The organism is Mycobacterium sp. NPDC004974 (assembly GCF_053600815.1).
In genome coordinates this window covers 57,672-171,837 of record NZ_JBSGAQ010000005.1, presented here as the reverse complement: position 1 = coordinate 171,837, position 114,166 = coordinate 57,672, and the positions used below count along the sequence as shown (strand labels likewise).

Sequence of the window (114,166 nt, the reverse complement as noted above, 5' to 3'; positions counted from 1 at the left end):
TCCTCAACAACCATGACCGCCACCGCGTTACGTGCGACGAGCAGCTCCGGATGCTGTGCGTGTTCAACCCCCCGGTGACGGGGCGGGAGGTGCACGACGAGAACGGCGTATACCCGGCGCCGCAGTCGGTCGCATGACGGCACAGCGGACCGCCGAAGGCGTATCGCGTGGGAGCACGGTTGTCGAGGATCGCTACCCGACACGGCTCGAGCACGCGATCGAGCCGATACCGCGCCACGAGCCGGTGGTGTGGGGCACAGCGGCCGATGGGCCGCTGAGCCAGCATCATCTCGACGGCTTCTCCGAGTACGGCTACCTGGTCGCGCCCGAGACGGTGTCCGACGATTGGCTGCCGCTGCTGCGGCACGAAATCGACCGGGTGGCAGCGGATCTGGACAAGGACGACCCGCGGGTGATCCGTGAGCCGGGCGGCACGATCCGGTCGATCTTCGAACCGCATCTGCTGAGCGATCTGGTGGCCCAGGTGGTCCGGCTGGACACCGTGCTGCCGGTCGCTCAGCAGTTGCTCGGCGGCGACGTGTACATCCACCAGGCCAGGATCAACCTCATGCCCGGGTTCACCGGGACGGGGTTCTACTGGCATTCGGACTTCGAGACCTGGCACGCCGAGGACGGCATGCCGGCGATCCGCGCCGTCTCGTGTTCGATCGCCCTGACCGAGAATTTCCCCTACAACGGGTCGCTGATGGTGATCCCCGGATCGCATCAGACGTTCTATCCGTGCGTCGGCGCCACGCCCGAGGACAACCACGACACCTCACTGGTGGCGCAGAACGTCGGTGTGCCCGATCAGACGACGTTGACCAAGGCTGTCGACGCCCATGACATCCACCAGTTCACCGGCCCGCCCGGTACCGCACTGTGGTTCGACGCGAATCTGCTGCACGGCTCGGGATCCAACATCACCCCACTGCCGCGCTCGAACGTCTTCCTGGTGTTCAACTCGGTCGACAACGCGCTGACCGACCCGTTCGCCGCCCCGCGGCCGCGGCCCGAATACCTGGCGGCCCGCGGCACACAGGCCGTCACCTAGGCTGGCCACATGCAACGGATCATCGGAACAGAGGTCGAATACGGCATCTCATCGCCGTCCGATCCGACCGCCAATCCGATCCTGACCTCGACACAGGCGGTGCTGGCATACGCGGCTGCCGCCGGCATCCAGCGCGGGAAGCGCACCAGGTGGGATTACGAGGTCGAAAGCCCGCTGCGCGACGCCCGCGGGTTCGATCTGTCCCGGGCCTCCGGGCCGGCTCCGATCGTCGATGCCGACGAGGTCGGCGCGGCCAACATGATCCTCACCAACGGTGCCCGGCTGTATGTGGACCACGCCCACCCGGAGTACTCGGCGCCTGAGTGCACCGATCCGATGGACGCGGTGATCTGGGACAAGGCCGGTGAACGTGTGATGGAGGCCGCGGCCCGCCACGTGGCGAGCGTGCCCGGGGCGGTCAAGCTGCAGCTCTACAAGAACAACGTGGACGGCAAGGGCGCGTCCTACGGGTCGCACGAGAACTACCTGATGAGCCGTCAGACACCGTTCTCCGCGGTGATCGCAGGGTTCACGCCGTTCCTGGTGTCCCGGCAGGTGGTGACCGGCTCGGGCCGGGTCGGCATCGGTCCGTCGGGTGACGATCCCGGCTTCCAGCTGTCCCAGCGGGCCGACTACATCGAGGTCGAGGTCGGCCTGGAGACCACGCTCAAGCGCGGCATCATCAACACCCGCGACGAGCCGCACGCCGACGCCGACAAGTACCGGCGGCTGCACGTCATCATCGGCGATGCCAACCTGGCCGAGACGTCGACCTACCTCAAGGTCGGGACGAGCTCGCTGGTGCTCGATCTGATCGAGGAGGGCCCGCAGTACGGGCTGGACCTGTCCGATCTCGCGCTGGCCCGACCGGTGCACGCGGTGCACGTGATCAGCCGCGATCCGTCGCTGCGGGCCACCGTTGCGCTGGCCGACGGCCGTGAGATGACCGCCCTGGCGATGCAACGGGTCTATCTGGACCGGGTGGCCAAACTGGTCGACATCAGGGACCCCGACCCACGAGCCTCCCACGTCGTCGAGACCTGGGCCCATGTGTTGGACCTGCTGGAACGCGATCCGATGGAATGCGCCGAGATCCTGGACTGGCCGGCCAAGCTGCGGTTGCTGGAGGGGTTCCGTCAGCGCGAGAACCTCAGCTGGCAGGCGCCGCGGCTTCACCTGGTCGACCTGCAGTACTCCGACGTCCGGCTGGACAAGGGCCTGTACAACCGGCTGGTGGCACGCGGTTCGATGAAGCGCCTGGTCACCGAACAGCAGGTGATCGACGCGGTCGACAACCCGCCGACCGACACCCGCGCGTACTTCCGTGGCGAATGCCTTCGCCGGTTCGGTTCCGACATCGCCGCGGCCAGCTGGGACTCGGTGATCTTCGATCTCGGCGGCGATTCGCTCGTCCGGATTCCGACGCTGGAGCCGTTGCGCGGCAGCAAAGCGCACGTCGGCGCCCTGCTGGACTCTGTGGACAGCGCCGCCGAACTCGTCGAGCAACTCACGAACTGACCGTTTCCGGCGGTGAGCTATCCCGGGCAATCCGGGTGCCGACCGGTACTGTGGAAGGACCGGTTGGGCGGTTAGCCCAGCCGATGACAATTGCAGGAGGCAGCGATGGCTCAAGAGCAGACCAAGCGTGGCGGTGGCGGCGGCGAGGATGACGACCTCCCGGGTGCATCTGCCGCCGGCCAGGAGCGTCGCGAGAAGCTGGCCGAGGAGACCGACGATCTGCTCGATGAGATCGACGACGTGCTGGAAGAGAACGCAGAAGACTTCGTGCGCGCGTACGTCCAAAAGGGCGGCCAGTGACCTGGCACGAAAATCTGTCTTCGTCTTTGCCCAAGCCCCATACCGGTATCCCTTCTGTAGCCATGGACCTGTCGTCGTTCTCTGAACTGCTGCGTCGTCAGGCTCCCGAACTGTTGCCGGTCAACCGTGTCGCCGATGGCGCCATCAACCCGACCAACGCGGTGCCGCACGGGACGACCATCGTCGCGATCAAGTACCCCGGCGGGGTGCTGATCGCGGGTGACCGCCGCTCCACCCAGGGCAACATGATTGCCGGGCGCGACGTGCAGAAGGTGTACATCACCGACGACTACACGGCGACCGGCATCGCGGGTACCGCGGCCATCGCCGTCGAGTTCGCCCGCCTCTATGCCGTGGAACTGGAGCACTACGAGAAGCTCGAAGGCGTCGCCCTGACCTTCCGCGGGAAGGTCAACCGGCTGGCCATCATGGTGCGTGGCAATCTCGGTGCGGCACTGCAGGGTTTCGTGGCGCTCCCACTCCTGGTGGGTTACGACGTCGATGCCGCCGATGCCGAGAAAGCGGGCCGCATCGTGTCCTTTGATGCCGCGGGCGGCTGGAACATCGAGGAAGAGGGCTACCAGTCGGTGGGCTCCGGCTCGATCTTCGCCAAGTCGTCGATCAAGAAGCTCTACCCGCACGTGGTGGATGCGGATTCGGCACTGCAGGTGGCCATCGAGTCGCTCTACGACGCGGCCGACGACGACTCCGCCACCGGTGGGCCCGACCTGGTTCGTGGCATCTATCCGACCGCGGTGACCATCGGTGCCGAGGGGGCGGCGGAGATCGCCGAGGAACGCATCGCCGAGCTGGCTCGCGAGGTCATCGCGCGCCGGACCCGGACGGGCGGTGAGGGGTAAATGAGTTTCCCGTATTTCATCTCGCCTGAGCAGGCGATGCGTGAGCGCTCCGAACTGGCGCGCAAGGGCATCGCCCGAGGTCGCAGCGTTGTGACGCTGGCCTACGACAGCGGCGTGCTGTTCGTGGCGGAGAACCCGTCGCGGTCGCTGCAGAAGGTCAGCGAGCTCTACGACCGGGTCGGTTTCGCCGCCGTGGGCCGGTTCAACGAGTTCGACAACCTGCGGCGCGGCGGTATCCAGTTCGCAGACACCCGCGGCTACGCCTACGACCGTCGAGACGTGACCGGCCGGCAGCTGGCCAATGTCTACGCGCAGACACTCGGCACGATCTTCACCGAGCAGGCCAAGCCGTACGAGGTCGAGCTGTGCGTCGCCGAGGTGGCGCACTACGGCGAGACGAAGTCGCCTGAGCTGTACCGCATCACCTATGACGGGTCGATCGCCGACGAGCCGCACTTCGTCGTGATGGGCGGTACCACCGAGCCGATCATCACCGCGCTGAACAACTCGTACGCGGAGAACGCCGATCTGGCCGCAGCGGTCAAGATCGCCGTCGAAGCGCTGAGCGCGAGCGGCAACGGTTCCGAGCCGCGCGCGCTGGGCCCGGCCACCCTCGAGGTGGCGGTCCTGGACGCCAACCGTCCTCGCCGGGCGTTCCGCCGGATCACCGGGGCAGCGCTGGAAGCCCTTCTGCCCGAAGCGAAGCCGGCCGAAGAGTCGTCGGAAAAGCCGAAGAAGTCAGCAAAGTAGGTGTGCGGGCCGTCATCCCAGGGCGAACCGTAGTTTCGCGACTGCGGTCTGGTTCCACACGCCGGCGGTGATCTCGTGAGGCCTTACGGCATAGGTTTCACCGCGGTGGTCGAGGACCGTCACTGCGATGCGGGACAGCACGTCGTAGCCGGCGTCGTCGTACTGCAGAGCTCCGGTGCCGGACTCGATCCGGCCGAGCACGTCGACGGTGAAGTTGTACACGAGCGTGTCCACCGCCCCGGCCGCCGCGGCGCGGGCGATGTCGCCCAGGTCGGTGGCCACCAGCCCCTTGCTGACGTCGTTGCCGAGCTCCTCGACCCACGCGTTGGCCTGTTCGGCATTCAGGGCGGGCAGCGACTCGCGGATGGCACCGTCGATCTGATCGGGCCGCAGCTCGTCGGCAGCACCGGGCACCGCCACGATCCGGCGTTTGTGGTCGAGCCCGCGGTACATATCGAGCAGCGGGTCGGTCGCGAACAGGTACAGCGGCCGGTTCGATGACGGATCGAGCTGACCCAGTTCGGCGTCCACCGCCTCGGCGACCCGCTTGGCGTACTTCTCGAGCAACACCTTCTTGCCTTCGTCGCCGACCAGGCGGCGTACATGGCCCCGGTCCCGCACGGTGGCGCGATGGGTCGCGTCGGCAACGTCGGCCGCGTACTCGCCGGTGAGCTCCAACTCGTTGGCCCGCGTGCTCGCGGTGGCCTGCCACAGGTTCCAGCCGTCGGCCGACAGGGTCAGGGCGTAGGCCTCCTGCGGCGTGGTGACTGCCCGCACCAGCTGGCCGATGTCGAAATAACTGCCCACCTGCGATTGGCTCTCCAGAGCGTTGGGCAGCACGTAGACCTCGTGGAAGTCGTCGGCGATGAAGATGGCCACCGATCCGGAAAGGCTCAGCCACAGGTCCGATTCGGCGATCTCGGTCCAGCGCGACCGCAACTGTTCCTCGACGGCATGCCGTGCCCCGGACTCGCGGATCGTGCGCAGGGCCCGGTCGACTGCGCTCTTCGCGGTCAGCAGGCTCTTTTCCCGCTCGTCGGGTCCCGGTGCGGTTTCCGCGTACACCGTGATGGCGTGCTCATGAGGCTCGCCAAGGCGGATCAGGTCGGCAACATCGGGCAGTTCGTAGCGGGTCATCACCACTCCTTCGTGCGGACTGTGCTGCCAACCTTATGCCGGTGATCGCTGCTGACCAGGGTAAAAAGTCCCAGAAGGTGGCATCGCGCAGCGCGTCGACCGCGGCCTCAATCCCGGTCGGCGTCTGCTTTCACAACCGTCAGTCCGCTCAGCAGTACCGCGATGCCGAATTCGAAGGCGTCGTCGGCGCGGGCGGGCTTGGCGCTGCCGCTGGCCAGGGCGGCGGTCAGTTCCGGGCCCACCTCGGCGCCGGTGCTCCAGGGTTCGTCGGGAGCGGCGACATCCAGGGCCGAGCCCAGCACGAATGAGTCGATCAGGGTGATGGCGCGCAGCGTGTCGGCCGGGTCGAACCCGGCGCGGCTGAAGGTGAGGGCCAGGGTGTTGTACATGGTCAGGGCATGTTCGCTGTTCACCGCGTGTGCGGTGAGCAGCGGGATGAGTCGCGGATAGCGGGCGTAGCTCTGCCGGTAGGACCGCATGATGTCGGCGACCACCTCGGTCCAGGGGCGGGCCGGGTCGTCGTCGGGGAGGGTGACTTCGGACATGGCCCGCTCACGTAGCAGTTCGACGATCTGTTCGCGTCCGGCGACGTGGTTGTAGAGCGAGGACGGCCGGACCTTCAGCGCCCGGGCGAGTCGGGGGACGCTGAATCCGCCGGTTGAGTTCACCAAATCCATTGCCGCACTGGTGATGCGGTCGGGGGAGAGCAGCGGTACCGGCGGGCGTCCCATGGCACATTTCTACTACCTCTTTACAACCGCTGTAAGCGGGGTCACAATAAAACGAACACCATTCGTTTTAGGAGTCGACCGATGATCACCCTGACCGCCACCGCGCCCGAGTCGCTGTCCCGAAGCGCCGAGTCGACGCGCCCTCCGCTGCGGGTGGGGCTGGTGCAGCATCGGTGGCGGCCCGACGCGACGGAGCTGGTCAGGGTGCTACGGGACGGTATCGATCGGGCGGCCGGCGCCGGTGCCGCGCTGGTCTGCCTGCCGGAGATCACCCTGCTGCGATACCCCGCGGACACCCCGGCCGGACAGAATCCCGGCGAGTCCGCCGAGGATCTCACCGGAGGCCCGACCTTTGCCCTCGCCGCCGAGGCCGCCCGCGCGAACGGCGTCTTCGTGCATGCTTCGCTGTACCAAAAAGCACCGGCCGAAGACGGATTGGGCTTCAATACGGCGATCCTGGTGACCCCGTCGGGGGAGTTGGCCGGATATACCCGCAAGCTGCACATCCCGATCTCGGCCGGCTACTACGAAGACACCTATTTCCGTCCGGGTCCGGGGCCGTCCGCCGACGGTGACCCCTATCCCGTGTACAACCCAGAGGGCCTGGGTGCCCGTGTCGGCCTGCCGACCTGCTGGGACGAGTGGTTCCCCGAAGTGGCGCGCAGCTACTCACTCGGCGGCGCCGAGATCGTGGTCTACCCGACGGCGATCGGTTCGGAGCCGGTGTTCCCGGCCTTCGACACCCAGCCGCTGTGGCAGCACGTGATCGTCGCCAACGGCATCAGCAGCGGGCTGTTCATGGTGGTGCCCAACCGGATCGGTGACGAGGGCAAGGTCACCTTCTACGGTTCGTCGTTCATCTCCGACCCGTTCGGCCGGGTGCTGGTGCAGGCACCTCGCGACGAAGAAGCCGTGCTGGTCGCCGACCTGGATCTGGATCAGCGCCGGGACTGGCTGGAGCTGTTCCCGTTTCTGCTCACCCGGCGGCCCGACACCTATGCCGCGCTGACCGCGCCGGTCGATGTGGCGCACCCGTACGGAGCCGGCCACGCAGCCACGGCAGTGGTGAAATGACCACTCACCGGATGCCGGCGGAGAGTGCACCTCAGGATCGCGTGTGGATGGCCTTCCCGTCCGCCGGCTATTCGCTGGGCGACTCCGAAGCCGAACACCACGAAGCGCGCACCACCTGGGCGGCGGTGGCGCACGCGGTGTTGGAGTTCGAGCCCGTGACAATGGTGGTGGATCCCGCCGAAATGGCCGCGGCCCGACGCTATCTATCCGCAGCTGTCGACATCGTCGAGGCTCCGTTGAACGACGCGTGGATGCGCGACATCGGCCCCACCTTCGTGCACGCCGAGGACGGTTCGGTGGCCGCGGTGGACTGGGTGTTCAACGGCTGGGGCGCACAGGATTGGGCACGCTGGGATCGTGACTCGAAAATCGCTGCGGCCGTGGCTGATTGGTCCGGAGTGCCGGTGGTCGACTCGAATCTGGTGAACGAAGGGGGCGGCATCCAGGTCGACGGGCTGGGAACCGTCCTGGTCACCGAGACCGTGCAACTGGACCCCGGTCGCAACCCCGGCGCCACCAAGGCGGACGTCGAGGCCGAGCTGGCCCGAACCATCGGTGCCGATCACGCGGTGTGGCTGCCGCGCGGGTTGACCCGTGACTCGCAGCGCTTCGGCACTCGCGGCCATGTCGACATCGTGGCCGCGATAACGTCGCCCGGCCGGCTGCTGCTGCATGCGCAGGGCGCCGAGGAGCATCCGGATCACGTGGTGTGCAAGGAAATCCGCGCATCGATCGAGCAGTCCCACGACAGCACAGGACGGCCGTGGGAGATCGTGGAGCTACCGGCGCCGGACCAGTTGACCGACGCCGACGGCTTCGTCGACTACAGCTACATCAACCACCTGGTGGTCAACGGCGGGGTGATCGCCTGTGCCTTCGGTGATCCGCGGGACGCCGACGCGGCGGCGATCCTCGCCGAACAGTATCCGGGCCGCCGTGTGCTCAGCGTCGATGCCCGCCCGCTATTCGAGCGCGGCGGCGGCATTCATTGCATCACCCAACATCAGCCTGCCGCTCTCCAGCGGTGATCAGCCGGCCGATCGCCGCGCTCACCCGGGCGCGGTTGCCGGTCCCGTTGCGCAGCACCCAGGACGTCAGGTGCTCGACCAGCTCGCGTACCTGCAGCAACGCCTGGATGCGCTGCCCCTCATCGCTGCTGCCGGCCAGTTCCGCCGCCCACAGCGCGTCCAGATCGAGGATGTCGCGCACCGTGGCGTAGGCCTGCGCCACCTGCGGCGTGGTCACCGCCAACCGCTCCTGCATGCGGTAGATGGTGCCGGGGCCGACCCGGTTGATCAGCTCGCCGGCCACCGAGGTCGCGACGATCTCACGGCGCAACGGATGGCGGCTGATCTCGGCGCGGGCATGCTGGGCGATCCCAGCGGGGAAGTAGTCCCCGAGGCGGTGCGCGAACACCTCCTGGTCCGGAATGTCGGAGGCAAGCAACTCCTGTGCCACCAGATTCTTGGATTGGGCCAGCAGCACCGCGATCTCAGGTCGGGTGAGTCCCAGTCCCATGGTGCGACGGCGTGCCAGTTCCGGCCCGGCAGGCAGCCCCTCGACTTGGGGGTCGACGCCCGCTTCGTCCCGCAGATTGCCGATCAACCTGATGTGCCGGTCCAGCAGCGAATCGGCTTCGGCGGCGGCCATGCTGATTGCCAGGATCGCCTCGGCGTTGTCGGCCAGCACCCGCGCGGCGACGTCCTCGGTGGCGTCGGAGAGCAGCGTATTGCGTTGTGCAGTATCGATGTTGCCGGAATCCAGGGCGATTTTGATGTTGACCTCGAGGTCTGAGGTCGCGACACCGGCCGCGTTGTCGATGAAGTCGGCGTTGACCCGGCCACCGTTCAGGGCGAATCCGATCCGCGCCTGCTGGGTGAGTCCGAGGTTGCCGCCTTCGCCGATCACCTTGCAGCGCAGCTGCGATGCCGTCACCCGAACGCGGTCGTTTGCCTTGTCCCGGGCGTCGGAGTCGGATTCCCCGTCGGACCTGACGTATGTGCCGACGCCGCCGTTCCACAGCAGGTCGACTGGGGCGCGCAGCACCGCCGAGATCAAGTCGTCCGGGGTGCACTCGGCCGCTTCGATGCCCAGCGCGGTCCGTGCCTGCGGTGACAGCGGTATCGACTTGGCAGTGCGGGGCCACACCCCACCACCGGCCGAGATCAGCGTCGAGTCGTAGTCCTGCCAGCTCGATGCGGGCAGACCGAACAGCCGTGTGCGCTCGTTGAAGGACACCTTGGGGTCCGGGTCGGGATCGACGAAGATGTGCCGATGGTCGAACGCCGCGACGAGTTTGATGTTGTGGGACAGCAACATTCCGTTGCCGAACACGTCACCGGACATGTCGCCGATACCGGCGACTGTGAACGGATCGACATCGAGGTCGTGGCCGGCTTCGGCGAAATGCCGCCGTACCGAGAGCCACGCACCGCGTGCGGTGATGCCCATCGCTTTGTGGTCGTAGCCGGCCGAACCGCCCGAGGCGAAAGCATCTCCGAGCCAGAAGCCGTACTCGGCGGCAATGGAATTGGCCAGGTCGGAGAACTTCGCGGTGCCCTTGTCGGCAGCGACGACCAGGTAGGCGTCCGTGCCGTCGGGGCACACCGTCCGGTCCGGATGACGGACCGCACCATCGACGATGTTGTCGGTGACGTCGAGCAGCCCGCGGATGAATGTGCGGTAGCCGTCGGCGGGGGCGATATCGGCGTTGCGGAGCACGAACGCGCCTTTGGCGCCGGCCGGCACGATGGGGGCGTTCTTCACGGCCTGCGTCTTCATCAGGCCGAGCACCTCGGTGCGGAAGTCCTCAGGGCGATTCGACCAGCGCAGCCCACCTCGGGCGATGGCGCCGCTGCGCAGGTGTATGCCCTCGACGGTGTCGGAGCACACGTAGATTTCGCGGTAGGGGACCACCGGGCCGGTGTCGGCCAGCTGGGCCGAATCGATCTTGAAGGACAGGTAGTCCTTGGCCTGGCCATCTGGTCCGAGCTGGAACCAGTTGGTACGCAAGGTCGCCCGCACGAAGCTGTGCAGCGTGCGGCGAATACGCTCGTCGTCGAGCGAGGTCGCGGCGTCCACCAGGGCCGCCACGTCGAGATCTGCTTGGGCGGCGTCGGCGCGGTCGGTGCGGTCGGTGCGGTCGGGGTTGAAGCGGGCATCGAACAGCACCAGCAGCGCGTTGACGAAATCCGGTGCGGCGACCAGCGAGTCGATGATGTAGTCGGACGAGAAACCCAACCCGGTCTGCCGGATGAATCGGGTGGCCGCCCGGATCAGAACTACCCGGCGCCAATCGATTCCGGCTGACGGAATGAGCGCGGCGTATCGGTCGACCTGCCAGCGTCCGGCGATCGCGGCTTCGTAGGCCCGTGCGATCAGATCGAGCGTGGATGTCGGCAGGTCGAGACCGCCGAATTCGTAGTGGTGTCCGGCGTCGCTGGCCCGATAGGAGGCGACACGCAAGCCGAAGTGTTCGAACATGGCGCAGACCTCGGCGAGCAGCGGCGGGGATCCGGTCCACTGCACCTCGGCGTGGGTGCCGGCTTCGTCGGCGGCAAAAGACACTCGGGCAGAAGGGTTTTCCACAGGCCGAGTCTCGGCCATGGCGGGCCGAACGGCCATCGACATACTGGCGATGATGGTGACGTTCGCGGCGCCATATTGTCTAGTGATTTGTGCACGATTTTCCGCGCCTGGCGCGGAAAATCGTGCACAAATCACTCAGGCAGAGTGTCGAAGCCGCAAGGCATTCCGGATCTCGGCCAGGACCCGATCGGGATATTCCGTCAGATCGAGCCAGGTGAACCGCAAGATCTGATATCCGTGCAGCGAGATGATGTTCTGCCGGTTCCGGTCGTTCACGAAGTCGTCAGCGTTGCTGTGGAAAGCCCAGCCGTCGACTTCGATGGCAAGCCTCGCCGCCGGAAAGACAACGTCGACCTGGTATCCCGCGACCGGACAGTTGGCCTTCCATCCGGTGATCTTGTTGCGACGCAATAGTTTCACCAGCAGGCGTTCGGCTTCGGAGCGGGCGCCGTCTGCTGCGGAGAGCAGTAGTATCCGGGCGGCGGGCGACCCGTGCCGGCCCTTGTTGCGCAGATGCGCATCCCATAGTTGTTTCAGCTCGACGTGCCGCTGCAATGCCGCATCCATCAGCTTGGCGCCACCCCCGCGGCGGGTCGCGGCTTCGACGACCGAAAGTGGAAGTGCGGTTACGCGGAGTCCATTGCGTTCGATGATGTCGGAGCCGGGCAGATCGCGGCGTCGGACGCGGATCCCGTCGCGCTTGCGGTGATTGCTCACCCTGGGCACGGTCACTTCGACGCTCTTCGGCGGGTAGCGCGTGACGCCGTGCCACCATGCGGCGGCCAGTCCGCTGGCGGTGGCAGATGGCCCGTACGACCACACCGCGCTGCGCACCCGTGCTGAATCGGTGAATGGACGATCGTCGACGAAGAACACCCCGGGTGCGCAACGCAGCCAGTGGCCCGAACGAACGCGACGGCTGATGGCGTCGTCGCTGAGGCCGGCGGACAGGGCTTGTGCCCGGGTGATCACGCCATCGTGATTGCGAAGGTAGTCATCGAGCACACTGAATCGGACGTCCGCGCCGCCGCTTCGGTTCCACCGACTGTGATTTGTGCACGATTGTCCGCGGCAGGCGCGGAAAATCGTGCACAAATCACCCCAGGCTCAGGGGATCGGGGGCGTGTCCATGGTCAGGGTTTCGCCCCGGAAGAATGCCGGCTGGACGAAACGCAGGACGAGCATCAGGACGGCACCGAGCAGCAGAATGCCGAAGCCGAGGTAGAACACCAGGCCGACGCCGCCGATCGACGCGCCGCTGCCGCTGGCCTCCGGGTCCATGCTCACCAGAACCGACTTGACGAAAACCGACAGCAGCATGATGCCGCCGACCGCCGGGAAAACCAGCTTGTAGATGATGTTCCTCGGGCTGAGGAACAGTTCTTTGCGGAAGAACCACACGCAGGCGAACGCGGTGATGCCGTAGTACCAGCAGATCATGATGCCAAGGGCGGCAATGGTATCCAGCAGTGTCCGCTCGGAAAGCAGTGTCACGACCGTGTAGAAGCAGGCGGTCACCACACCGGCGACCACGGTGCTGAACACCGGTGACAGGGATCGTGGGTTGACGCTGGCGAACCGCTTGGGGAAGGCGCCGTAGGCGCCCATCGCCAGCATGGTGCGGGCGGCCGGGAGAACGGTCGTCTGCAGGCTGGCGATCGACGATGCGAACACCGCCAGCAGCAGCAGTGGCCCGCCCCAGTCACCCAGCACCGGATAGGCCAGCGCCCCGAACACGTTCTCCGCGATCTCCTCGTTGCCCAGTCCCAGCCCGGTGTCGCCGACCCCGGCGTACATCATCACCGCGACCGCCACCAGAAGGTAGGTCAGCAGGATGGACAGGACACACAGCAATCCGGCGCGGCCGGGCACCTTGGTGGGGTCCTTGCTCTCCTCGCCCAGCGTCAGGCAGGTGTCCCAGCCCCAGAAGGCGAAGATCGAGCCGATCAGCCCAATGACGAAGGCACTCATCGTGAGTCCGGTGAACGGGTCGAACCATTGGATGTCGAAACTCAAATGCCCCTCGGCGCCGCCGGACCGCACGATGGCGACGACCGCGAACGTCAGGAGGACCGTCATCTGGAATCCGACCAGCACATACTGCACCTTCTCGCTGGTGGTGATGCCGCGGCAGGAGATGAAGGTGGCGATGGCGAGTAGCGCGACCGTCGAAACGATGTTGACGCCGACATTGTCGGCAGGGAGCATCGCGAGCGTGTCGTTGTGCAGCACCTTGCCCAGGAACTCGTAGCCGAAGAGGACGCCGATCGAGGCCAGGTTGGACAGCACGATGATGGTGGCGATCACCATGCCCCACCCGCACATCCAGCCGACGTACGGCCCGAATGCTTTGGTGGACCAGGTGAACGACGCGCCGCAGTCGGGAGCCCGGGAGTTCAGTTCACGGTAGGCGTAGGCGGTCAGGAACATCGGGATGAAGCCGGCGATCAGGATGGCGGGCATCTTGAGCCCGACCGCCGCGACGATGAGCCCGATGCTGGCGGTCAGGGTGTAGCCCGGCGCCACCGTCGAGATGCCGAGGATCGCGCCGGTGAAGGTGCCGATCCGCCCCGGCGCCAGGCCTTTGGCGACCAGGCCCTCCTCGCGCTCGGCCCGTTCCAGTTCGGTGCTGGCCAGTTGCTCAGACATGCTCTGCCCCTTCATCTTTAGGTACCACAAACATCGGGACCCGCAGAACACGCAGCATCTTCGCCGCAGTCGACCCGAGGAACAGCCGGCGCGGCTGGGCCAGCCGGCTCGAACCAACCATGATCACGTCGTCGTCACGCCAGCCCAGTTTGTCGACCGCCTCCTCGACGGTCGGGCCGGTGGCCACCTGTGAGGAGACCGGAACATCGTCCGGAAGAAAGTCCTTCGCTTGGTCCAGGGCGCGCTGAGCGTGCTGCTGGGCGGCGTCCAGCCGGCGGGCGTCATCCACGGCGACCAGCGAGACCAGGCGAAGGGGCGTCTCGGTGGCCCGGCAGAACCGCAAGGCGGTGTTGAGCAACTGGGTGGCTCCGGGCCGGGTGCCGATGGCGCAGGTGACCTCCCGAATCCGCTCGTTGCGCTGCAATCGGGCGCCGCGCGGTGCGATCACCACCGGTACGGGGGAGGCATGCACCAGGTCGTTGACCACCGAGCCGAGTGACAGAGGACCGGCCATCCCGCCGCCGGCTCCACCGACCACCAGCGCATCGGCGCCCAGGTTCTCGGCCACCGCGATCAGGCCCATGGTGCTGGACTCGTCGTAGCTCAGGTGGGTGGTCACCGGCACGTCGTTGCGCACCCGCGCCGCGGCCGCAGCCAGCCAGCCGTCGGCTTCCCGGTGCAGCACGTCGCCGGGGGTGGGGGCCAGCGCCGAGCGGTCACTGGGCAGGACCATGCACAGGTCAAGGGCCGCGCTCAGGGTGCGGGCGATCTGTTCCCCGACTGCGACGGCGTCGTCGCCTCCCGGTGTGGCGATGTAGGCGACGGCGATTCGTGGGCTACTCATCGACTAGTCCTCCGCAGCTGTCCAGCCGACATCCCGCACCGTCCATCTCTTGTGAATTTCATCAGGTCTCTGGCGGGCCAAGTGTGTCGCGTAACACATCGCAGATCATCCGACAATATGGAGATTCTCAGTGCAGGTTTTCGACACTCTGTACATTCCTGTGGGTGGCGGTCCCGGTGTCGTGGGTGATCGAGCAGTCGGATCTGCATCTGCGTCTGCTCGCGGGCGCGGCCGGTGTCGGGCGCGAGGTGAACCTGGTGCTGACCACCGAACTGGCGAATCCGGCCGAATGGCTCTCTGGTGGCGAGTTGGTGCTGACCACCGGCATCAGCCTGCCCGCAAGCGCTCGAGGTCGCCGACGTTACCTGCAGCTGCTCGCCGAAAGTGGCGTCACTGCAGTGGGTTTCGGAATCGGCTTGACGTTCGATGCGGTTCCGGAAGAAGTGGTGGCAGCCGCCGATGAGCTCGGGTTGGCGCTGATCGAGGTCCCGCTTCGGACGCCGTTCGCGGCAGTCGTGCAGCGGGTCGGTTCGCGCATTGCCGCGCTCGAGTATGACGCCGTGCTGCGTGCTTCCCGGGCGCAGCCGCGGATCACCCGGGCGGTGGTGAGCGACGGTCCGCGCGGTGTCGCGGCCGAACTGGGCCGCGCGTTGAAGGCCGCCGTGGTGGTGCTGGATCCGACCGGGACGGTGATCGCATCGCACCCGAGCAACCTCAGCGTCACGACGGTCAACCTGGTACGCGACTCGATCGAACCGGGAGCCGCGTCAGGCGTCCGCGTGCTGTCCGATGGCACCACCGTGGCCCAACAGGACATCCGGGTCGGCGGCCGTTCGCACGGTGTACTCGCGGTGGTCGGCCCCGGTGCCCTTAGTCCGGTCGACCAGGTTCTGTTCGGGCACGCAACATCGTTGCTGGCCTTGGATTTTGAGAAGCCGGCCCGGTTGCAGGAGGTGCAGCGGCTGCTCAATGAACAGGCGCTGGGGCTGTTGTTGGCCGGCGAACACGACCTGGATCCGGTGTATGCGCAGCTGGCGCCGGTCGCCGATGTCGAGGGCCGGATTCGGGTCCTGATCGTCGACTTCGACGGAGAAACGAAGTCCGCGAGTCACCGGAGCCGGGCGCGGGCCGCGGTGGTGCGCGAGCTGGAGGCGGCCGGACATCCGGTGTTCGTGCACGGTGCCGATCGCCGGCTGACCGTGTTGCTGCCGGGCACGGCGACGGTTGAGAGCGCGGCCGGTCTGCTGAGCGGGCTGGACCGTTCGGTGCGCAAGTCGAGCCGCAGCGGGCTCAGCGGGATGCGGCCGTTGGCGCGGTTGATACAGGCCGTCGACGATGCCCGGCTGGCCGCATCGGTGGCCGAACGCGGCTGTTATCCATTGGAATTCGCCGATCTGGCGGGCAGCGCACTGTTGTCCTCCGGGCCCAGCCGGGAGGTACTGATGGCGCTCGGGGCGGCGGTACTGACTCCGGTGGCGGACCACGACGCGCAGCACGGATCCGGGTTGATGGCGGCACTGCGGGCGTTCCTGGAGGCCAACGGCCAGTGGGAGGCCGCCGCGGCGGCCATCGGCGTGCACCGGCACACGATGCGCAAGCGGATCGAGATCGCCGAGGGGCTGCTGGGCTGTGATCTCGGGGTGGCGCGGGTGCGGGCCGAGCTGCTGTTGGCGATCTTGGCGCGCGGCTGACCGCGCCACTGCGGCCGCGTGCTCAGACGGTGACCGCCGCTTCGTCCGGCGCCGGCTCGCGACGCCAGCCGACGTAGGTCAAACACAAGCCCATCGCGGTCAGGAGCAGGAAGAAGATCCGCGCGACCAATTGCAGACCCGGGCTGGTGACCGTCGCGTTCGCCCCGGAGTCGATCGCCGACGGAATCGCCATCATCGCCAGTCCGCGCAGCGCCACGAACCAGCCGAACAGCGAGATGAGCGCCGCCGTCACGCTGTACCAGTACTGGTGGAACGCGATCACGATCAGGCCCATCATCAACATCGCCGCACCGAGGATCCAGGGCAGGACCGCGTTGTCGAACAGTCCGCCTAGCAGCCCGGTGAGGTCGGGCAGGCGAATCGCGATGATCGCGGTCGCGGCCGCGACGAACGGGCCCAGGACGCGGGCGAACGCCCGGGTGCGGCGTCGGGCTTCGGGGGTGGCCTGTGACATCACTACTCCAATCGATAAACCGACGGACGGTCTATTTTTAGGTTAGGCTCGACCCGAGCAGTCGTCAATGGGAGGTGTTCGTGGCCCGTCGGGTCAAACCGGAGGAGTACGCAGCCCGGCGGCGCGAGATCCTCGATGCCGCTCTGGAGCTCATGCATGACAAGGGCTATGAACGCATGACCATCGAGGACGTGCTGTCCAAGGTGCAGATGTCCAAGGGCGCGCTCTATCACTACTTCGGTTCGAAACAGGCGCTCCTGGAAGGAATCGTCGACGCGATGGCGGAAAGTGCGTCGCTGCCCTTGCAAGCCGTGATCGCCGACGACAGCCTCGACGCCGTCGCCAAGCTCCACGCCTACTTCGGTGCGTCGTCAGCCTGGAAGGCCGAAAACCCGGAGGTCGTGACAACCCTCATGAACCTGTGGCGGGACGAGAACGCGCTGTTCCGTCAAAAGCTGGCCAAGCAGTCGATGCGCACCTCGGTGCCCATGCTCGAAGCCGTCATCCGCCAGGGCTGCGACGAAGGCGTGTTCCACGTCGGGTTCCCGCACGAGGCCGCGATGTTCATCGCGGGCCTGGACGGCGTGCTCGCCGATGCCTTCGCCGTCGCGGTCGAGCAGCACGAATCACCCGGGATCGACGTCAGCGGACCCCGCGCACAACGTGTGATCGGCGCGTACCTACAGGCGATCGAGCGCATCCTCGGATTGCCCGACGGCTCGCTGGCGTCCGGTGCCTAGGGGCTTTCGGAACCTCACACCACGCTGGCGCGCCCGAGATCGGTGATGTCGCTACCGATCAGCTCGAGCATCTGCCCGGCGGTGTACCGCTTGTCGACGATCGCGCGCAGCTCGGCGTCGGTGGCGCCGACGAGCTGAACGAACGTGACCCGGCCATGCGGGGTATCGATCTCACCGGCCGCGTCGAGGGTGGTCAGGAAGCCGGTGAGCGCCGACCGGTGCCCGGTGTCGATGCCGGCCTCCTGGCCCGTGTAGACGTACTCGCCCGGCTGGAAGACCTTGCCCGACTCGAACACGTAGCGTGCCAAGCCCTGCAGGTTGACGCAGGCGGTCCGCATCTCCTCGTCCTCGTTGGCCCCGGGTGCGAGCTTCAGCTTCAGCGTCAGCTCGATGCCGAAGCCGCTGTACGCCGGATCGGTGGATTCCTTGGCGTAGAGGTCGGAGAACCCGTACGTGACGAAGTGCAGGGCCTCCGGGCTCCGGTAGATGCTGATGCCGTCGAGCGGGTCCGGGCCCCCGAAGCACCACTTGATGAGGGCGGCCATGTGCAGCGGCTCGGGCTGATCCGGATAGAGCGTGTCGAACGCCGCGGTGATCGCGTCCCAGCCAGGTGCGCTGTCGTCGTCGCCCGCGGCGACGTCAGCCGCCGGCTGCTCCGCGGCGCTGTCCTTGTGCTTCCGGCCGAACAGGCCCATGGCTCTCCCAACTCTCCGGGTCCGCCCGATCCGGGACCGACGGGCGTCGTGCCGACGAGTGTGACGGCCACGATGTCCAGATTTTGCCGCACCGTCAGCGCGCGCTTGTCCACCGTTGCGGTGAACCACCCCGTAAGCTCGTTAGCGTGCAGCGACGAATCATGGGCATCGAGACGGAATTCGGTGTGACCTGCACCTTCCATGGCCATCGTCGGCTCAGCCCCGACGAGGTTGCCCGCTATCTGTTCCGGCGGGTGGTGTCGTGGGGCCGCAGTTCCAACGTGTTCCTTCGTAATGGCGCGCGGTTGTATCTCGACGTCGGCAGCCACCCCGAGTACGCGACCGCCGAATGCGACAACCTGACCCAGCTGGTCACCCACGACCGCGCCGGTGAGCGCGTCCTGGAGGACCTGCTGATCGATGCCGAGCAACGGCTGGCCGACGAGGGCATCGGCGGTGACATCTACCTGTTCAAAAACAACACCGACTCGGCGGGCAACTCCTACGGCTGCCACGAGAACTATCTGATCGTGCGGGCCGGGGAGTTCTCCCGGATCTCCGACGTGCTGCTGCCGTTCCTCGTCACCCGCCAGCTCATCTGCGGTGCGGGCAAGGTGCTGCAGACGCCGAAGGCCGCCACCTTCTGCCTGAGCCAGCGCGCCGAGCACATCTGGGAGGGCGTCTCCAGCGCCACGACGCGGTCACGTCCGATCATCAACACCCGCGACGAGCCGCACGCCGACGCCGAGAAGTACCGCCGTTTGCACGTCATCGTCGGTGACTCCAACATGTGTGAGGCCACCACGATGCTCAAGGTGGGCACCGCCTCGCTGGTGCTGGAGATGATCGAGGCCGGCGTCCCGTTCCGTGATTTCTCCTTGGACAACCCGATCCGCGCCATCCGCGAGGTCAGCCACGACCTCACCGGGCGGCGTCCGGTGCGGCTGGCCGGCGGCCGGCAGGCCAGCGCCCTGGACATCCAGCGCGAGTACTACAGCCGGGCCGTCGAGTACCTGCAGACCCGCGAACCGAGCACCCAGATCGAGCAGGTGGTCGACCTGTGGGGCCGCCAGCTTGACGCGGTCGAGAGCCAGGATTTCGCGAAGGTCGACACCGAGATCGACTGGGTGATCAAGCGCAAGCTGTTCCAGCGCTACCAGGACCGCTACAGCATGGAGCTGTCCGACCCGAAGATCAGCCAGCTCGACCTCGCCTACCACGACATCAAGCGTGGTCGCGGGGTGTTCGACCTGTTGCAGCGCAAGGGTCTGGCCGCCCGGATCACCACCGACGAGGAGATCGACGCCGCGGTCAACACCCCGCCGCAGACCACCCGGGCCAAGCTGCGCGGCGAGTTCATCAGCGCGGCACAGGAAGCGGGGCGGGACTTCACCGTCGACTGGGTGCACCTCAAGCTCAATGACCAGGCCCAGCGCACCGTGCTGTGCAAGGACCCGTTCCGGTCGGTTGATGAGCGAGTCAAGCGCCTGATCGCCAGCATGTGAGCTCTAAGCTTTCATCTCGTGGCGGTATCCAAAGTCGAGCGGTTGATGAACCTTGTCATCGCACTGCTGTCAACCGATCGTTTTCTGCCGGCAGAAAAGATCCGCAAAATCGTCCAGGGCTACGACGACAGCTCCAGTGACGAGGCGTTCTCGCGAATGTTCGAGCGCGATAAGAACGAATTGCGCGATCTTGGAATCCCGCTGGAGACCGGCCGGGTGTCGAAGTTCGACCCCACCGAGGGCTATCGGATCAACCGTGAGGCCTATGCACTGCCGGCCGTCGCGTTGACCACCGACGAAGCCACCGCCGTCGCGGTGGCCACCCAGCTGTGGCAATCCCCGGAGTTGATCACCGCGACCCAGGGTGCGTTGCTCAAGCTGCGGGCGGCAGGGGTGGACGTCGAAGGCGGCGATTCGTCCGTCGCGATCACCTCCACGACTGTGCTGCCGGGTATCAGGGGTTCGGAGAAGGTCCTGGGAACCCTGTTGTCGGCGATCGACACCGGACGGGTGGTGCAGTTCGAACACCGGTACTCGCGCAGCGATCCGTACACCACCCGCACCGTCGAACCGTGGGGCGTGGTGACGCACCGGGGCCGCTGGTACCTCGTCGGTCATGACCGGCTCCGCGACGACACCCGCACGTTCCGGCTGTCCCGCCTCGGTGACACGGTCACCGCCATCGGAGAAGCCGGCACCGTGCAGAAACCCGACGGCGTCAACTTGCGTGAGGTGGTGCAGCGCGTCGTCGCCGAAGCGCCGACCGGGGAACAGGCCCGGGTCTGGGTGGCCGACGGCCGGGCAACTGCCCTGCGACGGCAGGCCGTCGGGACCGTACCGCGCACGCTGGGCGGCCGCGCAGGTGAGGAGATCACCGTCGACGTCGGCGGATACGACAGATTGGCCAGGGAGATCGCGAGTTACGGGGCCGACGCCGTGGCGTTGGCGCCACAATCGCTGCGCGACGACGTGCTGGCGCGGTTGCGGGCGCAGGCGGACCGCGGCATGAGGGTCAGCGAGGATCGCGCATGAGTCAGGTTTCCACCCGGCTGGTCCGGATGCTGAACATGGTTCCGTACTTCCAGGCCAACCCGAAGGTCACGCGGGCCGAGGCGGCCGGGGCGCTGGGCGTCACCCGCAAGCAGCTTGACGATGACCTGCGGCAGTTGTGGATGTGCGGGCTGCCCGGGTACAGCCCCGGCGACCTCATCGACTTCGATTTCGAAGGCGACACAGTCGAAGTCACGTTCAGTGCGGGTGTGGACCGCCCGCTGCGGCTGACCTCCACCGAAGCAACCGGGATCCTGGTCGCGCTGCGGGCACTGGTCGACGTGCCCGGCATGGTCGATCCGGAAGCCGCGCGCAGCGCGATCGCCAAGATCGAATCTGCCGCGGGCAGCAAGCTGGCGGCCGTCGACGAGCCGGCGCAGACCGAAAGCGTCGCTGCCGCGGCCGTGCGGGCCGCGGTGCGCGACGGCCGGGCGGTGACGCTGGAGTACTACTCGGCGTCGCGGGATTCGCTGAGCCGACGCACGGTCGATCCGATCCGGGTCGCGCTGGTCGGTGACAACAGCTATCTGGAGGCGTGGTGCCGCACCGCCGAGGCGGTGCGGCTGTTCCGCTTCGACCGCATCGTCGACGCGCAGGTGCTCGACGAGACATCGGCACCGCCGCCACCGGCGGTACAGGCGGGCCCCGACATGTCACTGTTCGACGCGGATCCGGCCCTCCCGTCGGCCACCCTGTTGGTCGACGCGACTGCCGCGTGGGCCTTCGACTACTACCCGTTGCGGGTGGTCAACGAGCTGCCCGGCGGGGCCTGCGAAGCTGCGATGACCTACGCCTCCGACGAATGGATGGCCAGGTTCGTACTCGGTTTCGGCTCGGCGGTCACCGTGTTGGCCCCGGAGTCGTTGGCGCAGCGGGTGCGGGACGCGGCCGCCGAGGCCCTGCGTGTCTACGACGCCGACGACGCACGCGGGTAGACTCGGCACCGACGTCTGGAGGTAACCAAATTGGGTGGTCTACAACCCTGGCACTGGATCATTGTCATCGCGGTGTTCGTGCTGCTTTTCGGCGCCAAGAAGCTGCCGGACGCCGCGCGGTCGCTCGGTAAGTCGATGCGGATCTTCAAGTCTGAGATCAAGGAGATGCAGTCGGATTCTGCGGCCTCCCCGGCGGAGGCCCCGCCAGCCAAGCCGATTGCTTCCGAGCGGGTCGACGCTCCGGCTCCCGAGCAGTCCCCGGACCGCCACACGGCCTGACCGGTCCGGCATCCGATCGCGGTCATCGCCCCGCGATGCCGTGCCACGTCTACGACCAGGCCTCTAGAACACGCCAGTGACCTCCGGATTCATCAAGAAGCTCGATCCCCGCCGCCGCCGCTCGCGGGTCAACCCCGACGGCACGATGTCGTTGGTCGACCACCTGCACGAGCTGCGTAACCGTCTGCTGATCAGCGTGCTCGCTGTTCTCGTGACGACGATCTTCGGCTTCCTCTGGTACACCAACGGCTTCTTCGGTCTGCACAGCCTGGGGGAATGGCTGCGTGGCCCGTATTGCTCACTGCCTGCCTCGGCCCGCGCGACCATCGCCCCGGACGGCGAGTGCCGGCTGCTGGCCACCGGCCCGTTCGACCAGTTCATGCTGCGCCTCAAGGTGGCGCTGGCAGCCGGGCTGGTGCTGGCCTGCCCGGTGTGGCTCTATCAGCTGTGGGCGTTCATCACGCCAGGTCTGTACAAGAAGGAACGCCGCTTCGCGATGGCGTTCGTCGGCGTCGGCGCCGTGCTGTTCATCACCGGCGCGATCCTGGCCTACGTGGTCCTGGCCACCGCCCTGGGCTTCCTGCTCACCGTCGGCAGCGACGTGCAGGTCACCGCGCTGTCGGGCGAGCAGTACTTCGGGTTCCTGATCAATCTGCTGCTGGTGTTCGGCATCAGCTTCGAGTTCCCACTCCTGATCATCATGCTCAACCTGATCGGCATGCTCAGCTACGAGCGGCTCAAGGTCTGGCGCCGCGGCCTGATCTTCGGCCTGTTCGTCTTCGCGGCATTCGCCACGCCGGGCTCTGACCCGTTCACGATGCTGGCGCTGGCCTCTGCGCTCAGCCTGCTGCTGGAGTTCGCGATCCAGATCGCGCGGGTCAACGACAGGCGCAAGGCGCGGCGCGAGGCACTGGAGGTGCCCGAGGACGAGGCCGCGCCGATCCCGACAGCGGAACCGATCCAGACGCCGGAACCGGTGAGCGGACCGTCGCGAATCGACATCGACGACGATGCCACCTGATCCTGGTGAGCAACCCGGCGGTGAACTGATCAGGTTCACCGCCGAATATCCGTTCGCCCTCGACGATTTCCAGCTGCGTGCCTGCCGTGCGCTGGAAAGCGGTCACGGCGTCCTGGTGTGTGCACCGACCGGGGCGGGCAAGACCGTGGTCGGCGAATTCGCCGTGCACCTGGCGCTGGCGGCGGGCGGCAAGTGCTTCTACACCACACCGATCAAGGCGCTGAGCAACCAGAAACACAACGATCTGGTGGCCCGCTACGGCGCCGACAAGATCGGGTTGCTCACCGGAGACCAGTCCATCAACGGTGACGCCGACATCGTGGTGATGACCACAGAAGTGCTTCGCAACATGCTGTACGCGAATTCGCCTGCGTTGCATGGGCTTTCCTATGTCGTAATGGACGAGGTGCACTTCCTGGCCGACCGGATGCGCGGTGCGGTGTGGGAGGAGGTCATCCTTCATCTGCCCGAGGACGTGCTGTTGGTCAGCCTGTCGGCGACGGTCAGCAATGCCGAGGAGTTCGGCGGCTGGATCCAGACCGTTCGCGGCGACACCACCGTCGTCGTCGACGAACACCGGCCGGTGCCGCTCTCGCAGCACATGCTCGTCGGCCGGCGGCTGTTCGATCTGTTCGAGGGCACGAACAGCACGCTCGTCGACCCGGATCTGTTACGCCACATCAGCCATCGGCGCGAGGCCGATCGGCTGGCCGACTGGCAACCACGCGGAAGAGGGCGCGGAGGCGGGCGCCCGCAGCTGTACCGGCCGCCCAGCCGGCCCGACGTGATCGCCACCCTGGACGCCGAGGGGCTGCTGCCCGCCATCACCTTCGTGTTCTCGCGGGCCGGATGCGACGCGGCTGTCCAGCAGTGCCTGCGGGCGCCACTGCGGCTGACCACCGACGAGGAACGCAGCCGGATCGCCGAGATCATCGACCGGCGCTGCGCCGACCTGGCCGAATCCGACCTGATCGTCCTCGATTACCACCAATGGCGCGAAGGACTGCTGCGCGGGCTGGCCGCCCACCACGCCGGCATGCTGCCGGTGTTCCGGCACACCGTGGAGGAGCTGTTCACCGCGGGCCTGGTCAAGGCAGTGTTCGCCACCGAGACCCTGGCTCTGGGCATCAACATGCCGGCCCGCACCGTGGTGCTCGAGCGGCTGGTGAAGTTCAACGGCGAGCAGCATGTTCCGTTGACGCCGGGGGAGTACACCCAGCTGACCGGGCGGGCCGGGCGCCGCGGTATCGACGTCGAAGGCCATGCCGTGGTGCTGTGGCGGCCCGACGACAGCAACGCCGAACCCGCGGAGGTCGCCGGCCTGGCCTCGACCCGGACCTTCCCGCTGCGCAGCTCGTTCGCGCCGAGCTACAACATGACCATCAACCTGGTGCAGCAGATGGGGCCCGAACAGGCGCACAAACTGCTGGAACGCTCCTTCGCCCAGTATCAGGCCGACCGGTCGGTGGTCGGGTTGGTGCGCGGGATCGCGCGCGGCGAACGGATGATGAGCGAGCTGGCGGCCGAGTTCGGCGGCAAAGACGCGCCCATCCTCGACTACGTCCGGCTGCGGACCAAGATCGGCGAACGCGAACGCGCGCAGTCGCGGGCATCGCGACTGCAACGGCGCAGGGCCGCCACCGACGCACTGGCCGAGTTGCGCCGCGGCGACATCATCACCATCACCCACGGCCGCCGCGGCGGACTGGCGGTGGTGCTCGAGCCCGCGCAGCGCGACAGCGACGACCCGAGACCGCTGGTGCTCACCGAACACCGTTGGGCAGGCCGGATTTCGTCGGCCGACTACTCGGGTGCGTCGGCCCCGCTGGGTGCGATGACGCTACCCAAGCGGGTCGAACACCGGCAGCCACGGGTGCGTCGGGACCTGGCGTCGGCGTTGCGCTCGGCGGCCGCCGACCTCTCGGTGCCCTCGAAGCGCGCGAGCAGGGGCGCCGCGGCCCCCGAACGCGACGTCGATCCCGAACTGGCCGGCCTGCGTGACGAACTGCGTCATCACCCGGCGCATCAACTACCGGACCGCGAGGCCCAGGCCCGGATCGCCGAACGCTATCTGCGCATCGAACGTGACAACGCCCAGATCCAGCAGAAGGTGAACGCGGCGACGAACTCGCTGGCCCGCACCTTCGACCGAATCGTGGCGCTGCTCAGTGAACGCGGCTTCATCGAAGCCGACTCTGGTGAACCCAGGGTGACCGACGCCGGTCGCCTGCTGGCCCGGATCTACAGCGAGAGCGATCTGCTGGTGGCCGAATGTCTGCGCGCCGGCCTGTGGGACGGTTTGCAGCCCGCGGAACTGGCCGGCGTGCTCTCGGCAGTGCTGTTCGAATCGCGCGGGGACTCCGCGGGCGGGGTCCTGGGAGTCGACATTCCCACCGAGAGCCTGCGCCGCGCGCTGGCCAAGACCCGGCGCGTCTCGGCGGACCTGCGCGGCGACGAGCAGCGGCACCGGCTCGCGCCGAGCCGTGAACCCGACGAAGGCTTCGTGACCGCCGTCTACCGGTGGGCGACCACCGGCGATCTGGCCGCCGCACTCGCGGCCTCAGATGTCGCTGGTTCGGGTTCTGCGCTGTCGGCGGGGGATTTCGTGCGGTGGTGCCGTCAGGTGCTCGACTTGCTCGACCAGGTGCGCAATGCCGCACCCGCAACTGCCCTGCGCAATACCGCGAAACGCGCTGTCAACGATGTTCGGCGCGGTGTTGTTGCTGTTGATGCGGGGTAATGTGTGGCAGGCGATACCGAACAGGATCAAGGAGAACCATGAGCGGACCGCAGGGATCTGACCAGGGACAGCAGTGGCCCGGTCAGCAGCCTGAGCCCACGGGGGACCAGGCGCAGGGTGCCGAGGCGTGGCAGCCACCCACCCCCGCTTCCGAGGACCCGACGCCTCACGCTCCGGCCTGGCAGCCGCCGGCGTACACGCCGCAGCAGTATCCGTCGTACCAGCCGCCTGCCCAAGGCGTGCAGCAGCCGGATTATTCGCAGCCGCAGCAGCCACAACAGCCGCAGTACCCCGGGGCCGAGCAGTACGGCCAGCCGGCGTACCCCGGCGGCCAGCCGCAGTACGGCCAGGTGCCGGGCTATGGGCAGCAACCGCAGTACGGGCAGCCCGGGCAGCCGCCGCAGTACGGCCAGCCGGGTCAATACCCTCAGCCGGGCCAGTACGGCGCTCCCGGTCAGTTCGGGCCTTACGGTGTGCCGGGCGCTTCGGGGGAATCCAAGCGTTCGCTGGCCGTGATCGGCGGCGTCGTCGGCGGCCTGCTGGCCCTGTTGCTGATCATCCTCGCGGTCACCGCGTTCTGGCTTCCGGGATGGGCGGTGACGACCAAGCTCGACATCAACAAGGCCCAGACCGGCGTCGAGCAGATCCTGACCGACAAGACCAACGGTTACGGTGCCACCAAGGTCACCGGCGTCAAGTGCAACGACGGTGAGAATCCGACGGTCAAAAAGGATTCGACCTTCGACTGCGAGGTCACCATCGACGGCACCAAGCGCAAGGTGACGGTGACCTTCAAGGACGACAAGGGCACCTACGAGGTCGGTCGACCCAAGTAAGTCAGCCCGCCGATATCTACATCAGGGTCGCTTCGCCGCGCGCGAGCGACCCTGATGTAGCAAATGGCGCGGACGGAGTCAGCCGGGCAGTCGGTCGAGGGCTGACTGCAACCGGCTGATCGACGAGGTCACCCCGTACGCCGCGGCCAGCTCGGCGACCCGCGCCGAGTCGCCGGCGGCCAACGGTAGATCGTCGGTCGCAGCAGACAACGTCACCGGGGCATCCGTGGCCACCCGGACCACCGGTTCAGCCGCGGCCATATAGTCGGCGGCGGCCAGCAGCTTGGCCCGATGTGCTTTGGACAGTGAGGATTTCGGGTCTTCGGCGGCCGCCTGGATACCCAGCAGCGAGCCGTGCCGGGCCAGCAGCGTCGCCGCCGTCTTCTCGCCGATCCCGGCGACCCCGGGCAGCCCGTCGGACGGGTCACCCCGCAGCAGGGCCAACTCCGCGTACGCCGGTCCGGCCCGGTCGATGGGAACCCCGTACTGCTCGGCGACCTCCTCCGGACCGAATTTCGTGGCCTTGGCCAGTCCCCGGCCGATGTAGAGCACGCGGACGGCGGGGGCCGGCTCGTCGCGTACCAGTTGCAACAGGTCACGGTCTCCGCTGACCACCACGACCGGATCGTGCTGTTCGCGCGTCGCCAGCGTGCCGAGCACGTCGTCGGCTTCGAACCCGGGCGCCCCGGCCGTCGCGATGCCGAATGCATCGAGCAATTCCATGATCATGTCGACCTGCGGGGTGAGGTCGTCGGGAACCTCCTCGACATCGGGGATGCCGTCAGGTTGCGGCTGTTCCACCCGGTGCGCCTTGTACGACGGCACCAGATCGACGCGCCACTGCGGCCGCCAGTCGTCGTCGCGGCACACCACCAGCCGGCGCGGTCGCTCCCGGGTGACCAGCGTGGCAACCGAGTCCAGGAATCCGCGTACCGCGTTCACCGGCCTGCCGTCGGGTGCCTTGATCGACGACGGCACGCCGAAGTAGGACCGGAACCACATGCTGGCGCCGTCGAGCAGCAGAACTGGGTCGCTCATCGGGTTTCCTCCATTCGACCGAATACATAGGACGCAGCCGTGACGGCTTTTCCGCCGGCACCCTCGTCATACAGCGTGGCCCGCACCGCGACGGTGCCACCCGCGCCGGGCAGTACCCGGGTGTCGACCCGGAACGGGCCGGCCTTACCGCGGGCCAGGAACATCACATGCGACGAAAGACCTTGCAGCGTATCGGTTTCTGCGGCACGGGCAGCGGCGTCCGCCGCGGCCGTCTCCAGGATCACGAACTGTGGGCCGATGTGCAGCGCGGCGTCTGGTGAGGCCACCTCGACCGCGAGCTCGGGTAGAGCCCAATGTCCGTTGTCGCGTTTGTGGCCGCCGAACACCTGCCACAGTGGCGGTAGATCCGGACCGTCGACGATGTCGATCGGGTCGACGGGCATTTTCTCCAGGCCCTCGGGGGGCGTACCGATGGAGATGCCCTGCCCCTCGGTGAGCGCGATGACCCGGTCCGGATTGTCGGCATCGACGATCACCGACCGGCTGTACGCGAGTTGCCTGCCCTGCTTGAGCACCTCGGTATCCACCCGGATGCGGGCCACATCGACGGCCGGGTCCAGCACCTGGCACGAGTGGATGACCGGGTTGGGTACGGCTTCCAGATCGCTCACGCCACCGCTGTCCGGGGAGGAGATGCCCAGCACCGCAAGCAGCAACCCGCCCGCCGGATTTCGCATGTCGCGCCGCAACGTCACCGTGTCGTCGACCGGACCGAGGTCCATCGAGGAATACGAGCGCCCGAGGTACCGGTAACTCAACAGGCCGCCCCAGCGCCTGCGCAGCTCAGCGGCATACGCCTCGGGATCGCCGGTGAGATCGCGGATATCACGCAACATTCCAGCGACAGTAGCGTGAGGTATGACCTTCACCGTCAACCGTATTGACCATGTCGTGGTGAACTGCCGGGACAGCGACGCCACCGTCTCGTTTTACGTGCGGGTGCTGGGCATGCGCAGGGAGGTGTTCGGTGACGGCCGTATCGCGTTGGTGTTCGGCGATCAGAAGCTCAACGTGCGGCCGACCGGTTCGGCCAACTGGGTGACCGGCGCCGTCGACGCACCGGGTTCCTTGGATCTGTGCTTCATCGCAGATGTCGAACCGGAGGCCGTTGGTGAGCATCTGAGAGCCTGTGGTGTCGAGATCACCGAGGGCCCGGTTCCCAAGACCGGCGCATTGGGCCCGATGACCTCACACTATTGCCGCGACCCCGACGGCAACCTGATCGAGATCGCCAGTTATCTACCGCACCACTAGCCTCGATGCCATGACGGTCAGCCGATTCAGCACCGATGTGTACGCCCACCGCCTTTCCGCGGCAGCATCAGCTGCAGCAGAAGCCGGTCTGGCCGGACTGGTCATCACCCCCGGCTATGACCTGCGGTACCTGGTCGGCTCACGCGCGCAGACCTTCGAACGGCTCACCGCGCTGGTGCTGCCCGCCACCGGGGACCCGACCATCGTGGTGCCGCGCCTGGAACTGGCCGCGTTGCGTGAGTCGGCGGTCACCGAACTCGGTGTGGCGGTGCGTGATTGGGTGGACGGGCAGAACCCGTACCAGATGGTCGCCGACGCCCTCGGCGGGCCGGGGAGTGCCGTCGCGGTGACGGATTCCATGCCCGCCCTGCACCTCTTGCCGCTCGCCGACCTGCTCGGTGTGGTCCCGGTACTGGCCACCGATGTACTCCGGCGCCTTCGGATGATCAAGGATCCCGCCGAGATCGACGCGCTGCGTAAGGCCGGAGCGGCGATCGACCGGGTGCACTCCCGGGTGCCCGAGTTCCTGGTGCCCGGCCGCACCGAAGCCGACGTGGCCGCTGACATCGCCGAAGCTATTGTCGCCGAAGGACACTCAGAGGTGGCGTTCATCATTGTCGGCTCCGGTCCCAACGGTGCCGACCCGCACCATGAATGCTCAGAGCGTGAGCTGAGCGCCGGTGACATCGTCGTGGTCGACATCGGCGGGCCGTACGAGCCCGGCTACAACTCCGACTCGACCCGCACCTACAGCATCGGCGAACCGGATCCCGAGGTGGCGCGGCGCTACGCGGTGTTGCAGCGCGCCCAGCAGGCGGCCGTCGCGGCCGTGCGCCCCGGCGTGACCGCCGAGCAGATCGATGCGGCCGCCCGCGACGTGCTGGCGGCCGAAGGGCTGGCCGAGGCATTCGTACACCGCACCGGGCACGGCATCGGGCTGTCGGTCCACGAGGAGCCCTACATCGTGGCCGGCAACGACCTGCCGCTGGAGGCCGGGATGGCATTCAGCGTGGAACCTGGCGTGTATTTCCCGGGGCAGTGGGGCGCCCGCATCGAGGACATCGTCGTCGTCACCGAGGACGGCGCGTTGTCGGTCAACAACCAGCCACACGATCTCGTCGTAGTGCCGGTGAACTAAGGCCCGCCGCTCTGCCGCGTTCGTAGCGTGGTGGCGGTTTTGGACTCGTTTTCCCGCCACTGCGCTACGCACGTGAAGCGGGGCCGGGCCGCCGACCCCGGAATTTAGGCCTCGCTGCGGTCCAGCAGCTCCGAGGAGCCCAGCACGCGCTCGATTCGTACCTCGATCACCACGCGACGGGGGTTCAGCCGCGGGGTGCGGTAGCGCTGGGCGTAACGCAGCTCGGCGTCACGGACGGCGTCCGGCTCGCTGCTCACCGTGGACTTGCCCTCCAACGACAACCAGCGGGCGCCGTCGACCTGGCTGAGCACAGCGATCCCGCGCTCGTGCGCGTTCACCGCCTTCTGCGAGCCGCCGTTGGTGATGACCCGCGCGATGTGCGTCTTGGGATCGAAGGTGAAACCGACCGCCACGACGTGCGGGGAATTGTCCGAGCGCAACGTCGTGAGCATCGCCAGGTGGCGTTCGGTGAGAAACGCCAGCGCCTCGCTGGTGAGCTTGGTGGTTGCCTTGCCACGAGATGTAGCCATCGGGGTCCACGCTAGCGCAGGACATAATCGCTGCCATGGATGACACGGCTGGCACGGATCCCCGTGTCGTGGTGATTTTCGGGGGCCGCAGCGAGATCGGGATCGAACTCGCGGTTCGGCTCGCGGCCGGGGCGGTCGTCGTGCTGGCCGCACGCCGTGCCGATCAACTCGACGAGCAGGTCGCCGCGGTGCGGGCGGCCGGTGCCGCCGCGGTGCACACCTGCGAGTTCGATGCCGACGACGTCGCCGGCCACACCCGCGTGGTCGAGGCGATCGAAACCGCCCACGGGCGGATCGACACGGCAGTGCTGGCATTCGGGGTGCTGGGGGATCAGGATCGGGCCGAGGCCGATCCGGCCCACGCCGTGGCCGTCGTGCACACCGACTACGTGGCCCAGGTCAGCTTGCTCACGGTGCTGGCGCAGCGTCTGCGCGCAGCGGGCCGGGGCCGGCTGGTGGTGTTCTCCTCGATCGCCGGAGCCCGGGCCCGCCGCGCCAACTACGTCTACGGTTCGGCCAAGGCCGGCCTCGACTCGTTCGCCTCCGGCCTGACCGACGCCCTGCACGGGACCGGTGTGCAACTGCTGATCGTCCGGCCCGGGTTCGTGATCGGCCGGATGACCGAGGGCATGGAACCGGCGCCGTTCTCCAGCACACCGGCTCAGGTGGCCGAGGCTACGGCCAAGGCGCTGGCCCGCGGTAAGCGTGCGGTCTGGGTGCCGTGGGTGATCCGCCCCATGATCTTCGTGACGAGATTCGTGCCGCGGCCGATCTGGCGAAAGATGCCCCGGTGACAGGGACGATCACCGTGGTCGGCATCGGGGCCGACGGGATGGCGGGGTTGTCGCAAGCCTCGCGTGACGAGTTGGCGCGTGCCACCGTGGTGTACGGCTCGCCGCGGCAACTGGAACTGCTCGACGACAGCGTGACGTCGGACCGCCGAGATTGGCCGTCGCCGATGCTGCCGGCCCTGCCGACGCTTTTCGCCGACGGCGATGTGCACGTGGTGGCGAGCGGCGATCCGCTGTTGCACGGCATCGGCGCGACGCTGATCCGGTTGTTCGGCGCGCACCGGGTGCGGGTGCTGCCCCATGTGTCGAGCGTGACGCTGGCCTGCGCGCGGATGGGCTGGACGGTGCCCGACACCGAGGTGATCAGCCTGGTGACCGCCGCGCCGCATACCGCGGTGCGCCGTGGCGGGCGCGCGATCGTGCTGTCTCGCGATGCGCAGACCCCGGCCACGCTGGCGCGGCTGCTGAACGAATCCGGCCGCGGCGATTCGGAATTGACCGTGCTGCAGCAGCTGGGCGGGCCGGGGGAGCGCCGCCACGACGGCACCGCCCGGGACTGGGCGGCGGCCGCCCCGGTCGATATAGACGACCTCAACGTGGTGGCGGTGGCCTACCGTCCCGACGAGCGCCGGGCCCAGGCGCTGCCCGACGAGGCGTTCGCCCACGACGGGCAGCTCACCAAGCAGTCCATCCGGGCGGTCACGCTGGCGGCACTGGGGCCACGGCCCGGCGAGTTGTTGTGGGATGTCGGCTCGGGGTCGGGCAGTATCGCGATCGAATGGTCGCGCAGCGTACCGGGTTGCGCCGCGGTGGCATTCGAACGCGACGAGCAGCGACGCGCGCGGATCTTGAGCAACGTCGCGGCTTTCGGGGTCCGGGTGGACGTCCGCGGCGGCGCTCCCGAGTCCCTTGACGGTGCGCCCGAGCCCGCGGTGATCTTCGTCGGCGGTGGCGTCACCCAGCCCGGATTGCTGCAGGCCTGCTTCGATCGCCTGCCCTCAGGTGGGCGGCTGGTGGTCAACGCGGTGACGTTGGAATCAGAAGTCGTTGTAGCACAATGGTATTCGAAGGAAGGCGGCGAGTTGCGGCGTTATCAGCACTACCAGGGTGGTGCGATCGGCGGATTCACCGGTTGGCGGCCGGCGCTGCCGGTGACCCAGTGGGCGGTGGTCAAGCGATGACGGTGTACTTCATCGGGGCGGGCCCGGGTGCGGCCGACCTCATCACCGTGCGCGGTGCGCGACTGCTCGGCAGCTGCCCGGTGTGTCTGTACGCCGGGTCGATCATGCCCGAAGACCTGTTGGCACTGTGTCCCCCCGACGCCAGGGTCGTCGACACCGGGCCGCTGAACCTCGACCAGATCATCGACCAGTTGGTCGCCGCGGATCGTGCGGGTGTCGATGTGGCACGGCTGCATTCCGGTGATCCGTCGATCTACAGTGCGCTCGCCGAGCAGTGCCGTCGGCTCGATGAACTGGGGATCGGCTACGAGATCGTGCCCGGTGTACCGGCATTCGCCGCGGTGGCCGCCGCACTGGGCCGCGAGCTGACCGTCCCCGGCGTCGCTCAGACCGTCACCTTGTCCCGGGTGGCGACGCTGTCCACGGCGATGCCGGACGGCGAGGACCTGCGTACGCTGTCGGCCCCCGGGGCGACGCTGGTGCTGCACCTGGCCGCGGCCCAGATCGACAACATCGTCCCGCAGCTCATCGACGGCGGATACCGCCCCGAAACCCCCTGTGCCGTCGTGGCATTCGCCAGCTGGCCGCAGGAGATCGTGTTGCGTGGCACGCTCGCCGACATCGCCGAGAAGATGCATGCCGCCGCGGTTACCAAGACCGCGGTCATCGTGGTCGGCGATGTGCTCGCCGCCGAGGGATTCTCCGACAGCTACCTGTACTCCTCAGGCCGCCGTCGCGGGGCCACCCACTGATGAAGCTCCTGCTGCTCGGTGGCACGGGTGAGGCCCGCGCCCTGGCCGCGGCTCTACACCCGCAGGTCGACGTGATCAGCTCGCTGGCCGGGCGGGTACCGGACCCGGCGCTGCCCGTCGGTCCCGTGCGCATCGGGGGGTTCGGCGGCGTGGAGGGGATGAGGCAATGGCTGGTCGATGAGCGGGTCGACGCGGTCGTTGACGCCACCCACCCCTTCGCCGCCACCATCACCGAGCACGCAGCCCGGGTGTGCGCTGAGCTCGGCGTGCCGCATCTGGTGCTGGCCCGGCCGGCCTGGGCGCCGGGCGCCGCGATCATGGTGGCATCCGACCGGGAGGCGGCCGAAGCCGTGGCGGGGAACGGTTATTCGCGGGTCTTTCTCACCACCGGGCGGTCCGGCACCCGGGTCTTCAAAGACGTCGACGCCTGGTTCTTGATCCGGGCCGTCACTCCGCCGGATCCCGACACCCTGCCTGCCGATCACCAACTGCTGCTGTCGCGCGGCCCGTACGACTACGACGGGGAGCTGGCCCTGCTGCGCGAGCACCGCATCGACGCGTTGGTGACCAAGAACAGTGGTGGTGCGATGACCGAACCCAAGCTGCGGGCCGCCGAAGCTGCGGGCGTGCCGGTGGTGATGGTGGACCGTCCGCCGCTGCCGCCCGGAGTACACACGGTGGCCACGGTTGAGGAGGCGGCGGATTGGGTTCGGGCCGAAACCGCAGGCTGAAACCCCCGGCAGCAGTAGGCTCCACACCGTGGCGGAGACGTCATACGCACCGTGCGGCGGTCTGAGTCTCGCCTACCAGGTATTCGGCGACGGACCCGTCGAGCTCGTCTACGCCGGGTCATTCGTCAGCCACCTCGAAGTCTTCTGGACCATGCCCGAGTTCGAGGCCTTCATGGAGCGACTTTCGACGTTCTGCCGCGTCCTGCTGTTCGACAAGGCCGGGGTCGGGTTGTCGGATCCGGTGCCCCAGGTGCGCACGCTCGAGGAACGGGCGGCCGAGCTCGAGGCCGTGATGGATGCCGCAGGATTCGGGCGTGCCGTTCTGTTCGGGTTGAGCGAGGGCGGACCCGCCGCGATGTTGTTCGCGGCGACCCGGCCCGAACGCACGAGGGCATTGATCCTGAGCGGCACGTTCGCGTACTTCGGCATCACCGAGTGGGCTGACTTCGACCGTGACCCGGCCGAGCTGCAAGCGCGGATCCTGGCCGAGATCGGCCAGCGCTACACACCGTCGACCGAGCAGGTCGCGCAGTTCCAGGAGTTCGGCCGGGCCAGCGGCTCGGTGTGGGGCACCGGTGCCGCACTCAAGCGTTTGTTCCCGGCGGCCGGGTCGGTGCGCCAACTCGGGATGTTCGAGAGAATGAGCGCCAGTCCCGGAATGGCCCGGGCCACCCTCGAAGCTCTGTTCCGGATCGACGCGCGACCCATTCTGTCGACCATCACGGCGCCGACCCTCATCATCCATGCCACCGGAGACCTGGTTCCGATCCAGGGCGGGCGGTATCTCGCCGACCACATCCCGGGTGCGCAGCTGCTCGAGGTCGACGGCACCGACCACGCACCCTGGATCGCCAATCCCGACGAGATCACCAGCGAGATCGAGGAATTCCTCACCGGCAGCCATGCCGCACCGTCGCAGTCCCACCGGGCCCTGCGCACGGTGCTGTTCACTGACATGGTCGCCTCCACGCAGCACGCCGCGGCCACCGGAGACGAGCGGTGGCGTGCGGTGCTCCATCGGATGGGGGAGATCACCGCAGACCTGACCGGGCGGTTCGGCGGCGTCGTGGTGAAGAGCACCGGAGACGGACACCTGGCCACCTTCGACGGGCCGACCCAGGCGATTCGCTGCGCGGAGGCCCTGCGTGATCAAACCGAGAGCTTGGGCATCGAGATCCGGGCCGGGATCCACACTGGCGAATGTGAACTGATGGACGGCGATATCGGGGGAATAGCGGTCCATATCGCGGCGCGCATCCTCGGCCTGGCCGGTGCGGGGGAAATCCTGGTGTCCAGCACCGTTCGCGATCTGGTGGTGGGCTCGGGAACCGGCTTCGAGGACCGCGGCGACGTCGAGTTGCGTGGAGTGCCGGGTACCTGGCGGCTCCTCGCGGTGGATCGCCACGGCGCGCGGGCGGGAACACCCGAGGCGGAACTGGCATCGGTGCCGACGCCGGGGCCCGGGCCTACGATGCGCCGGTCGGATCACGCCATGGCGGTGATGGCGCGGCGGATGCCGCGGATCGTGCGGGGGATCGCCCGCGTCACCCCGGGCACCCGCGTCACGGGACCGCCGGTCAGGCGCTGATCAGATCGAGTGTTCCGAGTTCCCGGATCGCCCGGCAGCCCCGCTGCGCCATCACCACCATCATGTCGTCGCCGCGCTCGGTGGAGCTGGCGAAAGCGGTGCCGAGCACCGTGATCAGCGGCGCCTGCAGCATGCCCAAACGGTAATCCTGCCAACAGGTTTCGCGATCGTATCCGGTGACGCCGTGCGACAGCAGTCGGTCATGATAGGCAGTGACCAGCCCGGCTTCGGCGGCGGCGCGGACAGTCGGATCCAGGCTGGTCGCGGTGAAGTACGACAGGTCGCGCGCGGGCAGGCCTGAGCCGAGAGTCTGCCAGTCCACCACGGTGATCCGGGTGCGGTCCGGGTCGAACAGCATGTTGTCCAGGCGGTAGTCGCCGTGCAGAACGGCGAACCGGTCCGGTTCGGCCAGCAGCCACGGGGTGACGACTGACATGGCCGTGCGCATGGTGTCCTGGTCCTCGGTATCCAGGCGCGCGCCGATCTTGTCCAGGGTGATATCGGCTGCCATCTTGGCGACGTCGCCGAATCCCTTGGCGGAGTCCGGTTCCGGCTTGGGCATCGCGATACCGGGGAAGTTCGCCCACCGTGGGTCGGCCCAGGTCGGCCCGTGTAGATCGGCGAGCGCCCGGACCGCCAGGGTGGCCTCGGCCGGTGTGCACCCGGCGATCTGATCGCCTTGTTCGGCCGGCGCCATGTCCGCCAGGAGCAAGACGAAATCTGCTCCCTCACCGGCGATTTCACAGTGATGGCAGCGGGGGACCGGAATTTGCACGTGGTCGGCCACATTGGTGTAGAAGGCGTGCTCTGAGCGGTAGCCGATGGTGACGCGGTCACGCACGGTGTCGTCCTGCGATGGCAGCTTGACCGCGAACGTGCCCGGCAGGCCGGCGTCGTCGCGGTAAGTGACGGTGACGCGGTAGGTGGCACCGGTCTGGCCCGTGCCGATCGGCGCGGTCTGCACCGAATCCACCTCGGCGCCAAGGACCTGCGACAGCCATGCGGCGGTCACCTCGGCGGGCTTGCCCGGTATGGACTTGGGGATCGACCCTGCGGCGGTCATTGCACTGTCCCGTAGATCGAACCCATCCACATTGCCTCCGCGCCTTCCAATAGTTGTTGTCGCGACAGCGGTCCACCCAGGATGAACCGTTCCAGCAAGCGATCGTTGAATTCCATGAGCAGGCTCGCGAGCACCACCGGGTCGGCACCGTCGGGGGCGCGGCCTGCGGTTCGCTCGGCGGCGATCACCGTCGAGACAGTGGGGACGAAGGACTCTCGCGCGCCGTCCCACAGATCGCGCACGGCGCCGCTGGACCCGCGGGCCTCCAACATGGCCTGCACCAGATAGCGGTGATCCTCGGCGGTCCGTAGTACCGCCTCGATGGTGTCGTGCACACGGTCGCGGGGTGGCCGGGTGGTGTCGGCCAGGATGTTGTTGGCGGCGAACAATGCGTCGTACATCGGCTCGACCAGAGCTGCGACGGCCGCCGCCTTGTTCTCGAAATAGAAGTAGAACGCCGAACGGCCCACCCCGGCCTGCCGCGCCACCTCGGCGATGTTCAGCGCGTCGAAGCCGGTCTTCTGCAGGTGCTCGTTGAGCGCCGCCAGAATCGCGGTGCGCCGCTGATCACTGCGTTGCGGTTGACGTCGGTCGACCGGGGACCGTGCGGGTGCGCCCTGTGGTGCCGTCGGCATGCTGGCCGGCCCTCCCATTTTCAACGGGTGTGACGCCGGACACTATCGATCATTCTGACAGCAGTCAATGAAACTCGACGCGAGTCAGTCTGTTGGTTCAGCCGGGGTAGTGGCGGGGGGTGAACACCCGGTCCTCGGTGGTGTCGCCGGCGGCCGAACCGGTGTACCACTGCGTCTGCGACGAGCCGATGATCAGCATGGTGCGCATGTCCACCTGGGCCGGGTCCAGATCAGCCAGTCGCACCACGGTCACCCGCTCACCAGGGCCGGGCTGCGCACCGGAGACCGCACGCGCGACGATCACCGGGGTGCTCGGATCGCGGTACTCCAACAGCAGTTCGCGCATGGCGCCCACCTGCCAGGTCCGGGTCTTGGAGGCCGGGTTGTAGATGGCCAGCGCCAGATCGGCCTTGGCCGCGGCGGTGAGACGCGCCGCGATCACATCCCACGGCTTGAGCCGGTCGGACAGAGAGATCACCGCGTAGTCGTGGCCGAGCGGGGCGCCCACCCGGCTGGCGACCGCCTGCGCCGCCGTCATCGCCGGAATCACCCGGACCTCGACGCCGGGCCACTGCTTGGCCTCTTCGAGCACCGCCGTGGCCATCGCGAACACCCCAGGATCACCGGAGGACACGACGGCGACTGTCCGGCCTTCCTGGGCCAGCTTGCAGGCCAGCTGCGCGCGGGCCGGCTCGTCTGTGTTGTCGCTGGGGTGGTGGTGCTGCCCGGCGCGGGCCCCGACGCGATCGAGATACGGTCCGTAGCCGATCAGATCCGTGGCGGCGGAGAGTTCGCGGCGGCTCTGCGGGGTCATCCAGTCCGAGTCGCCCGGCCCGAGGCCCACGACCACGACGCTGCCCTGTGGTGCGGTGGACCGGGACCGGCCGGGAACCATCGCCAGTGAGAAGTACGGCACCTTGGCATCCGCGCTGCCCTTGCCGCCCACCTCGCGGGCCGGTGACACCCGCTGCCGGTCCGTGCTGGCCCGCTCGACGTAGTACGCCTCATCCAGCCGTCCGGTCGCCTCGAGGGCGTCACGCACCCGGGTGTAGGACCGGCCCAGCTTGAGTACGACGGCGGCGTCGGTGTCGGCCAGGCGGCGTTCCAGCTCCGCTGTGGGCAGGGTGCCCGGCAGGATCGTCAGCACGTCGTCGCCCTGCACCAGCGGGGTGCCGGTAGCGGCCGAGGCCGCGCTCACCGAGGTGACGCCGGGAACGATGACGGCGTCGAACCGCTCGGTGAGCCGGGTGTGCATGTGCATGTAGGAGCTGTAGAACAGCGGATCGCCCTCGGCCAGCAGGGCCACGTCGCGGCCGGCCTCCAGATGGATGGCGATCCGGTCGGCGGCGGTGGCGTAGAAATCTTCCATCGCACCGACGTAGCCGCCGGGATGCTCGGTGGTTTCCGTGGTGACGGGGTAGACCAGGTGCTCCTCGAGCTGGCCGTCTCGAAGATAGGGCTCGGCGATGCCCCTGGCGATGCTGTGGCCGTGCTTGGCGCTGTGATACGCCACCACGTCAGCCGCACCGATCAGCCGGGCCGCCTTGACCGTCACGAGCTCGGGATCGCCCGGGCCCAGCCCGACGCCATAAAGGGTTCCGCGTTTGGACGTCTCGGTGCTCACTCGCGCTCACTCGCAATCGAATTGACGGCGGCCGCGGCCATGGCGCTGCCACCGCGCCGGCCCGTCACCACCAGATAGGACATGCCACGCGGGCGTTCGATCAGTTCGTCTTTGGACTGCGCCGAGCCGACGAACCCGACCGGGCCGCCCAACACCGCGGCCGGGACGGGCGCGCCCTCGTCGAGCAGTTCCAGCAGCCGGAACAGCGCCGTCGGCGCGTTGCCGATCGCGACCACCGCGCCGCCGAGGCGGTCGGCCCACAGATCGACCGCGGCCGCCGAGCGGGTGAATCCCAACTTCGCGGCCAACTCCGGGGCCCGCGGATCGGCCACCAACGAGACGACCTCGTTGTCGGCGGGCAGTCGCGAGCGGGTGATCCCGGCCGCGACCATCGACGAGTCGCACAGCACCGGGGCGCCCGCGACGAGTGCGGCATGCGCCCTGGTCACGACGTCGTCGGTGTAGGAGACATGATCGGCGACATCCACCTGGCCGCAGGTATGGATCAGCCTGACCACCACCCGCGACACATCGTCGGGGAAGCGAGACAGGTTCGCCTCGGCGCGGATCGTCGCGAACGACTGCCGGTAGATCTCGGCGGCGTCACGGATGTAGTCGAGCACGCGAACACCCTACGGGGGCGGGATACGCAGCCGGTATCCGTCCTCGGCGGCGATCAGGACCTCTCCGACGGGCGGGCTGCCGCAGGCCCGATCGCAGCCCACGAAATGCCGGTGCGTCTCCGCGGGCGTGTCGACCGCCTCGGCGGCGTCGGCACGCACATCGGCGGCGGACTTGGCGCATCCGGGACGGCCGGTGCAGGCGCTGATCCGCAGCCACGGCGAATTGGCGTCGAACACCAGTCCCAGTGGTGCCAGCACACGCAGGGAGGCGTCCGCGACGCCCTCGGGGACGTCGCACACCAGCACCGAACGCCACGGGGTGATCACCAGTGGGGCCTCGATCGCGGCCAGGAAGTGGGCGACCCGAGCCTGCAGGACCCCCAGCGGCACGGCGGCCCCCACCGCCACCCGGGCGTCCCGCTGTTCTATCCAGCCGACCGGCGGTGTCATCGTCGGCGGCCAGGTGGCGCCGGCCGGAGCGTCGGCGGTCAGACCGTCCAACAGTGCCGAATGATCATCGAGTTCGGTTATCCGCCAGGCCTTTCCGCGGATCTCTACGAACCGTCTGGCCACCTCGATCAAGGTGGCGACCGCATCGCCGGTATCCAGTCGCACCCCGGTGTCGCGCCCGGCCAGCAGCAACGCGCAGGTGCCGTCATCGCGGGCGTGTACACCGGCGTCGGCGTCGATCCCGGACACGTCGCCGCGGCCGTCGTCCAGGCTGAACCAGAACCTGCCGGGCAACCCGGCCAGAGCCGGGTCGGCCTGGATGGCGCGGTCGAGGTCGGACACCTTGGGGCGGATGTCGATGACGCCGCCAGAGCGTCCGGACAACGGCGAGGCCACGATGTTGCGGGCCCGCTCATGTGTCGGTGACGGCAGCAACCCGGCGTCGGCCAGCACCGTGGCGGTTGCGTCGGTATCCGTCACCGCCCGGATCTGGATGTTGCCGCGAGAGGTCAGCTCCATTGCGGGAGAACCGAACTGCTCGGCCGCCTCGGCCAGTGCCGTCAACTGGGCCGAGGTGATCATCCCGCCGGGTAGCCGGATCCGCACCAGGGCGCCGTCGGCGGCCTGGTGCACCGTCAATGCGCCGGGGCAGGCGTCCTGGTCGCGGGTTCGGGCCACGGGGTTCATTCTAGAAACCTTGGATTCTCGTCTCGCCGGCCACGTGACGTGCGACGATTGATCGGGCGATGTCCGGTATCGACAAGCCGACACGGCGCGTGGCGATTGTGCTCGCGCTGCTGGTGACAACTGTCCTGGCACTGCGCGGCTACCTGCCCGGGGCCCGGCCCGCACCCCGACGGGCGCCGACCGATCCCACTCTGAGCCTGATCGCCGTCGTCGCGCTGGTGGCGGTGGCGCTGGCGGTGCTCGCGTTCGCGGTGCTGACCCGCCGCCCGTCCGTACCGAGCAGCGCGGAGTACCGGCCGACCGCCCGGCGCGGGGTGCCGGGGGAGCTACGCGCGAAATGGGTGTTGATCGCGCTCGGCGTACTGCTCGGGTGGCTGGTGGTCATCGTGGTGATCTCGCGGCTGGGTGTGCAGACGAGCCAACCGCCGGCAGCGAAGCCGTCGCCGGCCCGCCCGCCGCCTGGCGCGGTCGAGCCCGAACCGCCCGACTCGTTCGGCGTCGACGACCGGCTCCTGCCGTATTTCGTCGCTACGACGTTGGTCCTGCTGCTGATACTCGCAGTCGGGGCCATCGCCCAGGTCAAACGCAGGCAGCCGGCCATCCGCGTCGATGCAGGAAGCGAGCCGCCACAGCGGACCGGACCCCAAACCCTCGTGCGGGCAGCAGAACTCGGGTTGGCCGAAATGGGAGATGCCGGCCGGGACCCCAGGGCTGCGATCATCGCCTGCTACGCGGCGATGGAACGCGGACTCGCGCATGCCCCGGGTGCGGTCCCGCTCGAATCGGACACCCCGTCGGAGGTGCTGGCTCGCGCGGTGGACCATCACGCGGTATCTACCTCGGGTGCAACGGAATTGGTGCAGTTGTTCACCGAGGCGCGCTTCAGCCCCCATGTGATGACCGAGGTCCACCGCGACAGCGCCGTGGCCGCGTTGCAGGACGTTCTCGCTGAACTCCGGGGTGTGTCGTGAAAGCAACCGCCCTGGTGGGATTTCTGGTGATCCTCGTGGTGCAGGGATATGCCGCGCTGGTGGTGCCCGACCGCGCGATGGTGGGCTGGGTTGCGGGCGTGGCGGCGGCCATCGTGTTGGGATCGATGCGTTGGATGCTGCGGGAGGATCGGCAGCAACCAGCGGTGGACTCGGACGACGCCGCGGAGTTGTTGGCGCAGTGGATGACTCAAACCGGGACCCTGGTGCGGCGGGCCGACTCCACCCGGCGGGAGTGGGACCGGCATCTACGTCCCCGGTTGGCCAGGGAGTTCTCGGCAGCCACCGGCCATCGGCAGACCGGTGATCCGGCCGCATTCGCCGCGACCGGCCGCATGTTGTTCGGCCCGCAGCTGTGGCAGTGGGTGGATCCGAACAACGTGAGTGCCGAGCGGGCCGACGAGCCCGGCCCGGGCCGCGAGGTGCTCGCGGAGATCCTGCAACGATTGGAGCGGCTATGACCGGCCACGTGTCGGAGTTGGCGTCGGCGGCCGCCACAGCGCAGGTCGTGCTCGACGAGATCGAACGGGCCGTGGTCGGCAAGCGGGACGCGCTGACCCTCATCCTCACCACCCTGCTGGCCCGCGGGCACGTGCTGATCGAAGACCTTCCCGGACTGGGGAAGACGCTGATCGCACGATCGTTCGCGGCGGCCCTCGGGTTGAAATTCACCCGCGTGCAATTCACCCCGGACCTGCTGCCCGCCGATCTGCTCGGTTCGACCGTGTACGACATGCAGTCGGGCCGTTTCGAATTCCGGCCCGGACCGATCTTCACCAACCTGCTGCTGGCCGACGAGATCAACCGCACGCCACCCAAGACCCAGGCCGCACTGCTGGAAGCGATGGCCGAACAACAGGTCAGCATCGACGGTCAGACCCATCCGCTGCCCGCCCCGTTCATCGTGCTGGCCACCGACAATCCGATCGAATACGAGGGCACCTACCCGCTGCCCGAAGCCCAACTGGACCGTTTCGCCGTGCGCCTTGAGCTCAGATACCTGTCCGAACAGGACGAGACCGCGATGCTGCGCCGCCGGCTGGATCGGGGATCGGCCGCGGTGGTGGTGCACCAGGTCGTCGACCGGTCGCAGTTTCTGGCGATGCGCGAAGCCGTCGAACAGGTCACGGTGCATGATGACGTGCTGCACTACGTCGTCGCACTGGCGGCCGCGACCCGCCACCATCCTCAGGTCGCGGTGGGTGCCAGCCCGCGCGCCGAACTGGATCTGGTGCAGCTGGCCCGAGCCCGGGCAGTGCTTCTCGGGCGCGACTACGTCATCCCCGAGGATGTCAAGACCCTGGCCGTCGCGGCCATGGCGCACCGCATCAGTCTGCGGCCCGAGATGTGGGTGCGCAGCATCCACGGATCCGACGTCATGGCCGAACTGTTGCGCCGCCTACCGGTCCCGCGAGCCACCCAGGCGTGACCGTCATGAGTGGCTACGAAGTCCAATATCATTGGCGCCCATCCTCATTGACGAGGGCGCTGGCCACCGTGGTGGCCGTGGCGCTGGCGGCCGCGGCGATCGGTGCACGGTGGCAGCTCATCGTGTTCGTGGCGCCGCTGCTCGGCGTGCTGTGCTCGGTCCACTGGCAGCGGCCGGTGGCGAACGTGCGGGTCAGCTGCGAACCCCACACGGTGCGCTGCTTCGAAGGGGAGACCACCCAGATCACGCTCACCGCGACCGTCGACGGTGCCGGAACCGATTGCCTGCTCACCGTGGACACCGTCGAGGGGCTGAAACTCGACGTTGCCGACGCGGGCCGCACCCGCCTGCACGCGACCGTGTCGGGTGTGGCGCAGCGCTGGGGCCGGTATCCGGCGCGGGCTCGAGTCGACGTCCTGGCACCCGGCGGACTACGCGCGGGCTACGGCGTCTTCGATGCCGCGCAGTTCTATGTCTTCCCGCTCGCCGCCCCTCAAGACACGGCGATCCCGTACACCGAACTGCCCGACCGGCTCGGCGCGCACCTGACCCGGCACACCGGGCCGGGGGTGGAGTACGCCGACGTGCGTCCCTATGTGCCGGGCGACCACCTCCGCACCGTGAACTGGCCGGTGAGCGCCCGGCGCGGTCGCCTGCACGTCACGGAGCGGTTGACCGATCGTGGCGCCGACGTGGTGGTGCTGATCGACACGCACGATCAAGCGCCCGGTCCGGCCACCGAGGCTGGAGAACGCATTGCGAGGGGCGCCGCCCAGGTGGTGCAGAGTGCGCTACGCAACTCCGACCGCGCGGGTGTCGTCGCGCTCGGTGGCCGACAGCCGCGTTGGCTCGGTGTCGACATCGGACGACGGCAGTTCTACCGCGTGCTCGATGCGGTGCTGGCGGCCGGCGGTGGAACCGAGAGTGTCACCGGCACTTTGGCGCCCCGGGCGGCGGTTCCGCCGGGCGCGGTCGTGGTGGCGTTCTCGACACTGTTGAACACCGAGTTCGCCTTGGCGTTGATCGAGCTGTGCAAACGGGGACATCCGGTGGTGGCCGTCGACGTGCTCGACGGCGCTCCGTTCATCGGCGAGCTGGATCCGCTGATCGCGCGCATGTGGGCGCTGGGACGCTCCACGATGTACCGCGACCTCGGGACCGTCGGGATCGACGTGGTGCGGTGGCGCCCCGATACCGGGCTGGCTGACGCGATGCGGCTGATCCCCGATCGGCACCGGAGTCGAGCGTGACGGCCCAACCCGCGCCCCGGATCTTCTCGACCGCGTTCGGGCTGTTGATGGTGGCGTCATCGGCCGCTCCCGCCGACGGACCCGCACTGCTGGCCGCCGCGGTCGGGGCAGTCGCGGTGTTGGGCGCAGTGGCGGTGCGCCCCGCAGCGACCGTCGCCGTGCTCGCCACCGTGGTCGCGCTGGCTTTGTCGGAACCGGCGCCGCTGTACGCGGCCCTGTCGGGATTGTCGGCAGCGGCCTATCTGGTGATCCGGCATGCTGTCGGCGCACCCGGCGTCGTGACGACAACGCGGGCCACCGTGCTGGCCGCGATCGGGTTCACCGTCATCGGATTGGGGGCGGCTTCGGTGCCTGCCCAGGTGCGGTGGCTGCCGTTGCTGGCACCTCTCGCCGTCGCCGGGATCTACCTGTCGGTCATCCGGCCCTTCATGGAAAGCAGCAGGTGGGAAGTCGGACACCCCGGTCGATTGTGACATTCGTCACTGGTCGGGAAAGCTGTTCGCTCTCTTACACATTGACGACTTTCTCGGTGATCCGAAGTACCGTCGGACGCATACCCGGGACCGCTGGTACCGGGTTGATAACGATCGAGGAAGGGGAAGCCCATGGTTGCATTCGGTGCATTCGCTGCGCTCATTCTGGTGCTCGTCGGCGTCACCGGACGGCCCTACCGCCAGACCTGGCACAACCGGTTCGGCGAGATCCGGCCCTGACGCACTTCTGACCCGTACCGCACCGCGCTCACCGCTCAGGTAGCCGGTGCGGTACGAATGGTGCGTGGTCACCTCCAGTCCGACATCCGATCCCGCCCAGCCCCGTCCCACCATTCTTCTGCTGTCGACATCCGACACCGATCTGATCACCGCGCGCGCCAGCGGAGCGGGGTTCCGGTGGGCGAACCCGTCGCGGCTGGTCACCGGTGAACTCGAGGAGCTGCTCGACGGTGCCGACATCGCGGTGATCCGGATCCTGGGCGGCTACCGGGCCTGGCAGGACGGCATCGACACCGTGGTGGCCAGTGGCCTGCCGACGGTCGTGGTCAGCGGCGAGCAGTCGCCTGACGCCGAATTGATGGGTCACTCGACCGCCCCGCAGGGGGCTGCCCTGCAAACCCACATCTATCTGGCGCAGGGTGGTCTGGAAAACCTGGGGAATCTGCATTCCTTCCTGTCCGACACGCTGCTGATGACCGGGTTCGGCTTCGCCGCTCCGGTGGCCACCCCGAGTTGGGGTGTCCTGGAGCGGGCGGCCACCGTCACGGGTGCCGAGGGTCCGACCGTCGCCGTGCTGTACTACCGCGCCCAGCAACTGGCCGGGAACACCGCCTATGTCGAGGCGCTGTGCGACGCCGTCGAGCAGGCCGGCGGCCGCGCGTTGCCGGTGTTCTGCGCATCCCTGCGCACGGCCGAACCTGAACTTCTCGAGCTGCTGGGCACCGCGGACGCGCTGGTCACCACCGTGCTCGCGGCCGGAGGTGCCACCCCGGCAGCGGTCGGCGCGGGAGGGAACGACGATTCCTGGAACGTCGCTCACCTTGCCGCACTGGATATTCCGATCCTGCAGGGGCTCTGCCTGACCAGTTCGCGCGACCAGTGGTCCGACAATGACGACGGGATGTCGCCGTTGGACGTCGCCACCCAGGTAGCCGTTCCCGAGTTCGACGGCCGGATCATCACGGTGCCGTTCTCCTTCAAGGAGATCGACTCCGAAGGGCTGATCTCCTACGTGGCCGACCCCGAGCGCTGCGCGCGGGTGGCCGGCCTGGCGGTCCGCCACGCCCGGTTGCGCGCCATCCCCGCTGCGGAAAAGCGGGTGGCCGTGGTGTTCTCGGCTTATCCCACCAAGCATGCCCGCATCGGCAACGCCGTCGGCCTGGACACTCCGGCCAGCGCGGTCGCGCTGCTGCGCGCCATGCGCGATGCGGGGTACGACATCGGTGAGGCCACCGCCCCCAGCGACCTCGCCAAGATCGGCGGATCCGGCGACCTCGCCACAATTGTCGCCTCCGGCGACGGCGACGCACTGATCCACTCCCTGATCGAGCGCGGCGGGCAGGACCCGGACTGGCTGACCGACGAGGCGCTGGCCGCCAATCCGCTTCGGGTTCCGGCCAAGGACTACCGGGTCTGGTTCGCCACACTGCCCGCCGAGCTGGCCGACGCCGTCGTCGAGCACTGGGGTCCGCCGCCGGGTGAGCTGTTCGTCGACCGCAGCCGCGATCCCGACGGCGAGATCGTCATCGCGGCCATCCAGGCCGGCAACGTGGTGCTGATCGTGCAGCCGCCGCGCGGGTTCGGGGAGAACCCCGTGGCCATCTATCACGACCCCGACCTGCCGCCCAGCCACCACTACCTGGCCGCGTACCGCTGGCTGGACTCGTCGTTCCCCGGCTCGTTCGGCGCACACGCGGTGGTGCACCTCGGCAAGCACGGCAACCTGGAATGGCTGCCCGGCAAGACGCTCGGCATGAGCGCGGCCTGCGGCACCGACGCCGCCCTCGGCGACCTGCCGCTGATCTATCCGTTCCTGGTCAACGATCCGGGGGAAGGCACCCAGGCCAAGCGCCGGGCGCACGCCACCCTGATCGATCACCTCATCCCACCGATGGCGCGCGCCGAAACCTACGGCGACATCGCCAAACTCGAGCAGCTGCTCGACGAGCACTCCACGGTCTCGGCGCTGGATCCCGGCAAGCTGCCGGCGATCCGGCAGCAGATCTGGACGCTGATGCGCGCCGCCAAGATGGACCACGATCTTGGCCTGGAGGATCGCCCCGACGAGGAGTCGTTCGACGACATGCTGCTGCACGTCGACGGCTGGCTGTGCGAGATCAAGGATGTCCAGATTCGCGACGGCCTTCATGTGTTGGGTCAGAAGCCCACCGGCGCAGGCGAACTCGACCTGGTGCTGGCAATCCTGCGGGCCCGGCAGCTGTTCGGTGGCGAGCAGACCGTGCCCGGGCTGCGCCAGGCGCTGGGCCTGATCGAGGACGGCAGTGACGACCGCGCGGCTGTCGACGCCGCCGAGGCCGGTGCCCGCGAGCTGGTGGCCGCGTTGCAGGAATCCGGTTGGGACACAGGTGCCGTCGAGAAGATCACCGACAACCCCGAGGTGGCCCGCATCCTGCGGTTCGCCGCCTCCGAGGTGGTGCCCCGGCTGGCCGGCACCGCCGGCGAGATCGACCAGGTGCTGCGTGCCCTGGCCGGGGGCTTCATCGCCTCGGGGCCGTCCGGATCGCCGCTGCGCGGCCTGGTCAACGTGCTGCCCACCGGGCGCAACTTCTACTCGGTGGATCCCAAGGCGGTTCCGTCCCGGCTGGCCTGGGAAACCGGTGTGGCGATGGCCGATTCACTGTTGGACCGCTACCGGACCGACTACGGACGCTGGCCGCAGTCGGTCGGCCTGTCGGTGTGGGGCACGTCGGCCATGCGTACCGCCGGTGACGACATCGCCGAAGTGCTCGCCCTGCTGGGTGTGCGCCCGGTCTGGGATGACGCCTCGCGGCGGGTGGTGAACCTGGAGCCGATCGGCCTCGCCGAGCTCGGCCGGCCGCGCATCGACGTCACCGTGCGGATCTCCGGGTTCTTCCGCGATGCCTTCCCGCACGTGGTCACCATGCTCGATGACGCGGTGGCACTGGTGGCCGGCCTCGACGAGTCGGCCGAGGACAATTACGTACGCGCCCACTCCCAGGCCGACCTGGCCGAGCACGGTGACCAAAGACGGTCCACCACGAGGATTTTCGGCTCCAAGCCGGGAACCTACGGTGCGGGCCTGTTGCAGCTGATCGACAGCCGCAACTGGCGTGACGACGCCGACCTGGCCGAGGTGTACACCGCCTGGGGCGGATTCGCCTACGGGCGGGGTCTGGATGGCGCACCTGCCAGTGACGACATGAACCGGGCGTACCGGCGAATCGCGGTGGCGGCCAAGAACACCGACACCCGTGAACATGACATCGCCGACTCCGACGACTATTTCCAGTACCACGGCGGCATGGTCGCCACCGTGCGGGCGTTGACCGGACAGGCCCCGGCCGCTTACATCGGCGACAACACCCGCCCCGACGCGGTCCGCACCCGCACGCTGTCGGAGGAGACGAACCGTGTCTTCCGGGCCCGGGTGGTGAACCCGCGCTGGATCACCGCGATGCGCAGGCACGGCTACAAGGGCGCCTTCGAGATGGCGGCCACCGTCGACTACCTGTTCGGATACGACGCCACCGCACATGTGATGGCCGACTGGATGTACGAACGGCTCTCGGCTGAATACGTGCTCGACGACGAGAACCGCAAGTTCATGTCGGAATCCAACCCGTGGGCGTTGCACGGCATGGCAGAACGGCTGCTGGAGGCCGCCGGCCGGGGGATGTGGGCCGAGCCCGAGCAGGCGACCCTCGACGGGCTGCGGCAGGTGCTGCTGGAAACCGAAGGTGAGCTGGAAGGCTAGGCAGACAGTTGATTTCCGGTGGGCAGGAGCGCAGCGACCCGGGGCAGTAGATTTGACCCATGGCTCCCACCTTCGCCGATGTCGCCAAGGCCAACTACGTTCTGCTGACCACGTTCACCAAGGACGGCAGGCCCAAGCCGACCGCGATCTGGGCGGTGCCCTCCGGTGACCGGCTGCTGGTCATCACCGAGGCCGATTCGTGGAAGGTCAAGCGGATCCGCAACACCCCGCGGGTGACGGTGGCGATCTGCGATGTGCGGGGCAACCCCAAGAGCGAGCCGGTCGAGGCGCAGGCCGTGGTGCTGGAGCAGTCCCGCAACGGCGAGATCTACGACGGCATCGGAAAGCGCTACGGCCTGATGGGTAAGGGCTTCAATCTGTTCAGCAAGCTGAGGGGCGGCATGCACCGCAATGTCGGCCTGGAGTTGCGGGCCGCGGACTGAAACGGACCGCGGCGGAACCTGACGGGCATCAGCCACGTTGTACTGAACATGGCAAAGCGGCTGTTTCTGATCTACCTCCTGGTAGAGATGGCGGTGATGGTCGCCCTGGTGGCGACCATCGGGTTCGGCTACACCGTGCTGTTGCTGTTGGCCTCGTTCGTGATCGGGCTGGCGCTGGCAGGTTCACAGCTCAATCGGCACATCCGCCGGTTGCGCACGGGCTTGTCCGGTGGGCTGTCCGATCCCCAGGGCGCGGTGTCCGACAGCGTGTTGGTGGCGCTGGGCACCGTGCTGGTGGTGATTCCCGGTCTGGCCAGCTCGATCGTGGGCGCGCTGTTGCTGCTGCCAACCACCCGAGCCGCCGCGCGACCGGTTCTCACCGGGCTGGTCGTCCGGCGGATGCCGCTCATCGCCGCGGCGCCTGCCGGTTTCGGTGCACCGACCGGTACCGCCGGTTATCGGCACGGGGCGGGCGACTACATTGACGGCGAAGTAATCGACGTCAATGAGTTCATCGACGTGACCGAAGTCGATCCACACCGCCTGCCTCCCAAGGCCTAACAGCCAGCAGAAACAGCTTGACCACACTTCTGATCAACGGGCGCATCCACAGCCCCAGCTATCCCGACGCGACCGCATTCGCCGTGCGCGACGGCGTAGTGGCGTGGCTCGGTACCGACGAGGTCGGCCGGTCGCAGTTTCCCGAAGCCGAGATCGTCGACCTGGCCGGCGGCTTCGTCGCACCCGCATTTGTCGACAGTCACGTCCACCTGACCGCCACCGGGCTCAACCTGGACGGTCTGGACCTCCGTGCGGCCACCTCACTGCAACACTGCCTGCGTCTGGTGGACGAGTACGCGCGCCGGCATCCGGACGGGCCGGTGTGGGGACACGGCTGGGACGAGTCGGGCTGGCCGGAGCACACCGGCCCGAGCACCGGGGACCTCGACGGGGTCTTGGGGGATCGGCCCGCCTATCTGGCCCGGGTGGACGTGCATTCGGCCGCTGCAACTTCCGCACTGCGCCGGTTGGTGCCCGCACTGGCCGAGGTCGCCGGGTTCGACCCGCAGCGCCCGCTGACCGCCGAGGCACATCACCTGGTGCGCGCTTCGGCGCGTGAACAGCTGACCCCGCAGCAGCGGCACGACGCCCGCGTCGCGGCGCTCGATCATGCCGCCGCGATGGGCATCGCCGCGGTCCATGAATGTGCCGGCCCGCAGATCGGCGGTCTGCTCGACTGGCAGGAGCTGCGCGCCCTGGAGCACGGCGTGGAGGTCGTCGGCTATTGGGGCGAGCCGGCCCGTGACGCCGAGCATGCCCGCCACCTGATTGCCGAGACCGGCGCCCGCGGCCTGGCCGGAGACCTGTTCGTCGACGGTGCCCTCGGCTCGCACACCGCATGGCTGAACGCGCCCTACCACGACGCTCCCGATACGTGCGGCAACTGCTATCTCGACGTCGAGGCCATCACCAGGCATGTGCAGGCCTGCACCGAGGCCGGCATCGCCGCCGGGTTCCATGTGATCGGCGACGCTGCCGTCTCCGCTGTCGTCGAGGGATTCGCCAGCGCGGCACAGCGGCTGGGCGGCCCGGCGGTGGCCCGCTGCGGCCACCGTCTGGAGCATCTGGAGATGGTCACCCCCGAACAAGCCGCCCAATTGGGGACCTGGGGCGTGATGGCCAGCATGCAGCCCAACTTCGACGCCCTGTGGGGCGGCGCAGAGGGTATGTACGCCCAACGTCTCGGGCTTGATCGAGTTCACCAGCTCAACCCGTTCGCGCTGTTAGCATCCGAAGGCGTGCCCCTCGCCTTCGGCTCCGATACGCCGGTCACCAGCATGAACCCCTGGCAGACCGTGCGCGCCGCGGTCTTGCACCGGAGCCCGGGCAGTGCCATCTCGGCCCGTGCCGCGTTCGCTGCGGCCACCCGCGGCGGCTGGCGCGCCGGTGGGGTGCGCGACGGCGCCAGCGGGACACTCACACCTGGGGCCCCGGCCAGCTATGCGGTCTGGGAGGCCGACCACCTGGAGGTCAGCGCGCCGGCCAACGCCGTTCAGCGATGGTCCACGGATCCGCGCTCACGGGTGCCCGCACTGCCGCGGTTGACCGCTGATGCGGAGCTGCCGCGTTGCCGTCAGACCGTTCACCGGGGTGTCGTCATCCATGGGCAGTGACCGTCCCAGAGAGCGTTTCGGCCGCCCGCGGCCGGGGCCCAACGAGACCACCGACGTGATCCCGGCCATCGAGGACGACGAACTCGCCGAGCTGGACGAGCTCGACGACGAGTCCTACGACGAACTGGACGAGGACGTCACCGGCGATCCGGTGGCCGACATCGATCCCGACGAGGAACCCGAGGAGCGTGGGTATCGCCTGACCGCGGCGGGCACCCCCGACCGCTGGTCTGTGGTGGCTGCCTGGGCGTCACGATTCGGCCGGGCCGCGGCTGTGCGGTGGGCGCAGTTGAGCGCATCGGTCGGCGGCGGGCTCGCGTTGTGCCTGAGCTATCCGCCGACCGGCTGGTGGTGGGCGGCGTTCATCGGGCTGGCGTTGATCGGCTGGGTGCTGACCCTTCGCTCCACCACCCGCGCCGGCGGCTTCGGATACGGATTCCTGTTCGGCCTGGCGTTCTATGTCCCGTTGCTGCCATGGATCAGCGGACTGGTCGGGGCGGCGCCGTGGCTGGCCCTGGCCGCCATGGAAGCACTGTTCTGCGGGATCTTCGGCCTGGCGGCGGTTGCGGTCAGGCGATTGCCCGGGTGGCCGCTGTGGTTCGCCGCGCTGTGGAGCACCCAGGAGTGGCTCAGATCGACCGTGCCCTTCGGCGGATTCCCTTGGGGTGTCCTCGGATTCGGTCAGACCAACGGACCGCTCCTGGCCCTCGCGCGATGGGGTGGCGCGCCGCTGTTGTCGTTCGCGGTGGCGCTGGTCGGCTTCAGCGCCACGCTGTTGGTCCTGGAGATCGTGCAGTGGTGGCATCACGGACACAAGCCGGGTTTCCCGGCGCCCGCGGTCATGCTGCCGGGTCTGAGCATCACGGTGGTGCTGCTGGCCACCGCCGTGCTGTGGCCCCAGGTCCGTTCCTCCGGCACCGGCGCGGGGGATGAGCAGACCGTCACCGTGGCCGCCGTGCAGGGCAACGTGCCCCGGCTCGGCCTGGAGTTCAACGCCCAGCGCCGTGCGGTGCTCGACAACCACGTGAAGCAGACGCAGCGGCTGGCCGACGACGTGCGCGCCGGAAGGGCTCCGCAGCCCATGTTCGTGGTCTGGCCCGAGAACGCCTCTGACATCGATCCACTGACCAACGCCGACGCGGCCGCACAGATCACCGCGGCGGCCGATGCCATCGGCGCGCCGATCCTGGTGGGCACCGTTGTCAAGGCCGACGGCTACACCCCGGACAATCCGGTGGCCAACAACACCGTGATCGTCTGGGATCCTGACCACGGTCCCGGTGAGCGCCACGACAAGAAGATCGTGCAGCCGTTCGGCGAGTACCTGCCGTGGCGCAGTTTCTTCAAACACCTGTCGTCGTATGCGGACCGGGCCGGCTACTTCGTGCCTGGTGAGGGCAACGGCGTCGTGCACGCGGCCGGTGTTCCGATCGGGGTGACCACCTGCTGGGAGGTCATCTTCGACCGGGCTGCGCGGGAATCGGTGCTCAATGGCGCCCAGGTGCTGACGGTGCCCACCAACAACGCGACGTTCGACGAGAACATGAGCGCCCAGCAGTTGGCGTTCGGCAAACTGCGGGCCGTCGAGCACGACCGTTACCTCGTGGTCGCCGGGACCACGGGCATCAGCGCGGTGATCGCCCCGGACGGGCGCGAGATGGCCCGCACCGAGTTCTTCCAGCCCGCCTACCTGGACAGCCAGATCAGGCTGAAGTCAGATGTGACGCCGGCCACCGAGTGGGGGCCGGCCCTGCAGGTGGCGCTGGTCACGCTTGGTATTGGGGCACTGGTTGCCGCGATACTGCACAATGGAGGGTTCGTGCAAAGAATGTTGAGGCGTCGCACCGGCGAAGGCCCGCGACGATGAAGGAGCCACATGACAGTCCCTGGTGACGGAGCGCAGCGGCAGGGGGAATCCAGCCCTCGCCAGGACGGTGAACGCCCGAGTCAGCGCACTCTGGTGATCATTCCCACCTACAACGAGCGGGAGAACCTGCCGCTGATCGTCGGACGTGTGCACCACGCCAGCCCCGAGGTGCACATCCTGGTGGTCGACGACGGCAGTCCCGACGGCACCGGCCAGTTGGCCGATGAGCTGGCCCTGGCCGACCCGGATCGGGTGCACGTGATGCATCGGACCAGCAAAGCGGGCCTCGGTGCGGCCTATCTGGCCGGCTTCGCGTGGGGGCTGGGCCGCGGGTACTCGGTCCTGGTCGAGATGGACGCCGACGGCAGTCACGCACCGGAGGAGCTGAACCGGCTCCTCGATGCGGTCGACGCCGGGGCGGATCTGGCCATCGGTTCGCGGTATGTCTCCGGCGGCACGGTGCGCAACTGGCCGGTTCGACGGCTGGTGCTGTCGAAGACCGCCAACACCTACTCCCGGCTCCTGCTGGGTGTCGGCATCCACGACATCACCGCCGGGTACCGCGCCTACCGTCGCGAGGTGCTGGAGAAGATCGACCTGTCCGCGGTCGATTCGAAGGGCTACTGCTTCCAGATCGACCTGACCTGGCGTGCGATCAACAACGGGTTCAAGGTCGTCGAGGTGCCCATCACGTTCACCGAACGTGAACTCGGGGTCTCCAAGATGAGTGGCTCCAACATCCGCGAGGCGATGTTCAAGGTCGCGGAGTGGGGTATCCGCGGGCGCTTGGACCGCGCCCGGGGTGTGGTCCGCTAACCGGCAGACGAAAAAACCGCGATACGCCCACGGAGGGCGTATCGCGGTTTTTTGTACGGTTCAGCTGCCGCGACGCTTGGTCTTGATCAGGTCGAGGCGCTCCTTGAGCAGCTCCTCGAGTTCCTCGACGGAGCGACGCTCGAGCAGCATGTCCCAGTGGGTGCGCGGCGGCTTGACCTTCTTGGGCTCGGGCACGTCACCGTCGATCAGGGTGCCCTCGAGCCCGTTCTTGCACGGCCAGGTGCCGGGGATCTCGGCGTCGTCGGCGAACGGAACGTCGAACACCTCGCCGTTATCGGTGCGGTAGCGCGCGACCTGACGCGGCGCCAGGTCATGGTTGCGGTCGGTCTCGTAGCTCACGGCTCCGAGGCGACTGCCTCTCAGGACACGATCAGCCATCGTCAACACTCCTTATTTGGCGTTTTGGTCCGGATGTATCAACGCTGCACGGCGTTGCCAAGTTCCCGACTCGACCATTGATGATACGCGGGTCGAGGCGTCGGGCAGTCTACAGTCGTGACCCATGGCGCACCACCGCAGACAAAGCCGTCCCCAGCCGTGTCGGTGGTGCGGTCGTGAGGTCGCCGATGCGCAGATGGGCCGCCGTCGCCAGTACTGCAGGCAGTCCTGCCGGCAGCGGGCCTACGAACAACGCGCCATGGTCAAGGGCACCTCGCTGGCCCCGGATTCGGTGGTACTCAGCGCCGACGAGGCGGCCCAGCTGTCCGACCGGGTGTACCAGGTCAGGTGTGCGGCCGAGGATGTCGCGATCGCGGTCGACGAGGGCGCCGGAATAGACGAACTGCGGCAGTTGTGCGATGCGTTGATAGAGGCCGCGAAGGCGGCCGACGGCTGGCGCTAGCTGCCGGTATCAGGGGTGCGTGGCTCCTGGCCGCGTTCGGCGAAGACCGCCATGACCTCACCCCTGGCCTCTTCGATGTGCGCGGCCATTGCCGCCGCCGCGGCATCCGCATCGCGATTCTTGATGGCGGCGATGACGTCGGCGTGGCCCCGGTTCGACGATTCGTAGATCACTGGGAAGTTGCTGCGGTCCAGTCGGGAGAACACTGACGCCCGAGTGTCCTCGATGACCTGACTCAGCATGGTGTTACCGCTCATCCTGGCGACGGCCAGGTGAAAGTTGGAGTCTGCCCGGCGGAACGCGTGGATGTCGGTGCTCGATTCCAGTGCTTCCTGGCAGGAATCCAGCCATTGCAGATCGGCTGGTGTGCCGCGTTCGGCGGCCAGCCGGGCGGCCATGGTCTCCACCGCCAGGCGGACTTCGAATACTTCAGCGGTCTTGCGGTCGTAGTCGTCGGTGAGGTCAGCCGCCATCACTCCGGGCGACACGGTTGTGCCACTGCTGCCGCGTTTGGTCAGCAGCAGGCCCTCGCCCTGCAGAACTCGCAGGGCCTCCCGCACCGTGACGCGCGAGACCTGCATTCCCTCGGCCAGTGAGCGTTCAGACGGCAGGCGGTCGCCGGGCAGGAGCACCCCGAGGGTGACGGCCCGGCGGATGCGGTCGACGACCGCGGCATAGGCCGGCGGGGCGTCGAGCGGGCGAAGTAAAAAGTCGTCTGACATCCCTTGCAGAGTACTCCGCGTGGCCCTATTGTCCTAAGGTATGAAATCCATACCATGGTGCACCGAATGCGCCCACTGATAGGGATCTGCGGCGTCTCGACCACGGCGACGTGGGGATTCTGGCGCCAGGATGCGGTGCTGGCGGCCCAGACCTACCTCGATGCGGTGGAGTGCTCCGGCGGGCAGTCGCTGGTGCTGGTGCCCTCGCTCAACGCCGATGCCGGACGAGTGCTCGACGTGCTGGACGGTGTGCTGCTGGCCGGCGGTACCGACATCGAGCCCGAGTACTACGGCGCAGGAGCCACCGAGCGGATGGAAGAGACCAACTCGATCCGCGATGAATTCGAATTGCGGATCGCCGCAGCGGCTTTGGAGCGTGACATCCCTGTTCTGGGGATCTGTCGGGGCCTGCAGATCCTCAATGTGGCCACCGGGGGCACGCTGCATCAGCACCTGCTGGACGTCGGGTTCGCCGAGCACCGTCCGGCGCCGGGCCGATTGGACCAGGCGACCCATCACGCGATCGAGGTGGCCGTCGACTCCCTGCTCGGTCACGCCGGGCTGGCCGGTGTGTCGGAAGTGAATTCGCATCACCATCAGGGTGTGGCCGAGGTGGGTGGCGGAGGGCGCATCACCGCCCGGTCGATACCCGACGGGGTGATCGAGTCGATCGAATGGCCGGATCGGCACTTCGCGCTCGGCGTGCAGTGGCATCCCGAATATCAGCCCATGAAGCAAATTTTCGATTCGTTCGTCGGGGCGGCAGCCCACGCGAACTCGTCACGTACGGAGAGGTTGTGATGAAGGGTCAGGTTCTGGAACCGGCAACCGGTGGGGTGCTCGCAGAGGTACCGTGGGCCACCGCCGCTGAAGTCGACGAGGCAGTGCGCAGAGCCGCACGTGCCCAGCGTGATTGGAGTCGCGCCGATCCCGCCCACCGGGCCGAGGTGTTGCTCGCGATCGCCGACGCGGTACGCGCGGAGGCCGAGGACCTGGCTCGGTTGGAGGCCCGCAATGTCGGGATGCCGATCGCCGACGCGCGCGGTGCGATGGCCGGGGTGGCCGGCACCTTCCGCTATTACTCGGCGACCCCGGAACGTCTGTTGGGCCACACGATCCCGGTCTCGGGCGGGCTGGACATGACCTTCCACGAGCCGTTCGGTGTGGTCGGTTTGATCACTCCCTGGAACTACCCGTTGTCCATCGCGGCGTGGAAGGTCGCTCCGGCGCTCGCGGCCGGGAACGCGGTCGTACTCAAGCCCTCTGAACTCACCCCGCTCACCGCCCTGGAATTGCAGCGCATCGCCGTGGCGGCCGGGCTGCCCGAGGGGTTGCTCAACGTGGTGGTCGGGCCGGGCGACCCGGTCGGCCGGATGCTGGTCGACCACCCTGACATCCGCAAGGTCGGATTCACCGGATCCACTGCGGTCGGCCGCGATATCGCCAGGCGGGCCGGGGACCGGCTCAAGCGGGTGACGCTGGAACTCGGCGGCAAATCGGCCGCCCTGGTGTTCGCCGACGCCGATTTGCAGGCTGCCGCAGCCGGATTGGCCGGAGGTGTCTTCGGCAACTCCGGTCAGGACTGCTGCGCGCGATCTCGAGTGTTCGTCGAACGCCCGGCCATGGAGGAGTTCCTGACCCACCTCAAGGACACCACGACCGCGTTGCGGGTCGGTGATCCACTCGACGAGAACACCCAGATGGGCCCGTTGATCTCGCAGCGCCAACGTGAGCGGGTCGCATCGTATGTCAGTCAGGCGCCGGTGCTGTTCGAGGGAAGCGCCCCGGACGGGCCGGGCTTCTGGTACCCGCCCACGGTGCTGCACCCGGTCGGCGACGAGCACCCGGCGGCCCGTGACGAGATCTTCGGGCCGGTGGTCTGTGTGCTGCCGTTCGATTCCGAGGACGAGGCGGTCCGGCGAGCCAACGACACCCGCTACGGACTGGCCGGATCGGTCTGGTCGCTGGACGGGGCGCGTGCGTTGAGGGTGGCCAGGGCCATGGAAGCCGGTGCGCTGGCGGTCAATTCGTACAGCTCGGTGCGGGTGAACACGCCGTTCGGCGGGTTCAAGGATTCCGGATTGGGCCGCGAACTGGGTCCCGACGCGCCACTGGCCTACACGGAACTGAAGAACATCTTCGTCAAGACCTAATTGCACACCGACCGTTGCCACAGACAAACCACCCCTGGAGCGCCGTGATCAATCAGCCCATCGCCCCCTTCAACAACCACCTCCCCGTCCGGATCTCGTTCGGAGAGGGTAAGTCCCACGAACTACCCGATCTACTGCGGGCATCCGGCGCCGGCCGGGTACTCGTGCTGACCGACGAGGACATCGATGCCCACAACCCCGCGGTGGCGGACCTGCTTGCCACTTTGGAGGGCTCGGGACTCGACATCACCCGGATCGACAAGCCCGCCGGTGAACCGACCATCGACATGATCGACGCGGCCACCGCCGCGATGACACGCGCGGGGGCCGAGGCCGTGGTGGCCCTCGGCGGCGGGTCGGTGATCGATACCGCAAAAGCGGCGCGGCTGTGCTACCAGAACGGGATGACCTTCGCTGACTTCCTGGATTCCACACGGGATTTCGCCGAACCGACAGTGCCGTTGTTCGCGGTTCCGACCACCGCGGGCACCGGCTCGGAGGTCTCCGGCGGCGCAGTGGTCTCCGACCCGGAGGCGGGCCGCAAGGCCGGCATCGCCCACCCCAACCTGCGCGCCCAATATGCCGTTGTCGACCCCGTGCTGACCTGGAGCATGCCGCCGTCGATGACGGCCAACACCGGGATCGACGCACTGGCGCAGGCCATCGCCGCGGTTGTGGCCAAGGTGCACACGCCGATCGGGGACGCGATCGCCCTCGAGGCGGTCCGGCTGATGGGCACATCGCTACTGCCCGCCTACCGTGACGGCACCGACACGGTAGCCCGGTCCAACATGTCCTGCGGGTCGATGCTGGCCGGGTTGGCGATGAACATCTCCGACTGCGCGGCCGAACACTCATTGGGGCAGGCGATCGGCGGGCTCACCGGCGTGCCCCACGGTCTCACCATCGGACTGGTGCTGGCCGAGACACTGGACCGGGAACGGCGTTTCGTGCCGCAGGCAATGGAGCGGGTGGCCGACGCATGGGGGCTGCCCGACGACGGCAGCGGAGACGGCAGTCGGGTGGTCGAGGCGGTGCGTTCATTGCTGGCCGATCTGGACTTCCCGGTGCTCGCCGACATCGGGCTGTCCGCATCCGATCTGGACCGGCTCACCGATCTGGCCCTGGCTGACTACTTCATCACCATGGCGCCCGAACCGTGGCAGCGATCAGAGGTTCACGACCTGTTCGCCGCGGCGCTGGGTCTGTCGACGCGCGAGTTCACCACCGCATAGGGAGAGGAGCGAAATGCATCGCACTGCGGCTTCGGGACCCGATCCCGATGAGCGCTTCGACGTCCTGATCGTCGGGGCCGGGTTCGCCGGTCTGTACATGCTCTACCGCGCCCGCCAACTCGGCATGCGGGCCCGCATCCTGGAACGGGCCGACGACGTCGGCGGCACCTGGTACTGGAACCGCTATCCGGGTGCCCGCTGCGACATCGAGAGCATCGACTACTCGTATTCCTTCGACGAGTCGCTGACCCGGGACTGGCGGTGGAGCGAACGCTACGCCGCGCAGCCGGAGATCCTGTCCTACATCGGACATGTCGCGGAACGCTTCGACCTGCGTGCCGATATCGAGTTCGACACCACCGTGAGATCGGCGGTATGGGAGGAGGACACCAACGAGTGGGTGCTGTCGTGTGAAACGTCCGCCGGCGGGACCCGGACCGTTCGTGCCACCTTCTGTGTGATGGCCACCGGCTGCCTGTCGGTGGCCAAGGCGCCGGACTTTCCGGGCCTGTCCGACTTCACCGGGGACTGGTATCACACCGGGCAATGGCCGCACCGCCCGGTGGATTTCACCGGTCGGACGGTGGCGGTGGTCGGCACCGGATCATCTGGTATCCAAGCTATTCCGAACATCGCGCGCCAGGCCGGTCAGCTCTACGTGCTGCAGCGGACCCCGAACTACAGCATGCCGGCGCAGAACCGGTCACTGGGCGAAGGTGAGCTCGAGGCGGCGGTCGTCGGGTTTGCCGAGCGGCGGCAGGTGTGTCGGGAATCCGACGCCGGGACGCCCCATCCGCCACCCACACAGGCCACCTTCGATGTCACCGAGGCCGAACGTGCCGAGCGATATGAAGAGGGCTGGCGCCGCGGCGGGATCAACTCGCTGTCGGCGGCGTTCACCGACTTCTTCACCGACGAGCAGGCCAATCTCGCGGCTCAGGAGTTCGCCCGGGGCAAGATCCGCGAGACCGTCCGTGACCCGGAAACCGCCGAGCTGCTGAGTCCGCGGCATCACATCGGCACCAAACGGACCTGTACCGACATCGGGTATTTCGAAACGTACAACCGTGACAACGTCGAGCTGGTCGATGTGCGCGCAGACCCGATCGAGAACGTCACCGACACCGGTATCCAGCTGCGCGACCGGCACATCCGCGTGGATGCCATCGTGTTCGCGATCGGTTTCGACGCGATCACCGGCGCACTGACCGATGTCGACATCCGCGGTGTCGACGGCGTTCCGCTGAGTGAGAAATGGGCGCACGGTCCGCGCACGCTGCTGGGCCTGCAGTCCGCCGGATACCCCAATCTGTTCATGGTCACCGGTCCGGGAAGCCCATCGGTGCTGAGCAACATGCTCATTTCCATCGAGCAGCACGTCGACTGGATCGCCGATTGCCTCGACCATCTGCGCAGCCACCAGCTGGACCGGATCGAGGCGACCGTGGCGGCGGAGGAGGCGTGGATGGCACATGTCGCCGAGATCGCCGCCGACACCCTGTATCCGAAGGCGCAGTCGTGGTACCTGGGCGCCAACATCCCTGGCAAGCCAAGGATTTTCATGCCTTATGTCGCCGGGTGTGGGCCATACCGGCAGGAATGCGACGCGGTGGTGGCGCGCGGGTACGCCGGATTCGTGCTGGGACACAGCGGAACGGAGCAGGTATGTCAGGGATGAACTCAACGCAGTTGCTGGCCGAACTGCGGGAGCGGCAGATCACCACGGTGATCCTCGGCGGGTGTGACACCCATGGTGTCATGCGCGGCAAGCGGATCCCCGTGGCGCAGTTACCCGAATTCCTCGACCACGGCCTGCCGATCTGTGATGTGTTCTGGGTGCTGCACGTCGACGAGTCGGATCTGGTGCAGCGGCCGGCGGGACACACCGGTTACTTTCCCACCGAGCGGCAGGGGTATCCGGACATCCATGCCAAACCGGATCCGTCCACCCTGCACATCGTGCCGTGGCACGCTGATACCGCACTTTTGTTGTGCGACTGGTACCTACCCGACAACACCACGATGGTGCCGATCTCGCCGCGAGGAGTGCTGCGTCAGGTACTCGGTAAAGCCGAAGCGATGGGCTACACCCCGCTCAGCGCACTTGAGCTGGAGTTCTACCTGCTGCGCGAAAAACCGGGCACACCGCACCGCAAGCGTCCCGCGGAACTGACCCCGTTGCAGGAGACGACGAGCACCTACGGAGTGGTGTTGGGGTCTCTGCAGGAGGATGTCGGGGCGCTGATCCGCAACCAGATGCTGGATTACGGCCTGCCGATCGAGGCGTGCAACCCCGAAACCGGGCCCGGCCAGTTCGAGATCACGCTGCACTACGGACCCAGCCTGAAGGCCGCTGACGATGCCTTCCTGTTCAAGTCCGGGGTCAAGGAGCTGGCGGCGCAGCGTGAGTTGCTGGCCAGCTTCATGGCCAAGCCGAACAGCGAGTGGGCGGGCAACAGCTGCCATGTGCACATCAGTCTGCAGGATCTGGACGGGCGCGGAGTGTTCTTCGATCCGGCTGCGCCGGAGCAGCTTTCGCAAACCATGAGGTACTTCGCCGGGGGCATTCTGAGCACGATGCGCGAATTCAGCGCGTTGATGGCCCCCACGCCGAACTCGTACCGCCGCTACGTGCCGTACTCCTGGGCCGGGACTACCGCCACCTGGGGAGTCGACAACCGGTCGGTGGGGCTGCGCGCGATCCGGGCGGGGGAACACGGAACCCGGCTTGAGCACCGGCAGCCCGGCGGTGACGCGAATCCCTATGTCGTGACCGCGGCCACCCTCGCCGGTGGTCTGCACGGGATCAAACATGCCATCGAGCCCAGCGAACTCGTCTGCGGCGATGTGTACGGGATGCCCGACGATCAGGCGGTCGCGCTGCCCGCCAACCTCGGTGAAGCGGTCGACCTGCTGGAGAACAGCGGCGTCGCCCGGGAGTGGTTCGGCGACGACTTCGTCGACCATTTTGTGGCACTGAAACGTGCCGAGCTGCAAGCCCAATCCAAAGCGGTGACCGACTGGGAGGTCGCCCGCTACCTCGAAACCATGTGAGAGGAACCAGGTCAGCATGACTGAACAGATCACCCCCGAGCCGACGCTGCGCCGGGACGCCATCGACTGGAAGCAGGTGGCGATCCTGTCGGTCGCCGGATGCGGACCCGCCTCGGTGATCGCGTTGAACTTGCAGTTCATGGGTCAATTCGCCGGATCTGCACTGGTTTTGGCGTTTCTGTTGGTGTGGCCGGGCATCCTGTTGCTGGTCAATACGTTCGCGGAGTTCTCCAAGCGGCTGCCCACCTCCGGTGGCCTGTACACCTGGAACTCCAAGGCGTGGGGCCCCAGCGTCGGATTCGTCTACGGCTGGATGTTCATCGGCGCGTACATGGTGTTCTCGGCGGCGGGTTTCGCGGTGTTCGGGGGCTGGGTCCAGCAGTGGCTGGATACGCAGTTCGGCGTGCAGGTGCCGTGGTGGGCCTTCACCTTCGCGGCGCTGGCCTACGTCTGTGTGCTGGCCTATCTGGGGATCAGCCAGTCGCTGCACGCCGCCCTCGGGCTGTTGGGCTTCGAGATGGTGGTCCTGCTGGCGTTGGCGTTGTGGATCTTCGTCACCGGACCGCAGTCGGGCAGTGGCTTCGGCACTGCACCGTTCGAGGCGTCTTCGGCCGGCGCAATGGGCTGGGGTGCGGTCGGTCTCGCGATGACCTACGCGGTGTTGTCCCACGTCGGCATCGAGGAGGGCGCGACGTTGGGTTTGGAGGTGCGTGACCCGAAACGCCATATCCCGCGCGGATTGTGGGCCGCTGCCATCGTGGTGCCTGTCTTCTACGTGGTGATCGCGTACGCAATGGTGTACGGCTACGGAATCGACCGGATGACCGAGTTCGGCGAGGATCCGGCGCCGCTGCAGACGATCGCCGAGACTTATTGGGGCAAGCTGGGGCTGACCGTGGTGGTGTTGGCCACCCTCAGCAGCATCCTGGCGTTCAGCCAGACGGCGTTCATCGCGGGTGCCCGGGTGCTCTACACCCTGGGCCGCGAGCGGGTGCTGCCGCGGCGACTCGGCGAGGTGTCGTCACGGCAGACACCGGCCGTGGCGATCGCGGTGATGGGCGTGATCTCGATGGCCCTCGGCGTGCCGCTCGCGTTCCTCGTCGGCCCGTTCAACGTGTGGGGCTACTTCGGCTTCCTGATCTCGATCGCATTCCTGGTGTCCTACATCGTCACCAATTTCGGCATGGTTCGCTACATGATCCGGATCGGCGAGTTTCGCTGGTTCCGGCATGGGGTGCTGGGGCTTGCCGGCTCCCTGGTGTTCCTGTACCCGCTGTACAAGACGGTGTGGCCGCTGCAGAGCGGGATCTACGGCGCATTGCCGTTCGTGTACCTGGCCTGGATCGCACTCGGTGTCGGGTTACTCGTGCACACGCTGCGCCGCAGGCCTGAGGTGATGGATCGGATCGGGTCGTCGCTGGCCGAGGGGGACCACCCGTAACCGCGGATCAATCGGGCGGGCAGCTGAGCTGGCGTCCGACGCCCACGGGCGGCGGGACCGGCTTCAGACAGCCCAGCGGTTCGACGCCGGAGGAGTTCAGCAGCACCCCGGACTGGTGGGCGTAGTTGACGCACACCAATGAGGTGGCGTCGGCCCGGCACCGGTAGTCACCGAACGCCAGCGACTTGCCCTCGGTCAGTTCGGCGCCGTCGCCGTCGTTGAACGGGCCCGGATCCCCGTGCAGTGAGCCGATATCCACGGTTTCCCCGGTGAAATCCACCCAGCCGGGGATCCACTGGCCCTCCACGTCGGACGGCTTCGACGGCAGGTCGTCGGCCTTGATCAGGCACGCCAATTGACCTTCGGCGTACTTGTTGGTGGCGCAGCGAGCGGTGCCCGAAGGCGCGACGAACGCGATGCCGTCGCCGAGACTCGTGGAATGGCCGTCGCGGGTGGCGGTGTGGAAACCGGACTGATCGGCCGCGGTACCTGCCTCGACCCACTTGATCACCCGGCTCATCGGGGTGCCTGGGGCCGGTGCCGTGGTGGGCAGTGGCGAGGTCGTCGTCGTGGTGGGCGTGGTGGTCTTGGTGTGTGGGGCGCCGGCCGGCATCGACATCCGGGGCTGCGAGCTCGACTGCGACTCGTGTCCCCCTCCCGACGAGCAGGCCGCCACGAGGGCCGCCGAAAGCACAGCAGCCCCAACAGTCACAACGGTGCGCATACCCGCAAGGCTAGCGGGCGCGTGTCAGGCCCACCGCCTGTCCGCCCACACCGGTGTAGTTCGATACGGTCGGTTCATGCACGAGCGGACTGTCCGGGCAAAGATCAGTACCGGCATCGTCGAGGGATTCACGCGCGACGGCGTACATCGTTGGCGTTCGATCCCTTACGCCAAGCCTCCGGTCGGCCGGCTGCGTCTGCGGGCACCCGAACCGGCCGAGCCGTGGCCCGGTGTGCGCTACTGCCACGGGTTCGGTTACTGCGCGCCCCAGCAAAATCGCTACACGCTCGTCGGCCTGGGCAAGCACCAGCCGATGAGCGAGGACTGTCTGACGCTCAATGTGGTCGCGCCGGAGAAGCCTGACTCCGATGGTCCGCTGCCGGTGATGTTCTTCGTACACGGCGGCGGCTACATCCTGGGTAGCTCGGCCACCCCCATCTACGACGGTGCCGCACTGGCCCGTCGCGGTTGTGTGTTCGTCTCGGTCAACTACCGGCTGGGCATGCTCGGGTGTGTCGAGCTGTCGTCGCTGGCGACGCCGGAGCATCCGATCGACGACAACCTGTTCCTGCGGGATCTGGTGTTGGCGCTGCGGTGGGTACGCGACAACATCGCCGTGTTCGGCGGGGACCCCGACAACGTGACGATCTTCGGTGAGAGTGCCGGTGCGCACGCGGTCGCGACCCTGCTCGCCGTGCCCGATGCCGAGGGGTTGTTCGCCCGGGTGATCTCGGAGAGCCCGGCCAGCGGGATGGTCAGCTCCGCGGGTGCTGCCGCCCGTATCGCGGACCAGCTCGCCCAATTGGTCAGTCCCGGTGGGGGATCAGCGGCCGCAGCGCTGATGTCCGCCCGCCCGGCCGAGCTGGGCCGGGCCCTGGAAGAACAGATCATGCGCGGCCAGACCGATATGCCCGGCGCGTTTCCGGTCGGTCCGACCTTCGGTACCGAATACCTGCCGGTCGATCCGGTCACCGCAATGGCCGAGGGCAGTGCACACCGGGTCCCGTTGATCGTCGGCAACAACGCCGACGAGGGGCGGCTGTTCACCCGGTTCCTCCAGTTGCTGCCGACCAACGAGCCGATGATCGAGAAGCTGTTCGCCGGTGCCGACCCCGAGGAGCGCCGCCGGATCGTCGCGGCCTATCCGGACTATCCGAGCAGCGCGGCCTGTGTGCGGCTCGGTGGTGATTTCGCGTTCGCGTCGGCCACCTGGCAGATCGCCGAGGCACACAGCCGGCACGCGCCCACCTATGTGTACCGCTACGACTACGCGCCGCGCACCCTGCACTGGGCGGGGCTGGGGGCGACGCACGCGATGGAACTGCTCGCGGTATTCGACACGTACCACACGAGTTACGGCGCGTTGCTGACGGCCGTGGGCGACCGCGCGTCGGCCCGGCGGGTCAGCCGGGACGTGCAGCGGCGATGGCGTGAGTTCAGCCGGACCGGTGAGCCGGGCCCGGGCTGGCCGGCCTATGACAGTTCCGAGCGGGCGGTTTTCGTGTTCGACCGCCGGCCACGCGTGGAGTACGACCCGCGGGCGGTGCGGCGTCAGGCCTGGGAAGGGTTCACGCTCGCCGAGCACTGAGTCGGTCGGAGTTCGGCTGATTCACTCTGGGCGATTTGCTGCACGGAATCCTCCGGTGTGGTTGCGTATTTGGTGTGGACTATCCCTTGGATCCGCTGTCCGCCGACGAGTTTCGCGCGGTGGCAGCGATATTGCGGCGTGAGCACGGGGTCGGGGAGGGCTGGCGGGTCGCCTCGGTGGAACTCGTCGAACCGTCCAAGGCCGAACTGGCGGCTTTCGACGGCGGCGGCGCGGCACCGGGCCGCCGCGCGGCTGTCATCTGCCTGGACCGATCGGCGAACGCCACCTACAAGGGCGTGGTGTCGCTGACCGACGACCGGGTCGAGAACTTCGACCATGTGCCGGGAGTCCAGGCCAACTTCACCGTCGACGAGTTCATCGAGTGCGATGAGGTGCTGCGCAGGCATCCCGACGTGATCGCCGCACTCGCCAAACGCGGTATCACCGATCTGGACAACGTGTTCATGGACACCTGGACCTACGGTGACGCGGTCGCGCCGCCCGAGTACCGCGACCGTCGGATCGGCTGGTCGGACACCTGGTACAAGGATGCCCCCGGCGCCAATCCCTACGCCCACCCGGTCAGCGGTCTGCACTGCGTGATCGACATCAACACCATGGAGGTGCTGCGCGTCGAGGATGACGGCAGCTCCGAAAAGCCCGACGTGATGGGCGAATACGTACCGCACCACATCCCCGAACGGATTCGCGCGGCCTCGCGCCGGGAGCCGCTGAAGCCGCTGAACATCACCCAGCCCGATGGTCCGTCGTTCACCTTGGACGGCAACCTGCTGGGCTGGCAGAACTGGTCGTTGCGGGTCGGCTTCAACCACCGCGAGGGGATGACGCTGCACACCGTGCGGTACCGCGACGGCGAGGTGAATCGTTCGGTGGCCCATCGGATGTCGTTCGCCGAGATGGTGGTGCCGTATCGGGACTCCTCGGTCGATCACTACCGGCGGACCGCGTTCGACATCGGCGAGTGGGGTCTGGGGTTCATGACCACGTCGCTGGAGCTCGGCTGCGACTGTCTCGGTGAGATCCGTTATCTGGACGCGGTTCTGCACGACAGCACCGGCGAGCCGTACACCATCACCAATGCGATCTGCATCCACGAGGAAGACAATGCCGTGCTGTGGAAGCACGTCGACCACGATGCCGGCGCCGAGGTGCGCCGGATGCGCAGGCTGACACTGTCATTCCACGTCACCGTCGCGAACTATGAGTATCTGGTGTACTGGCGGCTGTACCAGGACGGCAACATCGAGTGTGAGGTCCGCGCCACCGGGATCATGGTCACCACACCGGTTCCGGCGGGGCAGCCGCATCCCAACGGCACGCTGGTCGACGAGCGCACCTATGCGCCGTTCCATCAGCACTTCCTGATCGCCCGGTTGGACCTGGACGTCGACGGCACCGACAACACGGTCTACATGACGGAGTCGTACGCCGAACCGATCGGTCCCGACAATCCGTACGGGCTGTCGCTGGTGGTGCGCAATCAGGCACTGCGCACCGAGCAGGAGGGCAAGCAGGACGTCAGCTTCGCCACCCAGCGGGCCTGGAAGGTGGTCAACACCAACGTCGTCAACGGCTTCGGCGCCCACCCGTCCTACAAGCTGGTGCCCACCGGGGCGATCCCGGCGATGTTCGACCCGTCGTCGCCGGTGCTGCAACGCGCAAATGTCATCGCCCACACGCTGTGGGTGACCCCGAACCGGCCCGACGAACGCTGGCCGGCGGGGGAGTTCGTCAACCAGTCGGCGGCCGACTCCGGGTTGGGGGAGTGGACCAAGGCCGACCGGTCGATCGACAACACCGACGTGGTGCTCTGGTACGTGTTCGGTATCCACCACATCACCCGCCCGGAGGACTGGCCGGTGATGCCCGTGGACGTGGTGTCGTTCTGGCTCAAGCCGTTCGGCTTCTTCGACCGCAACCCGGCCCTGGACGTGCCGCCCACCCCGCCGGACTCCTGCGCGCACGGTCATGCCACGGCGGCACACCATTAGTTGACACCTGTCATATGTGACGCGGAACACTGCTAGGTTGCCTGTGTGCAACCGACTCGGACAGCCGTACTCGACCGCCCTGAAGACCTGACCTGCGACTGGCTGACCGCCGCCCTGGGCGCCGGGCCGGTCAGCGGATTCAGTTTCGAGCGGATCGGAACCGGCCAGATGAGCGAGTGTTATCGCGTCGCGCTGAGCTACACCGGGGAGGCGGACGGGCCGGCGTCGGTCGTGTTGAAGGTGGCCGCCACCGATCCGAACAGCCGCCAGACCGGGCTGGCGCTGGGACTCTACGAGCGCGAGGTGCGGTTCTACACCGACATCGCTCCCGCCCTGGCGCCCGGGCCGGTCGCGCCGTGCTATCACGCCGCGATCGATGTGCAGACCGGTGCTTTCGACCTGTTGCTCGGCGATGCCGTGCCCGCGGTGGTGGGGGACGAGATCCGCGGCGCGACAGCCGAACAGGCCGCGGTGGCGCTCACCGAGTTGGGTCGCATTCACGGGTCGAAGCCCGGCGCCGAGGCGCTCGACCGAGCCGAATGGCTCAACCGTGAGGCACCGGTCAACCAGGGGCTGATCGCCGGCCTGTACGCGGCGTTCGTCGACCGCTACGCGGGCGTGATCACGCAGGAACAGCGGCACGTCTGTGAACGGCTCGTCGAGAGTTTCGATGCCTACCTGGCCGACGAGGGCGCGCCCGAGAGGCCGATGGGTCTGGTGCATGGCGACTATCGACTCGACAACATGCTGTTCGGGGACTCCGGTGCCGACCGGGACCTGACCGTGGTCGACTGGCAGACCGTCACCAGGGGGCCGGCGTTCACCGACGTCGCTTACTTCATCGGCTGCGCCCTGCCCGTCGAGCAGCGCCGTGCGCACTACGACGGGCTGCTGGCGGCGTATCACGAGGCCCTCGGGCCGGACTCGGCGTTGACGCTCGATCAGGTGCGCGACGGTGTGCGCCGGCAGAGCTTCTTCGGCGTGATGATGGCGATCATCTCCTCGATGCTGGTGGAACGTACCGACCGTGGCGATGCGATGTTCATGACGATGCTCGACCGGCACTGCAGCCATGTGCTGGACACCCGGGCGCTGGATATCCTTGCGCCACCGGCGATCCCGCAGCCGCTGGTGCCTGCCGTCGAGGACGAGTACCCGCATACCCCCACGGGCGAAGAACTGTGGAACGAGAGCTGGTATCTCGACTTCGCTGACGCCGACGCGGGTTTCGGTGGCTGGATCCGCCTGGGGCTGATACCCAATCAGGACACCGCGTGGGTCAATGTGCTGTTCTGCGGTCCGGGGATGCCGACCGTGGCGCTCAACGACTTTCACGCCGCACCGGCCGAACCGGCCTTGATCACGGGTGAGGGCGTCGAGCTGAGCCTGCAGCCCGTCGAGCCGCTCAAGGTCTACCGGGTGACCGCCTCGGGTACCGGGCAGGCCCATGACGATCCCGCCGCGCTGCTGCGCGGTGAGGCGGGCCGGCCGGTTCCGGTGACCATGGACCTGACCTGGACCACGGTGGGAACTCCGTACCAGTACCGGATCACGCCCCGCTACGAGATTCCGTGCACCGTCTCGGGCACCGTGAGCGTCGGTGAGCAGACCTTCGAGATCAAGGCCGTCGCGGGCCAGCGCGACCACTCGTGGGGTGTGCGGGACTGGTGGTCGATGAACTGGGTGTGGAGTGCGATCCATCTCGACGACGGCACCCATCTGCACGGCGTGGACATCCGGATCCCCGGGATGCCGCCGATCGGTATCGGCTATTCGCAGCGCGCGGGCGAACCGCTCGTCGAATTGCAGTCGGTGACAGCGCGATACACGCTCGGCGACGACGATCTGCCGGTGTCGACGACGCTGACCCTGCAACCGGGTGACATCGAGGCAAGCATCGACATCCAGGGCCATGCGCCGGTGTTGCTGGTGGCCGCGGACGGGCGGGTCAGCCAGTTCCCGCGCGCCTGGGCGAAGGTACGCACCACCGATGGGCGCACCGGTATCGGGTGGCTGGAGTGGAACCGGAACGTCAGCTCACCCGAAAACGCTTGAGCCGCGCAGTCGCCCCGGAGATCAACTCCACGCGGCTGCGCGGCACACCCAGATGCTGGGCAAGCAATTTGGTGACGGCGTCGTTGGCCTTGCCGTCGACGGCGCGTTCCTGAACGTAGATGGTGAGCGCGCCGTCGTCAGCGACCTCGACCAGCGGGCCCTTGCGGCTGCCGGGCTTGACGCGGACGACGACGGTTTCGCTCACACCGTCATTTTCTACCGCGCGACGATCACCGAGGAGCCGTGGCCGAACAGGCCCTGGTTCGCGGTCACGCCGACCTTTGCGCCCTCGACCTGACGGCCGGTGGCCTGACCCTTGAGCTGCCAGGTCAACTCGCAGACCTGCGCGATGGCCTGCGCCGGGATGGCCTCGCCGAAGCAGGCCAGACCGCCGGACGCGTTCACCGGGACACGGCCGCCGATGGTCGTCGCACCGGAACGCAGTAGCTGCTCGCCTTCACCCTTGGCGCACAGGCCCAGGTGCTCGTACCAGTCGAGTTCCAGTGCGGTGGACAGGTCGTACACCTCGGCCAGGCTGACGTCCTCGGGACCGATCCCGGCCTCGGCGTAGGCCGCGTCCAGGATCTGGTCCTTGAACACGCGCTCCGGTGCGGGCACCACGGCGGTGGAATCCGTTGCGATGTCCGGCAATTCGGGCAGGTGCTGCGGGTAGCGCGGCGTCACGGTGGAGATCGCGCGCACCGACGGCACACCCTCCAGCGAGCCCAGGTGCTTCTCGGCGAACGACTTGCTGGCCACGATCAGCGCGGCCGCACCGTCGGAGGTGGCGCAGATGTCGAGCTGGCGCAGCGGGTCGGACACCACCGGGCTGGCCAGCACGTCCTCGATCGAGGATTCCTTGTGGTAGCGGGCATTCGGGTTCTGCAGGCCGTGCCGGGAGTTCTTCACCTTCACCTGGGCGAAGTCCTCGGCGGTGGCACCGTAGAGGTCCATCCGGCGGCGGGCCAGCAGGGCGAAGTACACCGGGTTCATCGCGCCGAGCAGGTGGAAACGCTGCCAGTCCGGATCGTTCTTGCGCTCGCCGCCGACGGGCGCAAATGCACCCTTGGGCGTGGTGTCTGCGCCGATCACCAGCGCGACATCGCAGAAGCCGGCCAGGATCTGGGCGCGGGCGCTCTGGAGCGCCTGTGAACCCGATGCGCAGGCCGCGTAGCTCGACGAGACCGGCACACCGTTCCAGCCCAGTTTCTGGGCGAAGGTCGACCCGGCGATGAAGCCCGGGTAGCCGTTGCGGATGGTGTCGGCGCCGGCGATGAACTGGATCTGCTGCGCGTTCAGGCCAGCTTCGGCCAGGGCCGCGCGGGCGGCGACAACGCCGTACTCGGTGAAGTCGCGTCCCCACTTGCCCCACGGGTGCATGCCCGCGCCGAGGATGTACAGCGGTTCGGGAGTGCTCATGCGATCCTCCAGGCGTGGGTGGTGCGCTCGACGCCCTCGTCGTCGGTGTAGAGCGTCATGGTGGTCAGCTCCATCTCCATACCGACCTTGAGATCGGCGGCGAGGGTGCCTTCGACGACCTTGCCGAGCACGATCAGGCCTTCTTCGGCCAGTTCCACCGCGGCGATCGCGAACGGCTCGAACGGGTCGGTCTTGGGGTACGGCGACGGTGGGAGGTACCGGTTCTCGGTGTAGCTCCACACCTTCCCGCGGCGGGACAGCGGAACCAGGTCAAGGGTGTCGCTGTCGCAGGCCGGGTTGGGGCAGTTGTTCTCGCGCGGCGGGAAGACGTACGTGGCGCACTGGGTGCACTTGCCGCCGATCAGGTGGGTGGCACCGGCGTCGTCGGTGGCGAACCACCCGTCGATCGCGGGTTGCGAAGATGCTGCTGGCACGCGGCCAGCCTAAACGATCAAGACCGCAGAACTGAAACGTGTTGCAGTTTTGTCCCGCGGACCAAGATAATGTGTTGAAGAGTACGAAACAGTTTCGTACTCTTCGGACCATGGTTCGAGGTATGGAGCGTGAGCGGGCCGTGTTGGCCGCGACGGCCGAGTTACTGGTGGAACGGGGATACCAGGCGTTGACGATCGATGCCGTGGCCGCGCGGGCCGGCGCCAGCAAGGCGACGATCTACCGCCGGTGGCCGAACAAGGCCCAGCTGGTCCGCGCCACGTTGGACGCTGCCGACGCCGCACGCAATGCGTCGGTACCCGATACCGGGACGCTGCGCAGTGATCTGTTCGCCGTGATGGACGCCGTCGCGGCGAACGTGGCCGACCCGCTGACCCGGGTTACCGCGGAACTCGCGACGCTGATGCGCCACGACGCACAGCTGGCCGAGGCCATCCGCGAACATCTCGCCAAGGAGGAGCTCTCGCCGTTCCATTACGCGCTGCAACGGGCCATCGCCCGGGGCGACATCGCCGCTGACACCGACGTCGAGCTCATCCACGACGTGGCCGAGGCGATGATCCTCCGCCAGGTTCACCTCGACCTGCCGGTCGACGCGGCGTTCAGTGCGCGGCTGATCGACGATGTCCTGCTGGTCCTGCTCGGAGGTGTCCGCAGGTGACCGTCGTGATCGCAGGCGCCGGGCCGACCGGACTCACCCTGGCCATCGAATTGGCCCGGCGTGGCGTGCCCTGCCGGGTGCTGGACAAGGCCGCGACGCTGTTCCCCGGCTCGCGTGGCAAAGGGCTGCAGCCGCGCACGTTGGAGGTCTTCGACGACCTCGGCGTGATCGGTGCCGTGCTGGCCGCCGGTGAGTCCTTTCCGCCGATGCGGCTGTACCGCGGCGCGGACGTGGTGTGGGAGAAACCGATCTACGACCTGCTCGGACTGCCCGAGTTGGAACCCACGCCGGCGGTGCCGTACCCGTACACCTGGCTGATTCCGCAGTGGCGCACGGATCAGATCCTGGCGGCGCGTTTCGCCGAACTCGGCGGGACCATCGAGTTCGACACCGAGGTAACGGGTTTCACGCAGGTCGATGACGGTGTCACGGTGCATACGCGGAGAGGATCGATCGACGCCGACTACCTGGTCGGCGCCGACGGCGGCCGCAGCACCGTGCGCAAGGCGTCCGGGGTCGACTTCCTCGGCGGTGCCCTCACCGAGGAACAGATCATCGTGGGTGACGTGCGGGCCCGCGGCCTCGATGGCCGGTGCTGTCACCTGCTGACCCGGGACGGCGACCAGTCCACGCGGTTCTCGCTGTGGAACCTGCCGGGCAGTGAGCATTACCAACTGGTGGTGACGATGGCGCCGGGCGTGGAGATTCCCGCGCTGACCCTCGACGGCATGCAGGAAGTGCTGCAGCACAGGTCGGGCCGACGGGACGTGACACTCTCGGATCTGCGGTGGATCTCGCTGTACCGGGTGAATCTGCTGATGGCCCAACGCTTCCGGATGGGGCGGGTGTTCCTGGCCGGAGATGCCGCCCATGTGCATTCGCCGGCCGGGGGGCAGGGCGTCAACACCGGGGTGCAGGATGCCTACAACCTCGGCTGGAAACTGGCCGCCGTATCGGCCGGAGCGCCCGACGCCCTGTTGGGCAGCTATGAGGCGGAGCGCCTGCCCGTCGCCGCCGAGGTGCTGCACCTCAGTGGTCTGTTACACCGCCAGGGGTTCGGTGCAACCGGGCCTGCGCCGGCGGCCATCCACCAGTTGGGCATCAATTACCGGGGAGGCCCGCTCGCGGTCGACACCGATCCGACCGGTGCGTTGCGTGCCGGCGACCGGGCGCCTGACGGCCTGCTGCCGGACGGCCGCAGACTGTTCGACGTCTTCCGCGGCCCGCACTGGAGCGTGGTGCAATTCGGCACCGAGCCGGTCGATTTCGGGATTCCGCAGGTGAGTGTTGGGCCCAACCCCGACTACGACGTGCCCGTCGGCTCCTACGTCCTGGTTCGGCCCGATGGCTACATCGCGGCGATCAGCACCCGGCCTGAAGTGATCCGCGATCAACTCGGCCAGGCTGGGGGATGCGAGCTGCTTCGAGCAGGATGCGAACGAGATCACTGTGGTTGTCGCGCATGAGGTTGTGTGCCCCGTCGAGTGCATGTGTGCGCCAGGCGGGGTCGGCGCTTACCCGCTCGAAGGTCGCGGCGAACGGCGATTCGCCCTCCCACCTCGTGGCGTAGACGTAGTCGAGCCGAAAGCGCGACAGGTCGTCGTGCAACCGGATCGGCTGCATCAGCGACGCGAGCGGATGTGCCGTGGCACGGTTGTCGAAGAACGGCAGCGGCGGTAGTCCGTAGCCAGTGGCATCGACGCCGGCGTACCACCGGCGCTGCTCGTCGTTGGTCAGGGTCCAGCAGGAGTCGCCGTCGCGCGGCACGAACGCGTCCAGATACACCAGCGAATCAACGTGCTGCGGAATGCGATCCGCGACGGCGGTGATCACCATGCCGCCGTAGCTGTGTCCGGCGAGAACCGCATGGGTCACCTGCTGGGCCTGCATTTCCGCGATCACATCGGCGATATGGGTTTCCAGATTGACCCCGGTGTGGGCCAGGTGGGCGCGCTCGGCCACCCCGGTCAGCGTCGGTGTCAACACCCGGTGGCCTTCGGCGCGCAGCGCGGCGGCGAGGTCGTCGAAGCACCAACCGCCGTGGCAAGCACCCGGTATCAGGATGAAGGTGGTCATCGGGAACTCCTGTCTGCGAGGGTGTTCCGTCGGTAGTCGGCGGTGACGCGGGCCAGATCCTGTGGATCGCCGGCATGCATCGTGCGGTTGGCGTGGACGACGGCCGTGGTCTCCTGGATGCGCCGGGACTCGTAGCCGGCGACGCCGCGACCGGCGGCCAGCTCGTCGGCGAGGGTGCGGGCGTCGAGGATGGCCTGTGAGCCGCCGTTGGCGCCGACGGGATACATCGGATGCGCCGCGTCGCCCAGCAGCGTGACGCGTCGAGTGCCCCAGTGGGACAACGGCTCCCGGTCGACCATCGGATACTCGAACACTGCCTCGGATCGGCCCACGAGTTCGGCCGTGTCCAGCCAGTCCAGGTGCCAGCCGGACATGCGGGCCGCCACCGCCGCGGGATCGACCTGGGCGTTCCAGTTCGCGTCCCCGGGAAGCGGGCCCGGCGTCGTCTCGGTGACCTGCAGTACCCAGTTGACCTGCTCGCCGCCGATCGGGTAGGTGACCAGCTCGACTCCGTCGGGCCCTTTGACGATGGCCATCGTGCGGCCGTCGAGAAACGGCCGAATACCGCTGGTGCCCCGGAACATCCGAACCCCCGACCAGGCCAGCGGGTCGGGGCCGGGATGCAATTGCCGGCGCACCGTCGAGTGCACCCCGTCGGCGCCGACGAACACCTCAGCAGTGAACTCCCCGGCACGGGTGGCCACCCGAACCTGGTCGTCGGATTCTTCGAAATCGGTGACGGCCGCGCCGGTGAGCACCGCGTCGGGGCCCAGCCGGGACCGGACCGCTTCGAGCAGCAGCATCTGCAGCCGGCCTCGGTGCACCGAGCACTGCGGGTAGCCGTATCCGCCTTCGATGCCGCGGGGCTCACGGAACAGCAGAGCGCCGTCGGAGCGGTAGAAATCGATGGCGGCCGGGGTGGCCGAGATGACCAGCAGGGCCTCACCGAGGCCGAGGTCGGTCAGTTCGCGTACCGCGTGCGGCAGCAGGTTGATGCCCACGCCGAGGGCCCGCAGTTCGTGGGCGCTTTCCAGGATCTGGGCGCGAAAACCTCTGGCGTGCAGGGTGAGTGCGGTGGTCAGGCCGCCGATGCCGGCGCCGGCGATGACGATCGGTCGTGTGGACATGATTCCAGCCTCGTCAGCGCCGAACCATAAGTCCAATACATAGTCAGTCCACAAACTATTGTGATTCCTTATGGAATTGCGGCAGCTCGAATACTTCGTCGCGGTGGCCGAAGAAGCCAACTTCACCCGCGCGGCCGAGCGGGTGCATGTTGCGCAACCCGCAGTCAGCGCCCAGATTCGGCACCTCGAGCGCGAACTCGGTCAGCCCCTGTTCGATCGCAGCCGACGTGCGGTCCGGCTGACCGCCGCCGGTGAAGCCGTGCTGCCCCACGCCCGAGCGGCGCTGGCCGCCGTCGCCGACGCTTGTACCGCGGTCGAGGAACTCGGCGAGTTGGTGCGGGGCTCGGTGGTGGTGGGCACCGTGACGGCCCACGACTTCGACATGGCGGGCCTGCTCGCTCAGTTCCACGCGGCGTACCCACTGGTCGACATCACGTTGACCAGTGATGAGTCTGACGCGCTGCTGGACGGCCTGCATTCGGGACGCCTCGATGCGGCCATCGTGTCGGTGGGTGCCGAACTGCCCGCCGAGTTGGCCGCCGAGGTGGTGACCGATCAGCGCATCGTCGCCGCGGTGGCGGATACCCATCCGTGGCGTCGACGACGCACCGTCACGCTGCGCGATCTCGCGGACCATCCGGTCATCGCCCTGCCGAGCGGCGCCGGGATCCGCCACCAGTTCGACCGGGCCTGCCGCGCGGCCGGGGTGGCGGCGCGCGTCGCGTTCGAGGCGAGCACCCCGAACGCGTTGGCTGAACTCGCCGAACGTGGGCTCGGCGTGGCGGTGTTACCGGAATCGGTGGCTGTCACCCGTGCCGCGCTGCACCCATTACCCATCACGCCTGAGCTGCGCGGCCGGTTGGTGTTCGCGTGGCGTGCGCAGGGGCCGATGAATCCGGCCGCCAGGGTCTTGATCGAGATGGCTCGTCGCCGTCTGCGCGTCAGTGGCCCCGCATAGAGTGAGGGCCGTGAGCCCCGCGAAGACCGAGACGAAGAACGCGCCGAACCCCACCGCCGATGACAAACCCACACTGATGCTGCTGGATGGCAATTCGTTGGCTTTCCGGGCGTTCTACGCGCTGCCCGCCGAGAATTTCAAGACTCAGGGCGGGCTGACCACCAACGCGGTCTACGGGTTCACCTCGATGTTGATCAACCTGCTGCGGGACGAGCAGCCCAGCCATGTCGCAGCCGCGTTCGACGTGTCGCGCCAGACCTTCCGCAAGGAGAAGTACCCGGAGTACAAGGAGGGCCGGTCCGCGACTCCCGACGAGTTCCGCGGTCAGATCGACATCACCAAAGAGGTCCTCGGCGCACTGGGCATCACGGCGCTCGCCGAACCCGGATTCGAGGCCGACGACATCATCGCCACGCTGGCCACGCAGGCCGAGCAGGAGGGCTACCGGGTGCTGGTGGTCACCGGCGACCGTGACTCGCTGCAGTTGGTCAGCGACAACGTCACCGTGCTCTACCCGCGGAAGGGGGTCAGCGAGCTGACCCGGTTCACCCCGGACGCAGTGGTGGAGAAGTACGGGCTGACGCCGACGCAGTATCCGGATTTCGCGGCCCTGCGTGGGGACCCGAGTGACAACCTGCCCGGCATTCCGGGGGTCGGGGAGAAGACCGCGACGAAGTGGATCGTCGAGTACGGCTCGCTGCAGGAGCTCGTCGACAACGTCGAGAAGGTCAAGGGCAAGGTGGGTGACTCGCTGCGGGCCAACCTGTCCGGCGTGGTGCTCAACCGTGAGCTCACCGAATTGGTCAAAGATGTACCGCTGGCCCAGACGCCGGACACGTTGCGGATGCAACCCTGGAACCGCGACCAGATCCACCGGCTGTTCGACGATCTGGAATTCCGCGTGCTGCGTGACCGGCTGTTCGAGACGCTGGTCGCCTCAGAGCCCGAGGTCGAGCACGGGTTCGACGTGCGTGGCCGGGCATTGGAGCCCGGTGAGCTGGCCGCGTGGCTCGCCGAGCACAGTCTGGGCAACCGGTTCGGACTGGCGGTGGTCGGCACGCATCTGGCCTACGACGCCGACGCCACCGCGCTGGCCATCGTGGCGGGCGACGGCGACGGGCGCTACATCGACACCGCCACGCTGACGCCGGAGGACGAGGAGGCGCTGGCGCGGTGGCTGGGCGATCCCGGCCCGCCGAAGGCGCTGCACGAGGCCAAACTCGCCATGCACGATCTGGCCGGGCGGGGCTGGACGCTGCGCGGGGTCACTTCCGACACGGCGCTGGCGGCCTACCTGGTGCGGCCCGGGCAGCGCAGTTTCGCGCTCGACGACCTGGCGGTGCGCTACCTGCGTCGCGAGTTGCGTGCCGAAGCGCCTGAGCAGCAACAGCTTTCATTGTTGGACGATTCCGACGGGGTCGATGAGCAAGCGGTGCAGACGCTGATCCTGCGCGCCTGCGCGGTGCTGGATCTCGCCGAGGCGCTGGACGAGGAACTGGCCCGCATCGACTCGTCGTCCCTGCTGGGCCGGATGGAACTGCCGGTGCAGCGGGCGCTGGCCGAGATGGAGTCGATCGGCATCGCCGTCGACCTGGACAAACTGCAGGAGCTGCAGAGCGAGTTCGCCGACCAGATCCGCGACGCCGCCGAGGCCGCCTATGCGGTGATCGGCAAGCAGATCAACCTCGGGTCGCCCAAGCAGTTGCAGGCGGTGTTGTTCGACGAGCTCGAGATGCCCAAGACCAAGCGCACCAAGACGGGTTACACCACCGACGCCGATGCGCTGCAGTCACTGTTCGACAAGACCGGGCATCCGTTCCTGCAGCATCTGCTCGCGCACCGTGATGCCACCCGGCTCAAGGTCACCGTCGACGGCTTGCTCAACGCGGTGGCGTCCGACGGGCGGATTCACACCACCTTCAACCAGACGATCGCGGCGACCGGCCGGCTGTCCTCGACCGAACCGAACCTGCAGAACATCCCGATTCGCACCGAGGCGGGCCGCCGCATCCGCGACACGTTTGTCGTCGGGGCCGGGCCGGACGGGCCGTATGCCGAGCTGATGACCGCCGACTACAGCCAGATCGAGATGCGGATCATGGCGCACCTGTCGAGAGACGAAGGCCTGATCGAGGCGTTCAACACCGGTGAGGACCTGCACTCGTTCGTGGCGTCGCGGGCGTTCTCGGTGCCGATCGACGAGGTGACCCCGGAGCTGCGCCGGCGGGTGAAGGCGATGTCATACGGTCTGGCCTACGGGTTGAGCGCCTATGGGCTGGCCAGCCAGCTCAAGATCTCCACCGAAGAGGCCAAGGTGCAGATGGAGCAGTACTTCGACCGGTTCGGCGGGGTCCGCGACTATCTGCGTGATGTGGTCGATCAGGCTCGCAAGGACGGGTTCACCTCGACCGTGCTGGGCCGTCGCCGCTACCTGCCTGAGCTGGACAGCACCAACCGCAACGTGCGCGAGGCCGCCGAACGGGCCGCACTCAACGCACCCATTCAGGGCAGTGCCGCCGACATCATCAAGGTGGCGATGATCAACGTCGACGCCGCGATGAAAGAGGCGGGGCTCAAGTCGCGGATGCTCCTGCAGGTTCACGACGAGCTGTTGTTCGAGGTGGCCGATGGCGAGCGCGAGACCTTGGAGGCCCTGGTCCGCGAGCACATGGGCAACGCCTATCCGCTGGACGTGCCGTTGGAGGTGTCGGTCGGGTACGGCCGGAGCTGGGACGCCGCGGCACACTAGCCGCCCTACGGAGGGGTCAGCCGACGGCTAGCCGGCGTCGGCGCCCAGCCCCACGCCCAGCGCCACCAGCGCGGCCCCCATCACGCGTTCGATTCGGCGACGAATATGGGCGCGATTCAGGACGTCGCGTGCGCGATGGGCGGCCAGCACGACGCCGACGCACCACGTGGTGTCCACTACCAACTGGATGACCGCGAGCACCAGCAATGTCGGCAGCACGGGGCCGCTGGTCGGCAGAAACTGGGGGAGCACCACGATGCCGAAGGCCGCCGCCTTTGGGTTGGCGGCGATGGACACCAGTGCCGCGCGAAACGCCGCTGCGGGGGTCCGTCCGCGGGGTGGCAGCGCCACTTCGACGTCGCCGGCACCTTTGGCGCTGCGCCAGGCGCTGATGCCCAGCCAGACCAGGACGGCGGCTCCGATGATGTGCAGCGCCAGTGACAGCATCCGGTTGGCCGTCAGCAGCATCGACAGTCCGCCGCCACCGGCCAGCGTCCATCCGCAGATACCGATCTCGTTGCCCACGACCGCCGCCAGCCCCGCCGTACGGCCGTCCCGCACCGAGCGGTGCAGGAACAGCACCGTCGCCGGTCCGGGCAGCGCGGCGAGAATCACCGCAGCGACCAAGAACGCCGGCAGGACGTCGAGAATGCGGGCGAGCATGCATGGAGTATCGCTGACCAGTGCAAATCGATATCGTCGCGTGCTCGACGGTGGAACGCCGGCTGGTCAGTAGCGGACGGGCGCCTGGTAGTTGGCCAGCCAGTGCAGGATCGGTGCGGCCGACCGCGCGGCGGTCACGGAGTACACCTCTTCCTGTTGCAGCGCATATACCTGTGCATCGCCGAAGCCGCGGTCGATGCGGTCGCGGACGAAGGCAAGTTCGACGACTGCGGCGGCGAATGCCGCGACCGCCTTGCCCGCGGGCCGCCCGCCGGCGAGCGTGGCCTGCGTGATCGCGCCGTGCCGGGTCTTCAAGGACCCGAGCCAGGTGGCCTCGTTGTGGGTGATCAATCCGGCGGCGACCATGCCCGGCAATTTGGCGGCCACCACGCGCTGTTCGCGTCGACGGCTGGTGACGGCCACCACGATCATCGTGACGAAGATCGGCACCATCCAGACCGCGTACACGACGAAGTAGGTTCCGGCGCCGACGAGCGAAGAACCGTTCCACAGCCCGTGCATGAACACCGCACCCAGGTAGCCGGCCAGGATGCACAGCGCCTTGGCGCCGGCGCTTCGTCGCTGCAGTGCGAAGTAGACCCCGATCGCGGTCATCGTGGTGAACAGTGAGTGGGCGAACGGCGCCATGATGAGGCGCATCGCCGCGGTGAGCAGCGATCCCGCCAGTGAATCGGCGCTGGAGATGTACATGATGTCTTCCAGCCAGGCGAAGCCGAGACCGACCAGGCCGGCGTACACCAGGCAGTCGGTCAACGAGTTGAGCTCGTTGCGGCGGCGTCCGGTCATCATGATCAGCAGGAACAGGCCCTTGGCGGCCTCTTCGATGAACGGTGCCCGGATCGCCACCGAGGCGAAACTGTGCGCCGATTCAGCCGAGTCGACACCGGGTGCCAACAAGGCATCGGTGAACAGGCTCAGCACGAGGGACAACACGACGGCGACGGCGGCACCCCAGCCGAAGGCCAGCAGCAGGAGGCGGGGTGGTTCCGGCTCCCAGCGGTCCAGCCACAGGTAGGCGAACACCGCGCCGGTCATCACGAGGCTGGACAGCGTGAACCCGATGATCGCGCCGGCCGGGTTGAGTGCGGTGAACAGCAGTACCAGCGCACCGATGACGACGCCGCAGGCGATGATCGCGGCCAGCGGGGCGCCGACCTTGCGGACCGGTCTGGGTAATGGAGCGGTGACCGGAAACCACTGGCGATGGGTTGGTCCGGGGGTCGGGTAGTACGCCACCTGCAGAGCGTAGCCGCGGGCCGGCTCGATTCCTGGCACAAATTCGGACGACGGTCCGGTGAGCCCGACTGCCCGGGCCGCGGGGGCGGTTTGTCCTGCGTGTGCCTGGTCGAGTACCCTCGTTACGTATCTGTGTGCACAGCTTGACACCGTCTGGTCACTGCCACGGATCAGCACGACCGCAATAAATGCTACAAAACTGTCCCTACTAGTAAACCTGTCCGGAGCAACCCACCACATGCCAAGTCCCTCCGTCACGTCCCCGCAAGTTGCCGTCAACGACATCGGCTCCGCGGAGGATTTCCTCGCCGCCATCGACAAGACCATCAAGTACTTCAACGATGGCGACATCGTCGAAGGGACCATCGTCAAGGTGGACCGCGACGAGGTTCTGCTCGATATCGGCTACAAGACCGAAGGTGTCATCCCTTCGCGCGAACTCTCCATCAAGCACGACGTCGACCCCAATGAGGTCGTTTCCGTGGGCGATGAGGTCGAGGCCCTCGTTCTCACCAAGGAGGACAAAGAAGGCCGCTTGATCCTGTCCAAGAAGCGCGCTCAGTACGAGCGCGCCTGGGGCACGATCGAGGAGCTCAAGGAGAAGGACGAGGCCGTCAAGGGCACCGTCATCGAGGTCGTCAAGGGCGGCCTGATCCTCGACATCGGTCTGCGCGGCTTCCTGCCCGCATCGCTGGTCGAGATGCGTCGTGTCCGCGATCTGCAGCCGTACATCGGCAAGGAGATCGAGGCCAAGATCATCGAGCTGGACAAGAACCGCAACAACGTGGTGCTGAGCCGCCGCGCTTGGCTGGAGCAGACCCAGTCCGAGGTCCGCAGCGAGTTCCTCAACCAGCTGCAGAAGGGTGCCATCCGCAAGGGTGTCGTCTCGTCGATCGTCAACTTCGGCGCCTTCGTCGATCTCGGCGGTGTCGACGGCCTGGTGCACGTCTCCGAGCTGTCCTGGAAGCACATCGATCACCCGTCCGAGGTGGTTCAGGTGGGCGACGAGGTTACCGTCGAGGTGCTCGACGTCGACATGGATCGCGAGCGGGTTTCGCTGTCGCTCAAGGCGACTCAGGAAGATCCGTGGCGTCACTTCGCCCGCACTCACGCGATCGGTCAGATCGTGCCGGGCAAGGTCACCAAGCTGGTGCCGTTCGGTGCGTTCGTCCGCGTCGAGGAGGGCATCGAGGGTCTGGTGCACATCTCGGAGCTGTCCGAGCGCCACGTCGAGGTCCCGGACCAGGTGGTCCAGGTCGGCGACGACGCGATGGTCAAGGTCATCGACATCGACCTGGAGCGTCGCCGGATCTCGCTGAGCCTCAAGCAGGCCAACGAGGACTACACCGAGGAGTTCGACCCGTCGAAGTACGGCATGGCCGACAGCTACGACGATCAGGGCAACTACATCTTCCCCGAGGGCTTCGACGCCGAGACCAACGAATGGCTCGAAGGCTTCGACAAGCAGCGGGAGGAGTGGGAGGCTCGCTACGCCGAGGCCGAGCGCCGGCACAAGATGCACACCACTCAGATGGAGAAGTTCGCCGCGGCCGAGGCCGAGGAAGCTGCCCGTCCGGTGTCCAACGGGTCCTCGCGGTCGGAGGAGTCCACCGGTGGCACGCTGGCCAGCGACGCACAGCTGGCCGCTCTGCGTGAGAAGCTCGCAGGCAACGCCTAACAAGTTCGACAGCGAACGCCCCGGCCTATTGGGCCGGGGCGTTCGTCGTTCCGGGGGCCTGACAGACTGTGGGGCGTGCTTCGCATCGGGTTAACCGGCGGTATCGGCGCCGGGAAGTCAACAGTGTCGGCCACATTCAGCGATCTCGGCGGCATCATCGTCGACGGCGACGTCATCGCACGTGAGGTGGTCGAGCCGGGAACCGAGGGACTGGCCAAGCTGGTCGCGGCGTTCGGCGACGGGATCCTGCTGCCCGAGGGGGCGTTGAACCGTCCTGCTCTGGCCGCCGTCGCCTTCAGCGACGACGAGAAGCGGGCCACCTTGAACGGCATCGTGCATCCGCTGGTGGCGCACCGCCGATCGGAGCTCATTGCCGCGGCCCACGAAGACGCGGTGATCGTCGAGGACATCCCGCTGTTGGTGGAATCTCAGATGGCGCCGATGTTCCCGTTGGTCATCGTGGTCAACGCCGACCCGGAGCTACGCGTCAAGCGGCTCATCGAGTACCGCGGATTCACCGAGGAGGACGCCCGCGCCCGAATCGCCGCACAGGCCACCGAGGAGCAGCGCCGTGCCGTTGCCGATGTGTGGCTGGACAACTCGGGCAACCCCGGTGCAGTCGTCGAGCAGGCTCGGGCGCTGTGGCATGAGCGGATCCTGCCGTTCGCGCACAACCTGCAGATCCGACAGCCCGCCCGCCGCCACCCCGCCGTGGTGCCCTACGACCCGACCTGGCCGGACCAGGCCCGCCGGATCGTGGCGCGACTGAACACCGCATGCGGACACCGCGCGGTGCGCATCGACCACATCGGTTCGACCGCCGTGCCCGGGATGGATGCCAAGGATGTCATCGATGTGCAGGTTACGGTCGAGTCCCTCGCGGTCGCCGACGAACTCGCCGAAGCGCTGTTGACGGCCGGCTATCCGGTGGTGCCGGACATCACCGCCGACACCCCGCACGATGACGATCCGGCGGTGTGGCACAAGCGTTTCCACGCCTCGGCGGATCCGGGCCGACCCACCAATGTGCACATCCGGGTGGATGGTTGGCCCAACCAGCGGTTCGCTCTGATGTTTGTCGACTGGCTACGGGCGAACCCGGGTGTGCAGGCCGACTATCTGGCTGCCAAGCATGCCGCGGTCACGACACCGGACTACGCCGTGGCCAAAGAGCCGTGGTTCCTGGATGCCTACCACCGCGCCTGGAAGTGGACGGACGCGACGGATTGGCGGCCCTAGCGCGGCCAATCCGCCGCGTCCGGTGGTTCAGGACAGCCGGACCCCGATGCGGCGCAGCAGCTTGGTGGCCGCGATGTATGCGGTCGCCCCGAACGGCCATTGCGAGACGATCCGCCCACTGCCGGCCTGGAAGTAGTTGTTGACCTGCGCCCAAACCGTTTTCGACAGCCGGTCCTGGATCCACTCGTTGTAGAGGGCGAATGCGGAGCGGCGGACCTCGATCGTGGTGGCGCCGGTCGCGGCCGCCCGGGCGATCAAGCTGGCGGTGAAGGCGGCCTGTGCCTCGTAGAAGGACACCAGCGGGATGGAGTTCGTGTTGGGTCCGTACATGATGAAGAAGTTGGGGAACTTCGGCACCATCATGCCCAGGAACGCCTCGGGCTCACCCTGCCACTGGTCGTGCAGTTCGGCGCCGCCGCGGCCGTGGACGCGGTAGTTGCCGAGATAGTTCGCGGCATCGAATCCCGTTGCCAGCACGATGATGTCGAGGTCGTGCTCGTCGCCGTTGGCATCCACAGCTCCGGTCTTGGTGAGACCCTTGACCGCATGGGGGACAAGGGTCACCTTCGGACTGTGCAGCGAGGCGTAGTAGGTGTCGCTGACGACGGTGCGCCGGCCCTCGAAGGGGAACTTCGGGGTGGCCAGCTCCAGTAGATCCGGCCGGTCGCCGAGCTCGCGATTGAGGAACTCCACTGCGGCCTTGTGTTTGCGCCGGTTGGTGTGGCCGGTGGATTTGGCGTGACTGGAGCCGTACTGCCGGACGTCATAGCCCAGGTACAACTTCAGCCGCCGCCATGCGTAGACCGGTGCCAACCGGTTGAGTTGGCGCTGCAGCGGGGTGAAGTCGTGACTGTTCTTGGGCAGCAACCAGTTCGGCTCGATCTGGAAGATCTTGACCTCGGTCCCGACGCGTTCCGCCTCGGTGACCACCTGTACCGCTGACGAGCCGGTGCCGAGCACGCCGATCGACTTGCCGGCCATGTCCAGGCCGTCGATCCAGCGCGAGGTGTGGCAGATCGCGCCACCGAAGTCACCCTGCTCCCGGGCGAAGGGCGGGATAAGCGGGATGTTCAGGAAGCCCACGGCGCTGATCACCGCGGTGAATCGGCCGTGGTCGGTACCCGATTCGGTGCTGAGTGTGTACGTGTGGTCGGTGTCGGACCAGGTGACGTCCTCAACCTTCTCGCTGAACCGGATGCGCCGCGGTAGATCCCACTTCGTCGCGACATGGTTGAGGTACTCGCCGAGTTCTTGCCAGCCCGCATGGGTGCGGGTCCAGTCGTACCGCTCGTAGGAGAACGAGTAGATGTGCGATTCCAGGTCGACCTCGGCACCCGGATAGCGGTTGTGGTACCAGGTACCGCCGAGTGCTGGGGCCTGCTCGAAGATGACGAAGTCCTCGATGCCCTTCTTGCGCAAGGCGATCGCCGCGGCGATGCCGCTGAAGCCGGATCCGATTATTGCGACGCGCGGTTTTGCTGGCCGGCTCATCCTGTCTCCCGTCTAAAGAACTATAGGTCCAGTATTTAGACCAATAAAGAGGTTGTCAATGCCCCACGGTCGGTTGGGGCGATGGGTTTGGTTACTTGATCTGCGCGGTCCAGCCACCGTCGACGACAAGGTCGGTGGCGGTGACGAACGACGCGTCTTCGGACAGCAGAAACGCTATGGCGCCGGCGATTTCGTCGGGCATGCCAAGGCGTCGCAACGGTGTCCGGTTTTCCATATCGGCCCGGCGGGCCGCATTGTCGACGTAGAGGTAGTCGATCATCGGGGTGAGGATCGCCCCGGGGCAGACCGTGTTGACCCGGATGCCTTCCGGCGCAAGTTGCAGGGCCAGCGCCCGGGTCAGCGACACCACTGCGGCTTTGCTCACCTGGTAGGCGTCCAGCGGGGAGTCCATACCGCGGATACCCGCGGTGCTGGCGACGTTGACGACGCTCTTGCCGGTGCCGCGACGCAGATGCTCGACGGCGGCCCTGGTGACCTTGCGCAGGCCGTGCAGGTTCACCCCGAGGGTGATGTCCCAGACGGACTCGTCGATGTCGAGCATGGAGCCGTCCCGGTCGAACAGGGCCACCCCGGCGGCATTCACCAGGTAGTCCAGCCCCTGACCGTCCAGCCGGCCGAACAACTCTTCTGGATCCCCGTTGAGGAGGTCGAACGCGACGTAGTCGACCTCCGGTGGCAGGGCAGCTGCCCGCTCACCGAGGTCGCTGGCGATGACATGCACCCCGTCGGCCACCAACCGGGCCACGGTGGCCGAGCCCATGCCGCCGCAGGCGCCGGTGACAACCGCGGTGCGCGTCATCGGGCCGGCTGCTCGGTCAGCGCCAGTGCGTCGGCCAGCCGCTGCCCGGCGAAGGTCATGGCGGGGGTGGCGGTCGGGAACACCTCGTCGAGACCGAAGAATCCGTGCACCATGCCCGGTGTCCGGTGACTGCAAACCGCTACCCCGGCGGCACGCAGCGCGCTCTCGTACAGCTCGCCCTGCGGGCGGATCGGATCGCATTCGGCCAGGACGATGGTGGCGGCGGGGAGTCCGGACAGGTCGGCGTCAAGGACGTTGACCCGCGGGTCCGACGCGGCGTCCGCACCGGGCAGGTAATTGTCCTGATGCCATTGCAGCTCATCGCGTTCGAGCATCACGCCGTCGTATTCGGGGTCCATACCGCGGACCAGGTCGGTGGTGGTGACGGGGTAGACCAGCAGCTGATGGCGCAGCACCGGGTCCCCGGCGTCGCGGTAGTGCAGCGCGACCGCCGCCGCGAGATTGCCGCCCGCGCTGTCGCCGGCCACCGCGATCCGGCTGACATCGACTCCGAGTCCGGACTGCGGGTTGCGGGCCCATTCGACCGCGTCGATCGCGTCGTTGACGGCGGTGGGGAAGCGTGCTTCGGGGCCGCGCCGGTAGCCGACCGAGAGCACGGCACTGCCCGAGGCATTGGCCAGCAGCCGGGTGGCGGCGTCGTGGGAGTCCACGCTGCCCAGCAGCCAGCCGCCGCCGTGGTAGTACACCGTCAGGGGCAGGTCGGCGGCATCCGTTGGCAGATAGAGCCGGCCGGGGATGCCTACGCCGTCACGGGTTCCGATGGTGAGGTCCACGACGCGGTGCACCGCGGGTTTGGCCAGTGCGGCGAAGGTGTTCTCGAAGTTCTCCCGGGCGGTGGGCACCGGCAGCAGGTGGGCGTTGGGACGGCCGGAGGCCTTGGAGTCGTCGAGCATCTTCTGGGCGATGGGGTCGATCGGCATGGTTCTCCTGTGTGTCGGTGGGTTGGCGTACTAGACGCGTTCGTAGTAGCGGCGGGACTCCCAATCGGTCACGGTGTGGGAGTCGAAGGCCTCCAATTCGCTTTGGGCAGAGGCCAAGAGGTGGTCGAAGACCTCGTCGCCGAAGGCCGCGCGGGCCATCTTGCTCTCGGCGAACAGGTCGATGGAGCGGTGCAACGAGGTGGGCACGGTGCGGATGTCGTCGCCGGTCCAGGCATTCCCGTTGAAGATCTCGGGAACGGCCATCTCATGATCCAGCCCGTCGAGGCCCGCCGCGATGGTGGCGGCGTAGGCGTAGTAGGGGTTGACGTCGGCGCCGGGGATCCGGTTCTCGACCCGGTACGACGGACCGGAGCCGACCAACCGGAACGCGCACGAACGATTGTCATCGCCCAGCGCAATGGCGGTCCCGGCGAACTGGTCGGGCTGGAATCGCTTGTAGGAGTTGATGGTCGGAGCGAACATCAGACTGATCTCGGCCGCGTGATGCAACTGGCCCGCGACGAACGAGCCGAACCGTTGCGACATCCCGTGCCGGTCGTCGGCCCAGCACAGCGGCTCGGAGCCGTCGGCGGACCACAGGCTGACGTGGAGGTGACAGGACGAGCCGACCTCGTCGATCTTGGGCTTGGCCATGAAGGTGACCGTCAGATCGGCCGCGTGTGCCAGCTGCTTGACGCCGTACTTGAACAGGACGTGCCGATCGGCCATCTCCAGCGCGTCGCAGTAGTCGAGGGTGACCTCCTGCTGCCCCAAACCCCACTCGGGCTTCGAGGACTCCACGGACACACCGAATTCCGGCATCTGGTTGCGGATCCGCTCGATGAACCAGTCGTCGCGCGCGGACTGGATCATCTGATAGTCCGAGCGGTAGTCCGACATCATCTTGAGGTTCTGGTAGCCCAGCTCCCAGGCCTGCCTCGGCGGCGTGGCGGCCAGATAGAACTCGAGCTCGGAGGCGAACTTGAACGACAGCCCGTGCTGCCGGGCCCGGGCCAGCTGGTTGCGCAGGATGGTGCGCGGTGCCACGGCGAGCGGCTCGTCGGAGTCCATGGGATAGGCGTCGCAGATCACCAGGGCGGCCGACGGCTCCCACGGGACCCTGCGCAGCGTCGCCAGATCCGGAACCAGCCGGATGTCCACCCAGCCGTTGTCGGCGTTGGACACCGGAAGGTCCAGCGGGTTCATCTCCAGATCTACCCCGAAGATGAAGCTGCTGGCGTTGACGCCGCTGCCCTGCAGGCCCAGGCTTCGGAAGGCCGGAATGGTCAGCCGCTTGCCGACCAGGCGCCCGTAGGGGTCGGGCGCGGCGCAGATCACCGTGGTGATCTCGCCGGCGGCGGCCAGCTCCTCGAACCGGTCGAGGGTCAACACGGATGGCGTGGTGCTCATTGGTGCTCCAGGTGTCGATGCAGTTCCCATGTGGTGATCGTGGTGCGCAACCACTGTTCATAGCGTTCCATCTCGGCTCGCCGGGTGGCGGCGAAGGAGGTGCAGAACGTCTTGCCCAGCAGGTCAGCCGCCCAGGCGGAGTTCTCGAACTGGGCCAGCGCGCTGCCCAGGTCCCCGGGCAGCTCGGCAGCTTCGGCGTCGGGGTCCGGTAGCGGGAGCTCGCTGGTCAGACCGTGCAGACCGGCGGCCAGCAGTGCGGCCCCGACGACATAAGGGTTGGCGTCGGCGCCGGGCCTGCGGTGCTCGACCCGGGCCGATTTCCGGTTGGGAAGCAGAACGCGGGCAGCGGTGCTGCGGTCGTCGTAACCCCAGGTGGCGGCGGTGGGGGTGAACATCTCCGGGTCGATGCGCTTATAGGAGTTGATATTCGGGTTGAGCATGAGCACGGTGTCGGCCATTCCGTCCAGCAGCCCGGCGAGGTAGTGGCTGCCCTCGGCGGACAGTGACCCCGACGGATCGGCGAAGATATTGACCCCGTCGCGGTTCAGGCTGGAATGTACGTGTCCGCCGGCCCCCGACTTGTCGGCGAAGGGCTTGGCCATGAAGCTCGCGTGCATGCCACGCTCGGCGCACAGGTCACGCAGATATTGGCGGGCTCGCACGGCGTTGTCGGCGGCCTGGACAGCGGGCGCGGGGGCCAGGGTGAACTCGAAGAATCCGGGACCGAGTTCGGTGTGGAACATCTCCACCTCGATGCCGACCTGATCCATCCGGTTGATGAACTCGGTTGCCAGACTGTGTATCTCGGCACCTCGGGTGAGGCTGTAGGCGTTCTCGGTGCGGCCCCGGGGCGTGAAGCCGGGCAGCAGGGCCGTGGGGGAGTCGCCGGCCTCGAAGATCCACATCTCGTACTCGAAGCCCAGCACCGGGTCCAGATCGACGTCGCGGTAGCGGTCGACGAGACTACCCAGCACGGCTCGGGGCGACAGCTCGAGCGGTCGGCGGTCGGCGTCGACGAGTTCAGCGATCACCGCGTCGGTCCCCGGTCGCCAGGGCAGCGCGATGCGGGTGGATTCATCGGGGACCAGCAGTGCGTCGGGGTAGCCGTTGGCAGCGTTGCTGAACGGGGTATCGGTGACGTCGTCGGTGAGCGACAGCCCGTACACGATCGTGCAGAAAGCCAGGCCCGACGAGCCGTGGGTCTTGGTCGAACGGATCAGCTTGCCGCGCAGTCCCAGATCGTAATCGGCGACCTCGAGCTGCGTCGTTGCCACGGTGTCAGTCATGCTGCGTACTCCTGATACTCGTTGTCGGGCTCGGTCGCACCGCCGGGTCGCGGCCGACCCGGCGGTAGACGTGGTCGGGTACGTCGGCGGGATCGTGGTAGACCCACCACGTGCACGAGGTCGCCGGCCGCTCAGGCGTCCAGGTCGGCGGGTCGATGACCCGGGTCGGGTAGCCCAGCCGATCGATCGGCATCACCTCGTTCAGCTGGCAGCAGTGCACGCAGTACGAGCAGATGCCGACGGTGTTCCAGGCCCAGTCGTGCGGCTCGGTGGTGACGGCGTATTCGAAGGGGGCGCCGGACCGAGGGACGCCATCGGTGATGCGGCCGTCCAGGGCCCGGCCGCCCGATCCGCAGGGGGCGAAGCGGAAACCGGTGCGGCCGGGTTCCTCGATCAGCTCGATGTCGCCCTGGCGGCCGGTTCCGGTCAGGTGCGCGTGGAAACCGTCGACAATCGCCACCATCAGCTGGTGCGCCGAGTCAGTCCACGGTTGGTTGTCCAATGAGTAACGGCGGGCATGGATTTCGTACCAGTCACCCATCAGGAAGTCCCACAGCTGCCCGAGCGAGGATTCGCCGACCAGCTTGACAGCGATGTCGACCATGCCGGCCACCCGGTCCACGGCCCGGTCATGGATCTGCTGCCACACCCGTCGCGCGGACTCGATCAGATCACCGGCGGCGGGATCCTGATCCCGGCAGGCGCCGGCAGCCCGGGCGACGGCGTCGGTGTAGTCCGGCCACTCGGCCCCGATTCCGGCCATCGCCCGAGGCCCGACCAGACCGGCGAGCCGGGCCACCGCGGCATCCAGGTCGGTCTGGGCGACCCGGTGGTCGAGGATCCACTGCGATGTGGCCTCGGGCCAGCGGTCGTAGATGTCGCGCAGTTCGTCGGCTTCGACGGCCGAGACCTCGACGAGTTGCGCCGCGGCCTCCCAATCCTGGCGCTGCACATGCTCGATGGCGGTGCGGAAGGTGCCGCGGGCCAACTCGGCCCAGCTTCCGGCGCGGGCATTGCGGCGAAGCGAGGGTTCGTAGAATACGACCGCCGGTTTCGGGGACGGGGCGTTCACGTCAGTTCGAACCCGCCGTCGACCCGCAGGTCGGACCCGGTGATGTAGGTCGCCTGGTCGCTGAGCAGAAAGGCTGCGGCCGAGGCGATCTCGTCCGGCCTCGCGAATCGGCCGGCCGGCACGCGTGTTGCCAGTGTCGGCGGCAGACTGCTCGTGTCGCCGTGGGTGGCGGCCATCGGCGTCGCCACGAAACCGGGGGAGACGCTGTTTACCCGAACTCCGTCGGCCGCCAGCGCGCGGGCACTGGTCTGGGTGAGCATCCGCAATCCGGCCTTGGATGCGGCGTACTGAGGCGTGGGGTCCGGGTCGGACAGCGCGATCACCCGGTGCGCTTCGATCGAGGTGATGTTGACGACGGCACCGGCGCCGCCGGCCCGCAGCGACGGGGTCAGGGCATCGATCAGGTTGTAGGCACCGATCAGGTTGACCTCCAGACAGCGGGTCCACTGCTCGCGGGTCACCCCGGTGAACCCGGTGTTGTCGATGATGCCCGCACAGTTGACCAGGTAGCTGATGGCTGTGGTGTCGACGCCGCGGGCCTGCAGCACCGCCACCACGCCGGGGTCGCGGACGTCGGCGGCGCAGCAGACCTGTAGGTCCTCGCCGTAGCGCGGGTCCGGGTCGGGTTGGCGGATGTCGAGCCGGATGGTCCGGATCCCGGCCCCCATCAGGGTGGCGGCGGTGGCGGCGCCGATGCCCGATGCGGCACCGGTGACCACGGCGTGCTCGCCGCTGTAGGTCAACGTCGTTGATCTCACGTTCATGAGGCACCGAACCTGCGTGTGTGCTCGGCCATGGCGTCGGCGAAGCATTCCCGTGGCGCGCGGATCACCCCGGCGCCGATCTGGCCGCCGTCGCGCCCGGCCAGCCCGACGTCCATCACCGGCAGCACCCCGGTATCGAGCACCTTGCGCGCGTCGATCCCGGTCGGGGTGCCCCGGAACGAGAACACCGGGATCCGGTAGCTGCTGTTGTCCCCGTGGGTGATGGCATACATCTCACGGTTGCGCTCGATCATCACCTCAGGCGAACCGCCCTGGTACTCCTGCAGCGACAGTGCGCAGGCCTGAGCGAAACCGCCCAGCCCGATGGTCTCGGTGATCGGCGATTCCCCACCCATCCACGTGATCTCGTCTTCGGTGTGGCCGTCGAACAACTTGCCCTGATGGATCGGCGGCGGTCCTTCGAACCAGGTGTCGCCCAATCCGGCCAGCTTGATCGCGAAACCGCGGCAGGAAAACGCCATCGCCGAGACCAGGGTGGAACCGGGCACCGCCATGGCATCGGCGGAGGCCTTGGCCGCTGCCATCGACAACCGCAGGAAGAAGTAGTCGTTCTCGGCCAGGTGCAGCATGGTCTCGCGGACCCCGGCGACCTTCTGGTCGACCATGTCCAGCACGGCGGGCAGGATCTCGCGGTTGAACAGGATCGAGGCGGCCGCGTTGCGGCTGTGCACCTCATCGCCCATCCGCAGCGCCCGCGCGATCAGCGGTTTGAGCGCGATACCGCCCCGGCGGCGGATCGCATCGCCGACCACCGGGGCCAGCACCTCGTTGACATGACGAAGCCGGTCGCGCACCCCGTCGTCGTAGCAACCGTAGTTCAGCCGCCGGGGTTCTTTGCCCTCGTAGAAGTTGCAGAACCCCAGATTGCCGTGGGTCCGGTTCACCACCACGAACACCGGCATGGACGCGGTGTAGATGCCGGCCAGTGAACCGACCGCGGCGTAGTCGTGACAGGCCCCCACTTCGATCACCCCGGTGTCGAACTTGGCGATGGCGTCCTCGCGGTCGGTGGCCAGCCCCTCGAACAGGGCGCCACCGATCAGGGCCTCGCGCTGCCCGCCGGTGTAGGCCGACCACGGCATCGGCGCACCCGAGGTCAGCACCAGGTTGTCGCGAAAGCCGGGCAGTACCTCCCGGGCCGGCGCCACGTCGATCACCCAGGGATCGGCCTCGTCGAGCCGGGTGAAGGCCGCGGCGTTGGCGGCGTCCACGTCCACGGTGGTGGTGTCGAGTTCGGTGCTCACCAGGCCACCACGCCGCCGTCGACCAGCAGGGTCTGGGCGGTGATGAAGGAGGCCCGCGGGGACAGCATGAACTCGACCGCCTCGGCCACCTCCTCGGGTTCCCCGATGCGCTTGAGCATCGCGTAACCCGCACTGACCTCCTCGCCGCCGGACACCCGCGCCATCGACGGGCTCATCGGGGCGCGGATCACCCCCGGGGCGATGTTGTTGACCCGGATTCCCCGCGGAGCCAGCTCCTCGGCCAGGTAACGCGTGTAGGCGGCGATGCCGGCTTTGGTGGCGCCGTACACGGAGGCCCCGCGGAACCGGCCGAAGTGGCCCGTCAGGCTGCCGATGTTGACGATCGCGCTGCCCCGGGTCAGCAGCGGGGCCACCACATCGGTCACCCGGGCCATCCCGGCGATGTTCACCTGGAACATCAGCTCCAGCTTCGCCTCATCAAGCTCACCGAGAAACGAATCACGCAGGATCCCAGCGCAATTCACCAAACCGGCCACTGTCTCACCCTCAGCGATCACCGAACCCACCGCCTCGGCCACACTGCCACGGTCGGAAACATCCATCGCCACCGCGAGGGCGCCGTCGAGGCCCGCCTCGTGGAGGTCGAGTTCGTCGACGGCAGGTTTCAGATCCGCTGCCACGGGCACATAGTCGCTCTGCAGCAGGCGTCGGCAGATCGCTTGTCCGATCACGCCGGCGCCGCCCGTGACGATCACCTTGTTAGTCAATCCACGATCCCTTCGAGTGGTCAGCTGCCCTGGACTGCACCAAGTTTCATGCCAAAAGGCCTAAAGGTCAAGTATTTAGGACTTTAAAATCCAATGGTCTATTGGGCAAGGCAAATACATTCGGCTGCCGGGGGTGGTGGGGTAGCGTTGGTGCACCAGAAGGGGGTACGCATGTCAGCAACCAAGTCAGCTTTGGGTCCGGTCCGCCAGATTCCGGCCCATGAGCTGGTCGTCGACCAGATGCGCCGGGCCCTGGAGCTCGGGCAGTTCCGTCCTGGTGACCGGTTGCCAACCGAACGTGAACTCTCCGACATGCTCGACGTCTCCCGCACCACCGTGCGCACTGCCGTCGGTGTGCTGGAACGCGAGGGGTTGATCGCGGTCCGGCGCGGACGGGGCGGTGGCTTCACCGTTCAGGCGCCGGTGTACGACCCGGCTGAGATGCGCCGGGAGATGCGCCGCAACAAGCGTGAGGTCCGCGATGCGTTTGACTACCGAATCATCGTCGAGACCGGTGCCACCCGGCTGGCCGCCGACCGCCGTCGTGCCACCGATCTGACCGAGCTCTACAAGCTGCTCAACGGGATGCAGTCCGCACTGCAGACCGCGATGGACGACCAGTCGGCTCAGCACACCACCGACTTCCAAACCCTGGACTCGGCATTTCACCTCGGTATCGCGCAGGCCGCACAGAACGACCGCCTGCTGGACGCCGTCGCGGATGCGCGCCGCAGGATGTGGCTGCCGGTCGGTGCGATCTTCGGACGCCTGGAACCCAACGCCAACGACTATCACGAGTCGATCCTCGAGGCGATCGACAACCGGGACCCGGAGTTGGCCGCCGCACGGATGGAGGCCCACATCAACGACACCCGGCATACCGTCGAGTCGTGGCTCAAGCGCTGACCCGTTCTCTGAGGAATGGGTGCGCTCGGTGCGACCCGATGGAGGGGTGGGTCGCACCGAGCGCTCGCCTGCGTCACCGGGCTGGGGGGCAATCCGGTTCGCAGGCGGGTTCGTGATCGTCGAAGATGGTGCTGCCGATGCGCTCGTACAGCTCCGGACGGGCCTTGCGTAGATACAGGGCCACCGCCATCGACCCGGCGAACAGCCCTACGACGAGATAGGGAATGGCCTTGAAGAACAACGTATCTGAGGCAGCGCCCGCGGCGGCCTGCATGTTCGAGGCCATCAGATAGATCACGTAGACCATGCCGAGGCCACCGATGATCGGGGCCAGTAGGGTCCGCCACCAGCTGGCCGTCTCGGGATGCTGCTTCTTGACGTGGAAGTAGATCACGGTCGCGATCGAACACATGGTCTGCACGATCAGCAACAGCAGCGTGGCCAGGATCGCCACCAGTACGAACAGGTCTGCGTAGGGATCGGATCGGGTGAGTGAGCAGATGGCCACCAGCACCGCCGCGAACACGGTCTGGGTCAGCGAGGCTATCCACGGAGAGGCGTGTTTGGGATGCGCCTCTCCGAGCCGGTGCCAGAACAGACGGTCACGGCCGAATGCGAACAGGTAGCGGGCCGCGGAGTTGTGGATGGCCAAGGCGCAGGCGAACGACCCGCCGACCACCAGCCACTCGAAAACCGTTACCGCCCAGGGGCCCAGATACTGTTCGGTGGGCGCGTAGAGCAGGTCGAACGGAGTCGGCCCGGATGCGAGTTCGACTGCTTTGGCCGGACCGTTGCCGACCACGACGCCCCAGGAGATGAAGGTGTAGAACACACCGATGCCGATCACGGCGATCATGGTGGCCCTCGGCACGATGCGCTTCGGGTCCTTGGACTCCTCGCCGTAGATGGCCGTCGATTCGAATCCGACCCACGACCAGAACGCCATCAGCAGGCCGAGACCGACCACGCCGCCGGCCACTCCGTTCGTGTTGAGTGCGGTCAGCGGGCTGAGCGAGGTGAAGCTCATGCCGTCGGGATGATGGGCCAGCCCGGCGACGGCGGTGAGCGTCAGCATGCCGATCTCGCATACCAGCACGACACCGAGAACCTTTGCCGCTACCGAGATGTCGAAATGCGACAGGGCCGCGATGGCGATCAGGGCCACCACGGCGTAGATCTCCCACGGCAGGTCCAGCCCGAACTGGGCGGTGAACGCCTGATCCGCGAATGCGGAGAAGATCCCGACGAGGCCGGCCTCCATGGTCATGTAGGTGACCATGGGCATGACGCCGGCGGCCAGGCCGGGAACCTTGGACCAGGCCCTGGACACGAAGGTGTAGAACGCGCCGGCGGCCGTGATGTGACGGGCCAGCGCGACGAAGCCGATGCTGAAGATGGACAGGACGATCGTGGCGATCACAAACCCGCCCGGCGCGCCCAGTCCGTTGCCGAATCCTACTGCGACAGGAAGGTTCCCGGTCATCGCCGTGATGGGCGCGGAGAACGCGACCACCATGAACACCACCCCGGCCAGACCGATCGCTCCACGTTTCAACGTGGCCGGCCGCTGCCCGGGCGCGGAGTCTGATGCTCCGGTTCCCTGGTCGTAGCTGACTGCCATCACCACCTGCCTTTCAAATCGACTGTCGGGAGACTATGAGCGAAAAGGTCTAAAGACAAGACCCATAGACCTAAAGTGTTGACGCGTGACATAACGTTTACACGAGCGGATTTCGACGCGGACCGTTTTGGTCTAAAAAGTAGTGATTTAACTCATCGGCACCCGGCAAGCCCGGGGCAGGAGGTGGTGCATGCCCGCGACGCGACTGTTCCAGGCTTCTGAACAGCAGCTGCGAGAGCACCTGCACGCGGCCCGGATGCACGGGTGCCGAGCCGCGTCGTCCGGAACGGTGAGTCGTCAGGTGCCCGCCCTGGCGGAGGTCTCCGCGACCAGATTCGCGATGGCCGTCGCCACGGTCGACGGCGCCGAGGCTCACGTCGGCGAATCCGGTGTCGGGTTCTCCATCCAGAGCTTGTCGAAGCTGTTCGCGCTGTGCGCGCTGCTGCGGCACGAACCCGACGCCTGGTCTGCGGTGGGTTGGGGCCCGTCGGATGCCGGATACGGCTCGGTCGCCGACCTCGAGCACAACCAGTGGCGGCCGCGGAATCCGTTCGTGAATTCTGGCGCGCTTGTGGTGACCGACCGGCTGCTGATGCACAGCGGCGACGCGGTGGCCGCGACGGTTGAGCTACTAGGCGGCCCAACCGTCGCGGCATCGGACCCTCGGGTCGCGCAGTCCGAGACCGCGACCGATCACCGAAATTCGGCGATCGCCCATGTCCTGGCCGAGCACGGCCGGTTGATCAATCCGATCGATGTGTTGTTGCCGCAGTATTTTGCGCAGTGCGCGATCACCGCGTCGGTGCGGACTCTGGCGCGTGCCGCACTGTTCCTCGCCGACCGGGACGGGGGCTCGGCGGTGCTGGATCCGGAGACCGTCCGTCGAGTGAACGCGGTGCTGCTGATGTCCGGGATGTACGGGGCGGCAGGCGATATCGCCTACCGAATCGGCCTGCCGGCCAAGAGTGGCATCGGCGGCGGGGTGCTGGCGGTCATGCCTGGCCGTGGCACGGTGTGCGTGTGGAGCCCACCGCTGGACAGCGCCGGAAACTCGGCGGGCGGGGTCGCTGCCATCGAGGAGTTCGCGCGCCGCGCCGGCTGGTCGGTGTTCTGAGCCGTCGGGTCCTAGGTGGCCGGTGGGGCGGGTTCCGCGGGTGGCGGGACTGCGGTGTCTCCCGGCGCCAGATCGGCGGGAGCGGCGCCCGCCGGCGCGGTGTCGATGACATTGCCCGGAACCTGGGTGTTCAACGGGGCGCCACAGGGCAGGCTGCCGTAGTTGGGATCATCCTTCGGGCGGGTCAGCCGCGGTGCGACGAAGGTGTCGGCCTGGGCGACCACCTGGTCGTCCACGAGGATCTCGCAGTGCAGGTTCGCCGAGTACGGCCAGTCGATGCGCACCGCCATTCCGGCCGCCTCCGGATTCGACACCACGCCGGTGGCTTCGAAGATCCGGCCCGGCAGCATGGACGGGTCGGCGGTGTTGATGTTGGCGTCGTCGATCTTGTAGGCGATAGTCGCGTTGCGCGACACCCCGTCGATCCTGGCGCGGTAGGTGACGTTGTGTAGCTGCTGGTCGGGCAGCGGCTCGACCTGAGGCGGTGCCTCCGGGTCGGCCTGTGCCGCAGCGGGAATCAACAGTGCGCCGGTGAGCAGTCCTGCCAGCGCGGGGAGGGCTCCCCAGACGTACTTAGCTGAACTCATGAATCCCGACCTTACGCGCCTCGCCACGTGAGGGCCATTCCGTTGCCGGACAGCCACCGGTCTAGCTCATAGCCGCAGCTCGCCAGCCCCTCGATGGCGGTGGCCGCGGTTTGCACCGCCTGCTCGCCGATCTCCGGGCTCAGCAGACCGTGCCGCACCGCGGTGAGCAACTCGTCGACGTCGCACAGCTCGACGCCGCGTCCGGTGCGGATCACCAGGTCGAGGTAGTGGTCCTCGGAATGCCACCTGGTCGGGCCGGCGGTATAGCTGCCGATGTCGAGGTAGAAGTCCTGGTCACGCTCGTGGCCGGGGTTGAAATGGAACACGGTGGCCCGCAGCCCGAGCGAGGGCAGCAGCCACGATTCCAGGTAGTGGAACTGGGCCCGGCCGGGCGTCGGCCGGGCCATGTACAGGCCCCAGGGCTCGACGGTGTAGACATCGACCGCCCGCACGATGCCTTTTGGGTCGGTGTTCGTGCGGGCGACCAGGTCGAATGTCTCGTGTTTGGGCGGGTGGATGGGCCAAGCCTACGCGGGGAGCGAACGCGGGCGGAAGTTGTCGGTGCGCAGTTCTACGCTGGTGAGCATGGCCTTCGCGACCGAACACCCCGTGCTCGCGCATTCGGAGTACCGGGCTGTCGATGAGATCGTCCGCACCGGTGCCCGGTTCGAGGTGGTCAGTGAGTACGACCCGGCCGGTGACCAGCCGGCCGCGATCGACGAACTGGAGCGCCGGATCAGGGCCGGCGAGCGTGATGTCGTGCTGCTCGGCGCCACCGGCACCGGCAAGTCGGCCACCACCGCATGGCTGATCGAGCGGCTGCAGCGGCCCACGCTGGTGATGGCACCGAACAAGACGCTGGCTGCCCAGCTTGCCAATGAGTTGCGGGAGATGTTGCCGCACAACGCCGTTGAGTACTTCGTCTCGTACTACGACTACTACCAGCCCGAGGCGTACATCGCCCAGACGGATACCTACATCGAGAAGGACAGCTCGATCAACGACGACGTCGAGCGGTTGCGGCACTCGGCGACGTCGAGTCTGCTGTCCCGGCGCGACGTGGTCGTGGTGGCCTCGGTGTCCTGCATCTACGGCCTGGGCACACCGCAGTCCTACCTCGACCGTTCGGTCGAGCTGGAGGTCGGTCAGGAGGTGCCGCGCGACGGGTTGCTGCGGCTGCTGGTGGATGTCCAGTACAACCGCAACGACGTGGCGTTCACCCGTGGCACGTTCCGGGTGCGTGGGGACACCGTCGAGATCATCCCGTCGTACGAGGAGCTCGCGGTGCGCATCGAGTTCTTCGGCGACGAGATCGAGGCGCTGTACTACCTGCACCCGCTGACCGGCGACATCGTCCGCCAGGTCGACTCGCTGCGGATCTTCCCGGCCACCCACTACGTGGCGGGCCCAGAACGGATGGAACACGCGATCTCCACGATCGAGGCCGAGCTTGAGGCGCGGCTGGCCGAGCTGGAGGGGCAGGGCAAGCTGCTGGAGGCCCAGCGGCTGCGGATGCGCACCAACTACGACGTCGAGATGATGAAGCAGGTCGGGTTCTGCTCGGGCATCGAGAACTACTCACGCCACATCGACGCCCGCCCGGCCGGCTCGGCACCCGCGACGCTGATCGACTACTTCCCCGAGGACTTCCTGCTGGTCATCGACGAGTCCCACGTGACGGTGCCCCAGATCGGCGGCATGTACGAAGGGGACATGTCGCGTAAGCGCAACCTGGTGGATTTCGGCTTCCGGCTGCCGTCGGCCGTCGACAACCGGCCGCTGACCTGGGAGGAGTTCGCCGACCGGATCGGGCAGACGTTGTACCTGTCGGCGACCCCGGGCTCGTACGAGATCAGCCAGGCCGGCGGCGAGTTCGTCGAGCAGGTGATCCGCCCGACCGGTCTGGTCGACCCGCAGGTGGTGGTGAAGCCGACGAAGGGCCAGATCGACGACCTGATCGGCGAGATCCGCGCCCGGACCGAGCGCGACGAGCGCGTGTTGGTGACGACGCTGACCAAGAAGATGGCCGAGGACCTCACCGACTATCTGTTGGAGCTCGGCATCAAGGTCCGGTACCTGCATTCAGAGGTCGACACGCTGCGACGGGTCGAGTTGCTGCGGCAGCTGCGGCTCGGCGAGTACGACGTGCTGGTCGGTATCAACCTGCTGCGTGAGGGTCTGGATCTTCCCGAGGTGTCGCTGGTGGCGATCCTCGATGCCGACAAGGAAGGTTTCCTGCGCTCCACGCGCAGCCTGATCCAGACCATCGGTCGCGCGGCCCGCAATGTGTCCGGCGAAGTGCACATGTACGCCGACAAGATCACTGACTCGATGCGGGATGCGATCGACGAGACCGAACGCCGCCGCGCCAAGCAGATCGCCTACAACGAGGCCAACGGGATCGACCCGCAGCCGCTGCGGAAGAAGATCGCCGACATCCTCGACCAGGTGTACCGCGAGGCCGACGATACTGAGTCGGTTGAGATCGGTGGCTCGGGACGCAACGCCTCGCGGGGCCGGCGTGCTCAGGGTGAACCCGGGCGCGCGGTCAGTGCCGGCATCGTGGAGGGCCGAGACACCGCCAACATGCCGCGCGCCGAATTGGCCGATCTGATCAAAGATCTGACCGAGCAGATGATGACTGCCGCGCGGGATCTACAGTTCGAGCTGGCGGCGCGGATCCGCGACGAGATCCAGGACCTGAAGAAGGAATTGCGGGGGATGGACGCGGCCGGCCTGAAGTGATCCGGAAGTGCCGCAAGCCGGGTGCGCGAATGATCGCCGGGAGATCAGCCGGCCGACTGCGGGTTGACGAGACCTGATTCGTAGGCGACTACCACGGCCTGGGCGCGGTCGCGCAGTGAGAGTTTCGCAAACACGTTGCCGACGTGCGTCTTCACCGTATGTTCCGTGACGAAGAGGCGATCTGCGATCTCCGTGTTCGACAGCCCTTTGGCGATGAGTTCGAGTACTTCCTGTTCCCGTGGCGTCAGTGTTGCCAGCTCCCGGCTCCATGGCCGCGGTGTCGAACGGCGCTGGGCGATGTCGGCGATGAGACGTCGCGTGACGCTCGGCGCGAGGAGCGCGTCGCCGGCATCCACGATTCGCACCGCGCGGATCAGATCGTCGGCGGGTGCGTCCTTCAACAGGAATCCGCTGGCGCCGGCGCCGAGCGCTTCGTACACGTACTCGTCGATGTCGAATGTGGTGAGCATGAGCACTCGCACCGGCGGCGTCACGGTCATCGACAGGATTTCCCGGGCGGCGTCCAGGCCATTCATCTCCGGCATGCGGACGTCCATCAAGACCACATCGGGCCGCAGCCGTTTCACTTCGGAGACAGCGACGCGTCCGTTCGGTGCATCGCCGATCACGCTCATATCAGGTTGTGCAGCCAGCAGTGCCCCAAATCCCTGACGCACCATTGCCTGATCGTCGGCGATGAAGACCTTGATCGTCCGCGTCACAGCGCTCCCGGTGTCGTACGGATAGCCGCAGGAATATGAGCCCGAACCTCGAATCCGCCGTCGGGCCGGGTTTGTGCGTCAACACTGCCACCCATCGCAGCCGCCCGCTCGCGCATACCGGCGATACCGTGCCCGCCAGAGGAATTCCCGCTTGATCCCGGCACTGCAGCCGGCCCATTGCTCACCGTCACCGCCGTGGCGTCGGGCCCGTGCTCCATCGTCACCGTGACCGGTGCGCCGGGGCAATGTCGGACCGCGTTGGCAAGTGACTCCTGCACAATCCGGTAGACGGCGACGCCGGACAGCTCGGAGATCGGCGGCGGATCACCGGAAATGTTGAGGGACACATCAACTCCCGCGCGACGGCTGTTTTCGACCAGTTCCGTGACTCCCGCGACGCCGGGCTGCGGGCTCAGTTCTGTCGCGTCATCGTCGCTGCGCAGAACGCCGAGCACGGCCCGCATCTCGTTGAGGCTGGCGCGTACGTTGGCCCCGATCGCGTCGAGCTCTACCTTGGTTTCCTCGGTGACCGAGGTGAGGCGGTACGGCGCGCTCTGCGCCTGCACCACGACAATCGACATGTGGTGTGCGATGACATCGTGCAGGTCGCGTGCGATCCGCGCCCGCTCCTCGAGGACAGAGCGGCGTGCTCGCTCCAGCTCGTTGGTCCGGCGCTGACTGGCGAGCTGTCGTCGAGACACCAACAGTCCGCGAATCAGCAACCCGATCAGCACGACCACGGTGATCCCGCCGGCGAAACCCGCACCTGTCTGGCCGGCGGCGTTCACCAGAAGCAGCAGACACGTCGACGACCAGGCCAGCAGGACCGCTGGAAGGCGGCAACGGACGGCCACTGCGAACAGCAGGGCCACCAGCACCAACAGATGAACCATCTGCCAGGGGAAGGCACCGTCGGTCGACGGATACACGAGCGGGATCGCCAACCCGGCCACTGCCGATATCGTCCAACCGAGAGCGGGATTCGACCGAATGGCAACCAGCGGAAGTGCTGCCAGGGCGGCAATGACAGGTTGGACACCAGATGACACCGCATAGGTTGCATCAACAGTCGACCAGGCCATGACGAACAGAAACGTCGACACCGCGTACACGATCGCGCTGAGTATCCGATCGAGGCGTGATCGCTTCATGCTTGCCACACCTAGGACTGTAGGAAGTGCGGACCCGTGTGTCCTCATACTCTGGGATGAATCGCCCGGCCTGTTCTCAGTGCCTGGGCCACGTCGCGCGGCGACCATAGGTGACCCGGCGGAGTGCCCATTCGATCGGACCGTATCGGTGTCGACGCGCCCACATCCGGCTACCGATGAGCTGAAGGCCGTAGACAGCCGCCGCGATGACCAGCACCTGCCAGTTCGTCAGTTGCCCGACCAGGGCGAAGCCGTATCCGGTGAAGATCACCGAGGCGATCACCGATTGGCATATGTAGTTGGTGGCCGCGAACTTCCCCGCCGCCCCGAAAGTACCAACCAGCCTGGGGCTGTGGTGAGCGAGCCGAAGGATCGTCGCCGCATACGCTGCGGCGAGCGGGAGATCGAGAAGTGCGGTGACCCCGGCCAGTTGTGGCTTGTCCACGATCGCCATCAGCAGTGAGACCGGTGCGGCGATGCCGAATCCGATCCATTGAAACCTGCGTAACAGCGGCAGATATCTGTCCGGCGTCTCGAGGAGTCGAGCCTTACCGGCGGCGAAGCCCACGAGGAACAAAGGCAGGACGTTGAGGAGCCCGAAGATCAGAAACAGGTCGAACCGCTCGAAGAAGGCCTCCCACCGATAGGACGCGGCGGTGAGCCAGCCCGCTCGGAGGCTCGCGGCCGCACGATCGTCGACGACTTCAGCCGACGGTGCGAACATGCCGTGCACGGTCAGCGCGAGGGCGAAGGTTCCATACAGGATCACAGCGCACCGGATCGCCCTTGCGGGTCGAATTCTGTTCAGAGTCAACAGGATCAATCCGAGGATCCCGTAGCCGAACAGTACGTCGCCGTCGAAGAAGAAAGCGATGTGGACCAGGCCGATAGCCATCAACGCCAGACAGCGGCGCAGCGTACGCAGTCGAGCGTCGGCGCCGTCGCGTTCGGCCGAGCGAAATTGCAGAGTCAGCGAGTAGCCGAACAGAAATGAGAACAGAACGTAGAACTTGTCGAAGAAGAACGCGGTCAGCAAGGTGCGGACGGGCCCTGCGGAAAGCCCGGAGGGATTCGACATCACCGCGATGTTCACGATGAGTATTCCGCCCAGTGCGAAGCCGCGGAGGACGTCGAGGGCCGCTATCCGTGGCACCACGTCCACGCTTCGTTGGCTGGTCATGGCGCGACGGTAGGACCAGGCAGCCCCGCGACGGATCGCTCCAAGGTCTGACAAGTGGCATTTCGACGCTCCTACCACGGGGTGATGCGTCGATGAGGAAGCTCGGCACCACCCCGGGTTGACCTCAACAGCGGTTCAGCTTCTAGCGTCGTCGATGTGACCGATACCGTGACGCCCGAGACCGGGACCTGGCGGCAATTGTTGGGTGCCCGTCATCTGGGCGCCTCGACCGTGTTGGCCGGCGGTGTGCTGCTGTATGCCACCAACGAATTCCTGACGATCAGCCTGCTTCCCAGTGCGGTGGCCGACATCGGCGGTCAGCGGTTCTACGCCTGGGTGACGACGGTGTACCTGGTCGCCTCGGTGATCGCCGCCACCACGGTCCATTCGACGCTGATGCGTGTGGGGCCCCGGAGGGCATATCTGTTGGGGCTCACGGTGTTCGGTGCCGGAAGCCTGGGCTGCGCGCTGGCGCCGAGCATGGAGGTGCTGCTCGCCGGGCGCACTGTGCAGGGCTTCGCCGGCGGCCTGCTGGCCGGCCTGGGGTATGCGGTGATCAACACCGCGCTGCCGAATACGTTGTGGACCAAGGCCTCTGCGCTGGTATCGGCGATGTGGGGGGTCGGCACCGTGATCGGCCCGGCGGCGGGCGGGCTGTTCGCGCAATTCGGGCACTGGCGGTGGGCCTTCGGCGTGCTCGTTGTGCTGACGGTCGCCATGGCCGCTCTGGTACCCGTCGCGCTTCCCGGCCGCAACGGTGCAGCATCGGCCCCGACACCCGGCATTCCGGTGCGGTCGCTGACCTTGTTGGGCGCGGCGGCAATGGCGGTGAGCGTGGCCGGTATCCCGCACGACTGGCGGGCCACGGCAGCACTGCTCGTGCTCGGGGTGGTGCTGGTGGCCCGGTTCCTGTTCGTCGACCGTCGCGCCGGGGCATCGGTCTTGCCGCCCAGCACATTCGGCCCGGGTCCGCTCAAGTGGATCTACCTGAGCCTCGGCGTGTTGATGGCCGCGACCATGGTCGACATGTACGTGCCGCTGTTCGGTCAATGGCTGGCGCACCTGACGCCCGTGATGGCCGGATTCTTCGCTGCGGTGCTCTCGGTGGGCTGGACGGCGGGGGAGATCGTGAGTGCGTCGCTGCAGAACCGGCGGGTGATCGTGCGCACGGTGGCGTTCGCGCCCGTCGTGATGGCGATCGGCCTGGCGGCCGGGGCGGTGTTGATCCGGGACGGGATGGCGCCGTGGCTGGTGGCCATGTGGGCGGCGGCGCTGGTGGTCACCGGCACCGGTATCGGTATCGCCTGGCCCCATCTGTCCGCGTGGGCGATGAGCAGCGTGGATGATCCAGATGAGGGGCCGGCGGCCGCGGCGGCGATCAACACCGTGCAACTCATCTGTGGGGCGTTCGGTGCGGGCTTGGCCGGCGTCGTCGTCAACCTCCGCGATACCGGAGATTCGGCCGCAGCGCGTTGGCTGTTCGCCGTGTTCGCGGTCCTCGCCGCGCTCGGCGCGGTGGCCTCGTTCCGGTCCGGTCGTAGGGCCCACTAGCCGTCGCGGCCGTGCGCGATGAGTTTCGCCGGCGCCGTGGGTCTCACTCGTATAGGACCGATTCAAGGAGTGATTCATGCCGCTCACACTCAATGCCTACCCAGACGTCGTCACTCGGGACGAGTGGCTCGAGGCACGCAAGAAACTACTGGCCGCTGAACGCGAGGTGACACACCTGCGCGACGCCGTCAACGCTCAGCGGCGCCGGCTGCCGATGGTGAAGGTGGAGAAGGACTACACCTTCGAAGCGCCTGACGGCGAAGTGCGACTGGTCGACTTGTTCGAGGGTCGCAGCCAGCTCTACATCCATCACTTCATGTGGATCGACGCGATCGATCAGGGTTGTCCGAGTTGCACGGCCGCGGCCGATCTCACGTTCACCGAGCAGGACCGGGCTCTGCTGCATTGCAAGGACGTCACCTTCGCCTGCGTGTCCAGGGCGCCGTACGCGAGCATTGCCACTTACCGGGACAAACACGGTTGGACGTTCCCGTGGTACTCGTCGCGCGACGGCGACTTCACCTACGACTATCACGTGACGCTCGACCTGGCCCGTGCGCCGATCGAATACAACTACAAGTCCGCCGACGAGTTGCGCGCCGACGGTTTCAGCGACGACGACCTCCGTGGTGACTGGCCGGGCGCCAGCGTCTTCCTGCGCCGGGGCGACGACGTCTTCCACACCTACTCGGCCTTCGCGCGCGGCCTCGACCACACCGCGGTGGGATATCCCTTCCTCGACCTCACCCCGTACGGACGGCAGGAACCGTGGGAGGACTCACCGGCCTTATGGCCCCAGGGCGGGGCAGTGGTCGGCAGGCCGGTGGGGGACGCCGACGGTTAGTGATCATTGAGATCGAAACTATGGGCGGGCGCCGGAGTGCCTGGCACAGTAGCCAATCGATGCGGGTGTGTCTGAGTGGCTAGGAAGCGGCCTGCAAAGCCGTTTACACGGGTTCGAATCCCGTCACTCGCTCTGGGATCCGTTCGGAGCCGTGCCGTGTCGTCAGTTTCGACGGCTCGGCATGGCTCCGGATAGGGAAGTCAGTCTCCCCACTGCTTCCTGGTTGCGGCGGCCGGTCCCGTGACGAGCGTGTCGGGTGGAACGTCCGACGCAACAACCGCACCGGCACCGACTACCGAGTTCGTGCCCACGGTGACACCGGGCAGAATCGTGACACCGGCGCCGAGCCACACGTTGTCCTCAAGCGCTATCGGCGCAGCCACGATGTACTCTCGCCGTTCTGCAGGCGGTACGGGGTGTCCGGAGGTGATGAGGTGGGTGTTCGGACCGATCATGGTTCCGTCGCCGATCCAGATGCCGCCCTGGTCCATGAATCTGCATCCCTGGTTGACGAACACATTTTCGCCGAAGCCGGTGTTGAGCCCATTGTCGGTGAAGAACGGCGGATAGAGCGTGACGGTGTCCGAGAGAGGTTGTCCGAAAACCTCCGCAAGCAGCGCCGCCCGTTCTTCCGCCGCATCGAACGGCAGCAGATGGAGGCGCGATGTGAGTGTTGTGACCTGTTCTATCCGTCGGGCCACTTGAGCCCATTCAGGTGTGTCGATGTACAAGCGGCCAGATGTCAGATGAGGCATGGACAGATCCCAGCAGCGAACGTAGTCGAGCATCAAACAACTGACACGCACGCACGACGCAACCAACGGTGGGGACTGACGGTTGGACGTTGAGGGGGTGCGTACTTTCGTCGTTGCGGCTGAACTAGGCCAATTCCAAGTTGCGGCAGACGAGTTGAGCATCACGCCGCAGGCAGTGTCGAAACGCGTCGCGGCACTTGAACGTGCGTTGGGCACCGCATTATTCGTACGCACTGCCCACGGTGTACGACTGTCTGCCGACGGAGAGTCGTTTCTCCCGCACGCACGTGAGTTGCTTCGCGCCGCCGAGCGCGCATGGCACTCCGTCCGGTCGCAGAAACGGGTTCTGCGCGTTGACGTCACCCATCGCCGCATCGCACCGTCGGTTGTATTCCAGGATTTCCACGTCGCGAATCCCAGCGTGCGGGTCGAAGTGGTGACCTTGCTCGACAACAACCTCACCGGGGCGTTGTCCGCCGTCCAGTCGGGAACGATCGACGCTTCGTTTCGCGCGGTCACCCTGCCGTCCGACGATCTGCCTCGTGGTGTGGTGGCCGCTCGCGCCATCGACCACGAACTCGAAGTGCTTGTGGGGCCCGAACATTCGCTTGCTGCCGAGGACAGCCTGACGCCGAGCTGTCTACGCGGGTTCCGAATCTGGATTCCGGGTATCGTCCCCGGCGCCGAGTGGGCTGTGTTCTATGACGACCTTGCGAGAGCATTCGGATTGTCGATTGACAGCCACGGTCCTCATTTCGGTGACGAGGCCTTGTTGGAGCGCCTGCGCGACGACCCGAGTGTGGCAACTCTGGTGGGTAGACGTGACCGCTACTTCTGGCCCGCGCAATACGGACTGCGACGGATACCCTTGCGCGACCCGACACCGATCTACCCGCACTCGTTGATCTGGCTCACGACGAACTCGAACCCCGGCTTGGCCGCGTTGCGTGCCCACCTCAGTGCAGACCGTCGGACCTCGCCGCACGAGCCGAACGTCTGGTTGCCGCGGTGGGCAGCCTCCGTCTCCGAGCTGGGGTCAGACGGTGAGCCCTGACGCTGAACTGCTCAATGGGGCCGACGAGACCCACATCGCCACCCCGTCGCAAACAGCAAGACACCGCATCGAATAATGCTGCCGTGCCCATGCTGCCCCTTGCCGACGTCCTGTCCACCCTCGATCTGGTGGAGTCGGATGACGGCACCTACGTCGCCGAACAGCGGGACAACCCCAGCCATCACATCGTCGGTGGGCATATCGCGGCCCAGGCGTTGATGGCGGCCAGTCGCACCGTGCCCGGCCGATCACCGCACAGCCTGCACGTTTATCTGCTGCGCGCCGGGGACGCCCGGTATCCGGTGCAGATGGAGGTGAACAACCTGCGGGACGGCGGCTCGCTGTCCACCCGCCGGGTCATCGGCCGACAAGGTGGCGAGGTGTTGCTGGAAGCGCTGGTCTCGTTCAGCGTCCCCATGGACGCCGCGGATTACCAGCAACCCCGGCCCGCGGTGCCCGATCCCGAAACCCTGCCCCCGGTCGAGGAACAGTTGCAGGCGTTTGCCGACGAGGCCGACGGGTTCTGGGTGCGCCCGCAGTGGATCGAGCGACGTTACATCGACCCGCCCCCGCGGCTGGCGATCGATCTGCCGGAACCGCCGGAGCGCACCCGGATGTGGTGGCGCGTGGGCGAACCGGTCACCGACGATCCGATCATCAACAGCTGTCTGCTGACGTATTTTTCGGGCACCGCATTGTTGGATTCCACCCTGTCGGCGCGGCGTGGCACCCACGTGACCGTTTTCTCGGCGTTGATCGACCTGGCCGTCTGGTTCCACCGTCCCGCCGATCTGACGGATTGGGTGCTGTCCGACCAGGTTTCACCCAGCGGTGTCAACGGGCGCGGCCTGGCCAGCGCCACCGTCTACAACCGCGGTGGGGAACTCGTGTGCTCGACGACCCAGGAGCTGTACTTCGGCCGCCGCCGCGACTGACTCAGCGCGTGGACTTGACCACCTGGGCGAAGTTGAATTGCCAGCGTTCGACGATGTGGAAGCCCATGCTTTCGGGTACCTGATAGGCCGGGGCGCGGTCCAGTCGCGGTCCGGGCGCCAGGCGTTGGCCGCTCTGCCTGCTGGGCACCGAAGGGTCGCGTTCGGACACGGTCCACAGCACGGTGCACCGGCGCACCTGGTCGGCGACACCCCAGATCCCGAGGTGGGCATCCCACAACCGATTTCGTTGCCAGGCCGGCTTACCCCGACCGGGGTCGACCAGGTGGGCATAGGCGGCCGGCCGGGCGGCGGTGATGGGGCGGATCGGACCCGGCTTCCACGAGGTGGTGTTGTCGAAGATCACGCAGTCGCCGGGGGATGAGTGCGCCGAGATGACGTCTGCGACCTGGCTGAAGTCCATGCCCTCCTTGGCGTATGGACCGCGTTGCACGGTGATGTAGTTCGGTGTCGCGGCCAGGGCGAACACCGCCAGAGTGGCCGTGATCCATTCCCGGCTGCGGGCCACCGCCACCACACATGCGGCGAGCAGCAGCGCCATCGCCGGCGTGGTGAAGCTGAGGTACCGCGGGTAGTAAAGCGGTTGGGCCGCAGCTGAATACGCCAACAGAGCTGCGGTCGGCGCAACCACCCACGCCGCGGCCACGACCATCAGCCGCCGGGTGCCCTCACCGGTGGGCCGCAGCCGTCGAACCAGCAGGGGTGCGCTCAGAACGGCGGCCGCCAGGAGCGCGAATGCCACGCTGTGGTCGAAGTACTGCTCCAAGACGACCTCAGTGACGGTGTGCAGACCTAGCGGTGAGATCCAGCCGACTTGAAAGCTCTGCGAACGGCACCACAACACGAACGGAACCACGACCAGCACTGCAGCTGTGGCGACCGCGGCCCAGGCCGTTCGAGTGCGACGACGGTCGCAGAGCACTGCGACGGCAACCGCGTGTGGAACCACCATCAACACCACGAAGATGTTCAGCACCGTCGAAACCGTCAGCAGCGCACCGTATGACACCCACAGTGCAGGGCGGTCGCGCCGGATCGCGACGACCAGCAGTACCGTCAGCCACACCGCCGCCAGCGTCGACCACGAATAGGAACGAGCTTCGATACCGGCCCACGTGATCCTTGGCAGCATCGCGAAAAGAACTCCGGCACAGACCGATAACGTTCGATCGCAGAACTGCCGGCCGAGTACCACCACTCCGCTTGCCGCACCACCGACGGCCAGGCAGCTGGAGAACCGGGACCAGAACTCGGTTACCGGGAAAACGGTGAACCAACCATGCATACCGAGGTAATAAAGGCCGTGCACGGCATCGATATGGCCGAGCAGGTCCCATAGCTGGGAAACCGATCGGGTAGCAGCCGAGATGGTGGCGGCCTCGTCGAACCACAGTGACGGACGGGCCGCCCCCGCGGCACTCAGCACGACCGCAAATGCGGCCACCGCCACGGCGTCGAAGCGGGCTTGTCGATCGACTCGCCCGCCCGCGCCCTCGGCGTGCTCATTCAGCGATAAATCCACGTCAGCGACCGTGCCACCCCCTCAACCCATGGCAAACAGTAACCTGAGGCGCCCGACTCGCTCTCTCCGACAGCACTATTGCCCACCGCATGCGGTGTAGATGAGCTGGGTCACTACGTGCGGCGAATCGTCCTGACGGCAACCCTGATTCGATCGGCGTCGACTACGTCACGGTCAGCATCGTTTTTGCGGTCCCGAGGGTTAACATCAGTGCCGATTCGCCGTTCGGGACGCCAAAAGTGGGTCCAGTTGTCGGTTGTCCGTATGGGTGTCGTGATTCGCACCCCTGGTCAGCGGGCGACGGGTTACTGTCTCGGGTGGCGTTGCAACTGACAGTGGGAGGGTATTGATGAGCGCGTATCGAACCGTGGTGGTCGGCACGGACGGATCTGATTCGTCGTTGCGTGCAGTCGACCGCGCCGGTCAGATTGCCGCCGGCTCGAATGCCAAACTGATCGTGGCAACCGCGTACTTCCCCCAGAGCGAAGATCAGCGTGCCGCCGATGTGCTCAAGGACGAGGGCTACAAGATGGCCGGCAATGCGCCGATCTACGCCATCCTGCGCGAGGCGACCGACCGTGCGAAGGCCGCCGGCGCCACGGACATCGAGGAGCGGCCCGTCGTCGGCGCTCCGGTCGACGCCCTCGTCGAGTTGGCTGAGGACGTCCAGGCGGATCTGCTGGTTGTCGGCAATGTCGGCCTGAGCACGATCGCCGGCCGGCTGCTGGGCTCGGTGCCCGCGAACGTGGCACGGCGGTCGAAGACCGACGTGCTCATCGTCCACACCAGCTGAGCCACACCCGCTGACTGACTACCAACCGCGCTCGCGCCACTCCCCGAGGTGGGGACGTTCGGCGCCGAGCGTGGTGTCATCGCCATGGCCGGGGTATACGACGGTGCGGTCGTCGTAGACGTCGAACACCTTGGCGCTCACATCACCCAGTAGGCGCTCGAAGTCACCGGGCTGCCAGGTCTTGCCGACACCGCCGGGAAACAGGCAGTCACCGGTGAACAGGTGTGTGACACCGTCGGGCGCCTTGAGCGCCAGCGCGACCGAACCCTCGGTGTGGCCCTGTAGGTGGATCACGTCGAACGTGAGGTCGCCGATCCGCACGGTGTCCCCGTCGGCCAGGATCCGGTCCGGGGTGACCGGCAACGGTTCGGCGTCGAGTGCATGCGCGGCCGTCGGTGCCCCGGTGACCTCTGCCACAGTCGCCAGCGCCTGCCAGTGGTCGAAGTGCTGGTGGCTGGTGACGATCAGGGACAGCTTGGGTGCCTGCTGCTTGATCACGTCCAGGAGCACCTCAGCGTCGTTTGCGGCGTCGATGAGCAGGGTCTCCCCGGTGGACGTGCAGGTCACGAGGTAGGCGTTGTTGTCCATGGGGCCCACTGACACCTTGATGATCGAGGCGTTCGGGAGGGTGCGCCGGGCGGCGGTGCCTGGCTCCTGGTGACCGGTGTACGTGTCGTCAACCGCGATGTGAGGGCTGGTCATAGCGCCACCGTATCGGGCTTGTCGGTGGTCGCACATAGCATGGGCGTGAAGTCTGTCGTGGGAAAGGAAACGCGTGGCTGACCGCCTGATCGTGAAGGGTGCCCGCGAGCACAATCTGCGAGGAGTCGACCTCGATCTGCCGCGTGATGCGCTGATCGTGTTCACCGGCCTGTCCGGGTCCGGCAAGTCCTCGCTGGCGTTCGACACCATCTTCGCCGAGGGCCAGCGCCGCTACGTCGAGTCGCTGTCGGCGTACGCCCGCCAGTTCCTGGGGCAGATGGACAAGCCGGACGTCGATTTCATCGAGGGCCTGTCGCCCGCGGTGTCGATCGACCAGAAGTCGACCAACCGCAACCCCCGCTCGACCGTGGGCACCATCACCGAGGTCTACGACTACCTGCGTCTGCTGTACGCCCGCGCGGGCACCCCGCACTGCCCGGTGTGTGGTGAGCGGATAGCCCGGCAGACCCCACAGCAGATCGTGGACCAGGTCCTGGCCATGGACGAGGGCCTGCGATTCCAGGTGCTGGCCCCGGTGGTCCGCACCCGCAAGGGTGAGTTCGTCGACCTGTTCGACAAGCTCAACACGCAGGGTTACAGCCGGGTGCGGGTGGACGGCGTGGTGCACCCGCTGACCGATCCGCCCAAGCTCAAGAAGCAGGAAAAGCACGACATCGAGGTGGTCGTCGACCGGTTGACGGTCAAGGCCAGCTCCAAGCAGCGGCTCACCGATTCGGTGGAGACCGCGCTGAACCTGGCCGACGGGATCGTGGTGCTCGAATTCGTCGACCGTGACGACGACCATCCCCATCGTGAACAGCGCTTCTCCGAGAAGCTGGCCTGCCCCAACGGCCACCCGTTGGCCGTGGATGATCTTGAACCGCGGTCGTTCTCGTTCAACTCGCCCTATGGCGCCTGCCCGGAGTGCACAGGGCTGGGGGTCCGCAAGGAGGTCGACTCTGACCTGGTCGTGCCCGACCCGGACCTGACGCTGGCCGAAGGGGCCATCGCGCCGTGGGCCGTCGGGCAGAGCGCCGAGTACTTCACCCGGATGTTGTCCGGGCTGGGTGATCAGCTCGGGTTCGACGTCGACACCCCGTGGAAGAAGCTGCCGGCCAAGGCGCGCAAGGCGATCCTGGAAGGCTCTGATCACCAGGTCCACGTCAAGTACAAGAACCGCTACGGCCGCACCCGGTCCTACTACGCCGATTTCGAGGGCGTGATGGCGTTCCTGCAGCGGCGCATGGAGCAGACCGACTCGGAGCAGATGAAGGAACGCTACGAGGGCTTCATGCGCGACATCCCGTGCCCGGAGTGCAACGGCACGCGGCTCAAGCCCGAGATCCTCGCGGTGACGATGGCCGCGGGTCAGTTCGGCGCCAAATCCATCGCCCAGGTGGCCGAGCTGTCGATCGCGGACTGCGCGGACTTCCTCAACGCATTGACGCTCGGCCATCGCGAGCAGGCCATCGCCGGGCAGGTGCTCAAGGAGATCCAGTCGCGGCTCGGGTTCCTGCTCGATGTCGGGCTGGACTACCTGTCGCTGTCGCGCGCGGCCGCGACGCTGTCCGGCGGTGAGGCCCAGCGCATCCGGCTGGCCACACAGATCGGCTCCGGGCTGGTCGGGGTGCTCTACGTGCTCGACGAGCCGTCCATCGGCCTGCATCAGCGTGACAATCGCAGGCTGATCGACACCCTGGTGCGGTTGCGCGACCTGGGCAACACGCTGATCGTCGTGGAACACGACCTGGACACGATCGCGCACGCCGACTGGGTGGTCGACATCGGCCCCGCGGCCGGTGAACACGGTGGCCGGATCGTGCACAGCGGCACCTATCAGGACCTGCTGGTCAATCCCGAATCCATCACGGGCGCTTACCTTTCCGGAAAGGAGAGCATCGAGGTCCCGGCGATCCGGCGGCCTACCGACAAGCGTCGTCAGGTCACGGTGGTGGGGGCGCGGGAGAACAACCTCAAGGAGATCGACGTCGCGTTCCCGCTCGGCGTGCTCACCTCGGTCACCGGGGTCTCGGGCTCGGGCAAGTCGACTCTGGTCAACGACATCCTG

General features: G+C 67.4%; 104 protein-coding genes and 1 tRNA gene (2 of these 105 only partly in view). 61 read left to right on the top strand and 44 right to left on the bottom strand.

Translation table 11 applies throughout. The features are described 5' to 3' along the window. The 6 genes from ACWEFV_RS14165 to prcA form a co-directional block, all read left to right on the top strand. Positions 1 to 137 carry the final stretch of an ectoine synthase gene (locus tag ACWEFV_RS14165; protein WP_450070611.1) on the top strand. 256 nt of this gene lie to the left of the window's left edge, so only the last 137 of its 393 coding nucleotides appear in the window; its start codon lies off the left edge, out of view; it ends in the stop codon at positions 135 to 137. After that, positions 134 to 1,054, top strand: coding sequence for an ectoine hydroxylase (thpD, locus tag ACWEFV_RS14160; protein ID WP_450070610.1), 921 nt, complete (start codon positions 134 to 136; stop codon positions 1,052 to 1,054). The genes ACWEFV_RS14165 and thpD overlap by 4 nt, the downstream gene beginning before the upstream one ends. A 9-nt stretch (positions 1,055 to 1,063) precedes the next feature. After that, entirely contained in the window at positions 1,064 to 2,572 is a 1,509-nt protein-coding gene (dop, locus tag ACWEFV_RS14155) for a depupylase/deamidase Dop (RefSeq protein ID WP_135455580.1), read from the top strand. Between the two features lie 105 nt (positions 2,573 to 2,677). After that, complete coding sequence (locus ACWEFV_RS14150) at positions 2,678 to 2,872, top strand: ubiquitin-like protein Pup (RefSeq protein WP_003880265.1); 195 nt, start codon at positions 2,678 to 2,680, stop codon at positions 2,870 to 2,872. 62 nt (positions 2,873 to 2,934) lie between these two features. Next, positions 2,935 to 3,732: a proteasome subunit beta gene (gene prcB, locus ACWEFV_RS14145; RefSeq protein WP_450070609.1), complete on the top strand. Its 798-nt coding sequence runs from the start codon at positions 2,935 to 2,937 to the stop codon at positions 3,730 to 3,732. After that, positions 3,733 to 4,482: a proteasome subunit alpha gene (prcA, locus tag ACWEFV_RS14140; protein ID WP_450070608.1), complete on the top strand. Its 750-nt coding sequence runs from the start codon at positions 3,733 to 3,735 to the stop codon at positions 4,480 to 4,482. It begins immediately after the preceding gene. A 12-nt stretch (positions 4,483 to 4,494) separates the two neighbouring features. Here the strand turns inward: prcA and ACWEFV_RS14135 are convergent, their stop codons facing one another. Continuing rightward, on the bottom strand, positions 4,495 to 5,619 hold the full coding sequence (locus ACWEFV_RS14135; protein ID WP_450070607.1) for a baeRF11 domain-containing protein: 1,125 nt from the start codon (positions 5,617 to 5,619) through the stop codon (positions 4,495 to 4,497). A gap of 107 nt (positions 5,620 to 5,726) precedes the next feature. Beyond that, the gene (locus tag ACWEFV_RS14130; RefSeq protein ID WP_450070606.1) at positions 5,727 to 6,350 is read right to left on the bottom strand and encodes a TetR/AcrR family transcriptional regulator C-terminal domain-containing protein; all 624 of its coding nucleotides are present in this window, start codon (positions 6,348 to 6,350) and stop codon (positions 5,727 to 5,729) included. 81 nt (positions 6,351 to 6,431) lie between these two features. On the opposite strand from ACWEFV_RS14130, the gene ACWEFV_RS14125 reads away from it, so the two are divergent. Both ACWEFV_RS14125 and ACWEFV_RS14120 read left to right on the top strand, forming a co-directional pair. Beyond that, positions 6,432 to 7,424, top strand: coding sequence for a nitrilase-related carbon-nitrogen hydrolase (locus ACWEFV_RS14125; protein ID WP_450070605.1), 993 nt, complete (start codon positions 6,432 to 6,434; stop codon positions 7,422 to 7,424). Then, positions 7,421 to 8,452: an agmatine deiminase family protein gene (locus ACWEFV_RS14120; RefSeq protein ID WP_450070604.1), complete on the top strand. Its 1,032-nt coding sequence runs from the start codon at positions 7,421 to 7,423 to the stop codon at positions 8,450 to 8,452. Before ACWEFV_RS14125 ends, ACWEFV_RS14120 begins: the two co-directional genes overlap by 4 nt. Here ACWEFV_RS14120 and ACWEFV_RS14115 read toward each other — a convergent pair. From ACWEFV_RS14115 to ACWEFV_RS14100, 4 genes are all read right to left on the bottom strand, one after another. Beyond that, entirely contained in the window at positions 8,418 to 11,012 is a 2,595-nt protein-coding gene (locus tag ACWEFV_RS14115) for an NAD-glutamate dehydrogenase domain-containing protein (RefSeq protein WP_450070603.1), read from the bottom strand. The genes ACWEFV_RS14120 and ACWEFV_RS14115 overlap by 35 nt on opposite strands. A gap of 135 nt (positions 11,013 to 11,147) precedes the next feature. Then, a complete protein-coding gene (locus ACWEFV_RS14110; RefSeq protein ID WP_450070602.1) occupies positions 11,148 to 12,017 on the bottom strand; it encodes a DUF559 domain-containing protein in 870 nt (289 codons plus the stop codon). Between the two features lie 102 nt (positions 12,018 to 12,119). Then, complete coding sequence (locus ACWEFV_RS14105) at positions 12,120 to 13,661, bottom strand: APC family permease (RefSeq protein ID WP_450070601.1); 1,542 nt, start codon at positions 13,659 to 13,661, stop codon at positions 12,120 to 12,122. Then, positions 13,654 to 14,505 carry a universal stress protein gene (locus ACWEFV_RS14100; protein WP_450070600.1) on the bottom strand — a complete coding sequence of 284 codons (852 nt, stop codon included), beginning with the start codon at positions 14,503 to 14,505 and terminating at the stop codon, positions 13,654 to 13,656. Before ACWEFV_RS14100 ends, ACWEFV_RS14105 begins: the two co-directional genes overlap by 8 nt. A gap of 176 nt (positions 14,506 to 14,681) precedes the next feature. On the opposite strand from ACWEFV_RS14100, the gene ACWEFV_RS14095 reads away from it, so the two are divergent. Next, positions 14,682 to 16,196 carry a PucR family transcriptional regulator gene (locus tag ACWEFV_RS14095; protein WP_450070787.1) on the top strand — a complete coding sequence of 505 codons (1,515 nt, stop codon included), beginning with the start codon at positions 14,682 to 14,684 and terminating at the stop codon, positions 16,194 to 16,196. A gap of 22 nt (positions 16,197 to 16,218) precedes the next feature. Here ACWEFV_RS14095 and ACWEFV_RS14090 read toward each other — a convergent pair whose 3' ends face one another. After that, the gene (locus ACWEFV_RS14090; protein WP_450070599.1) at positions 16,219 to 16,671 is read right to left on the bottom strand and encodes a hypothetical protein; all 453 of its coding nucleotides are present in this window, start codon (positions 16,669 to 16,671) and stop codon (positions 16,219 to 16,221) included. A gap of 80 nt (positions 16,672 to 16,751) precedes the next feature. Between ACWEFV_RS14090 and ACWEFV_RS14085 the strand changes: the two genes are divergently transcribed. Beyond that, positions 16,752 to 17,411, top strand: coding sequence for a TetR/AcrR family transcriptional regulator (locus ACWEFV_RS14085; protein ID WP_450070598.1), 660 nt, complete (start codon positions 16,752 to 16,754; stop codon positions 17,409 to 17,411). 14 nt (positions 17,412 to 17,425) lie between these two features. Here ACWEFV_RS14085 and ACWEFV_RS14080 read toward each other — a convergent pair whose 3' ends face one another. Next, complete coding sequence (locus tag ACWEFV_RS14080; protein WP_450070597.1) at positions 17,426 to 18,106, bottom strand: suppressor of fused domain protein; 681 nt, start codon at positions 18,104 to 18,106, stop codon at positions 17,426 to 17,428. 146 nt (positions 18,107 to 18,252) lie between these two features. Here ACWEFV_RS14080 and pafA point away from each other — a divergent pair, with 146 nt between their 5' ends. From pafA to ACWEFV_RS14045, 7 genes are all read left to right on the top strand, one after another. Further along, the gene (gene pafA, locus ACWEFV_RS14075) at positions 18,253 to 19,611 is read left to right on the top strand and encodes a Pup--protein ligase (RefSeq protein WP_135455556.1); all 1,359 of its coding nucleotides are present in this window, start codon (positions 18,253 to 18,255) and stop codon (positions 19,609 to 19,611) included. 18 nt (positions 19,612 to 19,629) lie between these two features. Continuing rightward, a complete protein-coding gene (locus tag ACWEFV_RS14070; protein ID WP_450070596.1) occupies positions 19,630 to 20,643 on the top strand; it encodes a helix-turn-helix transcriptional regulator in 1,014 nt (337 codons plus the stop codon). Beyond that, on the top strand, positions 20,640 to 21,596 hold the full coding sequence (locus tag ACWEFV_RS14065; protein ID WP_450070595.1) for a helix-turn-helix transcriptional regulator: 957 nt from the start codon (positions 20,640 to 20,642) through the stop codon (positions 21,594 to 21,596). Before ACWEFV_RS14070 ends, ACWEFV_RS14065 begins: the two co-directional genes overlap by 4 nt. 30 nt (positions 21,597 to 21,626) lie before the next feature. Continuing rightward, complete coding sequence (gene tatA, locus ACWEFV_RS14060) at positions 21,627 to 21,875, top strand: Sec-independent protein translocase subunit TatA (protein WP_135455549.1); 249 nt, start codon at positions 21,627 to 21,629, stop codon at positions 21,873 to 21,875. Positions 21,876 to 21,951: 76 nt separating this feature from the next. Next, the gene (tatC, locus tag ACWEFV_RS14055) at positions 21,952 to 22,896 is read left to right on the top strand and encodes a twin-arginine translocase subunit TatC (protein WP_135455547.1); all 945 of its coding nucleotides are present in this window, start codon (positions 21,952 to 21,954) and stop codon (positions 22,894 to 22,896) included. Continuing rightward, the gene (locus ACWEFV_RS14050; protein ID WP_450070594.1) at positions 22,886 to 25,636 is read left to right on the top strand and encodes a DEAD/DEAH box helicase; all 2,751 of its coding nucleotides are present in this window, start codon (positions 22,886 to 22,888) and stop codon (positions 25,634 to 25,636) included. Before tatC ends, ACWEFV_RS14050 begins: the two co-directional genes overlap by 11 nt. A 38-nt stretch (positions 25,637 to 25,674) precedes the next feature. Further along, positions 25,675 to 26,472 carry a DUF4333 domain-containing protein gene (locus ACWEFV_RS14045; RefSeq protein WP_135455544.1) on the top strand — a complete coding sequence of 266 codons (798 nt, stop codon included), beginning with the start codon at positions 25,675 to 25,677 and terminating at the stop codon, positions 26,470 to 26,472. 78 nt (positions 26,473 to 26,550) lie between these two features. On the opposite strand, the gene ACWEFV_RS14040 is transcribed toward ACWEFV_RS14045, so the two are convergent. Both ACWEFV_RS14040 and ACWEFV_RS14035 read right to left on the bottom strand, forming a co-directional pair. Then, complete coding sequence (locus tag ACWEFV_RS14040; protein WP_450070593.1) at positions 26,551 to 27,510, bottom strand: 5'-3' exonuclease; 960 nt, start codon at positions 27,508 to 27,510, stop codon at positions 26,551 to 26,553. Then, the gene (locus tag ACWEFV_RS14035; protein ID WP_450070592.1) at positions 27,507 to 28,367 is read right to left on the bottom strand and encodes a hypothetical protein; all 861 of its coding nucleotides are present in this window, start codon (positions 28,365 to 28,367) and stop codon (positions 27,507 to 27,509) included. Before ACWEFV_RS14035 ends, ACWEFV_RS14040 begins: the two co-directional genes overlap by 4 nt. 22 nt (positions 28,368 to 28,389) lie before the next feature. Between ACWEFV_RS14035 and ACWEFV_RS14030 the strand changes: the two genes are divergently transcribed. After that, entirely contained in the window at positions 28,390 to 28,785 is a 396-nt protein-coding gene (locus ACWEFV_RS14030; RefSeq protein WP_450070591.1) for a VOC family protein, read from the top strand. Between the two features lie 10 nt (positions 28,786 to 28,795). Beyond that, positions 28,796 to 29,923: a M24 family metallopeptidase gene (locus ACWEFV_RS14025; RefSeq protein ID WP_450070590.1), complete on the top strand. Its 1,128-nt coding sequence runs from the start codon at positions 28,796 to 28,798 to the stop codon at positions 29,921 to 29,923. Positions 29,924 to 30,027: 104 nt separating this feature from the next. Here the strand turns inward: ACWEFV_RS14025 and ACWEFV_RS14020 are convergent, their stop codons facing one another. Beyond that, positions 30,028 to 30,453: a F420-dependent biliverdin reductase gene (locus ACWEFV_RS14020; RefSeq protein ID WP_135455533.1), complete on the bottom strand. Its 426-nt coding sequence runs from the start codon at positions 30,451 to 30,453 to the stop codon at positions 30,028 to 30,030. 35 nt (positions 30,454 to 30,488) lie between these two features. On the opposite strand from ACWEFV_RS14020, the gene ACWEFV_RS14015 reads away from it, so the two are divergent. The 5 genes from ACWEFV_RS14015 to ACWEFV_RS13995 are packed head-to-tail and all read left to right on the top strand — an operon-like array spanning position 30,489 to position 35,496. After that, positions 30,489 to 31,247: an SDR family NAD(P)-dependent oxidoreductase gene (locus ACWEFV_RS14015; protein ID WP_135455531.1), complete on the top strand. Its 759-nt coding sequence runs from the start codon at positions 30,489 to 30,491 to the stop codon at positions 31,245 to 31,247. Continuing rightward, complete coding sequence (cbiE, locus tag ACWEFV_RS14010) at positions 31,244 to 32,425, top strand: precorrin-6y C5,15-methyltransferase (decarboxylating) subunit CbiE (protein ID WP_450070589.1); 1,182 nt, start codon at positions 31,244 to 31,246, stop codon at positions 32,423 to 32,425. The genes ACWEFV_RS14015 and cbiE overlap by 4 nt, the downstream gene beginning before the upstream one ends. After that, positions 32,422 to 33,177 (top strand): precorrin-4 C(11)-methyltransferase, encoded by a 756-nt coding sequence (gene cobM / locus ACWEFV_RS14005; protein ID WP_135455527.1) that lies wholly within the window; start codon positions 32,422 to 32,424, stop codon positions 33,175 to 33,177. The genes cbiE and cobM overlap by 4 nt, the downstream gene beginning before the upstream one ends. Beyond that, entirely contained in the window at positions 33,177 to 33,908 is a 732-nt protein-coding gene (locus ACWEFV_RS14000) for a cobalt-precorrin-6A reductase (protein ID WP_450070588.1), read from the top strand. Before cobM ends, ACWEFV_RS14000 begins: the two co-directional genes overlap by 1 nt. Positions 33,909 to 33,936: 28 nt before the next feature. After that, on the top strand, positions 33,937 to 35,496 hold the full coding sequence (locus tag ACWEFV_RS13995; RefSeq protein WP_450070587.1) for an adenylate/guanylate cyclase domain-containing protein: 1,560 nt from the start codon (positions 33,937 to 33,939) through the stop codon (positions 35,494 to 35,496). Here ACWEFV_RS13995 and ACWEFV_RS13990 read toward each other — a convergent pair. From ACWEFV_RS13990 to cobG, 5 genes are all read right to left on the bottom strand, one after another. Continuing rightward, complete coding sequence (locus ACWEFV_RS13990; protein WP_450070586.1) at positions 35,486 to 36,559, bottom strand: phosphotransferase family protein; 1,074 nt, start codon at positions 36,557 to 36,559, stop codon at positions 35,486 to 35,488. The two genes, ACWEFV_RS13995 and ACWEFV_RS13990, sit on opposite strands and share 11 nt — an antisense overlap. Continuing rightward, positions 36,556 to 37,194 (bottom strand): TetR/AcrR family transcriptional regulator, encoded by a 639-nt coding sequence (locus ACWEFV_RS13985; protein WP_135455519.1) that lies wholly within the window; start codon positions 37,192 to 37,194, stop codon positions 36,556 to 36,558. Before ACWEFV_RS13985 ends, ACWEFV_RS13990 begins: the two co-directional genes overlap by 4 nt. Positions 37,195 to 37,291: 97 nt before the next feature. After that, positions 37,292 to 38,818 (bottom strand): precorrin-2 C(20)-methyltransferase, encoded by a 1,527-nt coding sequence (locus ACWEFV_RS13980; RefSeq protein WP_450070585.1) that lies wholly within the window; start codon positions 38,816 to 38,818, stop codon positions 37,292 to 37,294. Beyond that, entirely contained in the window at positions 38,815 to 39,441 is a 627-nt protein-coding gene (locus ACWEFV_RS13975) for a precorrin-8X methylmutase (protein ID WP_135455515.1), read from the bottom strand. The genes ACWEFV_RS13980 and ACWEFV_RS13975 overlap by 4 nt, the downstream gene beginning before the upstream one ends. A 9-nt stretch (positions 39,442 to 39,450) precedes the next feature. Further along, a complete protein-coding gene (cobG, locus tag ACWEFV_RS13970) occupies positions 39,451 to 40,569 on the bottom strand; it encodes a precorrin-3B synthase (RefSeq protein ID WP_135455513.1) in 1,119 nt (372 codons plus the stop codon). Between the two features lie 68 nt (positions 40,570 to 40,637). Here cobG and ACWEFV_RS13965 point away from each other — a divergent pair, with 68 nt between their 5' ends. From ACWEFV_RS13965 to ACWEFV_RS13915, 11 genes are all read left to right on the top strand, one after another. Then, positions 40,638 to 41,549: a DUF4129 domain-containing protein gene (locus tag ACWEFV_RS13965; protein WP_135455511.1), complete on the top strand. Its 912-nt coding sequence runs from the start codon at positions 40,638 to 40,640 to the stop codon at positions 41,547 to 41,549. Beyond that, positions 41,546 to 42,028: a hypothetical protein gene (locus tag ACWEFV_RS13960; RefSeq protein ID WP_450070584.1), complete on the top strand. Its 483-nt coding sequence runs from the start codon at positions 41,546 to 41,548 to the stop codon at positions 42,026 to 42,028. The genes ACWEFV_RS13965 and ACWEFV_RS13960 overlap by 4 nt, the downstream gene beginning before the upstream one ends. Further along, complete coding sequence (locus tag ACWEFV_RS13955; RefSeq protein ID WP_450070583.1) at positions 42,025 to 42,996, top strand: AAA family ATPase; 972 nt, start codon at positions 42,025 to 42,027, stop codon at positions 42,994 to 42,996. The genes ACWEFV_RS13960 and ACWEFV_RS13955 overlap by 4 nt, the downstream gene beginning before the upstream one ends. 5 nt (positions 42,997 to 43,001) lie before the next feature. After that, positions 43,002 to 44,246 carry a DUF58 domain-containing protein gene (locus ACWEFV_RS13950; protein WP_450070582.1) on the top strand — a complete coding sequence of 415 codons (1,245 nt, stop codon included), beginning with the start codon at positions 43,002 to 43,004 and terminating at the stop codon, positions 44,244 to 44,246. A 47-nt stretch (positions 44,247 to 44,293) separates the two neighbouring features. Next, a complete protein-coding gene (locus ACWEFV_RS13945; RefSeq protein WP_135460108.1) occupies positions 44,294 to 44,719 on the top strand; it encodes a hypothetical protein in 426 nt (141 codons plus the stop codon). A gap of 304 nt (positions 44,720 to 45,023) precedes the next feature. Then, positions 45,024 to 48,695, top strand: a complete 3,672-nt coding sequence (cobN, locus tag ACWEFV_RS13940) for a cobaltochelatase subunit CobN (protein ID WP_450070581.1) — start codon at positions 45,024 to 45,026, stop codon at positions 48,693 to 48,695. 59 nt (positions 48,696 to 48,754) lie between these two features. Continuing rightward, on the top strand, positions 48,755 to 49,138 hold the full coding sequence (locus tag ACWEFV_RS13935) for a PPOX class F420-dependent oxidoreductase (RefSeq protein ID WP_135455501.1): 384 nt from the start codon (positions 48,755 to 48,757) through the stop codon (positions 49,136 to 49,138). A 48-nt stretch (positions 49,139 to 49,186) separates the two neighbouring features. Continuing rightward, a complete protein-coding gene (locus ACWEFV_RS13930) occupies positions 49,187 to 49,699 on the top strand; it encodes an FxsA family protein (RefSeq protein ID WP_450070580.1) in 513 nt (170 codons plus the stop codon). 17 nt (positions 49,700 to 49,716) lie between these two features. Continuing rightward, the gene (locus ACWEFV_RS13925) at positions 49,717 to 51,312 is read left to right on the top strand and encodes an amidohydrolase (protein WP_135455496.1); all 1,596 of its coding nucleotides are present in this window, start codon (positions 49,717 to 49,719) and stop codon (positions 51,310 to 51,312) included. Then, positions 51,302 to 53,179 carry an apolipoprotein N-acyltransferase gene (gene lnt / locus ACWEFV_RS13920; protein WP_450070579.1) on the top strand — a complete coding sequence of 626 codons (1,878 nt, stop codon included), beginning with the start codon at positions 51,302 to 51,304 and terminating at the stop codon, positions 53,177 to 53,179. Before ACWEFV_RS13925 ends, lnt begins: the two co-directional genes overlap by 11 nt. Positions 53,180 to 53,188: 9 nt before the next feature. Next, on the top strand, positions 53,189 to 53,995 hold the full coding sequence (locus ACWEFV_RS13915) for a polyprenol monophosphomannose synthase (protein ID WP_075919998.1): 807 nt from the start codon (positions 53,189 to 53,191) through the stop codon (positions 53,993 to 53,995). A gap of 60 nt (positions 53,996 to 54,055) precedes the next feature. On the opposite strand, the gene rbpA is transcribed toward ACWEFV_RS13915, so the two are convergent. Next, complete coding sequence (gene rbpA, locus ACWEFV_RS13910) at positions 54,056 to 54,394, bottom strand: RNA polymerase-binding protein RbpA (RefSeq protein WP_135455492.1); 339 nt, start codon at positions 54,392 to 54,394, stop codon at positions 54,056 to 54,058. Positions 54,395 to 54,518: 124 nt separating this feature from the next. Between rbpA and ACWEFV_RS13905 the strand changes: the two genes are divergently transcribed. Continuing rightward, a complete protein-coding gene (locus ACWEFV_RS13905; protein WP_135455490.1) occupies positions 54,519 to 54,857 on the top strand; it encodes a hypothetical protein in 339 nt (112 codons plus the stop codon). Here the strand turns inward: ACWEFV_RS13905 and ACWEFV_RS13900 are convergent. Continuing rightward, positions 54,854 to 55,579, bottom strand: coding sequence for a FadR/GntR family transcriptional regulator (locus tag ACWEFV_RS13900; protein ID WP_450070578.1), 726 nt, complete (start codon positions 55,577 to 55,579; stop codon positions 54,854 to 54,856). The genes ACWEFV_RS13905 and ACWEFV_RS13900 overlap by 4 nt on opposite strands. A gap of 66 nt (positions 55,580 to 55,645) precedes the next feature. Between ACWEFV_RS13900 and ACWEFV_RS13895 the strand changes: the two genes are divergently transcribed. From ACWEFV_RS13895 to ACWEFV_RS13870, 6 genes are read left to right on the top strand one after another with little or no spacing between them, the layout of a single operon-like run. Beyond that, a complete protein-coding gene (locus ACWEFV_RS13895; RefSeq protein WP_450070577.1) occupies positions 55,646 to 56,380 on the top strand; it encodes a gamma-glutamyl-gamma-aminobutyrate hydrolase family protein in 735 nt (244 codons plus the stop codon). Next, on the top strand, positions 56,377 to 57,732 hold the full coding sequence (locus tag ACWEFV_RS13890) for an aldehyde dehydrogenase family protein (RefSeq protein ID WP_210115532.1): 1,356 nt from the start codon (positions 56,377 to 56,379) through the stop codon (positions 57,730 to 57,732). The genes ACWEFV_RS13895 and ACWEFV_RS13890 overlap by 4 nt, the downstream gene beginning before the upstream one ends. A gap of 44 nt (positions 57,733 to 57,776) precedes the next feature. Beyond that, on the top strand, positions 57,777 to 58,967 hold the full coding sequence (locus ACWEFV_RS13885; RefSeq protein WP_450070576.1) for an iron-containing alcohol dehydrogenase family protein: 1,191 nt from the start codon (positions 57,777 to 57,779) through the stop codon (positions 58,965 to 58,967). Positions 58,968 to 58,980: 13 nt separating this feature from the next. Continuing rightward, a complete protein-coding gene (locus ACWEFV_RS13880; RefSeq protein ID WP_450070575.1) occupies positions 58,981 to 60,645 on the top strand; it encodes a flavin-containing monooxygenase in 1,665 nt (554 codons plus the stop codon). Further along, complete coding sequence (locus tag ACWEFV_RS13875; RefSeq protein WP_450070574.1) at positions 60,633 to 62,021, top strand: glutamine synthetase family protein; 1,389 nt, start codon at positions 60,633 to 60,635, stop codon at positions 62,019 to 62,021. Before ACWEFV_RS13880 ends, ACWEFV_RS13875 begins: the two co-directional genes overlap by 13 nt. A 16-nt stretch (positions 62,022 to 62,037) precedes the next feature. Continuing rightward, positions 62,038 to 63,462, top strand: coding sequence for an APC family permease (locus ACWEFV_RS13870; RefSeq protein WP_135455475.1), 1,425 nt, complete (start codon positions 62,038 to 62,040; stop codon positions 63,460 to 63,462). Positions 63,463 to 63,469: 7 nt separating this feature from the next. On the opposite strand, the gene ACWEFV_RS13865 is transcribed toward ACWEFV_RS13870, so the two are convergent. Beyond that, positions 63,470 to 64,186 (bottom strand): hypothetical protein, encoded by a 717-nt coding sequence (locus ACWEFV_RS13865; protein WP_450070573.1) that lies wholly within the window; start codon positions 64,184 to 64,186, stop codon positions 63,470 to 63,472. A 76-nt stretch (positions 64,187 to 64,262) separates the two neighbouring features. Between ACWEFV_RS13865 and ACWEFV_RS13860 the strand changes: the two genes are divergently transcribed. The 3 genes from ACWEFV_RS13860 to ACWEFV_RS13850 all read left to right on the top strand — a co-directional run bounded on the left by ACWEFV_RS13860 (position 64,263) and on the right by ACWEFV_RS13850 (position 69,841). Continuing rightward, positions 64,263 to 65,774: a carboxylesterase/lipase family protein gene (locus ACWEFV_RS13860; protein ID WP_450070572.1), complete on the top strand. Its 1,512-nt coding sequence runs from the start codon at positions 64,263 to 64,265 to the stop codon at positions 65,772 to 65,774. 74 nt (positions 65,775 to 65,848) lie between these two features. Further along, positions 65,849 to 67,786: a primary-amine oxidase gene (locus ACWEFV_RS13855; protein ID WP_450070571.1), complete on the top strand. Its 1,938-nt coding sequence runs from the start codon at positions 65,849 to 65,851 to the stop codon at positions 67,784 to 67,786. A gap of 45 nt (positions 67,787 to 67,831) precedes the next feature. Next, entirely contained in the window at positions 67,832 to 69,841 is a 2,010-nt protein-coding gene (locus tag ACWEFV_RS13850) for a DUF7064 domain-containing protein (RefSeq protein WP_450070570.1), read from the top strand. Here the strand turns inward: ACWEFV_RS13850 and ACWEFV_RS13845 are convergent. The 3 genes from ACWEFV_RS13845 to ACWEFV_RS13835 are packed head-to-tail and all read right to left on the bottom strand — an operon-like array spanning position 69,819 to position 71,694. Continuing rightward, positions 69,819 to 70,046, bottom strand: a complete 228-nt coding sequence (locus ACWEFV_RS13845; protein ID WP_044524007.1) for a DUF167 domain-containing protein — start codon at positions 70,044 to 70,046, stop codon at positions 69,819 to 69,821. The genes ACWEFV_RS13850 and ACWEFV_RS13845 overlap by 23 nt on opposite strands. Positions 70,047 to 70,057: 11 nt before the next feature. Then, complete coding sequence (locus ACWEFV_RS13840; RefSeq protein ID WP_135455467.1) at positions 70,058 to 71,260, bottom strand: lipid-transfer protein; 1,203 nt, start codon at positions 71,258 to 71,260, stop codon at positions 70,058 to 70,060. Then, positions 71,257 to 71,694 carry a Zn-ribbon domain-containing OB-fold protein gene (locus ACWEFV_RS13835; RefSeq protein WP_135455465.1) on the bottom strand — a complete coding sequence of 146 codons (438 nt, stop codon included), beginning with the start codon at positions 71,692 to 71,694 and terminating at the stop codon, positions 71,257 to 71,259. The genes ACWEFV_RS13840 and ACWEFV_RS13835 overlap by 4 nt, the downstream gene beginning before the upstream one ends. A 110-nt stretch (positions 71,695 to 71,804) precedes the next feature. On the opposite strand from ACWEFV_RS13835, the gene ACWEFV_RS13830 reads away from it, so the two are divergent. Together ACWEFV_RS13830 and ACWEFV_RS13825 are read left to right on the top strand one after the other, a co-directional pair. After that, complete coding sequence (locus ACWEFV_RS13830) at positions 71,805 to 72,374, top strand: TetR/AcrR family transcriptional regulator (protein WP_450070569.1); 570 nt, start codon at positions 71,805 to 71,807, stop codon at positions 72,372 to 72,374. Further along, entirely contained in the window at positions 72,371 to 73,840 is a 1,470-nt protein-coding gene (locus ACWEFV_RS13825; protein WP_450070568.1) for an FAD-dependent monooxygenase, read from the top strand. Before ACWEFV_RS13830 ends, ACWEFV_RS13825 begins: the two co-directional genes overlap by 4 nt. On the opposite strand, the gene ACWEFV_RS13820 is transcribed toward ACWEFV_RS13825, so the two are convergent. Further along, positions 73,737 to 74,450 carry an alpha/beta fold hydrolase gene (locus ACWEFV_RS13820; RefSeq protein WP_450070567.1) on the bottom strand — a complete coding sequence of 238 codons (714 nt, stop codon included), beginning with the start codon at positions 74,448 to 74,450 and terminating at the stop codon, positions 73,737 to 73,739. The genes ACWEFV_RS13825 and ACWEFV_RS13820 overlap by 104 nt on opposite strands. Beyond that, the gene (locus ACWEFV_RS13815) at positions 74,447 to 75,577 is read right to left on the bottom strand and encodes an FAD-dependent monooxygenase (protein ID WP_450070566.1); all 1,131 of its coding nucleotides are present in this window, start codon (positions 75,575 to 75,577) and stop codon (positions 74,447 to 74,449) included. The genes ACWEFV_RS13820 and ACWEFV_RS13815 overlap by 4 nt, the downstream gene beginning before the upstream one ends. A gap of 70 nt (positions 75,578 to 75,647) precedes the next feature. Here ACWEFV_RS13815 and ACWEFV_RS13810 point away from each other — a divergent pair, with 70 nt between their 5' ends. Together ACWEFV_RS13810 and polA are read left to right on the top strand one after the other, a co-directional pair. Further along, positions 75,648 to 76,535 carry a LysR family transcriptional regulator gene (locus tag ACWEFV_RS13810; RefSeq protein WP_450070565.1) on the top strand — a complete coding sequence of 296 codons (888 nt, stop codon included), beginning with the start codon at positions 75,648 to 75,650 and terminating at the stop codon, positions 76,533 to 76,535. Positions 76,536 to 76,611: 76 nt separating this feature from the next. Further along, complete coding sequence (polA, locus tag ACWEFV_RS13805) at positions 76,612 to 79,284, top strand: DNA polymerase I (RefSeq protein WP_450070786.1); 2,673 nt, start codon at positions 76,612 to 76,614, stop codon at positions 79,282 to 79,284. A 27-nt stretch (positions 79,285 to 79,311) separates the two neighbouring features. Here polA and ACWEFV_RS13800 read toward each other — a convergent pair whose 3' ends face one another. Then, positions 79,312 to 79,947 (bottom strand): LysE family translocator, encoded by a 636-nt coding sequence (locus ACWEFV_RS13800; protein ID WP_450070564.1) that lies wholly within the window; start codon positions 79,945 to 79,947, stop codon positions 79,312 to 79,314. A 66-nt stretch (positions 79,948 to 80,013) separates the two neighbouring features. Next, the gene (locus ACWEFV_RS13795; protein ID WP_450070563.1) at positions 80,014 to 81,204 is read right to left on the bottom strand and encodes a PrsW family intramembrane metalloprotease; all 1,191 of its coding nucleotides are present in this window, start codon (positions 81,202 to 81,204) and stop codon (positions 80,014 to 80,016) included. 238 nt (positions 81,205 to 81,442) lie between these two features. Between ACWEFV_RS13795 and rpsA the strand changes: the two genes are divergently transcribed. Next, a complete protein-coding gene (gene rpsA / locus ACWEFV_RS13790) occupies positions 81,443 to 82,882 on the top strand; it encodes a 30S ribosomal protein S1 (RefSeq protein WP_135455447.1) in 1,440 nt (479 codons plus the stop codon). Positions 82,883 to 82,957: 75 nt separating this feature from the next. Further along, complete coding sequence (gene coaE / locus ACWEFV_RS13785; protein ID WP_450070562.1) at positions 82,958 to 84,121, top strand: dephospho-CoA kinase; 1,164 nt, start codon at positions 82,958 to 82,960, stop codon at positions 84,119 to 84,121. Positions 84,122 to 84,148: 27 nt separating this feature from the next. On the opposite strand, the gene ACWEFV_RS13780 is transcribed toward coaE, so the two are convergent. From ACWEFV_RS13780 to ACWEFV_RS13740, 9 genes are all read right to left on the bottom strand, one after another. Further along, a complete protein-coding gene (locus tag ACWEFV_RS13780; protein ID WP_135455444.1) occupies positions 84,149 to 85,612 on the bottom strand; it encodes a flavin-containing monooxygenase in 1,464 nt (487 codons plus the stop codon). A gap of 91 nt (positions 85,613 to 85,703) precedes the next feature. After that, positions 85,704 to 86,432: an SDR family NAD(P)-dependent oxidoreductase gene (locus ACWEFV_RS13775; RefSeq protein WP_135455442.1), complete on the bottom strand. Its 729-nt coding sequence runs from the start codon at positions 86,430 to 86,432 to the stop codon at positions 85,704 to 85,706. Then, a complete protein-coding gene (locus tag ACWEFV_RS13770; protein WP_135455440.1) occupies positions 86,429 to 87,373 on the bottom strand; it encodes an alpha/beta hydrolase in 945 nt (314 codons plus the stop codon). Before ACWEFV_RS13770 ends, ACWEFV_RS13775 begins: the two co-directional genes overlap by 4 nt. Before the next feature lie 30 nt (positions 87,374 to 87,403). Next, complete coding sequence (locus tag ACWEFV_RS13765) at positions 87,404 to 88,783, bottom strand: glutamine synthetase family protein (RefSeq protein ID WP_450070561.1); 1,380 nt, start codon at positions 88,781 to 88,783, stop codon at positions 87,404 to 87,406. After that, entirely contained in the window at positions 88,780 to 90,069 is a 1,290-nt protein-coding gene (locus tag ACWEFV_RS13760; RefSeq protein ID WP_450070560.1) for a glutamine synthetase family protein, read from the bottom strand. The genes ACWEFV_RS13765 and ACWEFV_RS13760 overlap by 4 nt, the downstream gene beginning before the upstream one ends. Next, positions 90,062 to 91,141, bottom strand: coding sequence for a hypothetical protein (locus tag ACWEFV_RS13755; RefSeq protein WP_135455433.1), 1,080 nt, complete (start codon positions 91,139 to 91,141; stop codon positions 90,062 to 90,064). The genes ACWEFV_RS13760 and ACWEFV_RS13755 overlap by 8 nt, the downstream gene beginning before the upstream one ends. Then, the gene (locus ACWEFV_RS13750) at positions 91,138 to 91,905 is read right to left on the bottom strand and encodes an SDR family NAD(P)-dependent oxidoreductase (protein ID WP_450070559.1); all 768 of its coding nucleotides are present in this window, start codon (positions 91,903 to 91,905) and stop codon (positions 91,138 to 91,140) included. Before ACWEFV_RS13750 ends, ACWEFV_RS13755 begins: the two co-directional genes overlap by 4 nt. Then, on the bottom strand, positions 91,902 to 93,170 hold the full coding sequence (locus ACWEFV_RS13745; protein WP_450070558.1) for a DUF1116 domain-containing protein: 1,269 nt from the start codon (positions 93,168 to 93,170) through the stop codon (positions 91,902 to 91,904). Before ACWEFV_RS13745 ends, ACWEFV_RS13750 begins: the two co-directional genes overlap by 4 nt. Continuing rightward, complete coding sequence (locus ACWEFV_RS13740) at positions 93,167 to 93,898, bottom strand: SDR family NAD(P)-dependent oxidoreductase (protein WP_450070557.1); 732 nt, start codon at positions 93,896 to 93,898, stop codon at positions 93,167 to 93,169. The genes ACWEFV_RS13745 and ACWEFV_RS13740 overlap by 4 nt, the downstream gene beginning before the upstream one ends. Before the next feature lie 171 nt (positions 93,899 to 94,069). On the opposite strand from ACWEFV_RS13740, the gene ACWEFV_RS13735 reads away from it, so the two are divergent. Next, positions 94,070 to 94,804 (top strand): FadR/GntR family transcriptional regulator, encoded by a 735-nt coding sequence (locus tag ACWEFV_RS13735; protein WP_135455432.1) that lies wholly within the window; start codon positions 94,070 to 94,072, stop codon positions 94,802 to 94,804. Between the two features lie 73 nt (positions 94,805 to 94,877). On the opposite strand, the gene ACWEFV_RS13730 is transcribed toward ACWEFV_RS13735, so the two are convergent. Continuing rightward, positions 94,878 to 96,425, bottom strand: a complete 1,548-nt coding sequence (locus tag ACWEFV_RS13730; protein WP_210115531.1) for an APC family permease — start codon at positions 96,423 to 96,425, stop codon at positions 94,878 to 94,880. Positions 96,426 to 96,615: 190 nt separating this feature from the next. Here ACWEFV_RS13730 and glsA point away from each other — a divergent pair, with 190 nt between their 5' ends. Beyond that, positions 96,616 to 97,539, top strand: a complete 924-nt coding sequence (glsA, locus tag ACWEFV_RS13725; protein ID WP_450070556.1) for a glutaminase A — start codon at positions 96,616 to 96,618, stop codon at positions 97,537 to 97,539. A gap of 11 nt (positions 97,540 to 97,550) precedes the next feature. On the opposite strand, the gene ACWEFV_RS13720 is transcribed toward glsA, so the two are convergent. Next, on the bottom strand, positions 97,551 to 98,126 hold the full coding sequence (locus ACWEFV_RS13720) for a hypothetical protein (RefSeq protein ID WP_450070555.1): 576 nt from the start codon (positions 98,124 to 98,126) through the stop codon (positions 97,551 to 97,553). A gap of 11 nt (positions 98,127 to 98,137) precedes the next feature. Next, entirely contained in the window at positions 98,138 to 98,644 is a 507-nt protein-coding gene (locus ACWEFV_RS13715) for a DUF402 domain-containing protein (RefSeq protein ID WP_210115671.1), read from the bottom strand. A 67-nt stretch (positions 98,645 to 98,711) separates the two neighbouring features. On the opposite strand from ACWEFV_RS13715, the gene uvrB reads away from it, so the two are divergent. Further along, positions 98,712 to 100,871, top strand: coding sequence for an excinuclease ABC subunit UvrB (uvrB, locus tag ACWEFV_RS13710; RefSeq protein ID WP_450070554.1), 2,160 nt, complete (start codon positions 98,712 to 98,714; stop codon positions 100,869 to 100,871). A gap of 44 nt (positions 100,872 to 100,915) precedes the next feature. On the opposite strand, the gene ACWEFV_RS13705 is transcribed toward uvrB, so the two are convergent. The 3 genes from ACWEFV_RS13705 to ACWEFV_RS13695 form a co-directional block, all read right to left on the bottom strand. Beyond that, entirely contained in the window at positions 100,916 to 101,593 is a 678-nt protein-coding gene (locus tag ACWEFV_RS13705; RefSeq protein ID WP_450070553.1) for a response regulator, read from the bottom strand. Beyond that, a complete protein-coding gene (locus ACWEFV_RS13700) occupies positions 101,590 to 102,744 on the bottom strand; it encodes a sensor histidine kinase (protein ID WP_450070552.1) in 1,155 nt (384 codons plus the stop codon). The genes ACWEFV_RS13705 and ACWEFV_RS13700 overlap by 4 nt, the downstream gene beginning before the upstream one ends. A 76-nt stretch (positions 102,745 to 102,820) precedes the next feature. Further along, complete coding sequence (locus tag ACWEFV_RS13695; RefSeq protein WP_450070551.1) at positions 102,821 to 103,924, bottom strand: DUF418 domain-containing protein; 1,104 nt, start codon at positions 103,922 to 103,924, stop codon at positions 102,821 to 102,823. A 156-nt stretch (positions 103,925 to 104,080) separates the two neighbouring features. Between ACWEFV_RS13695 and ACWEFV_RS13690 the strand changes: the two genes are divergently transcribed. From ACWEFV_RS13690 to ACWEFV_RS13680, 3 genes are all read left to right on the top strand, one after another. Then, complete coding sequence (locus ACWEFV_RS13690; RefSeq protein ID WP_450070550.1) at positions 104,081 to 105,475, top strand: MFS transporter; 1,395 nt, start codon at positions 104,081 to 104,083, stop codon at positions 105,473 to 105,475. Between the two features lie 76 nt (positions 105,476 to 105,551). Then, positions 105,552 to 106,319 carry a DUF899 domain-containing protein gene (locus ACWEFV_RS13685; RefSeq protein ID WP_450070549.1) on the top strand — a complete coding sequence of 256 codons (768 nt, stop codon included), beginning with the start codon at positions 105,552 to 105,554 and terminating at the stop codon, positions 106,317 to 106,319. A 61-nt stretch (positions 106,320 to 106,380) separates the two neighbouring features. After that, positions 106,381 to 106,451: transfer RNA gene (locus tag ACWEFV_RS13680), tRNA-Cys, on the top strand. A 68-nt stretch (positions 106,452 to 106,519) separates the two neighbouring features. Here the strand turns inward: ACWEFV_RS13680 and ACWEFV_RS13675 are convergent. After that, positions 106,520 to 107,050 (bottom strand): DapH/DapD/GlmU-related protein, encoded by a 531-nt coding sequence (locus ACWEFV_RS13675; protein WP_450070548.1) that lies wholly within the window; start codon positions 107,048 to 107,050, stop codon positions 106,520 to 106,522. Positions 107,051 to 107,171: 121 nt separating this feature from the next. Between ACWEFV_RS13675 and ACWEFV_RS13670 the strand changes: the two genes are divergently transcribed. Together ACWEFV_RS13670 and ACWEFV_RS13665 are read left to right on the top strand one after the other, a co-directional pair. After that, positions 107,172 to 108,128: a LysR family transcriptional regulator gene (locus tag ACWEFV_RS13670; protein WP_450070547.1), complete on the top strand. Its 957-nt coding sequence runs from the start codon at positions 107,172 to 107,174 to the stop codon at positions 108,126 to 108,128. Positions 108,129 to 108,217: 89 nt separating this feature from the next. Beyond that, complete coding sequence (locus ACWEFV_RS13665; RefSeq protein ID WP_450070785.1) at positions 108,218 to 109,063, top strand: acyl-CoA thioesterase; 846 nt, start codon at positions 108,218 to 108,220, stop codon at positions 109,061 to 109,063. Position 109,064: 1 nt separating this feature from the next. Here the strand turns inward: ACWEFV_RS13665 and ACWEFV_RS13660 are convergent, their stop codons facing one another. Next, the gene (locus ACWEFV_RS13660; protein ID WP_450070546.1) at positions 109,065 to 110,603 is read right to left on the bottom strand and encodes a glycosyltransferase family 39 protein; all 1,539 of its coding nucleotides are present in this window, start codon (positions 110,601 to 110,603) and stop codon (positions 109,065 to 109,067) included. A 349-nt stretch (positions 110,604 to 110,952) separates the two neighbouring features. On the opposite strand from ACWEFV_RS13660, the gene ACWEFV_RS13655 reads away from it, so the two are divergent. Then, entirely contained in the window at positions 110,953 to 111,396 is a 444-nt protein-coding gene (locus ACWEFV_RS13655) for a universal stress protein (protein ID WP_044524035.1), read from the top strand. 18 nt (positions 111,397 to 111,414) lie between these two features. Here ACWEFV_RS13655 and ACWEFV_RS13650 read toward each other — a convergent pair whose 3' ends face one another. Beyond that, complete coding sequence (locus tag ACWEFV_RS13650) at positions 111,415 to 112,098, bottom strand: MBL fold metallo-hydrolase (protein ID WP_450070545.1); 684 nt, start codon at positions 112,096 to 112,098, stop codon at positions 111,415 to 111,417. A 73-nt stretch (positions 112,099 to 112,171) separates the two neighbouring features. On the opposite strand from ACWEFV_RS13650, the gene uvrA reads away from it, so the two are divergent. Next, positions 112,172 to 114,166 carry the 5' portion of an excinuclease ABC subunit UvrA gene (gene uvrA / locus ACWEFV_RS13645; RefSeq protein WP_450070544.1) on the top strand. Its footprint extends 900 nt past the window's final position, so the window shows 1,995 of its 2,895 coding nt (coding positions 1–1,995); the start codon lies at positions 112,172 to 112,174; the stop codon falls past the right edge of the window.

What these genes read in the sequence shown, in the direction of transcription:
- thpD (WP_450070610.1), top strand. Translation starts at nt 134, where the DNA reads ATGACGGCACAGCGGACCGCCGAAGGCGTATCGCGTGGGAGCACGGTT.
- dop (WP_135455580.1), top strand. Translation starts at nt 1,064, where the DNA reads ATGCAACGGATCATCGGAACAGAGGTCGAATACGGCATCTCATCGCCG.
- ACWEFV_RS14150 (WP_003880265.1), top strand. Translation starts at nt 2,678, where the DNA reads ATGGCTCAAGAGCAGACCAAGCGTGGCGGTGGCGGCGGCGAGGATGAC.
- prcB (WP_450070609.1), top strand. Translation starts at nt 2,935, where the DNA reads ATGGACCTGTCGTCGTTCTCTGAACTGCTGCGTCGTCAGGCTCCCGAA.
- prcA (WP_450070608.1), top strand. Translation starts at nt 3,733, where the DNA reads ATGAGTTTCCCGTATTTCATCTCGCCTGAGCAGGCGATGCGTGAGCGC.
- ACWEFV_RS14135 (WP_450070607.1), bottom strand. Translation starts at nt 5,619, where the DNA reads ATGACCCGCTACGAACTGCCCGATGTTGCCGACCTGATCCGCCTTGGC.
- ACWEFV_RS14130 (WP_450070606.1), bottom strand. Translation starts at nt 6,350, where the DNA reads ATGGGACGCCCGCCGGTACCGCTGCTCTCCCCCGACCGCATCACCAGT.
- ACWEFV_RS14125 (WP_450070605.1), top strand. Translation starts at nt 6,432, where the DNA reads ATGATCACCCTGACCGCCACCGCGCCCGAGTCGCTGTCCCGAAGCGCC.
- ACWEFV_RS14120 (WP_450070604.1), top strand. Translation starts at nt 7,421, where the DNA reads ATGACCACTCACCGGATGCCGGCGGAGAGTGCACCTCAGGATCGCGTG.
- ACWEFV_RS14105 (WP_450070601.1), bottom strand. Translation starts at nt 13,661, where the DNA reads ATGTCTGAGCAACTGGCCAGCACCGAACTGGAACGGGCCGAGCGCGAG.
- ACWEFV_RS14100 (WP_450070600.1), bottom strand. Translation starts at nt 14,505, where the DNA reads ATGAGTAGCCCACGAATCGCCGTCGCCTACATCGCCACACCGGGAGGC.
- ACWEFV_RS14090 (WP_450070599.1), bottom strand. Translation starts at nt 16,671, where the DNA reads ATGTCACAGGCCACCCCCGAAGCCCGACGCCGCACCCGGGCGTTCGCC.
- ACWEFV_RS14080 (WP_450070597.1), bottom strand. Translation starts at nt 18,106, where the DNA reads ATGGGCCTGTTCGGCCGGAAGCACAAGGACAGCGCCGCGGAGCAGCCG.
- ACWEFV_RS14065 (WP_450070595.1), top strand. Translation starts at nt 20,640, where the DNA reads ATGAGTCAGGTTTCCACCCGGCTGGTCCGGATGCTGAACATGGTTCCG.
- ACWEFV_RS14050 (WP_450070594.1), top strand. Translation starts at nt 22,886, where the DNA reads ATGCCACCTGATCCTGGTGAGCAACCCGGCGGTGAACTGATCAGGTTC.
- ACWEFV_RS14045 (WP_135455544.1), top strand. Translation starts at nt 25,675, where the DNA reads ATGAGCGGACCGCAGGGATCTGACCAGGGACAGCAGTGGCCCGGTCAG.
- ACWEFV_RS14040 (WP_450070593.1), bottom strand. Translation starts at nt 27,510, where the DNA reads ATGAGCGACCCAGTTCTGCTGCTCGACGGCGCCAGCATGTGGTTCCGG.
- ACWEFV_RS14035 (WP_450070592.1), bottom strand. Translation starts at nt 28,367, where the DNA reads ATGTTGCGTGATATCCGCGATCTCACCGGCGATCCCGAGGCGTATGCC.
- ACWEFV_RS14030 (WP_450070591.1), top strand. Translation starts at nt 28,390, where the DNA reads ATGACCTTCACCGTCAACCGTATTGACCATGTCGTGGTGAACTGCCGG.
- ACWEFV_RS14025 (WP_450070590.1), top strand. Translation starts at nt 28,796, where the DNA reads ATGACGGTCAGCCGATTCAGCACCGATGTGTACGCCCACCGCCTTTCC.
- ACWEFV_RS14020 (WP_135455533.1), bottom strand. Translation starts at nt 30,453, where the DNA reads ATGGCTACATCTCGTGGCAAGGCAACCACCAAGCTCACCAGCGAGGCG.
- ACWEFV_RS14015 (WP_135455531.1), top strand. Translation starts at nt 30,489, where the DNA reads ATGGATGACACGGCTGGCACGGATCCCCGTGTCGTGGTGATTTTCGGG.
- cobM (WP_135455527.1), top strand. Translation starts at nt 32,422, where the DNA reads ATGACGGTGTACTTCATCGGGGCGGGCCCGGGTGCGGCCGACCTCATC.
- ACWEFV_RS14000 (WP_450070588.1), top strand. Translation starts at nt 33,177, where the DNA reads ATGAAGCTCCTGCTGCTCGGTGGCACGGGTGAGGCCCGCGCCCTGGCC.
- ACWEFV_RS13990 (WP_450070586.1), bottom strand. Translation starts at nt 36,559, where the DNA reads ATGACCGCCGCAGGGTCGATCCCCAAGTCCATACCGGGCAAGCCCGCC.
- ACWEFV_RS13985 (WP_135455519.1), bottom strand. Translation starts at nt 37,194, where the DNA reads ATGCCGACGGCACCACAGGGCGCACCCGCACGGTCCCCGGTCGACCGA.
- ACWEFV_RS13965 (WP_135455511.1), top strand. Translation starts at nt 40,638, where the DNA reads ATGTCCGGTATCGACAAGCCGACACGGCGCGTGGCGATTGTGCTCGCG.
- ACWEFV_RS13955 (WP_450070583.1), top strand. Translation starts at nt 42,025, where the DNA reads ATGACCGGCCACGTGTCGGAGTTGGCGTCGGCGGCCGCCACAGCGCAG.
- ACWEFV_RS13950 (WP_450070582.1), top strand. Translation starts at nt 43,002, where the DNA reads ATGAGTGGCTACGAAGTCCAATATCATTGGCGCCCATCCTCATTGACG.
- ACWEFV_RS13945 (WP_135460108.1), top strand. Translation starts at nt 44,294, where the DNA reads ATGGTGGCGTCATCGGCCGCTCCCGCCGACGGACCCGCACTGCTGGCC.
- ACWEFV_RS13935 (WP_135455501.1), top strand. Translation starts at nt 48,755, where the DNA reads ATGGCTCCCACCTTCGCCGATGTCGCCAAGGCCAACTACGTTCTGCTG.
- ACWEFV_RS13930 (WP_450070580.1), top strand. Translation starts at nt 49,187, where the DNA reads ATGGCAAAGCGGCTGTTTCTGATCTACCTCCTGGTAGAGATGGCGGTG.
- lnt (WP_450070579.1), top strand. Translation starts at nt 51,302, where the DNA reads ATGGGCAGTGACCGTCCCAGAGAGCGTTTCGGCCGCCCGCGGCCGGGG.
- ACWEFV_RS13915 (WP_075919998.1), top strand. Translation starts at nt 53,189, where the DNA reads ATGACAGTCCCTGGTGACGGAGCGCAGCGGCAGGGGGAATCCAGCCCT.
- rbpA (WP_135455492.1), bottom strand. Translation starts at nt 54,394, where the DNA reads ATGGCTGATCGTGTCCTGAGAGGCAGTCGCCTCGGAGCCGTGAGCTAC.
- ACWEFV_RS13905 (WP_135455490.1), top strand. Translation starts at nt 54,519, where the DNA reads ATGGCGCACCACCGCAGACAAAGCCGTCCCCAGCCGTGTCGGTGGTGC.
- ACWEFV_RS13900 (WP_450070578.1), bottom strand. Translation starts at nt 55,579, where the DNA reads ATGTCAGACGACTTTTTACTTCGCCCGCTCGACGCCCCGCCGGCCTAT.
- ACWEFV_RS13895 (WP_450070577.1), top strand. Translation starts at nt 55,646, where the DNA reads ATGCGCCCACTGATAGGGATCTGCGGCGTCTCGACCACGGCGACGTGG.
- ACWEFV_RS13880 (WP_450070575.1), top strand. Translation starts at nt 58,981, where the DNA reads ATGCATCGCACTGCGGCTTCGGGACCCGATCCCGATGAGCGCTTCGAC.
- ACWEFV_RS13875 (WP_450070574.1), top strand. Translation starts at nt 60,633, where the DNA reads ATGTCAGGGATGAACTCAACGCAGTTGCTGGCCGAACTGCGGGAGCGG.
- ACWEFV_RS13870 (WP_135455475.1), top strand. Translation starts at nt 62,038, where the DNA reads ATGACTGAACAGATCACCCCCGAGCCGACGCTGCGCCGGGACGCCATC.
- ACWEFV_RS13865 (WP_450070573.1), bottom strand. Translation starts at nt 64,186, where the DNA reads ATGCGCACCGTTGTGACTGTTGGGGCTGCTGTGCTTTCGGCGGCCCTC.
- ACWEFV_RS13860 (WP_450070572.1), top strand. Translation starts at nt 64,263, where the DNA reads ATGCACGAGCGGACTGTCCGGGCAAAGATCAGTACCGGCATCGTCGAG.
- ACWEFV_RS13840 (WP_135455467.1), bottom strand. Translation starts at nt 71,260, where the DNA reads ATGAGCACTCCCGAACCGCTGTACATCCTCGGCGCGGGCATGCACCCG.
- ACWEFV_RS13830 (WP_450070569.1), top strand. Translation starts at nt 71,805, where the DNA reads ATGGTTCGAGGTATGGAGCGTGAGCGGGCCGTGTTGGCCGCGACGGCC.
- ACWEFV_RS13820 (WP_450070567.1), bottom strand. Translation starts at nt 74,450, where the DNA reads ATGACCACCTTCATCCTGATACCGGGTGCTTGCCACGGCGGTTGGTGC.
- ACWEFV_RS13815 (WP_450070566.1), bottom strand. Translation starts at nt 75,577, where the DNA reads ATGTCCACACGACCGATCGTCATCGCCGGCGCCGGCATCGGCGGCCTG.
- ACWEFV_RS13810 (WP_450070565.1), top strand. Translation starts at nt 75,648, where the DNA reads ATGGAATTGCGGCAGCTCGAATACTTCGTCGCGGTGGCCGAAGAAGCC.
- polA (WP_450070786.1), top strand. Translation starts at nt 76,612, where the DNA reads ATGCTGCTGGATGGCAATTCGTTGGCTTTCCGGGCGTTCTACGCGCTG.
- ACWEFV_RS13800 (WP_450070564.1), bottom strand. Translation starts at nt 79,947, where the DNA reads ATGCTCGCCCGCATTCTCGACGTCCTGCCGGCGTTCTTGGTCGCTGCG.
- rpsA (WP_135455447.1), top strand. Translation starts at nt 81,443, where the DNA reads ATGCCAAGTCCCTCCGTCACGTCCCCGCAAGTTGCCGTCAACGACATC.
- ACWEFV_RS13780 (WP_135455444.1), bottom strand. Translation starts at nt 85,612, where the DNA reads ATGAGCCGGCCAGCAAAACCGCGCGTCGCAATAATCGGATCCGGCTTC.
- ACWEFV_RS13775 (WP_135455442.1), bottom strand. Translation starts at nt 86,432, where the DNA reads ATGACGCGCACCGCGGTTGTCACCGGCGCCTGCGGCGGCATGGGCTCG.
- ACWEFV_RS13770 (WP_135455440.1), bottom strand. Translation starts at nt 87,373, where the DNA reads ATGCCGATCGACCCCATCGCCCAGAAGATGCTCGACGACTCCAAGGCC.
- ACWEFV_RS13765 (WP_450070561.1), bottom strand. Translation starts at nt 88,783, where the DNA reads ATGAGCACCACGCCATCCGTGTTGACCCTCGACCGGTTCGAGGAGCTG.
- ACWEFV_RS13760 (WP_450070560.1), bottom strand. Translation starts at nt 90,069, where the DNA reads ATGACTGACACCGTGGCAACGACGCAGCTCGAGGTCGCCGATTACGAT.
- ACWEFV_RS13750 (WP_450070559.1), bottom strand. Translation starts at nt 91,905, where the DNA reads ATGAACGTGAGATCAACGACGTTGACCTACAGCGGCGAGCACGCCGTG.
- ACWEFV_RS13735 (WP_135455432.1), top strand. Translation starts at nt 94,070, where the DNA reads ATGTCAGCAACCAAGTCAGCTTTGGGTCCGGTCCGCCAGATTCCGGCC.
- ACWEFV_RS13730 (WP_210115531.1), bottom strand. Translation starts at nt 96,425, where the DNA reads ATGGCAGTCAGCTACGACCAGGGAACCGGAGCATCAGACTCCGCGCCC.
- glsA (WP_450070556.1), top strand. Translation starts at nt 96,616, where the DNA reads ATGCCCGCGACGCGACTGTTCCAGGCTTCTGAACAGCAGCTGCGAGAG.
- ACWEFV_RS13720 (WP_450070555.1), bottom strand. Translation starts at nt 98,126, where the DNA reads ATGAGTTCAGCTAAGTACGTCTGGGGAGCCCTCCCCGCGCTGGCAGGA.
- uvrB (WP_450070554.1), top strand. Translation starts at nt 98,712, where the DNA reads ATGGCCTTCGCGACCGAACACCCCGTGCTCGCGCATTCGGAGTACCGG.
- ACWEFV_RS13700 (WP_450070552.1), bottom strand. Translation starts at nt 102,744, where the DNA reads ATGAAGCGATCACGCCTCGATCGGATACTCAGCGCGATCGTGTACGCG.
- ACWEFV_RS13695 (WP_450070551.1), bottom strand. Translation starts at nt 103,924, where the DNA reads ATGACCAGCCAACGAAGCGTGGACGTGGTGCCACGGATAGCGGCCCTC.
- ACWEFV_RS13685 (WP_450070549.1), top strand. Translation starts at nt 105,552, where the DNA reads ATGCCGCTCACACTCAATGCCTACCCAGACGTCGTCACTCGGGACGAG.
- ACWEFV_RS13665 (WP_450070785.1), top strand. Translation starts at nt 108,218, where the DNA reads ATGCTGCCCCTTGCCGACGTCCTGTCCACCCTCGATCTGGTGGAGTCG.
- ACWEFV_RS13655 (WP_044524035.1), top strand. Translation starts at nt 110,953, where the DNA reads ATGAGCGCGTATCGAACCGTGGTGGTCGGCACGGACGGATCTGATTCG.
- ACWEFV_RS13650 (WP_450070545.1), bottom strand. Translation starts at nt 112,098, where the DNA reads ATGACCAGCCCTCACATCGCGGTTGACGACACGTACACCGGTCACCAG.